The sequence below is a fragment of the Pedobacter segetis genome (assembly GCF_016623585.1).
Lineage (GTDB): Bacteria > Bacteroidota > Bacteroidia > Sphingobacteriales > Sphingobacteriaceae > Pseudopedobacter > Pseudopedobacter segetis.
On the sequence record NZ_JAEHFY010000007.1, the window covers coordinates 1 to 115,343 of the forward strand.

At 34.6% G+C, this 115,343-nt stretch carries 110 protein-coding genes and 1 riboswitch (1 of these 111 running past the window's edge); of the genes, 49 read left to right on the forward strand and 61 right to left on the reverse strand.

All coding sequences use genetic code 11. The features are described from left to right. The first annotated feature begins 107 nt into the window (after positions 1–107). From I5M32_RS05780 to I5M32_RS05800, 5 genes are all read left to right on the forward strand, one after another. Positions 108–857, forward strand: a complete 750-nt coding sequence (locus tag I5M32_RS05780; RefSeq protein ID WP_200585247.1) for a hypothetical protein — start codon at positions 108–110, stop codon at positions 855–857. 18 nt (positions 858–875) lie between these two features. Continuing rightward, a complete protein-coding gene (locus I5M32_RS05785; RefSeq protein ID WP_200585248.1) occupies positions 876–1,838 on the forward strand; it encodes a hypothetical protein in 963 nt (320 codons plus the stop codon). A gap of 141 nt (positions 1,839–1,979) precedes the next feature. Then, positions 1,980–2,936: a hypothetical protein gene (locus I5M32_RS05790; protein WP_200585249.1), complete on the forward strand. Its 957-nt coding sequence runs from the start codon at positions 1,980–1,982 to the stop codon at positions 2,934–2,936. A 38-nt stretch (positions 2,937–2,974) separates the two neighbouring features. Further along, the gene (locus tag I5M32_RS05795; RefSeq protein WP_200585250.1) at positions 2,975–5,203 is read left to right on the forward strand and encodes a peptidase domain-containing ABC transporter; all 2,229 of its coding nucleotides are present in this window, start codon (positions 2,975–2,977) and stop codon (positions 5,201–5,203) included. After that, positions 5,196–6,482, forward strand: coding sequence for an HlyD family secretion protein (locus tag I5M32_RS05800; RefSeq protein WP_200585251.1), 1,287 nt, complete (start codon positions 5,196–5,198; stop codon positions 6,480–6,482). The genes I5M32_RS05795 and I5M32_RS05800 overlap by 8 nt, the downstream gene beginning before the upstream one ends. A 45-nt stretch (positions 6,483–6,527) precedes the next feature. Here I5M32_RS05800 and I5M32_RS05805 read toward each other — a convergent pair whose 3' ends face one another. Next, entirely contained in the window at positions 6,528–8,762 is a 2,235-nt protein-coding gene (locus I5M32_RS05805) for a RelA/SpoT family protein (protein ID WP_200585252.1), read from the reverse strand. A 104-nt stretch (positions 8,763–8,866) separates the two neighbouring features. Between I5M32_RS05805 and I5M32_RS05810 the strand changes: the two genes are divergently transcribed. From I5M32_RS05810 to bshB1, 3 genes are read left to right on the forward strand one after another with little or no spacing between them, the layout of a single operon-like run. Further along, entirely contained in the window at positions 8,867–9,466 is a 600-nt protein-coding gene (locus I5M32_RS05810) for a DUF4294 domain-containing protein (RefSeq protein WP_200585253.1), read from the forward strand. A gap of 4 nt (positions 9,467–9,470) precedes the next feature. Beyond that, the gene (locus tag I5M32_RS05815) at positions 9,471–9,983 is read left to right on the forward strand and encodes a glutathione peroxidase (protein ID WP_200585254.1); all 513 of its coding nucleotides are present in this window, start codon (positions 9,471–9,473) and stop codon (positions 9,981–9,983) included. Next, positions 9,980–10,702 (forward strand): bacillithiol biosynthesis deacetylase BshB1, encoded by a 723-nt coding sequence (gene bshB1, locus I5M32_RS05820; protein ID WP_200585255.1) that lies wholly within the window; start codon positions 9,980–9,982, stop codon positions 10,700–10,702. The genes I5M32_RS05815 and bshB1 overlap by 4 nt, the downstream gene beginning before the upstream one ends. Positions 10,703–11,079: 377 nt before the next feature. On the opposite strand, the gene coaD is transcribed toward bshB1, so the two are convergent. The 3 genes from coaD to I5M32_RS05835 all read right to left on the reverse strand — a co-directional run bounded on the left by coaD (position 11,080) and on the right by I5M32_RS05835 (position 12,981). After that, complete coding sequence (gene coaD, locus I5M32_RS05825) at positions 11,080–11,547, reverse strand: pantetheine-phosphate adenylyltransferase (RefSeq protein WP_200585256.1); 468 nt, start codon at positions 11,545–11,547, stop codon at positions 11,080–11,082. A 76-nt stretch (positions 11,548–11,623) separates the two neighbouring features. Continuing rightward, a complete protein-coding gene (locus I5M32_RS05830) occupies positions 11,624–12,175 on the reverse strand; it encodes an RsmD family RNA methyltransferase (RefSeq protein ID WP_200585257.1) in 552 nt (183 codons plus the stop codon). Continuing rightward, complete coding sequence (locus tag I5M32_RS05835) at positions 12,166–12,981, reverse strand: DUF3822 family protein (protein WP_200585258.1); 816 nt, start codon at positions 12,979–12,981, stop codon at positions 12,166–12,168. Before I5M32_RS05835 ends, I5M32_RS05830 begins: the two co-directional genes overlap by 10 nt. 338 nt (positions 12,982–13,319) lie before the next feature. Between I5M32_RS05835 and I5M32_RS05840 the strand changes: the two genes are divergently transcribed. After that, positions 13,320–14,720, forward strand: a complete 1,401-nt coding sequence (locus I5M32_RS05840) for an ATP-dependent DNA helicase (RefSeq protein WP_200585259.1) — start codon at positions 13,320–13,322, stop codon at positions 14,718–14,720. Between the two features lie 4 nt (positions 14,721–14,724). Here the strand turns inward: I5M32_RS05840 and I5M32_RS05845 are convergent, their stop codons facing one another. The 6 genes from I5M32_RS05845 to I5M32_RS16685 form a co-directional block, all read right to left on the reverse strand. Beyond that, complete coding sequence (locus I5M32_RS05845; RefSeq protein ID WP_200585260.1) at positions 14,725–15,366, reverse strand: CHASE3 domain-containing protein; 642 nt, start codon at positions 15,364–15,366, stop codon at positions 14,725–14,727. 70 nt (positions 15,367–15,436) lie between these two features. Beyond that, positions 15,437–16,111, reverse strand: a complete 675-nt coding sequence (locus tag I5M32_RS05850; protein ID WP_200585261.1) for a hypothetical protein — start codon at positions 16,109–16,111, stop codon at positions 15,437–15,439. Positions 16,112–16,246: 135 nt separating this feature from the next. Beyond that, positions 16,247–17,335, reverse strand: coding sequence for a tRNA 2-thiouridine(34) synthase MnmA (gene mnmA, locus I5M32_RS05855; protein WP_200585262.1), 1,089 nt, complete (start codon positions 17,333–17,335; stop codon positions 16,247–16,249). Between the two features lie 319 nt (positions 17,336–17,654). Then, positions 17,655–18,257: a TIGR04282 family arsenosugar biosynthesis glycosyltransferase gene (locus I5M32_RS05860; RefSeq protein ID WP_200585263.1), complete on the reverse strand. Its 603-nt coding sequence runs from the start codon at positions 18,255–18,257 to the stop codon at positions 17,655–17,657. A gap of 74 nt (positions 18,258–18,331) precedes the next feature. Further along, on the reverse strand, positions 18,332–19,444 hold the full coding sequence (dinB, locus tag I5M32_RS05865; protein ID WP_200585264.1) for a DNA polymerase IV: 1,113 nt from the start codon (positions 19,442–19,444) through the stop codon (positions 18,332–18,334). Next, a complete protein-coding gene (locus tag I5M32_RS16685) occupies positions 19,444–19,821 on the reverse strand; it encodes a DUF6122 family protein (protein WP_234461874.1) in 378 nt (125 codons plus the stop codon). Before I5M32_RS16685 ends, dinB begins: the two co-directional genes overlap by 1 nt. Positions 19,822–19,876: 55 nt before the next feature. Then, positions 19,877–20,069: riboswitch (cobalamin riboswitch) on the forward strand. A 97-nt stretch (positions 20,070–20,166) separates the two neighbouring features. Between I5M32_RS16685 and I5M32_RS05870 the strand changes: the two genes are divergently transcribed. The 3 genes from I5M32_RS05870 to I5M32_RS05880 are packed head-to-tail and all read left to right on the forward strand — an operon-like array spanning position 20,167 to position 23,842. Further along, positions 20,167–22,149, forward strand: a complete 1,983-nt coding sequence (locus I5M32_RS05870; protein ID WP_200585265.1) for a TonB-dependent receptor plug domain-containing protein — start codon at positions 20,167–20,169, stop codon at positions 22,147–22,149. A gap of 5 nt (positions 22,150–22,154) precedes the next feature. Beyond that, a complete protein-coding gene (locus I5M32_RS05875) occupies positions 22,155–23,210 on the forward strand; it encodes a YncE family protein (protein WP_200585266.1) in 1,056 nt (351 codons plus the stop codon). Positions 23,211–23,263: 53 nt separating this feature from the next. Continuing rightward, entirely contained in the window at positions 23,264–23,842 is a 579-nt protein-coding gene (locus I5M32_RS05880) for a DUF6580 family putative transport protein (RefSeq protein ID WP_200585267.1), read from the forward strand. 238 nt (positions 23,843–24,080) lie between these two features. On the opposite strand, the gene I5M32_RS05885 is transcribed toward I5M32_RS05880, so the two are convergent. Genes I5M32_RS05885 through pyrE form a run of 3 tightly spaced genes read right to left on the reverse strand, consistent with a single transcriptional unit; the run spans position 24,081 to position 25,549 of the window. After that, entirely contained in the window at positions 24,081–24,491 is a 411-nt protein-coding gene (locus I5M32_RS05885; RefSeq protein ID WP_200585268.1) for a hypothetical protein, read from the reverse strand. Further along, a complete protein-coding gene (locus tag I5M32_RS05890) occupies positions 24,492–24,887 on the reverse strand; it encodes an SRPBCC family protein (RefSeq protein ID WP_200585269.1) in 396 nt (131 codons plus the stop codon). It lies immediately after the preceding gene. 2 nt (positions 24,888–24,889) lie between these two features. After that, complete coding sequence (gene pyrE / locus I5M32_RS05895) at positions 24,890–25,549, reverse strand: orotate phosphoribosyltransferase (RefSeq protein ID WP_200585270.1); 660 nt, start codon at positions 25,547–25,549, stop codon at positions 24,890–24,892. Between pyrE and I5M32_RS05900 the strand changes: the two genes are divergently transcribed. Further along, positions 25,548–26,150: an NUDIX hydrolase gene (locus I5M32_RS05900; protein ID WP_200585271.1), complete on the forward strand. Its 603-nt coding sequence runs from the start codon at positions 25,548–25,550 to the stop codon at positions 26,148–26,150. The genes pyrE and I5M32_RS05900 overlap by 2 nt on opposite strands. Before the next feature lie 103 nt (positions 26,151–26,253). Here I5M32_RS05900 and yidC read toward each other — a convergent pair whose 3' ends face one another. Both yidC and I5M32_RS05910 read right to left on the reverse strand, forming a co-directional pair. Further along, positions 26,254–28,044, reverse strand: coding sequence for a membrane protein insertase YidC (yidC, locus tag I5M32_RS05905; RefSeq protein WP_200585272.1), 1,791 nt, complete (start codon positions 28,042–28,044; stop codon positions 26,254–26,256). Positions 28,045–28,075: 31 nt separating this feature from the next. Continuing rightward, a complete protein-coding gene (locus I5M32_RS05910) occupies positions 28,076–29,689 on the reverse strand; it encodes a CTP synthase (RefSeq protein WP_234461875.1) in 1,614 nt (537 codons plus the stop codon). Between the two features lie 209 nt (positions 29,690–29,898). Here I5M32_RS05910 and I5M32_RS05915 point away from each other — a divergent pair, with 209 nt between their 5' ends. Next, entirely contained in the window at positions 29,899–30,330 is a 432-nt protein-coding gene (locus tag I5M32_RS05915) for a hypothetical protein (protein ID WP_200585273.1), read from the forward strand. A 46-nt stretch (positions 30,331–30,376) separates the two neighbouring features. On the opposite strand, the gene I5M32_RS05920 is transcribed toward I5M32_RS05915, so the two are convergent. The 4 genes from I5M32_RS05920 to I5M32_RS05935 all read right to left on the reverse strand — a co-directional run bounded on the left by I5M32_RS05920 (position 30,377) and on the right by I5M32_RS05935 (position 36,934). Further along, the gene (locus I5M32_RS05920) at positions 30,377–31,597 is read right to left on the reverse strand and encodes a DUF2254 domain-containing protein (RefSeq protein ID WP_200585274.1); all 1,221 of its coding nucleotides are present in this window, start codon (positions 31,595–31,597) and stop codon (positions 30,377–30,379) included. A gap of 65 nt (positions 31,598–31,662) precedes the next feature. Continuing rightward, on the reverse strand, positions 31,663–34,377 hold the full coding sequence (locus I5M32_RS05925) for a carboxypeptidase-like regulatory domain-containing protein (protein WP_200585275.1): 2,715 nt from the start codon (positions 34,375–34,377) through the stop codon (positions 31,663–31,665). 327 nt (positions 34,378–34,704) lie between these two features. Beyond that, on the reverse strand, positions 34,705–36,024 hold the full coding sequence (locus I5M32_RS05930; protein WP_200585276.1) for an ABC transporter permease: 1,320 nt from the start codon (positions 36,022–36,024) through the stop codon (positions 34,705–34,707). Between the two features lie 7 nt (positions 36,025–36,031). After that, entirely contained in the window at positions 36,032–36,934 is a 903-nt protein-coding gene (locus I5M32_RS05935) for an ABC transporter ATP-binding protein (protein WP_200585277.1), read from the reverse strand. A 389-nt stretch (positions 36,935–37,323) separates the two neighbouring features. Between I5M32_RS05935 and I5M32_RS05940 the strand changes: the two genes are divergently transcribed. The 8 genes from I5M32_RS05940 to I5M32_RS05975 all read left to right on the forward strand — a co-directional run bounded on the left by I5M32_RS05940 (position 37,324) and on the right by I5M32_RS05975 (position 43,596). Continuing rightward, entirely contained in the window at positions 37,324–37,884 is a 561-nt protein-coding gene (locus tag I5M32_RS05940) for an RNA polymerase sigma factor (protein WP_200585278.1), read from the forward strand. A 3-nt stretch (positions 37,885–37,887) separates the two neighbouring features. Next, positions 37,888–38,616 (forward strand): tetratricopeptide repeat protein, encoded by a 729-nt coding sequence (locus I5M32_RS05945; protein WP_200585279.1) that lies wholly within the window; start codon positions 37,888–37,890, stop codon positions 38,614–38,616. Between the two features lie 164 nt (positions 38,617–38,780). Then, entirely contained in the window at positions 38,781–40,709 is a 1,929-nt protein-coding gene (gene thrS, locus I5M32_RS05950) for a threonine--tRNA ligase (RefSeq protein WP_200585280.1), read from the forward strand. Between the two features lie 26 nt (positions 40,710–40,735). Continuing rightward, positions 40,736–41,278, forward strand: a complete 543-nt coding sequence (gene infC, locus I5M32_RS05955) for a translation initiation factor IF-3 (RefSeq protein ID WP_200585281.1) — start codon at positions 40,736–40,738, stop codon at positions 41,276–41,278. Positions 41,279–41,308: 30 nt separating this feature from the next. After that, on the forward strand, positions 41,309–41,509 hold the full coding sequence (gene rpmI, locus I5M32_RS05960; RefSeq protein ID WP_200585282.1) for a 50S ribosomal protein L35: 201 nt from the start codon (positions 41,309–41,311) through the stop codon (positions 41,507–41,509). 75 nt (positions 41,510–41,584) lie between these two features. Next, a complete protein-coding gene (gene rplT / locus I5M32_RS05965; RefSeq protein ID WP_200585283.1) occupies positions 41,585–41,929 on the forward strand; it encodes a 50S ribosomal protein L20 in 345 nt (114 codons plus the stop codon). A gap of 160 nt (positions 41,930–42,089) precedes the next feature. Then, positions 42,090–43,370: a DUF2851 family protein gene (locus I5M32_RS05970; RefSeq protein ID WP_200585284.1), complete on the forward strand. Its 1,281-nt coding sequence runs from the start codon at positions 42,090–42,092 to the stop codon at positions 43,368–43,370. A gap of 4 nt (positions 43,371–43,374) precedes the next feature. Continuing rightward, positions 43,375–43,596 (forward strand): PspC domain-containing protein, encoded by a 222-nt coding sequence (locus I5M32_RS05975; RefSeq protein WP_200585285.1) that lies wholly within the window; start codon positions 43,375–43,377, stop codon positions 43,594–43,596. On the opposite strand, the gene I5M32_RS05980 is transcribed toward I5M32_RS05975, so the two are convergent. Then, positions 43,593–44,243, reverse strand: coding sequence for an ankyrin repeat domain-containing protein (locus tag I5M32_RS05980; RefSeq protein ID WP_200585286.1), 651 nt, complete (start codon positions 44,241–44,243; stop codon positions 43,593–43,595). The two genes, I5M32_RS05975 and I5M32_RS05980, sit on opposite strands and share 4 nt — an antisense overlap. Positions 44,244–44,635: 392 nt before the next feature. Here I5M32_RS05980 and I5M32_RS05985 point away from each other — a divergent pair, with 392 nt between their 5' ends. The 5 genes from I5M32_RS05985 to I5M32_RS06005 all read left to right on the forward strand — a co-directional run bounded on the left by I5M32_RS05985 (position 44,636) and on the right by I5M32_RS06005 (position 49,652). After that, the gene (locus I5M32_RS05985; protein ID WP_200585287.1) at positions 44,636–47,182 is read left to right on the forward strand and encodes an FtsK/SpoIIIE family DNA translocase; all 2,547 of its coding nucleotides are present in this window, start codon (positions 44,636–44,638) and stop codon (positions 47,180–47,182) included. 1 nt (position 47,183) lies between these two features. Then, complete coding sequence (locus I5M32_RS05990; RefSeq protein ID WP_200585288.1) at positions 47,184–47,837, forward strand: LolA family protein; 654 nt, start codon at positions 47,184–47,186, stop codon at positions 47,835–47,837. Positions 47,838–48,023: 186 nt separating this feature from the next. Next, the gene (locus I5M32_RS05995) at positions 48,024–48,299 is read left to right on the forward strand and encodes a hypothetical protein (protein ID WP_200585289.1); all 276 of its coding nucleotides are present in this window, start codon (positions 48,024–48,026) and stop codon (positions 48,297–48,299) included. Further along, a complete protein-coding gene (locus I5M32_RS06000) occupies positions 48,296–49,057 on the forward strand; it encodes an MBL fold metallo-hydrolase (RefSeq protein WP_200585290.1) in 762 nt (253 codons plus the stop codon). Before I5M32_RS05995 ends, I5M32_RS06000 begins: the two co-directional genes overlap by 4 nt. A gap of 139 nt (positions 49,058–49,196) precedes the next feature. Further along, positions 49,197–49,652, forward strand: coding sequence for a DUF2147 domain-containing protein (locus I5M32_RS06005; protein WP_200585291.1), 456 nt, complete (start codon positions 49,197–49,199; stop codon positions 49,650–49,652). Between the two features lie 20 nt (positions 49,653–49,672). Here I5M32_RS06005 and I5M32_RS06010 read toward each other — a convergent pair whose 3' ends face one another. Continuing rightward, positions 49,673–50,992, reverse strand: a complete 1,320-nt coding sequence (locus I5M32_RS06010; protein WP_200585292.1) for an HlyD family secretion protein — start codon at positions 50,990–50,992, stop codon at positions 49,673–49,675. Between the two features lie 45 nt (positions 50,993–51,037). Continuing rightward, the gene (locus tag I5M32_RS06015; RefSeq protein WP_317193101.1) at positions 51,038–53,296 is read right to left on the reverse strand and encodes a peptidase domain-containing ABC transporter; all 2,259 of its coding nucleotides are present in this window, start codon (positions 53,294–53,296) and stop codon (positions 51,038–51,040) included. 183 nt (positions 53,297–53,479) lie between these two features. Here I5M32_RS06015 and I5M32_RS06020 point away from each other — a divergent pair, with 183 nt between their 5' ends. The 5 genes from I5M32_RS06020 (at position 53,480) to I5M32_RS06040 (ending at position 58,122) form a co-directional block, all read left to right on the forward strand. Further along, entirely contained in the window at positions 53,480–54,019 is a 540-nt protein-coding gene (locus tag I5M32_RS06020) for a hypothetical protein (protein ID WP_200585293.1), read from the forward strand. A gap of 6 nt (positions 54,020–54,025) precedes the next feature. Next, positions 54,026–54,439, forward strand: coding sequence for a hypothetical protein (locus tag I5M32_RS06025; RefSeq protein ID WP_200585294.1), 414 nt, complete (start codon positions 54,026–54,028; stop codon positions 54,437–54,439). Between the two features lie 714 nt (positions 54,440–55,153). Beyond that, complete coding sequence (locus I5M32_RS06030) at positions 55,154–56,113, forward strand: glycosyltransferase family 2 protein (RefSeq protein WP_200585295.1); 960 nt, start codon at positions 55,154–55,156, stop codon at positions 56,111–56,113. Next, a complete protein-coding gene (gene cysC, locus I5M32_RS06035; protein ID WP_200585296.1) occupies positions 56,114–57,256 on the forward strand; it encodes an adenylyl-sulfate kinase in 1,143 nt (380 codons plus the stop codon). Continuing rightward, a complete protein-coding gene (locus I5M32_RS06040) occupies positions 57,256–58,122 on the forward strand; it encodes a glycosyltransferase 61 family protein (protein WP_200585297.1) in 867 nt (288 codons plus the stop codon). Before cysC ends, I5M32_RS06040 begins: the two co-directional genes overlap by 1 nt. 12 nt (positions 58,123–58,134) lie before the next feature. Here the strand turns inward: I5M32_RS06040 and I5M32_RS06045 are convergent, their stop codons facing one another. Continuing rightward, positions 58,135–58,482: a hypothetical protein gene (locus I5M32_RS06045; protein ID WP_200585298.1), complete on the reverse strand. Its 348-nt coding sequence runs from the start codon at positions 58,480–58,482 to the stop codon at positions 58,135–58,137. 1 nt (position 58,483) lies between these two features. Next, positions 58,484–58,798, reverse strand: coding sequence for a hypothetical protein (locus tag I5M32_RS06050; protein ID WP_200585299.1), 315 nt, complete (start codon positions 58,796–58,798; stop codon positions 58,484–58,486). A gap of 73 nt (positions 58,799–58,871) precedes the next feature. On the opposite strand from I5M32_RS06050, the gene I5M32_RS06055 reads away from it, so the two are divergent. Further along, complete coding sequence (locus I5M32_RS06055) at positions 58,872–60,176, forward strand: MFS transporter (RefSeq protein ID WP_200585300.1); 1,305 nt, start codon at positions 58,872–58,874, stop codon at positions 60,174–60,176. 74 nt (positions 60,177–60,250) lie between these two features. Here I5M32_RS06055 and I5M32_RS06060 read toward each other — a convergent pair whose 3' ends face one another. Beyond that, positions 60,251–60,400, reverse strand: coding sequence for a lmo0937 family membrane protein (locus I5M32_RS06060; RefSeq protein ID WP_200585301.1), 150 nt, complete (start codon positions 60,398–60,400; stop codon positions 60,251–60,253). 212 nt (positions 60,401–60,612) lie between these two features. Here I5M32_RS06060 and I5M32_RS06065 point away from each other — a divergent pair, with 212 nt between their 5' ends. Continuing rightward, the gene (locus I5M32_RS06065) at positions 60,613–61,029 is read left to right on the forward strand and encodes an EamA family transporter (RefSeq protein ID WP_200585302.1); all 417 of its coding nucleotides are present in this window, start codon (positions 60,613–60,615) and stop codon (positions 61,027–61,029) included. 42 nt (positions 61,030–61,071) lie between these two features. Here the strand turns inward: I5M32_RS06065 and I5M32_RS06070 are convergent, their stop codons facing one another. From I5M32_RS06070 to I5M32_RS06120, 11 genes are all read right to left on the reverse strand, one after another. Next, positions 61,072–62,040 carry a YeiH family protein gene (locus I5M32_RS06070; protein ID WP_200585303.1) on the reverse strand — a complete coding sequence of 323 codons (969 nt, stop codon included), beginning with the start codon at positions 62,038–62,040 and terminating at the stop codon, positions 61,072–61,074. A gap of 77 nt (positions 62,041–62,117) precedes the next feature. Then, a complete protein-coding gene (locus I5M32_RS06075) occupies positions 62,118–63,008 on the reverse strand; it encodes a LysR family transcriptional regulator (RefSeq protein WP_200585304.1) in 891 nt (296 codons plus the stop codon). A gap of 33 nt (positions 63,009–63,041) precedes the next feature. Further along, positions 63,042–63,578 carry a DUF3347 domain-containing protein gene (locus I5M32_RS06080; protein ID WP_200585305.1) on the reverse strand — a complete coding sequence of 179 codons (537 nt, stop codon included), beginning with the start codon at positions 63,576–63,578 and terminating at the stop codon, positions 63,042–63,044. Positions 63,579–64,064: 486 nt separating this feature from the next. Further along, entirely contained in the window at positions 64,065–65,165 is a 1,101-nt protein-coding gene (locus tag I5M32_RS06085; protein WP_200585306.1) for a permease, read from the reverse strand. 50 nt (positions 65,166–65,215) lie between these two features. Then, positions 65,216–66,433 (reverse strand): efflux RND transporter periplasmic adaptor subunit, encoded by a 1,218-nt coding sequence (locus I5M32_RS06090; protein WP_200585307.1) that lies wholly within the window; start codon positions 66,431–66,433, stop codon positions 65,216–65,218. Position 66,434: 1 nt separating this feature from the next. Continuing rightward, entirely contained in the window at positions 66,435–67,724 is a 1,290-nt protein-coding gene (locus I5M32_RS06095; protein WP_200585308.1) for an HlyD family efflux transporter periplasmic adaptor subunit, read from the reverse strand. After that, entirely contained in the window at positions 67,675–68,922 is a 1,248-nt protein-coding gene (locus I5M32_RS06100; protein ID WP_200585309.1) for a TolC family protein, read from the reverse strand. The genes I5M32_RS06095 and I5M32_RS06100 overlap by 50 nt, the downstream gene beginning before the upstream one ends. Further along, a complete protein-coding gene (locus tag I5M32_RS06105) occupies positions 68,909–70,810 on the reverse strand; it encodes an efflux RND transporter permease subunit (RefSeq protein ID WP_200585310.1) in 1,902 nt (633 codons plus the stop codon). Before I5M32_RS06105 ends, I5M32_RS06100 begins: the two co-directional genes overlap by 14 nt. Positions 70,811–71,085: 275 nt before the next feature. Further along, on the reverse strand, positions 71,086–71,460 hold the full coding sequence (locus tag I5M32_RS06110) for a four helix bundle protein (protein WP_200585311.1): 375 nt from the start codon (positions 71,458–71,460) through the stop codon (positions 71,086–71,088). Positions 71,461–71,762: 302 nt separating this feature from the next. Next, positions 71,763–73,040 carry an efflux RND transporter permease subunit gene (locus I5M32_RS06115; RefSeq protein ID WP_200585312.1) on the reverse strand — a complete coding sequence of 426 codons (1,278 nt, stop codon included), beginning with the start codon at positions 73,038–73,040 and terminating at the stop codon, positions 71,763–71,765. Between the two features lie 75 nt (positions 73,041–73,115). Next, positions 73,116–73,544, reverse strand: a complete 429-nt coding sequence (locus I5M32_RS06120; protein ID WP_200585313.1) for an HYC_CC_PP family protein — start codon at positions 73,542–73,544, stop codon at positions 73,116–73,118. A gap of 195 nt (positions 73,545–73,739) precedes the next feature. On the opposite strand from I5M32_RS06120, the gene I5M32_RS06125 reads away from it, so the two are divergent. The 3 genes from I5M32_RS06125 (at position 73,740) to I5M32_RS06135 (ending at position 77,340) form a co-directional block, all read left to right on the forward strand. After that, on the forward strand, positions 73,740–74,822 hold the full coding sequence (locus I5M32_RS06125; protein WP_200585314.1) for a formylglycine-generating enzyme family protein: 1,083 nt from the start codon (positions 73,740–73,742) through the stop codon (positions 74,820–74,822). Positions 74,823–75,054: 232 nt separating this feature from the next. After that, positions 75,055–76,089: a glutamate 5-kinase gene (gene proB / locus I5M32_RS06130; protein ID WP_200585315.1), complete on the forward strand. Its 1,035-nt coding sequence runs from the start codon at positions 75,055–75,057 to the stop codon at positions 76,087–76,089. Between the two features lie 3 nt (positions 76,090–76,092). Further along, a complete protein-coding gene (locus I5M32_RS06135; RefSeq protein WP_200585316.1) occupies positions 76,093–77,340 on the forward strand; it encodes a glutamate-5-semialdehyde dehydrogenase in 1,248 nt (415 codons plus the stop codon). Positions 77,341–77,677: 337 nt separating this feature from the next. Here the strand turns inward: I5M32_RS06135 and I5M32_RS06140 are convergent, their stop codons facing one another. Together I5M32_RS06140 and I5M32_RS06145 are read right to left on the reverse strand one after the other, a co-directional pair. Beyond that, entirely contained in the window at positions 77,678–78,430 is a 753-nt protein-coding gene (locus I5M32_RS06140; RefSeq protein ID WP_200585317.1) for a DUF1570 domain-containing protein, read from the reverse strand. After that, on the reverse strand, positions 78,430–79,005 hold the full coding sequence (locus tag I5M32_RS06145; protein WP_200585318.1) for a TMEM175 family protein: 576 nt from the start codon (positions 79,003–79,005) through the stop codon (positions 78,430–78,432). The genes I5M32_RS06140 and I5M32_RS06145 overlap by 1 nt, the downstream gene beginning before the upstream one ends. A 136-nt stretch (positions 79,006–79,141) precedes the next feature. Here I5M32_RS06145 and I5M32_RS06150 point away from each other — a divergent pair, with 136 nt between their 5' ends. Then, positions 79,142–79,573, forward strand: coding sequence for a BLUF domain-containing protein (locus I5M32_RS06150; RefSeq protein WP_200585319.1), 432 nt, complete (start codon positions 79,142–79,144; stop codon positions 79,571–79,573). 10 nt (positions 79,574–79,583) lie between these two features. On the opposite strand, the gene I5M32_RS06155 is transcribed toward I5M32_RS06150, so the two are convergent. Together I5M32_RS06155 and I5M32_RS06160 are read right to left on the reverse strand one after the other, a co-directional pair. After that, positions 79,584–79,814: a hypothetical protein gene (locus tag I5M32_RS06155; protein ID WP_200585320.1), complete on the reverse strand. Its 231-nt coding sequence runs from the start codon at positions 79,812–79,814 to the stop codon at positions 79,584–79,586. 55 nt (positions 79,815–79,869) lie between these two features. Next, complete coding sequence (locus tag I5M32_RS06160; RefSeq protein WP_200585321.1) at positions 79,870–80,766, reverse strand: YihY/virulence factor BrkB family protein; 897 nt, start codon at positions 80,764–80,766, stop codon at positions 79,870–79,872. Positions 80,767–80,914: 148 nt separating this feature from the next. On the opposite strand from I5M32_RS06160, the gene I5M32_RS16690 reads away from it, so the two are divergent. The 3 genes from I5M32_RS16690 to I5M32_RS06170 are packed head-to-tail and all read left to right on the forward strand — an operon-like array spanning position 80,915 to position 81,681. After that, the gene (locus tag I5M32_RS16690) at positions 80,915–81,172 is read left to right on the forward strand and encodes a hypothetical protein (RefSeq protein WP_234461876.1); all 258 of its coding nucleotides are present in this window, start codon (positions 80,915–80,917) and stop codon (positions 81,170–81,172) included. Between the two features lie 9 nt (positions 81,173–81,181). Further along, complete coding sequence (locus tag I5M32_RS16695) at positions 81,182–81,370, forward strand: type II toxin-antitoxin system RelE/ParE family toxin (protein WP_234461877.1); 189 nt, start codon at positions 81,182–81,184, stop codon at positions 81,368–81,370. Then, positions 81,367–81,681 carry a helix-turn-helix domain-containing protein gene (locus tag I5M32_RS06170; protein ID WP_200585322.1) on the forward strand — a complete coding sequence of 105 codons (315 nt, stop codon included), beginning with the start codon at positions 81,367–81,369 and terminating at the stop codon, positions 81,679–81,681. Before I5M32_RS16695 ends, I5M32_RS06170 begins: the two co-directional genes overlap by 4 nt. Positions 81,682–81,861: 180 nt before the next feature. Here the strand turns inward: I5M32_RS06170 and I5M32_RS06175 are convergent, their stop codons facing one another. The 8 genes from I5M32_RS06175 to I5M32_RS06210 all read right to left on the reverse strand — a co-directional run bounded on the left by I5M32_RS06175 (position 81,862) and on the right by I5M32_RS06210 (position 92,148). Beyond that, positions 81,862–83,301, reverse strand: coding sequence for an AcvB/VirJ family lysyl-phosphatidylglycerol hydrolase (locus I5M32_RS06175; protein ID WP_200585323.1), 1,440 nt, complete (start codon positions 83,299–83,301; stop codon positions 81,862–81,864). 27 nt (positions 83,302–83,328) lie between these two features. Further along, on the reverse strand, positions 83,329–84,606 hold the full coding sequence (locus tag I5M32_RS06180) for a sensor histidine kinase (RefSeq protein ID WP_200585324.1): 1,278 nt from the start codon (positions 84,604–84,606) through the stop codon (positions 83,329–83,331). A 4-nt stretch (positions 84,607–84,610) separates the two neighbouring features. Beyond that, complete coding sequence (locus I5M32_RS06185) at positions 84,611–85,276, reverse strand: response regulator transcription factor (protein ID WP_200585325.1); 666 nt, start codon at positions 85,274–85,276, stop codon at positions 84,611–84,613. Continuing rightward, complete coding sequence (locus I5M32_RS06190) at positions 85,257–88,301, reverse strand: efflux RND transporter permease subunit (protein WP_200585326.1); 3,045 nt, start codon at positions 88,299–88,301, stop codon at positions 85,257–85,259. Before I5M32_RS06190 ends, I5M32_RS06185 begins: the two co-directional genes overlap by 20 nt. Positions 88,302–88,484: 183 nt before the next feature. After that, positions 88,485–89,396: an efflux RND transporter periplasmic adaptor subunit gene (locus tag I5M32_RS06195; protein WP_200585327.1), complete on the reverse strand. Its 912-nt coding sequence runs from the start codon at positions 89,394–89,396 to the stop codon at positions 88,485–88,487. A gap of 2 nt (positions 89,397–89,398) precedes the next feature. Further along, entirely contained in the window at positions 89,399–90,637 is a 1,239-nt protein-coding gene (locus I5M32_RS06200) for a TolC family protein (RefSeq protein WP_200585328.1), read from the reverse strand. Positions 90,638–90,679: 42 nt separating this feature from the next. Further along, positions 90,680–90,958, reverse strand: a complete 279-nt coding sequence (locus tag I5M32_RS06205; RefSeq protein WP_200585329.1) for a hypothetical protein — start codon at positions 90,956–90,958, stop codon at positions 90,680–90,682. A gap of 92 nt (positions 90,959–91,050) precedes the next feature. After that, positions 91,051–92,148, reverse strand: a complete 1,098-nt coding sequence (locus tag I5M32_RS06210; RefSeq protein WP_200585330.1) for a serine hydrolase — start codon at positions 92,146–92,148, stop codon at positions 91,051–91,053. A gap of 158 nt (positions 92,149–92,306) precedes the next feature. Between I5M32_RS06210 and I5M32_RS06215 the strand changes: the two genes are divergently transcribed. From I5M32_RS06215 to I5M32_RS06225, 3 genes are all read left to right on the forward strand, one after another. Continuing rightward, complete coding sequence (locus I5M32_RS06215; protein WP_200585331.1) at positions 92,307–93,542, forward strand: M16 family metallopeptidase; 1,236 nt, start codon at positions 92,307–92,309, stop codon at positions 93,540–93,542. Between the two features lie 3 nt (positions 93,543–93,545). Then, entirely contained in the window at positions 93,546–94,817 is a 1,272-nt protein-coding gene (locus I5M32_RS06220; protein WP_200585332.1) for a M16 family metallopeptidase, read from the forward strand. 157 nt (positions 94,818–94,974) lie between these two features. Next, complete coding sequence (locus I5M32_RS06225) at positions 94,975–96,099, forward strand: PAS domain-containing sensor histidine kinase (RefSeq protein WP_200585333.1); 1,125 nt, start codon at positions 94,975–94,977, stop codon at positions 96,097–96,099. Here I5M32_RS06225 and I5M32_RS06230 read toward each other — a convergent pair. The 8 genes from I5M32_RS06230 to I5M32_RS06265 all read right to left on the reverse strand — a co-directional run bounded on the left by I5M32_RS06230 (position 96,096) and on the right by I5M32_RS06265 (position 104,095). Further along, positions 96,096–97,079 (reverse strand): bifunctional heptose 7-phosphate kinase/heptose 1-phosphate adenyltransferase, encoded by a 984-nt coding sequence (locus I5M32_RS06230; RefSeq protein ID WP_200585334.1) that lies wholly within the window; start codon positions 97,077–97,079, stop codon positions 96,096–96,098. The two genes, I5M32_RS06225 and I5M32_RS06230, sit on opposite strands and share 4 nt — an antisense overlap. 336 nt (positions 97,080–97,415) lie before the next feature. Further along, complete coding sequence (locus tag I5M32_RS06235; RefSeq protein ID WP_200585335.1) at positions 97,416–98,609, reverse strand: pyridoxal phosphate-dependent aminotransferase; 1,194 nt, start codon at positions 98,607–98,609, stop codon at positions 97,416–97,418. A 368-nt stretch (positions 98,610–98,977) separates the two neighbouring features. Then, positions 98,978–99,655, reverse strand: coding sequence for a 2-C-methyl-D-erythritol 4-phosphate cytidylyltransferase (locus tag I5M32_RS06240; RefSeq protein WP_200585336.1), 678 nt, complete (start codon positions 99,653–99,655; stop codon positions 98,978–98,980). A gap of 139 nt (positions 99,656–99,794) precedes the next feature. Continuing rightward, positions 99,795–100,844, reverse strand: a complete 1,050-nt coding sequence (gene queA, locus I5M32_RS06245) for a tRNA preQ1(34) S-adenosylmethionine ribosyltransferase-isomerase QueA (RefSeq protein WP_200585337.1) — start codon at positions 100,842–100,844, stop codon at positions 99,795–99,797. A gap of 187 nt (positions 100,845–101,031) precedes the next feature. Next, positions 101,032–101,346 (reverse strand): hypothetical protein, encoded by a 315-nt coding sequence (locus tag I5M32_RS06250; protein WP_200585413.1) that lies wholly within the window; start codon positions 101,344–101,346, stop codon positions 101,032–101,034. Next, positions 101,337–102,434, reverse strand: a complete 1,098-nt coding sequence (locus I5M32_RS06255; protein WP_200585338.1) for an ABC transporter permease — start codon at positions 102,432–102,434, stop codon at positions 101,337–101,339. The genes I5M32_RS06250 and I5M32_RS06255 overlap by 10 nt, the downstream gene beginning before the upstream one ends. Positions 102,435–102,459: 25 nt before the next feature. After that, positions 102,460–103,224, reverse strand: coding sequence for an ABC transporter ATP-binding protein (locus I5M32_RS06260; protein ID WP_200585339.1), 765 nt, complete (start codon positions 103,222–103,224; stop codon positions 102,460–102,462). Between the two features lie 154 nt (positions 103,225–103,378). Beyond that, complete coding sequence (locus I5M32_RS06265; protein ID WP_200585340.1) at positions 103,379–104,095, reverse strand: FKBP-type peptidyl-prolyl cis-trans isomerase; 717 nt, start codon at positions 104,093–104,095, stop codon at positions 103,379–103,381. 120 nt (positions 104,096–104,215) lie between these two features. On the opposite strand from I5M32_RS06265, the gene I5M32_RS06270 reads away from it, so the two are divergent. From I5M32_RS06270 to metA, 3 genes are all read left to right on the forward strand, one after another. Further along, a complete protein-coding gene (locus tag I5M32_RS06270) occupies positions 104,216–105,589 on the forward strand; it encodes an exonuclease domain-containing protein (RefSeq protein WP_200585341.1) in 1,374 nt (457 codons plus the stop codon). A gap of 134 nt (positions 105,590–105,723) precedes the next feature. Further along, complete coding sequence (locus I5M32_RS06275) at positions 105,724–106,032, forward strand: hypothetical protein (protein WP_200585342.1); 309 nt, start codon at positions 105,724–105,726, stop codon at positions 106,030–106,032. 263 nt (positions 106,033–106,295) lie between these two features. Then, complete coding sequence (gene metA / locus I5M32_RS06280) at positions 106,296–107,240, forward strand: homoserine O-acetyltransferase MetA (protein WP_200585343.1); 945 nt, start codon at positions 106,296–106,298, stop codon at positions 107,238–107,240. 50 nt (positions 107,241–107,290) lie between these two features. Here metA and I5M32_RS06285 read toward each other — a convergent pair whose 3' ends face one another. The 5 genes from I5M32_RS06285 to ribD form a co-directional block, all read right to left on the reverse strand. Then, a complete protein-coding gene (locus I5M32_RS06285; RefSeq protein ID WP_200585344.1) occupies positions 107,291–109,198 on the reverse strand; it encodes an OmpA family protein in 1,908 nt (635 codons plus the stop codon). 32 nt (positions 109,199–109,230) lie between these two features. Further along, positions 109,231–109,812 carry a 7-carboxy-7-deazaguanine synthase QueE gene (locus I5M32_RS06290; protein ID WP_200585407.1) on the reverse strand — a complete coding sequence of 194 codons (582 nt, stop codon included), beginning with the start codon at positions 109,810–109,812 and terminating at the stop codon, positions 109,231–109,233. A gap of 223 nt (positions 109,813–110,035) precedes the next feature. Next, positions 110,036–110,896 (reverse strand): nucleoside phosphorylase, encoded by an 861-nt coding sequence (locus I5M32_RS06295; RefSeq protein WP_200585345.1) that lies wholly within the window; start codon positions 110,894–110,896, stop codon positions 110,036–110,038. Between the two features lie 193 nt (positions 110,897–111,089). Beyond that, on the reverse strand, positions 111,090–111,947 hold the full coding sequence (locus tag I5M32_RS06300; protein ID WP_200585346.1) for an EamA/RhaT family transporter: 858 nt from the start codon (positions 111,945–111,947) through the stop codon (positions 111,090–111,092). Next, positions 111,944–112,996, reverse strand: coding sequence for a bifunctional diaminohydroxyphosphoribosylaminopyrimidine deaminase/5-amino-6-(5-phosphoribosylamino)uracil reductase RibD (gene ribD, locus I5M32_RS06305; protein ID WP_394370316.1), 1,053 nt, complete (start codon positions 112,994–112,996; stop codon positions 111,944–111,946). The genes I5M32_RS06300 and ribD overlap by 4 nt, the downstream gene beginning before the upstream one ends. Positions 112,997–113,055: 59 nt before the next feature. On the opposite strand from ribD, the gene I5M32_RS06310 reads away from it, so the two are divergent. Both I5M32_RS06310 and prmC read left to right on the forward strand, forming a co-directional pair. Next, positions 113,056–114,972, forward strand: a complete 1,917-nt coding sequence (locus I5M32_RS06310; RefSeq protein WP_200585347.1) for a tetratricopeptide repeat-containing sensor histidine kinase — start codon at positions 113,056–113,058, stop codon at positions 114,970–114,972. Between the two features lie 7 nt (positions 114,973–114,979). Further along, positions 114,980–115,343, forward strand: the start of a protein-coding gene (prmC, locus tag I5M32_RS06315) for a peptide chain release factor N(5)-glutamine methyltransferase (protein ID WP_262895588.1). It continues 461 nt past the right edge of the window; only the first 364 of its 825 coding nucleotides appear in the window; its start codon is at positions 114,980–114,982; its stop codon lies beyond the right edge, outside the window.

A 115,343-nucleotide genomic window follows, 5' to 3' on the forward strand; every position in this document is an offset into this window, starting at 1 on the left:
ATTTAGTTGTAGTAAACCAAATTTCTCATTTTTGATGCTTACTTTTTTATTCTTTAACTAGCAACTTGAATTAATTATTCTACTAGAAAGAAATTAGAAAAATATTTATGATTCTTACATTAATATTTACTTTGTTAACAACAGGAAGTCAACTTGAACCTAATGATTCTTTAAAAAACCAAAGTTTAGAAGTGTTCTCTCCAAATAAGATTTATGAATTTCAGGCTTCATATATTAATTCTAAAGGTGATACTTTAACTAAAGAGTGGATTGAATTAAAGCCATTTGGTAAGCCATGGAAATTTCAAAAAACACAAACAGCATATATAGTTTATTATCATTTTACAAAAGCAGACTCATTAAAGTTTTTATCCAATTTAAATCCTGTAAGCAAAAATCCAAAAAAACCGAAACCATATTTTTGGTCAAAAACTAGTGGCGAAACTGGTGCGTTGGAAAATGATACTACCCTTTGGATGCATCCATTTAGAGAAAATCAATACGTTTATACGGAAATCGCTCCCTTTCCAGAGATTAGAAAGAAATTGCTAAAAATTGATGGTGAATGGAAAAATGGTTTAGGTATATATCTTGGTTGGGGAAACTTTAAGGGTAAGGTTTTTAGTACTTATACAGTTTTGAAAAAAGAGAATAGAACTTATGGCAATTTATATTTAAAAGATTGCTGGTTAATTCATGCTGTTGGTAAACATAACAAATTAGGAAAGAGTTATTTAGATTTTTACTATCACCCTGAATACGGTTTTGTAGAAATGAATTATACTTTTTATGATGGTGTTAAGATAAACTTTGTTTTAAAAAGTGTAACAGTAAAGAATAATGAAGTTGCAGATTAAATAAAGAGAATTGGATTTATGATTCTTATTATTTCTGAACCGGGTGATTATAGCGCTAATTGTGTGATTGAATGGCTGAAAAATTTTGAATGTAATTTTTTAAGAATAGATATATCATACGAGGATTTTAAGCAAATTGAAATAAATATTTCAAAATTTATTTGCGAAATTTCGATTAAATTAAAGAAAGGAAAACTTCTAAACTTAAATGAAGTTAGTTTTATTTTTTATAGAAGCGGGGTTTTTAAAAAGCCATTAAAACATTATAATAATAGTTTGTTACCGCAGAGTTCTTTTAGACTTCATCATAATTTAGAATATAAAACACTGACAGATTTCTTTTATAATGAATGTTCGAAAAAATCTATTGGTTATCTTTCAAGTAGCCCACTGAATAAGCTATTGCAATTGCAGGTAGCTTTTGAAGTTGGTTTATCAATACCAAATACAAAAGTTTGCTCTTTAAAATCAAGTTTGCATAGATTTCAAAATGGCCAACATTTACTAAATAAAGGTATTCAAGAAAATATCATATATCAAAGTGCTAATAGTACTTATTTTCAAAGAGTTACTGAAATAGATTACCATCAATTATCTGAACAGTTTTATTCATCAATGTTTCAATATCAAATTAACAAGAAATTTGAAGTGAGATCTTTCTTTTTGGATAGTGCTTTTTATTCTATTGCAATATTTGATTGTTTTAATCCCTTAAAAACCGATTATCGGGACGGTTATGATATTCAAAGTTATTGTCCATTTCAATTACCTCACAGTATTGAAACTAAGTTAAGGAATTTAATGAAAAAATTAAGGTTAATTTCTGGCTCAATAGATTTGATTTGTAATGAATATAATGAATTTTTCTTTTTGGAGGTTAATACACAAGGACAATATGATTGGGTTTTAAAATATGGTAATTATAACTTACACAAAAAAATAGCAGAATTTTTATATGAAAAGGAAAAGTACCATAAATAATTATGAAATAGTTTCAATCTGTATAAGTCATCTTAAAGTTGTTAATTATGGCTTTAAGAATAAACTCGTTAAAAGGGTTAATAAATTTTATAATGATCATGAATTTATTTCTGAACGATTTTATAAGTCTATAATTAAACTATGAACCTATTTCCTAGTCACTGTGTAGTTAATGGCTTTAGAAACACAGTTATTCAAAACCTTGTTCAAGGTAAATTTGAAGTAGTTAATAATGAAGATTTAAAAATTCATTTGTTACCTGAATTGCCTTTTTTAATTAATATCCCATCTCCAACATATGATATTTATGAATCACCCTCAATAATTACTAATGCAATTATTGAGGTTTCAATTTCTAACAATCTCATCAAAAAGAAGAATCTAAATTTATTATTAAATATATTGGAAGGCTGTTTATGCAAGCATATTGTCGTAAGATTCACCACTTTTATTGATAATCACAGACTTTTAATACTATTTAAAGAATTTAAAAAATATAATATTCATTCTGTTTGTATTTTACTAAACTACCATAAAGAATATTATAATAATGATTTTGCTAATGCTATCAAATATTCGGGTTGCATTTATACTTGTATATTCTTTAAAAGTCCTTTTGAAAAAAATTTGGAGAATTTAATTCATTTTACCAAATCAGAATATAAAATAACTTATAATAAAGTTTTAACAGAATTTAATTCAAATATCCCTCTTTATTTAGAAGCTCAAAAATTCAATACTTATTTCAATAAAAAGGTCTTCATTAGTGAAACTGGTCAGATTAAGAATGCACCAGAATGTTCCCAGTCTTTTGGGAATGTTACAAATTTGAAATCTCTAAACGATTTAAAAGAAATAGTTGAAGATACAGAGTTTCAAAGATTTTGGAAGGTAAAAAAAGATAGTTGTGATATTTGTCAAGATTGTGAGTTTAGATACATGTGTGTAGATAATCGGATACCAATTATTAGGGACGATAGGACAGCTTATTTTGAAAAGGAATGTAATTATAATCCTTATATAAACAAGTGGAGGGGTGAAGAAAATTATCTTTCACTTGCTGATTTAGGTATCTTTTTAAATAACTCGAATTCTTGAACCCTACAAATTATAGCAAATTGCTTATTACTTGTTAAATGATAAAAAACTGGAAATCATATAGACAGGTTGAAAGTAAAGATTGTGGACCAGCTTGCCTAAAAATGATTTTGAAGCACTATGGTAAAAATGTTGCTCTCCCGACTATAAGGGCTTATAGCGAAACTACTCGAAATGGATCTAATTTAACTGGAATTAGTGATGCCGCAGAAAAATTAGGTCTCAGAACATTAGGTATATCAATCAATTTTGAGAAGTTTATTAAAGAAGCACCATTACCTAATATTGTTCATTGGGAAGGGAATCACTTTGTAGTAGTTTATAAAATTAAAAATAATAAGATTTTTGTTGCCGACCCTGCCCAAGGGTTAATAAAGTATGAACCAAAAGAATTTGTAAATAAGTGGATTGGCGAAAATTTAGCCGACACTACAATTAGAGGGGTTGTATTACTATTAGAGCCAACGATTTCATTTAAACAGCAAGACGAAAATGAAAATGAAAAAAATTCCGGCTTTAAGTTTTTAGGGATATATTTTATTCGTTATAAGCGGTTCTTCTACCAGCTTTTTTTTGGTTTAATTGCAACAAGCCTTCTGCAAGTTTTAGTCCCTTTTTTAACTCAAAGTATTGTAGATGTTGGAATTAAAAATCAGGATATAAATTTTATATATCTTATTCTTGCAGCGCAGTTATTTGTTTTTATTGGTAAATCAAGCGTTGAGATAATAGGAGGGTGGATTCTATTACACTTGAGTACTCGCATTAATGTCTCCCTAATTTCTGATTTCTTTTTGAAATTGATGAAATTACCAATTAGTTATTTTGATACAAGATTGACAGGGGATATTTTACAACGTATAAATGATCATCACCGTATAGAACAACTATTAACTTCAACTTCGTTAAGTACACTATTTTCAATGGTTAACTTGTTAATCTTTGGGGTTATCTTGGCTTGGTATAATTTAACTATTTTCTTAATTTTTCTTATAGGTTTCTGTTTGTATTTTTTTTGGATTTTCATTTTTTTAAAGAGAAGGAAAAAGCTTGATTATCAAAGATTTTCGCAAATCAGTGTAGAGCAAAGTAAAGTAATTGAAATTATTAGCGGGATGCAAGAAATTAAATTAAATAATGCTGAACAACAAAAACGCTGGGGTTGGGAATATCTGCAAGCAAAGCTGTTTCAATTGGAGGTAAAAAGTCTTCAGTTAGATCAAGCTCAATCAATTGGTTCAAATTTTATCAATGAGCTAAAAAATGTAATAATTACAGTATGTGCAGCAACACTGGTTATTCACGGACAACTCACTTTGGGTATGTTATTAGCTATTAGTTATATTACAGGACAACTTAACGGACCAATACTTCAGTTAGTTGGGTTTACTCACTCTTTACAAGATGCTCGGATTTCTTTAGATCGATTATCTGAAATCCATAATAAAGATGACGAGGAAATTGAAGATCAACCAAAAATATCTGAATTAAATACTAATCAAGATTTGATTTTTAACAATGTTTCTTTTCGTTATTTAAGCTCACCAGAATTTGTTCTGAAGAACATTAGTTGCATTATCCCAGCAAAGAAGGTAACTGCTATTGTGGGTAGCAGTGGAAGTGGAAAAACAACTCTTTTGAAATTATTACTAAAATTTTATGTGCCCACAGAGGGTAATGTTTTAATTGGTAGTACTAACCTAATTAATGTTAGTCATAAATTTTGGCGTTCTTTATTTGGTGCTGTAATGCAAGAGGGCTTTATCTTTAATGATACCATTGCTAAAAATATCGCAGTAGGTAAGGATGAAATTGATTATTTAAGGTTGTTTGAGGCAATTAAAGTTGCGAATATTCAAGAATTTGTAGAGAGCCTTCCCCAAAACTACAATACTAAAATAGGTTCCGAAGGAATAGGGATGAGTACAGGTCAAAAACAACGTTTAATAATAGCTAGAGCAGTATATAAAAACCCTGATTTTTTATTTTTTGATGAAGCAACTTCTGCACTTGATGCAAATAACGAAAAAATCATTATGCAGAATCTAAATCAATTTTACAAAGGAAAAACATGTATTATAATTGCTCACAGATTAAGCACAGTTAAAAATGCAGACCAAATTTTAGTGATGAATGATGGTAAAATAATTGAGACAGGCACTCACAAAACCCTAATTGCTCAAAACGCAAATTATTTTGAATTAGTTAAAAATCAATTACAATTAGAGAACCTAGCTTCTATCACAATAGAAACAAATAATGCCTGAAAATAATAACTTATCTCAAATTCGGTCTGAAGAAATTCAAGATATTCTTTCTAAGATTCCAACCTGGATGATAAGATGGGGTAGTTTTCTTATTCTAGGATTAATTTGCTGCGTATTATTTTTGAGTTGGCTTATTAAATATCCAGATGTCATCAGTGGTAAAGCAGTTTTTACAACGTCAAATGAACCTGCCTACCTTTATCCAAAAATAAATGGAAATATTACTAATATATTTGTACGTGAAAATCAGTTTGTGAAAAAAGGGCAAATAATCTCTGAAATAGACAACAATGTGCAAAAAGAGCAGATTGACTATCTAAATAAAAAATTAATGGAGATTGATTCTTTTCTTAAAAAAGACGGTTCAACTAATTTGGAATTTGAAAAAGAAGATGTAACCTTAGGATCAATTCAACAAGATTATAATATTTTAAAAAGTAATATATATGATTTTAAACAATCAAAGTCACTCTATTACGATGAATCAATTGGTTTAGTAAAAAAAAATCTAAATACATATAGTAGTTTAGTTAAAATAAATAAACAAAAATTATTAATAGCGGAAAAAGAGCTCAAGAATATATCGCAGATTTTTGAAAGGAATCAAAGACTTTATAAAGAAAAAGTAATCTCAAATTTAGAATTAATTACAAAAGAAAGTAATTTGAATCAGCAATTAACTATTGTTGAAGGTTTAAAACAAGATTTATTGGAAAATCAATTAGCTTTGAATGATCTAGAAGGTCAATATAAAAAGCAAATTTTTGAAAGAAGTGAATCAAATAGAAAGCTAAAAGCATCTATTCTTTCAGAAATGAAAATCGTTAGAAATTTTATTGAAAGTTGGACTAAAAGCTACACATTTTCCGCTCCTATAGATGGCAAAATTTTCTTTACAGAAAAGTTTTCTGTGGGCTTCAATGCAACTACTGATAAAGCTCTATTTGTAATCATACCCAATGACAGTAAGTTATTGGCAAAAGTGAAAGTATTATCCATAAAATATGGGAAAATTGAAAAGGGTCAGAAAGTAAGATTTGAATTAGATAATTATCCTTACCAGGAATACGGTTATATTTATGGTGTTGTAAAGGATAAAAGTACTGTACCAATAGCTAATGAGTATGAATTAATTGTTGACCTTAATAATGATCTTAAAACATCGTATGGTTTGAAATTAATATACAAACCTAATATGTTAGGTTCCGCTAATATAATTGTAGAAAATCAGCGTCTTATCGAAAAATTACTATATTTCCTTAGGAGGTCTTATAATTAAATTTATAAAATTTAGAGCAACCAAAATTATATTCAACTTTTAAAATTAATATCCCTTTAAAGCAGGCGTTTCCGTTTCAGAATCAAATCTTATCACTTCTGTAATGCCTTTTACGTGTTTGATTTTTTCTATTAAATTATCCAAATGATGGGTATCGTTCACATAGATCATAATTGTGCCGTTAAAAATACCCTGATTAGAATCTACCGTGATCGATCGCATATTAACCTTAAAATCGTTAGAGATTACCTGGGTAAGGTTGTTGATCAAGCCAACTTCATCTATGCCGGTAATGCGCAAACCTGTTAAAAACGCCAGTTGTTTTTGGCTTGTCCATTTCGCCTTTATAATCCTGTAGCCAAAGCTCGACATCAATTTTGTGGCATTTGGGCAATTGGTGCGGTGTATCTTTATTCCATCAGAAACGGTTACGAAACCAAAAACATCGTCCCCAGGAATTGGATTGCAGCAGTTAGAAAGCGTATAATCTATCTTTTGCAAATCTTCGCCAATTAAAAGAATATCGCTATCCTTGGTTTTAACCTGTTTGATCAGTCTTTGTATCTGATCATCGTCTGATTCTGAGACGGGTTTCTGTTCGATGATTTTCTCAGATGCGGCAAACTCTTTTAAATCTTTTAGATCTATCAAACCTTTGGCAACGTTGTAAAAAACATCTTGTGTAGAACCGAGTTTGAAAAAGTAGCTCAGCTTTAAGATATTATCCGTATTGTAGGTTATCTTTAATGATTTTAGCTTACGTTCTAAAATCTCTTTACCGTCTTCGGCAATTTTTCTACGTTCTTCTTTTAATGATGATTTTATTTTCGCCTTTGCCTTTGCGGTAACCACAAAGTTGAGCCAATCTTCTTTGGGGGCTTGTTTGCCAGAAGTGATTACCTCTACTTGATCGCCATTTTGCAGTTTGTAAGAAAGCGGTACCAGTTTGTGGTTTACTTTTGCACCAATACATTTTGCGCCCACATCAGAGTGGATCTCAAAAGCGAAATCCAAGGCGGTGGCATCTATTGGGAGCTGTATTAAATCGCCCTTTGGCGTAAAGATAAAAATCTCATCAGAGAAGAGGTTCATTTTAAACTCATCCAAAAAGTCTAGGGCGTTTGCTTCGGGGTTGCTCAACATTTCCCTTACTTTGTTTACCCATTGGTCTAAACCGCTATCGCTAGAAGATTCTTTATATTTCCAGTGTGCCGCAAAACCTTTCTCGGCAATCTCGTTCATCCTTTGCGTACGTATCTGTACTTCTACCCATTGCCCTTTTGGGCCCATTACTGTGGTATGTAAAGATTCGTATCCATTTGCCTTCGGCGATGATATCCAATCCCTTAGCCTATCCGGGTTAGGGCGGTAAAGATCGGTAACTATGGAATAGGCCTTCCAAGAATCTGATTTCTCATTTTCTGGCAAACTATCCAAAATGATCCTGATGGCAAAAAGATCGTAAACCTCTTCAAACGGGATGCCTTTTTTCTTCATCTTATTCCAGATAGAATGGATTGATTTTGGCCTGCCAACAACACTGGCCTCTAAATCAAGGTCTTTTAAGATCCGATCAATTGGCCCAACAAATTCTTTTATAAAATGCTCGCGTTCTGCTTTTTTCTCGTTTAGTTTGGTGGCGATAAATTTATAGGTCTCTGGCTCCATGTACTTCATAGAAAGATCTTCCAATTCAGATTTGATCGCATATAAACCCAAACGGTGCGCCAAGGGTGCGTATAGATAAACAGTTTCTGAGCAAATTTTTAGCTGCTTATCGCGAGGCATAAAAGCCATTGTCCTCATGTTGTGCAAACGATCGGCAAGTTTTATTAAAATAACCCTCACATCATCCGCAAGGGTAAGCAGCATTTTTCTAAAATTTTCTGCCTGTATAGAGCTATTGGCATCAAAAACACCAGAAATCTTGGTTAAGCCGTCAATAATTTTAGTTACCTTTTTACCAAATTCTCTCTCAATATCTTCTAAGGTGATGTTTGTATCCTCTACTACATCATGCAAAAGGGCGCAAACAATAGAGGTGGTTCCCAAGCCTATCTCTTCGGCAGCAATTTGGGCAACAGCAATAGGATGGTAGATATATGGCTCGCCAGACTTTCTGCGCATATCCTTATGGCTCTCTACCGCCATATCAAAAGCCATCCGTATCATCTTTTTATCGCCCTTTTTTAAGGTTGATTTGCAGGCCTTTAGCAAAGCCCTGTATCTTTTCAAAATTTCCGATTTTTCAGCCTCTATATCAATTATATAATCTTTCATTCAATATTATGTCTTTAAAATCGTTCGATAAATAAAATAACGAATTTAGGGTTACTTATTACTAATTTATTAATAAATAAGGTATAAATTTGTATATTATTACGATGAAATCGAAAGCTTTATTTCTTTTTTGTGCATTCATTTTTACGGCTATGCTTAGCAGGGCCCAGGTTGCTTATGGCCCTAAAGATACCATTAGGGTGGCCACAACCAATTACAACGGAGAAATAATCCCTTGGGTGGTAATTGGGGAGGTTACCGTTATTGATAAAAGAACATTCAAATCTAAGGAAGATTTTGACAATTACAGAAGATTAAGGTATAACGTATTGAAAGTTTTGCCCTATGCAAGGTTTGCAGGGCAAAGGTACAGGCAATTAGAAAGGGATTTAGCTTTAACCAACGATAAAAGAAAACAAAAAGAGCTGATTAAAAGTTGTGATAAGGAAATAAAGGACTTGTTTAACGATAAAATTAAAAACCTTACCATTTCGCAAGGAGAGATTTTGATCAAATTGATTGATAGGGAAACTAATAATAGTAGTTTTGATCTTGTGAAAGATTTAAAAGGGAATGTCCCTGCTTTTTTGATGCAGTCTGTAGCAAAAATTTTTGGCCACGATCTTAAAACAAAATACGATGTTGACCAAGATATGGAAATAGAAGGTATTATCCACTCTGTAGGATATTACAGTTACCAATAAAATAATGATCGAAAAAAACATTTATAACTTTGAAGTTGAGAATTTAAAGGGAGAGAAAGTTAGTTTAAAAAAATACGAGGGAAAAGTGCTGATGATCGTTAATACCGCATCTGAATGTGGTTTTACCCCTCAATTGAACGATCTTGAAGATCTGAGGAAAAATTTCGAGAACGAGAAATTTGAAATACTTGCTTTCCCGAGCAATGATTTTGGGCAGCAAGAGCCTTTAAATGATGAGGCGATCGGTAAATTTTGCGCCATCAATTACCATACCCACTTCCCCATATTTAAAAAAACAAGGGTTAGGGGTGATTATGCCTCCCCGCTTTTTAAGTTTTTGGCCGATAAGAAGTTAAACGGTCATATCAACTCTATCCCAAGGTGGAATTTCCATAAATATATCATCAACCAAAAAGGGGAGGTGATAGATTATTTTTATTCGTTTACCAAACCAAACTCTTCCAAGGTAAAGAAGAAGATCCAAAAACTGTTGGGAAGCCTAAAAAAAACATCATGAAATTAGATTTACTCTTTATAGTTGCACACCCAGATGATGTTGAGCTTGGTGCGGCGGGAACCATCTTAAAACATAAAAAAGAAGGAAAAAAAGTGGGTATCATAGATTTAACCCGTGGCGAATTAGGTACAAGGGGAACCGTAGAAACCCGAAAACAAGAAGCAAGCGATGCAGCTCAAATCTTAGATTTAGATGTAAGGGAAAATTTGGGGATTAAGGACGGCTTTTTCAAAAACGATGAAGAACATCAGTTAAAAGTAATTGCGGCCATAAGAAAATACCAACCAGAAATTGTTATCACCAATGCTTATGAAGACCGCCACCCAGATCACGGTAGGGCTTGCGGATTGGTAAACGATGCTTGTTTTTTATCAGGTCTAACAAAAATAGAAACCATAGAAAATAACAATACACAAAAAGCTTGGCGACCACGATTATTGCTTCATTTAATACAGGATACCTATATTAAACCAGACATTGTGATTGATATTTCTGAGTTTATGGATCAAAAATTGGCCGCAATAAGAGCCTATAAAACCCAGTTTTTTGTAGAAGGCGTAAATATTGATGATGCCCCAACTTATATTTCTAATCCTGCTTTTATGGATTTAATTATTGGCAGAACAAGGGAATATGGCAGATCGATCCAAGTGGACCATGCCGAAGGCTTTTTAAGCAAAAAGATTTTGGGAGTAAACAGCCTATTTGATCTATTATGATCTTTGCCAAACAACAGTTTTCTTTAAGGAGCTAAAGATTTAATTATTTTGAGTTCGGAGTAGATAACAAAGGTTTTAGAATTATAAAGATTAATGGAGATAGCACCTATTTTTGGGCTTAAAGTATTGATGAAGTGGGTTTAAAGAATAATCTAAAAAAAAATCCTATAAAATAAATTTATTCTAAATTCTATCTGATAATAGTAAGTTTGATAATAAGCCTTGCCTAAAGCTTATTAACAGAATTTATAAATTTGCTTCGCTAGGGCAATAAAATTATTTTATAATTCCATAAAAAAGACCTTTCCTTACGTGGAGGGTGACTTGAATTGGAGAACACCTTTCCTTACATCGAGGTAATGCGTTAATAGAAAAAATCAAGCTTTCAAAAAAGGCAAGGCCGCACTGGGTACAAATTGTGAAACATCGCCTCCATATCTTAAAATATCCCGCACAATAGTAGAGCTAATTGAGGAATAACCGGGTTTACTTACGATAAAAATGGATTCTATTTCTGGGATCAGGGCATGGTTCATTTGGGCAATGGCTTTTTCATATTCAAAATCAGATACCGTTCTAATACCCCTTATCATGTGGGAAGCACCAATTTCTTTACAGAAATTTACGGTTAAGCCTTCATAAGCAATCATTTCTAGCTTTGGTTCTTCTTTAAAAACAGCTTTGATCATGTCTAAGCGTTGGGTAATGCTCATTAATGATTGCTTGGTACTGTTGGTTCCAATCCCAACGTAAATCTTATCAAATAGCGGTAAAGAACGCTTCAAAATATCAACGTGAGCTTTGGTAATAGGATCAAAAGAGCCAGGGAACAATGCTATTTTCATAAAATATTAAAAAAAAATTACTGTATCGATTTTAATAAATGTAATCTAAAAAATTGATATTGGTTCAAGTTTTACCTTATACCTTAAACCCTTTATTATTTTCAAAAAAACTAAATGCCGAGTAACCATAAATCCGTTTATCGCTAAAATTTGGATGATTGGATAAGTTTTGCATACTCTGATGTTCGATAATCAATAAGCCATTTTCTGTCAGTAGGTTTTTATCAAAAACAATTTGGGCTATTTCTGGTATTGTTTTTAAACCATAAGGCGGATCGGCAAAGATCAGATCAAATTGTTCTGTTTCTTGATTTAAGTACTTAAAAACATCTGCCTTTATGGCTTTTAAATTTTTGAGTTGATGCTCTTCGGTGGTTTTTCTTAAATATTGGTAACAGCCAAAAGCTTTATCTACAGATGTAACGGTAGCTGCAAAACGTGAAGCAAATTCTAAACTGATGTTTCCGGTACCGCTAAACAGATCCAATACTTTTAGGCCATCAAACTCGATCTGGTTTTGCAAAATATTGAACAAGGCTTCCTTGGCCATATCGGTAGTTGGCCTTACGGGTAAGTTTTTAGGTGGATAAAACCTTGTTCCTTTAAGTTTTCCGCCAATTATTCGCATAAATGCAAACTTAGTAATGAAAAGAAACGGGGCATAACTGGCTGCCCTAATCCGTTGTAGAACAAGGGAAGACTATCTTGATCTGTAACTTCTGTACGGGGGAACTGCGCAACTATTTTTTTGAAAGTATCACCAAACCAATCTGTATTGCCACTTACCTTAACGGTAAGATTTGCAGGGCGCAATTTATTTTGTTGAGCGGCCAATAACGCAAAATATAAAAGTTCGTCATCGTTTTGATATTCAAAAACGTTATAAAATTTAAACCGATGATCGTTTAAGATGATGACCTCTACAAAACCCGGCTTTACGTTGATAAAAAGCTGCGGAGAATTGATCTGGCTAAAAGCAAAAGTAATACCTTGATAAAAAGGCATCAGTTGGGGGAAAATTTCTGCGTTTGGAAAGCTTGCGCCCAGTTTATCTAACAATAACTCTGGCAAAGCATAAATTACCGTTATACCAGATTTTTCTAAAGCATGGGTAAACACTTTTTCATTATCAGCTGGCTGTATGTATTTAGCGTAATTTTCTAAGTCTTTTTTGTGATAAACACCCGTGGGGATAAAAGTGAATTTTTGCGTTGGCAGGCTGATTTTGGTTTTAGAAAAATTAGCTTGTAAAACCAGGTCGCTTAAATCGTTAAAGATAACCGATGGTTTATGTGCGATAGACTTTACGCTTTTATCTTCAGGATCAATTATCGCATAATTATAAGAATTAAGGCTAATCTCTAAATATAGATCAAGCTCTTTGGATGATAGATTTTCAAAGCCATCAACAGAAAGGATAATTTTATCGCTCATACAGAACAAAAGTAAAAATTTATCTGTAAACCTATGTTTACTTATTCAGTTGGATCAAGATTGTTTGTTAATCTGAGGATGGGTTTTGCGTTAACGATCGAAGCGGCATCCCCGCCTGTAATTCGGGCAGGCTTTTTTTCTTTTTCAGGAAAAAAGATACATCCGCAAGTTGGCGGAGTGTTAAAGCGCCCAAATAATATTTAATGATTAATCAATTTTCTAAATTTAATAGAATCTGGAATACTATAATTCACCCATCAAATTTTCCCCTTTTAAAACGCCCAAATTATCTCCAAAAAACCAAACATCTTCCCAATATTTTATCGAAATTTGAAACAATGAGCATCGCACATGATCTAGCAAAATCTTTTCCGCATTTACCCAATCCGCAACAGCTTTATTTATTTGAGAAATTAGATCAGTTTATGCGATTAAAGCAGGATAACTGTGTTTTTGTGTTAAAGGGATATGCCGGTACGGGTAAAACAACGGTAATCAGTACGCTCATTAAATTGCTGCCCCGATATAATTTGAAGACCGTTTTATTGGCACCAACGGGTAGGGCGGCAAAAGTTTTAGGGAACTATTCTAAAAAGGAAGCCTCTACTATCCATCGTAAAATATATAGAAAGAAAACAGCGGTTTCGCCAGATATGCACTTTAGTTTATCGCCCAATTTACATAAGGATACTTTGTTTATTATAGATGAGGCTTCTATGATCGCGGATGAGAAAACGGATTATAGCGGCAGCAGTTTATTGGAGGATGTGATCAGTTATGTATATGAAAACCAGAACAATAACCGGATTGTTTTTATTGGCGATACGGCACAATTGCCCCCGGTTGGTTCTTTAGAAAGCCCCGCTTTGGCAAAAGATAAGCTGCAGAAGTTTAGGTTAGAGGTTTCTGAGGTAGAGCTTACGCAAGTGGTAAGGCAAGAGCAAGAATCTGGCATTTTACGCAACGCCACTACCATTAGGGAGCTGATCAGAACGGAAGAAGAATCTTTCCCAACCTTGGTAACCAGAGGTTATAAGGATGTTTACCGTATGATGGGCGATAAAATAGTAGAAGGGCTAAATTACGCTTATGATAAATACGGGATGGAGAACAGTTTGGTGGTTTGCAGATCTAACAAGGGCGCAAACATCTTTAACCAAAGCATTAGGAACCAGATTTTATGGCGTGAGGATGAAATTACGGGTGGCGATCTGGTAATGGTTGTGAAAAACAATTATTTTTGGTTAGGCGAGGAGAAGGGCGGTTTTATTGCCAATGGCGATATTGGGAAAATAACGAGGGTAAAAAACATCCAAGATATGTACGGCTTTCGTTTTGCCGAAGTGCAGATCCTTTTTGCAGATATTGATGAAGAGCCTTTAACCTGTAGTGTAATGCTAGATACTTTGTATTCTGAGACCTCTAATTTGCCCTACAACAGACAGAAAGAACTTTTTGAGGAGGTAATGAAAGATTACGAACATCTGCCTACCAAGAGGGCTAAAATGGAAGAATTGAAGAAGAACCCATATTTTAACGCTTTACAGATTAAGTTTGCATACGCGGTAACTTGCCATAAGGCACAAGGTGGGCAATGGGAGGCGGTTTTTATAGACCAAGGTTACTTAACCGAAGAAATGATCAACATAGAGTTGTTAAGATGGCTTTATACGGCAACCACAAGGGCTTCTAAAGAATTATTCTATGTAAATTTTACAGATCTATTTTTTCCGGCTTGATGGTTCAAACCATCTTTTTACTGCAAATTTTAACATAAATCGCGATCATTATCAGCACAATGATCACAAATATGGAGTTGGCGATATTTACCGATCTAAATTGTTTTCTATTATTGCCAATCGCTATTTTAGATTGCGTTTCTTTAAATTTTTGATCGGTATATAAGTTTTGGAAAACATCAACCAATTCTCCCATGATCTTCATCCCTACGTCGCTTTTTACCAACTCAACCGTTTCTGTATTTAAACCTTGTTTTTGAAGGTTGATGATTTTATCCATCTCTTCCATTTTCTGATTGATCAAGAAATGCAGCCTTTCAATTTCTTTGGGGTTGGATGTTGTTAGCCCATAACTTTCAGAGATTTTAAAAAACCTCTGTTTTTCTGTTTTTAACTTAAATAGAGATTTTTTGTATTGGTCTAAGTAGCTAGAATCTTTACTGATGATGTAGCCCCTTTCAAATGATTCGGCTTCTCTTAAATCTAAGATCAAACCGTTAGAGCTTTCTAAAAAATCATACTTATCTTCCCCTGTTTTAATACTAGAAGTAATATTGCCATAAGTGAAAAAAGAGAAATAAAGATAGGCCGAGGTAGATAATATTGCAGCTATAATTAATAAGTAAACAATATTTACTTTCTTCATAGGTAATATGCGGTATAGGGTGTGAGCAACAAAAATAATAAAAGGTTCCGAATTTTATACTCACGAAATTTTATTTTATACTCTTAATTTTAAACGTAAACTTATAGCCGTTTGTGATTGCTCCTGTTGATATGTTTTTATCTACTGCGGTAACTTCCTTTTGTACCAAACCCACGTTTTTTGCGTAAGTGGCATTTACTAGGTCTTCCCTTATCAAATTCTGCTCGTCTATCTCTTTTACCACTATGGTAGAGTCAAAAGTGAGATTATTTATGGTTGCCGGGGCAATTTCATTTTCAATGGTGTAATCTTGCTCGCCAATGGTATTTTTAGAATTGCCGTTCCAGGTGCTGCCAGCTAAAGGAGGGAAAATTATTTTTATAAATCTTTGGTTGTTAATAAATTCTTCGCCGTCACGCAATGTTTTGCTTCGTGTAAAAACTTGTTGAAATACCCAGGGCGAAACAGGACTTATTCTTTTATATCTTTCGATCCTATAGTTTAAGCCGCCTGCTAAATCATCAAAAGTATTGGTGATGCTATCTTTTAATTCAAATTTATAGTTTACGCTGGTATTGGTAAAATTACTGTAAGCAGTAGAATCAACATCGTAAATTAAAACCGCATTTACCTTTAAAGGATAAAATTCGCTTTGCAAATCTTTAGCTGGCGCATTGCTTTCTTTGGTACAAGCAATTACCAAACAGAAAATAGTTGCCAAACCTAACAGGTAAATCTTGTTCATTGCTACTAATTTAAGATAAAAACGGAGAATTTGGTCTATTAATCTATTTTGGAAAATATTTTGATTAAACTATTTATTTGGGCGTTTTAACACTCCGCCAGCTGGCGGATGCCGTTTCTATCGTTAACGCAAAAACTAAACTAAAAATCCACCACCCAATAAATCATTTCCCTCATAAAATACCGCCGATTGTCCCGGAGCAATCCCAGAAACTGCATGGTGGAAATTAACTTTCATATTGCCGCCAATTTGATGGATATGGCTCACAGCTCCAGCGTCTTTATAACGTATTTTGGTTATCGCTTCTAAAGGTTCTGTGATAGATTCATACTTAATCAGGTTAACGTCTCTAACTAAAGCTTCTGTTCTTTGCAATTCGTCTTGTGTTCCTAATACTACCGTATTGCTTTCTGGCAAAATTTGGGTAACAAACATGGGGTGGCCAAATGCAATACCCAAACCTTTTCTTTGGCCGATGGTATAAAATGGATAACCTTTATGTTTGCCAACTTTGGTGCCGTCTGTCAAAACAAAATCGCCGCCATCAACTTCTTTTTCTAAGTTTGGTACACGGTGTTTTAAGAAAGAGCGATAATCGTTTTCTGGCACAAAGCAAATCTCATAGCTTTCGCTTTTATTGGCCAACTCTTGCTGGCCCATATCCAAAGCCATTTGCCTAATCTCTGGTTTAGAGAAAGAACCCAAAGGAAAACGGGTTCTTGCCAAGTTTTCTTGCGATACGCCCCAAAGCACATAAGATTGATCTTTGTTCTCATCTTTGCCCTTAGAGATTACATATCTACCATTATCTTGTTGGCGGATGTTGGCATAATGCCCTGTTGCAATAAATTCGCAATCAAGCTTATTTGCTCTTTTTAGCAAAGCATCCCATTTAATGTGCGTATTACACAACACACAAGGGTTTGGGGTTCTACCAGCTAAATATTCATCCACAAAATTATCTATCACAAAATCGCCAAACTCATCACGTATATCCAAGATGTAATGTGGCATTCCATAACCAACGGCCAATGAACGGGCATCGTTAATAGAATCCAGGCTGCAACAACCTGTTTCTTTTGAATTTGAACCAGAAGAAGCATAATCCCAGGTTTTCATGGTCAGTCCAATTACCTCATAACCTTGCTCATGCAACATTACGGCAGCAACAGAGCTATCCACACCACCGCTCATTGCCACCAAAATTCTTCCGTGTTTACTCATCTTTAGTTCTTAAAACGCTGCAAAGATAATTTTTAATTTTTGGATAGGGAAGGTAGGGCGGTCAGTAGGTTGTAAGAAATTTAAGTTGAGAGGTGAAGAATTTTTAAAAAAAAACAAAACCCATTAAATCAATAAAGCATGAAGAAGTGAAGGGAAATTAAGCTCATCCTTACCAAATAGCATTTCATTTTTTCTTCATGGCTTAACGGTAAAGCATCAAGAAAACTGCCGAAATTAGAATTATAAAGTAACTTGAATTGATATAATTTGATGTTTCCTATAAGTTAAATTACATTATTAATCAAATAGTTAAATTGTTTTATTTTATTAATAACTTTAGTTCTGGTGGTAAATCTTCAAATACATCTATATCAGATAAAACAGGCGTTGTAGCGTGTTGAATATTTAGAGATTTTAAAATTTTTACCGTATCATCATATACTTTTTCGGTACTCCAAGCAACATCAGAAAATATAGGTTTAACCATTTTATTTAAACCTAAAAGGTAATAACCACCGTCTTTAGCGGGGCCAATAACCACGTCTTTGCTTTTCAACATCTCAAATGCGTTCTCTATAATGGTTTGGTCAAGTTCATAACAATCTGAACCAACTATTAAAACGCTTTCATATCCTTTTAAAAAAAGCTGCTCAAAAGCATCTTCCATACGGCCGCCTAAATCGCTTTCTTTTTGGTAAGCCGTTTGGTAAATATCATCCCCCCAGGGCATTTTATTAGATGACACCTTGTCATAAAATAAAAATTTATCACAATTTAAGTTTTTAGTAATCAGGTTTGTATGGTTTAATAGTTCTTTATAAACTTTAAGTGCGTTCTCGTTTCCAACGGTTGCTGCTAAACGTGTTTTAGAACGGCCCAATTCTGGGTATTTAAGAAATATGATGATGGCTTTTTTACTCATTTTATAAATATGTATTTTAATTATCAATCGCCTATTTAGGTTTTGCTTTCTGTATTTAGCTTTTCTTTAAAATATTAAATATCCAAATCTTCAAATAAATTCAATTGTCTAAATGTGATGATGTCATTTTCTTCGTTGTAAAAATTAGAAAGCGTAACTCCTAAAAGCCTAACTTTTTTTTCTTCTAGATCTAGTTTTTCCAAAAGCTCAACCGCAGTTTCAAAAATGGTTTTTTTGTCTGTTATGTAATTTAAAAAAGTATGGCTTCTGGTAATTTGAGAGAAATCGTTAAACTTTACTTTTAGTGTCAAGGTTTTTCCCTCTTTATTTTTAGAGGTCAGCCGATCGTAAACTATAGAAGATAATTTCTCAAGTTCTTTTTTTAAAACTATTAGATTGTCAATGTCGTTTTCAAATGTATCTTCTGCCCCAATAGATTTTGAAATCCTGTTCGCATTAACAGGTCGGTCATCAAAACCTCTTACAATTTGATAAAAAAACCTTCCGGTTTTACCAAAGTGCTTTTGCATTTCGTTTTCTGATAGTTTCTTTAGATCAGAACCATAAAATAAACCTAGGTTTTTCATTTTAAGGGCGGTTACTTTTCCAACGCCAAAAAATTTCTCTACTGGCAAAGCTTCTATAAAAGGAATTATTTTAGAGGGACCAATAAAGGTAAGCCCATCGGGTTTATTCATGTCTGAGGCAATTTTTGCGATAAATTTATTAACTGAAACCCCAGCGGAAGCAGTCAAATTTAATTCTTTTTTAATAGCCTCTTTAATGGCCTTGGCAATATCAATGGCAGAGCCAATTCCCATTTTATCATCGCTCACATCCAGGTAAGCTTCATCTAGAGATAAAGGTTCGATTAAATCTGTATAGCGATTAAAAATTTCCCTGATCTTTAGCGAAACTTCTTTATAGGCCTCAAACCGTGGTTTGGTAAATAATAAATGCGGGCAAAGCTGTAGTGCCGTTTTTGACGACATGGCAGACTTAACCCCAAATTTCCTAGCTTCATAACTTGCCGTTGCAACTACACCTCGTCCGTCTGGCGAACCACCAACAGCCAAGGCTTTACCTCTAAATTCTGGGAAATCCCGTTGTTCTACAGAAGCATAAAAGGCATCCATATCAATATGGATTATTTTTCTATTGGGTTTATCTTCAGCAGCGTCTATCATCAAAAATTTAAAAAACTAAACAAATCATGGATTTTGGAAGCCATAAAACAATCATGACAATGAGAAAAAGTCCAAAAGCAATCTAATAGATCGGTAAAAATGTGCAGCACTAATCCAAGAGCTATTATTTTGATGATTTTTTTAGGATAAAAAAGCAACAGGACATATAATACGATTGCAAAAAAGGAGTGAAGCGGATGGAAACCGATACTGCACCTATCAGCTTCAAAAATAGGATTTGCTAAAAGATGATCTAAATCTATCAACATGGTTGATAACAATATTAAATACACTTTAACCCAGTTCTTTCTAAAAAAAGAGTATGCAACAATTGCCGGAAAAATAAAGTGTAGCGAATAATGCACCAAAAACTGCATTTAACAAAGGTTACAAATAATCTTGAAATTATAATTGAAATACAAACTTAATTTCTACTTTTGCGGGCGTTATGGTTCTCTACTTCGGTAAAGATTAAAAGGGAATAAGGTGTAAATCCTAAACTGTCCCGCAGCTGTAAGCTCTATAACTGTTTTTCATTCTTAAAGTCACTGTTTGCTATCTGGCAGATGGGAAGGCAGAAAAACAGGGAGTAAGTCAGAATACCTGCCAAAACACATAATATTCATAGCTTTCGCGGATTGAAGCTTTTGGGTGTAGATAATCTCTATGTTTTAGAGTATTTCCATTCTATTTTTTTCTCCGTAGGCTTCATATTTTAATTGATGAAAATTAAATATTGTCTATTCTTTTTTAGTTTTTTACTTGTTTTAACCAGCTTAAATTCTTTTGCCCAAATAGATTCTTTGCAAAAAGTTGAGGAGGTAAAAGTTAAAAGCTCATCAAAAAAAACGAGTTTAAGGGCAACGCAAACAATAGATTCTGCTTCGTTTTTAAAAACAAGTTCTTACAATGTTGCCGATGCCATCAGAAATTTTGCAGGTGTAAACATTAAAGATTATGGCGGAATTGGGGGTTTAAAAACGGTTTCTGTGCGTAGTTTAGGCGCAAACCATACTGGTGTACAAGTTGATGGTATCAATTTAGGGGATACACAAACCGGGCAAATAGATTTAGGGAAATTGATGTTGGATAATGTGGAGTCTATTTCGCTTTATTTGGCACAACCCGATGATTTATTGGCCAACGCCCGTTCGTTTTCATCTGCCAGTTTGATTGTTATCAAAACAAAAAAACCTTTGTTTGATTTGGGCAGAACCAATAAATTAATGCTTAAATATACGGGGGGGGCTTTTGGTTTGGTTAATCCTGTTATCCAATACGATCAAAAAATTAACAGCAATTGGGCGTTTAACCTAAATACCACGCTGCAAAAGGCAACAGGCGATTATAAATTTAAAGTGATCGGGGATGGATCTGATACGTTATCTACAAGGAGAAACGCAAAAATAAACGCTTTACAGTTTGATGGCGGACTGAGGGGGAAAATTGGAAAAACCGGTTTATTGGAGGTTAGGGCAAATTATTATGATTCTGAAAGAGGTTTGCCAAATGCGGTAATCTTTTATAACCCAACAGGTAGCCAAACCTTATGGGATAAGGATTTTTATGCCCAAGCAAAATACAGTCGGGATTTTGGCGCAAAATGGAAAATATTGGCGAGTGGAAAATTCTCCAGAAATTACACTCGGTACAACGACCCAGATTATCTGAACCAGAATGGAGAATTGGATAATAGATATACCCAAAAAGAATATTATCAATCGGTTGCAACCACTTACCAACCCATTAAAGATTTAACATTTAATTACGCTGCCGATTTATTTTTTACTACGCTTTATACCAATCTTTTTCAGTATGCTTACCCTACCAGAACTAGCTTATTGCAGGTTGTTGGAGGTAAATATCAATTAAAGAAATTCACTTTTGAAGCAAATGTTTTAAGTACTTATATCAAAGAGAAAGTTAAAACAGGTAGAAAATCGCCAGAAAGACTGATCTTTAATCCTACTTTTTCATTGGCTTACCAAGCAAACCAGAATTTAACTTTAAGAGCATTTTATAAGGATATTTTTAGGTATCCAACTTTTAACGATTTGTACTATACCAATTTTGGGAACAGAAAGTTGGATCCAGAAAAAACGAAGCAGTATAACGCGGGCTTTGTTTACAACAAATTTACCACTTCAAAACTCAATTGGTTTTCTATCAGTACCGATGTTTATTATAATCAAATCAATGATAAAATTATTGCTTTGCCCAACAAAGATTTATTTATCTGGACAATGTACAACATCGGGAAAGTAGAAATATTGGGTGTAGATTTTACCAGTAAATTCAATTATCAAATCAATCAAAAAGCAAAAATAGAAGCTAATATCAATTATACCTATCAATCTGCTTTAGATAAAACCGACCCTACATCATCTGTTTATAACAATCAAATTCCTTATACGCCCCAACATACCATCGCATTTAATGCTGGTTACCAACAAAAAAGTTGGGGTGTATTTTACAATCAGATCTTCTCTTCTGGCAGGTATTATTTGGGAGAAAACCAGCCACAATATTTTGTGAAAGGTTTTTCGGTTAGCGATGTATCTATAAATTGTAAAACAACATTATATCATCAACCCATCAGCCTTTCGGCAGAAGTGAACAATATTTTTAACCAGAATTATTCTATTATCAGAAGCTTCCCAATGCCTGGGACTTCTTTAAGATTAACAATTAAAACAACTATATAACAATCATGAAAACAAACAAAACCATTTTTAAATTATTAGCTTTTGCCATTGCGGCAAGCACCATCTTTAGCTGTAAAAAAGATGAAAATACAGCATTACCACCCGTAAGAGCTGGTTTATATATTTTGAACGAGGGCGGTTTCCAATCAAACAACGCCAGTTTAAGCTATTATAATCTGGATACCAAAACAACAACAGCAAATTACTTTGCTCAAAAAAATAAGCGAGGCTTGGGAGATACGGGAAACGACATAAAAGTATATGGCTCTAAAATGTACATCGTTGTAAGCACTTCTAACACTTTAGAGGTTGTAAACCCCAAAACCTCAGAGAGCATCAAGCAGATCGGTTTTACCAACAAAGGTGTTGGTAGGCTTCCCAGAAACATTGTTTTCAATAAAAATAAAGCCTTTGTTTCTTCTTACGACGGGACGGTTGCAGTGATAGATACCTCCAGTTTGGCTGTAGAAAAATTTATTGCAGTAGGCAGAAACCCAGAACAAATGGCCATTGCAAATAACAAACTTTATGTGGCAAATTCTGGTGGTTTAGATCCCGTTTTTGATAATACAATTTCTGTTATAGATTTGAATAGCTTGGTTGAGGTTAAAAAAATCACTACCGTTTCAAACCCAACCGAATTAGTTTCTGATGCCTCTAGCGGAAAAATTTATATAAGAAGCCCTGGCGATTATGACCAACAATTGGCATCATTAACCATTATTGATAGCAAGACAGATGCGGTTATTTCTAATAAACCTTTTGAAGGAAAACTGATGAAAATTGTAGATAATATTGGTTATTTTGTATTTAACAATGGGATAAAATCTTATGATTTAAAATCTGATGCGGTTTTAAAGAGTAATATCATAACAGACGGAACTACTTTTTCATACGCTTATGGCTTTAATTATGACGCAGTTAATAAAGATTTTTTTGTTTGCGATGCAAAAAATTTTATTGGCAACGGGGAGGTTTCTTGCATAGGTTTAGATGGAAAATTAAAATATAAAATTATTGCCGGTGTAAACCCTAATAATGTAATATTTTTAAACAAATAAGAGTTTTTTTATTACCTAAAAGAATTGCTATTTTTACGCATCAATAAAAAATTATGTCCTTAAAAAATTTAAACGTTAGAAGTTGGGTTATTTTTTTCATCATCCTTGCGGCTACCGCTACCAGATTTATCCCCTTAACAGGAAATGTAGCTTGGTTTAATTTTACGCCAGTTGGTGCCATTGCGTTATTTGCAGGTACCTATTTTCAAAATAGGTGGAAGGCATATTTAGCACCCTTAATGCTTTTGTTTATCAGTGATATTTTTATCAACCATGCTTACACAGGTACCTGGAATTTGTTTTACGGAGGTTTCCAATGGATTTATTTAAGTTTCGCCATTATGGTATTTATTGGTTCACTGATTAAGAAAGTAAACGTAGGTTCGGTATTTTTGGCTTCAATTGCCGGGGTTTTTGTTCATTGGATCGTTACCGATATTGAACCTTGGTTAGCTGGTACCCTATACAATAAAGACATTACTGGTTATTACCAATCTTTAGTTGCTGCTATCCCTTTCGAAAGAAATTTATTGTTAGGTAACTTGGTTTTTGGTGCTTTACTATATGGGGCTTTTGAATTGGCAAAATCTAAATTTGGCATTTTAAAAACAAATAAAGAATTGGCTTATTAAATTTTAATTTCAAAATAATTTGAGAGGCTGTCTCAAAAATCTCAATTGTGATATTGAGTAGAGTCGAAATGTGTTATAACACAATCTAAAATGACTTCGAATCCGCTCCTGCCCGACAAAGTTGATAATTTGAGACAGTCCTTTTTTATTGAATAAGCTTTTGAAAAAAAAATTGGAGATTAAAATTATAGCGTTAATCGCTAACACAATTTATCCAATAAAGAATATAAATTTTAATCTAATTGATCGATAATTTATAGTAAGCATACAAAGAATACAAATATCTAAGCGCTTCTGTGATCAACAAGAAATAATACCAATTGTATTGGAATGTATGGTTATTTACGGGTGGTTGAAACCCCATGTAATAGGCTAAATAGCTCAAGAAATCAAAACTATAATAGCTGAATGCTATCTTAAAAGGAATTAAGATAAACGAAAAGATCAAACCTGTTTTAGGCTTAAGAAACAGAAAGCATGCGGTAATTAAAAATAATAGTAAAATAAGGTTTTCCCATAAAGCTGCTACCTTTATTGCGGTAGCAAAAGGAAATTTAAAGGTGCTTATTAGGTAATTGAACTTAGGGCAGATAAAGATTAAAAAAGTAATCGCATCTAAAATGCCAAACAATTTTAATCCCCATTTCATTTACATAACAGCTTTAGAAAGTGCTTCTGTTTGGTGATCTACTAATTTTTGAAGCGGCCCGCTAGCCAACATTTTCATCATCATGTTTAACTCTGCAGAAACCAAGAGCGTGGCCAAAGTTTGATGGTCGCTTTGCAAAAGGGTCCATTTCATTTCAATTTGAAAAGGAGCTTCTTCGGATGGTAAAATGGTTATTTGCTCGTTGGGTGTTTTAGAAGAAATTTTTAAAGCTAGTTTGGCCATATTCTGTATGGTAAATCTTGCTTCATCGGCAGTGCTGCTCCAATTATAAATATTTTCGGGCATCAATTGCTGATGGTTGTTCAAATCGCCTAAAAAAGCATAAACCTTCTCTATAGGTTGGTTTAGGGTAACTTTACTTTCAAAAACGGTCATTCTTAATGGTTTTGTTCTATTTGATTTCCCCAATCACTTGGGCTTCTTCTCCAATCGTTCAATAGATCAACGTCAGATTTTTGTACAAAATTATGTTCTGCAGCATAATCTATCAATGCGGCGTAATTAGATAAGGTAACAAACCTACATTTTGCTTCTGCAAAGTTTTCTGTGGCGATATCAAACCCATAAGAAAAAATGGCTACCAAACCAGCTACTTCATAGCCAGCATCGCGTAAGGCTTTAACGGCCTGTAAACTGCTTTTCCCGGTGGATATTAAATCTTCTATCACAACTACACGCTGCCCTGGGTTAATTTCTCCTTCAATTAAGCTTTGTGTACCGTGTTCTTTAGCTTTAGAACGAACATATATAAATGGTAAACCTAGTTCTTGAGCAACTAAGGCACCTTGTGGGATACCCGCGGTTGCCACGCCGGCTATCACACTTGCAGAACCAAATTCTTCTTGAATAAGCTCTGAAAGCTTCTGGCGAATATATGTTCTGATGGTTGGATGCGAAAGCGTAACACGATTATCGCAGTAAATTGGAGACTTCCACCCAGAAGCCCAAGTAAAAGGATTAGCAGGTTGCAATTTAATTGCTTTTATTTGCAACAAAAATTCAGCAATTTTCTGTTCAATCTCACTATTATTGTACATGGCGCAAAAATACAATATTTATATCAACCAAAAATGTTTAATTATAACTTCTAACAAGCCCAATGGGGCTTTTGGCCATCAACTTATTGATGATCAACACTTTGATTTTTTAACATTTTATAAAGCTTTGGGCAATAATCCCAATGCCAAATACTACCTAATTTGCGAGGATGCTAAAAATACTTTTAAAACTTTAAAAAGTAAACTAAGAGTTATTGAGGCGGCCGGTGGCTTGGTACATAGCGATGAGGATAAATACCTTTTTATCAAAAGAAATGGGAGGTGGGATTTACCGAAGGGCAAATTGGAACCTAACGAAAAAAAGAAAGATGCTGCCGTAAGGGAGGTAGAAGAGGAGTGTGGTCTAAAGATTAGGAAATTGGGCGATAAGCTTTTAAAGACTTACCATGTATATGAGATTAAAGGGAAACCGGTTTTAAAAGTATCGCATTGGTATGCGATGGAAGCCAAATCTAAACAAAAACTGGTCCCACAATTGGAAGAAGGCATTACCGAAGTAAAATGGTTTAAAAAAGAGGATTGGGGAATTATAAGAGCAAATACTTACGCCAATATTATGGATGTGATCGATGAGGATTAGGCTTTGATCAAAAATAATTTCACGTTTATAAATTGGCTTTAACCAAAAAATCCCCATCGTTGATATTCGATGGGGATTTTTTGGTTAGAAGGTGTTTATATTTCTATTTTTTGTTCTGTTGTTGTTGGCGCATCATATCTTCCATCTTTTTCTGCCAGCCGCTCTGTTTCTTTTTGGTCTCTGGCTTTTTCTTGTTTTCTTGTATTTGTGCGTGTATCTTATCATCATCTACAAACCTCCTGATAAAATATTGTTGCGAAAAAGTAAGGATGTTGGCACAGAAATAATAATAATTTAAACCTGCCGGGTAGCTATTTAAAACACCAAAGAAGATAAGCGGAGTAATGTAGCCTATGTATTTCATCTGGCCCTGGGCACCAGAAACCTGATTATTAAAATAGGTGTAAACCAAGGTAGAAATAGTCATTAAGATACACATTAAACTAATATGGTTTCCTAAAATGGGCAAATTAACGCCAAGTTTAAAGAAATCATCATAGGTTGATAGATCATGCATCCATAAAAAACTTTCATGCCTTAACTCAAATAAATTTGGGAAAAAGTAAAAGAAAGCGAGTATAAACGGCATTTGGAAAACCATGGGCAAACATCCGCCCAAAGGGTTTACCCCGGCTTGTTTATATAGCTTCAGATATTCTTGTTGTACCAAAGCTTGGTTGCCCTCGCCAACTTTTTTCTTTATCTCATCCATTTCGGGTTTTAGAACCCTCATTTTTGCCATGGATAAATAAGATTTGTAGGTAAAAGGGAATAAAACCGATTTTAAGATTATCGTTAACAATAAAATGATCAATCCGTAGCCTAGGCTTAAGCTTTCAAAGAAATTGAAGATGGGCAATACCAAAAACCTGTTGATCCATTTCAAAGGCCCCCAACCCATTTTAACCATTTTCTCTAGATCATGGCCTTGATCTTTTAATTGGCTAAACTTGTTAGATCCAAAATAAAAGCTCATGTCATAACTGTTGATCTCTTGGTTTTTATATGGCAAGCTCAATTTTGCGCCGTAAGCTTTTACCGCAGAACTGTCTGGCAAAGTAGCTATCTTAACTTCGGCTTTGCTAAAACCGTCTTTTGGGAACAAAGCAGCAGAAAAAAAGTGTTCTTTAAATGATACCCAATTGGTTTTACCTTTATCTAAAAATTTATCCTCATCTTTATGCTCGCTCAAATAATCAACCGTTCCATCTGCATTTTGGAAGTAGGTTGTAGAACCCATCCTCTCATTTTTGATGTCTTTTTCTTGTTGTAACAGCTTTGTGTTCCAATCTAAGACCAAAGTATTGTTGGTAATGATATTCTGGAAACCCTTAACATCTGCCTTAAACCCAACCTGATAAGCTTCTGGTGCTAAGGTGTAGGTATATTCTACAGAGGAGCTATCTGGGTTAAGCAGTTTCATAACTACCTTGCCGTTGCTAGCTTCTACCTTTTTAAAATAATTATTGGTTGTATTTGCAACTGCATTTACGCCTTTATATTCAAACCCAAAATTTGTTTCATCTGGGTTAAACAAGATAACCGGCTTACCTTGGTAGGTGGTTTCTCCTTTTACCTGTACACTTGCAATTTTACCGCCTTTGTTAGAGATACTGATTTTTAGGTTTTTATTTTCTAAAACCGTGAATTCTTCTTTGGTAGATGCAATGTTTTGTGCCGCCGTATCTAAATTGTTTTTTGTGCCGGTAATTTCAGCCTTTGTTTGCGTTGTTAAGGTATCTTTATTTGTTACGCCGATGTTTTTTGCCCTAGCTAAAGAGTCTTGTAGCAATTGTTCTTTTTTTACTTCCTCTGATGATGGCTTTAAAAGAAAGGTTGATCCAACTAATATAACTAATATCAGGAATAAACCTGTAAACGTATTTCTATCCATTTCGTGATTTTCTAATCTCCTTTATCAAAAATTAATTTTTCTTTTTTGTGTTTTCTAAGCAAGCGGCGACAAATTTAACAAAAAGTGGGTGAGGATTGGCTACTGTTGATTTTAATTCTGGGTGGAATTGTGCAGCAACAAAAAACGGATGGTTTTTTAACTCTACTATTTCTACCAAATTATTATCCGGATTAATGCCCGAAGCTATCATGCCGCCATCTTCATATTGTTTTAAAAATTTGTTGTTAAACTCATAACGGTGTCTGTGGCGTTCAGAAATTTTTGATTTACCATAGATATTAGCGGCCTTTGTACCTTTTTTAAGCTCGCAAACATAAGAACCTAATCTCATTGTGCCGCCTTTTAGGGTAATTTTTTTCTGATCTTCCATCATAGAGATCACGGCTCCTTTCTCTTCTTGGTCCATTTCTGTACTGTGTGCATTTTTAATTCCCAATACGTTTCTACCATATTCTATCACGGCACACTGCATCCCTAAACAGATCCCAAAAAAAGGAATCTTGTTTTCCCTAATGAATTGAATAGCAATGATCTTACCTTCGATTCCTCTGTTGCCGAAACCTGGGGCAACTAAAACGCCATCTAAATGGCCTAATTTAGTTTGGACGTTTTCTGGCGTAATACCCTCAGAATGTATGCACTCTACCCTTACCTTGCACTCGTTTTGTGCGCCGGCATGTATAAATGCCTCGGTTATTGATTTGTAGGCATCTGGCAGCTCTACATATTTACCAACCAAACCTATCTTGGTTTCTGATGTCGGGTTTTTTAGCCTGCCCAAGAAATCTTTCCAATGATCTAAGTTCGGTTCGTTTTTTAAGGGCAATTTTAATTTTGATAATACGGTTCTATCCAATTGTTCTTTCAACATCAATAACGGAACATCGTAAATCGTTTTTGCATCAACAGATTCTACAACTGCGTTAAGGTTAACGTTACAAAACAAGGCGATCTTTTTTCTTAATTCTTGTGATATATGATGCTCTGTTCTGCAAACCAGAATATCTGGTTGTATGCCGTATTCTAACAACATTTTTACCGAGTGCTGCGTGGGTTTTGTTTTTAACTCTCCGGCCGCCGCTAAAAAAGGCACTAATGTTAAATGTATAACAATGGCATTGTTAGAACCTACTTCCCATTTAAACTGGCGAACAGCTTCTACAAAAGGAAGAGACTCTATATCGCCAACGGTACCACCAAGCTCTGTAATAACAATATCATACTGTCCGTTTTGGCCCAAAAGGCTCATGTTGCGCTTAATTTCATCTGTAATATGTGGCACAACTTGTACCGTTTTACCTAAATAAGCACCTTCTCTTTCTTTATTGATTACGTTTTGGTAAATCCTTCCGGTGGTAATGTTGTTTGCTTGCGATGTTGGTACGTTTAAAAAGCGCTCATAATGGCCTAGATCCAAATCTGTTTCGGCGCCGTCTTCTGTTACATAACATTCGCCATGCTCATAAGGATTGAGTGTTCCCGGATCGATATTGATATAAGGGTCAAATTTTTGGATGGTTACGGTGTAACCCCTGGCTTGTAAGAGTTTGGCTAATGATGCGGAAATAATACCCTTCCCTAAAGACGATGTAACGCCTCCCGTAACAAAAATATACTTGGTCATGATGGATTTAACTATTAAATGCTTAAAGAAGATGCTTAAAATCTACTTTTTAAAGCTATTTGTACGGGGTTCAAAAGTAGGGTTTTTATTTAACTCTATATTACTTGTTGAGAAAATAGATTGCTGTGGAAAAGGAAATGTTACATAGAACAGACTTCAAGCGGTGTTTTCAGATGATCGGATTGATTAAAATGTTTTAGTTTTGCAGCATGAGTGAAATCTATAAAAGTCTGTTATTAAGGTATCAAAATTATTTTTTAGAGTTTTATCAGTTATTAGAAGATAAAGAGGCCACAAAACCAAAAGATCTGTCTAAAGCGGTTATGGTTAAGGGTTTTTTTGAAAGTTTACCAGAATTTGATGCCAATTTTGAGATAGAAATGTCTATCGCTACCCAGATGGAAGGCTTGAAAAGCGTTTGGACAGCGCAATTTAACGAAGATGGCTTTAGTGTGCGTTCTTATACCCTAGATGGTTTGGATGAGTTAAACGAGTGGTTTTTCCATTACCATGATGATATTAAAGAATACGAAGGCAACCTGTTTACCGATGGGGATTGGGACCTGTTTTTAGAGGAAATAGCAGAGATAGACAACCAAGGTTTAAAAGATGTTGAGATAGATTTTGTTTTTAATAATTAAGAAAACAAAGTATGGATAGCTAAATGGCAAGCATGGGTTGTGTGTTTTAAAATATGTTTTCTGCCGATTTTTCTTTCACAAGCCTTAAAAGTTTTTTTATGTTTTCATTTTCTGCAATCGAGGATAATTGGGGGAGCAACAGCAATAATTCTTTTTGTACCATCCTATCGTTTTTGCCATAATCCCATATTGGGATGATGGTTTCCAAAAAGATATGGTCAAAGCTTAATTCTTCTGAGATTATCCTTGCTTTACCATCTTTATTGGTAATGATGGTTTTAGAAAAATGTGCGATACGGTAAGCATATAATTCAAATAGCGAACGTAAACTTATAATTGCCGTACCAGGATCGTTAATTCCGGGGCTTAAGGCTTTTAAGGCAATTTCTGTAAGCTGCCTAAAGCCGTAAAAATAATTTTCTTCAATAGATTCTGATTTATGGAGAAACAGGCACTCGGCTATTTTTACTTTTACGTCTTGGGCTAAATCAACATCAACATTTGCGATAACCATGTTTTTTAACAATGGGGTGCCAGGTACTGCCACAATATCAACCATGCAGTTATGTTTATCGCATAAATGCAAAAGGCTATTTTTATCATAACCTTCATAAATGCCAGAAACTAACGCCTTTATTTTGAATTTTTGGTCTAAATTGATCGTAACCGCTGTGGTTTCTTCTAAAGGGCAGGCATCTTCCATTATCTCTAAGGTATTATCGTAAATCTTCTTGATAATTACGTTGTATTTTACGCTCTGGGTAATGTAATGCAGAAAATATATGAACAAGAAAATATCGGAAATGGTGATGATGATGAGCAAATAAATGCTTAAAGAAGGGATATATAGCCCAGAATTAATATCCCTAATGGTGCTCAATAAAAAAAAAGCATAAACAATGGTACCAATGTATATGCCCAAAACAATCTGTTGAAACCTATTACCGATAAGCTTATCCAAAACCCTGTTGCTCATTTGTGATGCTGCTTGGTTTAAAACGATCATCACCATAGAAAAACTGAAAACAGCTAAAGAAATAATACCTGCGGCAATAGAAGAAATTATGCTTCTAGCGGTTGTTGCATCCTTAATGTTAAGCCAATCTATAACAGATTTAAAATGTTTCCCTTGAGATGAAAAGTCAAAAGCCATCATCCCGATGGCTAATATCAAGAATAACAGACCAATAAGGGCGGGATAAAAAGAAATACTATTTAGGATATTATGGTATCGGTTTAAAAACCAAAATTTTAATTTACTTAACATATCTTTTAATGAAATAAATGATAAGCAATAATTTATCCAAACAAGTTATGGTTGTTAATTTAAACCTATTGTCTTAATTCATAAGTATAAACAGCCCTGCCTATGTTCCCGTTGGCATCGATCCCTTCAATGGTAATCTTGTAGGGGCCTTTATCATCACTGTTGTAAAACTCAAAACTTCCTTTTCCATCTTTATCTGTGATAACGTAAGGATTCCAATAAATAGTGGTGCGGTTATCTTGTGCTTGCAAGCTAGTTCTTGGGCCGGCAAATTTAGGGGTATAAAATTCTCTATCTGCAGAATATCCCCTGGGCTTATAGGTTAACACGTTAGTAGGCCCAAAAAGGTCTTTTAATTGTTCTTTTGTAACCGGCGTTTTCTTCAATTCTTTCATATTTATAGAAACTACGCCGCTGGTTCCATTTAATTTATTGATGCCAGTGAGGCCGTCGTTATTAAAAACCTCTATATTATCAATGGCCTTTGGATCTAAACTAGCAAGATAATTAACATCTACCTGTAAGCCGTTTACATAAATTTCTATCGGTACCTTTAAACCTTGGTTGTATGTTTTTGAAAGATAGAGTTGTTGATCTTGGTAAGTAAGGCCGGCTGCGCTTAAGCAATTAACCAAAAGGTTACAACCTTGAAATTGCGCCCCGTCTAATTGCCTATCGGCTATTGGGCTTAAACCTGTTAAAGCAGGATAGTTGGAATGGTCGATTTTTTTGGTGGCGGCAGCTTTAACTACAACTTCTCTTAACAAAAATGCGCTCTGATGCTCAATTTTGCTGCTTTTTAGATAAGTTTCCAATGCGCTATCGATATTTAGAACATCATCTGCAGAATTGATGTTTTTATAAATTGAGGGGAAGGCTTCCCCATCTACGTTTATCCTTAAATTTTTTGAATCGAGGTTGTTTCTGGCATTGATTACCACTTCTGAAGAATCTTTAAATATGAGGTTTTCAAATTTAAAATGGCCTTCTTTATCTGTGGTACCGGTGGTGTTAAAGTACTTATCTGGTATTTGAAACAATATTCTCCCGTTTTGTAAGGGAAGCCCATCGTTTTTTCTAATTGTGCCACTAATGGTTAGGCTGTTTTCTGGAAATGCAACAATATTTGGAGATTTATCTGCTGCTACGTCTTTATAAACAAACTTTACATAGCCTTGGGTAAGCATCAGGTTATCTAGGTCTGTTATTTTTTTAGGGCCAACATTTTTAAAGTAATAGTTGGGTTTTTCTATGTAACCGGCTAAATCAGAATTTAGCAAGAAATAACTCAGAATGGTTGTGGCCTTATCATCGTCATAAGGTACTTTTGCCTCGTTAATAACAGAAACTGCATAATTTCCAGCTGTCATATCCAAACCTCCGGAAGTTTGGATGCTCATTTTAATTTTAGACCGACTTTTATATGCAGGTAAATCTGGCCTAAGGGTTATCTTCATATCGTCTTTTCTTTGGATAAAAGTTAATCTTTCGCTCAAAGGTTCAAAGGCTTGGTTTAATAAGGATATTTGTAAAATGCCCGTAGGGAGTTTATCAACCGGGATGTTAATATTAAAATCTTTTACTCTTACAATGCTTTGTGCCGCATAAAACAAAGTTTTGCTGTTTTGGGCCGCAATATAAAATAACTGATTTTTATTGTTCTCTAAATAAGCATCGTTAGCTTTTATATGTATGTTAAGGCTATCTTTTTTTATTTCTGTTGAAAGGGTAATGCCGTTGCTTTTAACGTTTGGCAGGGGCAGGGTTTTTTGTTTTCCGTTAGGGAATTTAACATTTGCAAAATACTTTCTATCCTTTTTAGGGGTCATTTCAAAATTTCCTATACCAACGTGGCTTGGGCTTATAGTGGCTATTTCAATGCCTTGATCATCAACAATTTTACCGGTAAAGTTTGCCCCTAAGCCATCAGATCTTTGTGCTTTAAAAGCTACTTTGGTGGTTATGCCGTCTATTAGATCCCCACCTTCTGGGAAAAACTGTAAGTCGTACTCTAAAATTGCGGTTTTTAGCGGGAAAGTTGCCATTAAGGTTCTATTATCGCCTGCATCTAAAGAAGTTGTTAGGGTGCCGGTATTTAGCGCAACTTTATTATCGGTATTAAAATTGAAAAAAACCTCTCCCTTGGCATTGGTGGTTTCACGTCCTCTAGCCACACGTTCATAATCGGCAGTTACTTCCCAATTTACTTTCTTATCTGCCAAAACTTTACCGTACTCGTCTTTAAATATTATTTTGGTCTTAACGTTTTGAGATTTATCGTTTATGCTACCATCAAAATTAATCTGTGTGATCAAAGTTTTACTAAGTGCATTGCCAATCACAATATTTTTTTTAAAAAAATAGGCTTCCCCAAAGTTAAGCATCCATTTTGTGTAGGCCCTTAAATGATAGTTTCCTTCTTTAAAATTAGGATAAGGCAATAGGAAGCTGCCTTTGCCAACGCTATTTTTTATGGGGATTTTCAGGCTTTCTACAACAGAATCTTTTTGGTTTATTAGATCTACGTACAATATTTTACTGATGGGAGATGGCAAATGGTTTTCTAAGGTAACATAAGCCTTAAACCATATCGTATCGCCAACGGCATAATAAGGTTTATCAAAACTTAAATAAGTTTTTTCTGATGGGAAATCATAAGATTGCTTCGCCTTTTTATCGGCCAACTCTTTTAAAGTAATATTTTTAGTTTGGCTAAACCCACTAAAAGAGAGGATAATTGTTGGTATTAATATAAAAAAGAAGACTTTAAAGTTGTTCATCAGTTTGTATTGTAAGATCTTAAATTTAGTTTTAAAATTAAAAAAAACGATTTTTAAAAAACGATTTATACTTTTTTAACATTTAAAACAGATTATCGCATTTGTGGATTAACGAGCATCTTTCCAAAGGTTTATAGATAAGTTTGATTTAAAGGTTATATCCATCTATAAAGGGATGTTGGTCAATACCAGCCGTTTAGTTGATTGATGGGTATTAAAAATCTTGATCTTGGGTTCCAAAAAGTAAAACACATCATAAAATGTGTCAAAAATCGTGTTTTTTCTTTCTCTAATGCCTTAATGTTAAAGGTTGAGTTATTTAGCCAACTATTCTTTATAATTGAACCATTTAGCTAACTCTTTATAGGTTACTTTTTTACCGTACATTAAAATGCCAACTCTGTAAATTCTAGATGCTACCCAAGTTGTAAAAACAAAACCGATCACTAGTAAAACCATTGATAAAGCAATTTGCCATCCCGGTACACCAAACGGAATGCGAATCATCATGGCAATTGGAGAGGTAAACGGGATCATAGATAACCAAAATGACAATTGGCTATCGGGGCTATTTACGATTACGTTCATCCCTAGGATAAATGTAAATATCAGCGGAAGCGTAATGGGCAACATAAATTGTTGGGTTTCTGTCTCATTATCAACAGCGGAACCAACAGCGGCAAATAATGCACTATACAAAAGGTAACCTCCTAAAAAATAAAAGAAAAATGTAGAGAGAATGTAAGTAAAATTGATGGTACCTGCGGCTTGTAAAAAATCTTGGACCTTGTTATTTGATGAAGCGGCCTTTACCACTTCTTGATTTTGCGAACTATGGCTAGTTTGTTCTATTTTAGCTTTGCCATCATCGCTTTTAGAGAAATAACCAGATGCGAAGGTAGAAAGCCCCGTACTCAAGATGATCCAAAGCAAAAATTGGGTAAGGCCAACGGCACCAATCCCTAAAATTTTGCCTAGCATCAATTGAAAAGGTTTAACGGAAGAAACGATTACCTCAATGATCCTATTTGTTTTTTCTTCTATTACGCCACGCATTACCTGTGCGCCATAAATGAATAAAGAAAGATAGATCAAAAATGCGCTGATAAAACCAACAATAAACGTTGCGCCAATGCTGGCATCTTTTTCTCCATCGGCTGTTAATTGTTTGGCACTGATAGAAATTTTTTGTTTAGAACTGTTTAACACCGAGGTATCAATCCCTGCGGCAATCAGTTTCTTATTTCTTAAAATGGTTTCCATTTGGTTTTCTATATCGTCAACAACGGCAAAACCCGGTTTCTTCTCAGAAACTATCTCGGTATTGCCTGTTGAAGAATAATCTGAGGGGATATAGAGCAAATAGCTATTGTCTTTTTTTCTGATGTCTTTTTTTGCTTGTTCATAACCGCCTTTTAAATAACTAAAATTTAGGGTAGATGTATTGCTCAGCTGATTTTCAAAAATGCCTGATTTATCCAAAACTTTAAAATCTTTTACATTATCATCGCCCTTTTTTGTTAAGTAGCCAACAAAAAATATCATCGCGATAAATAACGAAGGCACCAAAAAAGTCATGATCAAGAAAGATTTCTTTTTTACACGGCTCAAATATTCTCTTTGTATAATGAGGAAAACTTTATTCATGATATGCTTAGTTTAACTGTTTAACTTTTTCAATAAATATCTCGTTAATGGTGGGTATCACCTCTTCCAAATAGGTAATACCAGTAACCGGTATTAGCTCTAAAAGTACATCGTTGGTGTTAAAACCTTCATTCAATTTAATCTTTAACTTTTCGCCTTCATCTGTTTTTTCTGCCGAGATTAAATTAAAGGTTTTAAGGTTAGAGTCATCAAAAGCTTTATTGGTCTCTAAGAAAAAGGTGTTATTTCTGTATGCGTTTTTGATAGATTTCACACTCCCATCCAATATCTTGTGAGATTTATGCAGCAAAGCGATGTGGTTGCAGAGCAGCTCTACGGATTCCATCCTGTGGGTAGAAAAAATAATGGTAGAACCTTTTTTGTTCAATTCTAAAATCTCGTCTTTGATGATTTCTGCATTTACAGGGTCGAAACCAGAGAAAGGTTCGTCTAAAATAATGAGCTCTGGCTCATGTAAAACCGTAGCCACAAACTGTACTTTTTGCTGCATACCTTTAGAAAGATCTTCCACTTTTTTCTTCCACCAATCCTGCATCGCCATCTTCTCGAACCAGAATTTGATTCTTTTACTGGCTTCTGATCGGCTTAAGCCTTTCAATTGAGCTAGATAGAGCATCTGTTCGCCAATTTCCATTTTTTTGTAAAGCCCGCGTTCTTCTGGTAAGTAACCAATTTTATTGATGTGGCTTTGGTTCAGTTTTTCCCCGTTAAAAAATATCTCGCCATCATCTGGCCCGGTTATTTGATTGATGATCCTGATCAAGGAAGTTTTACCGGCACCGTTTGGCCCAAGCAAACCAAAAATAGTCCCTTTTTCTACTTCTAGGCTTACATTATCCAAAGCCCTATGTTTGGCATATTCTTTAATTATACGGCTAACTTTTAACATAAAAATTGTTTTGTTTAACTATTAGAGACAAAATCTGTAAAATAATTACAATATAAACAGGTTCTAAGATAATTTTGGAATTAAAACATAAAATATTTCTTGCCCATGTAACAAAGATTGGAATTAATTGCCGAAATATTTTCTGAACCCTAAATTTAAGAAAGAAATGTTTTGCTGCTTTTAAAATTGTAAATGATGGTTTATTTACCGTTTAGAAACCTAAAAATTAGCTTTTTTAACATAATATTGCTGTTGATGCCCTATGTGTGAATTTATACTTTAGCATTCTTATCGTTAAGAATCAACAATTTAAAAAATTTAGGCATTCAAATATTCATCGCGATAAAAAACATTTATATTAACTTCGTTTTAAGCATAACCATCAAATTTTGCAGAAAATCCATAAAGACCAATATTTTTTAGAAGGCTTAATAAGTAATAACCATAAGGTTGTTCAAGAAATCTACGCTAAATTCTCAGATAAAATAAAGCGTCATATTTTAAACAATAATGGCTCTGTAGATGATGCGGGAGATGTTTTTCAAGAATGTTTGATAGACCTTTATAACCAAGCCAAATATAAAGACCTTAAGTTAAGTTGCCCTTTTGAGCCTTTTTTTTTACTGATGTGCAAAAGGAAATGGTTAAACGCACTAAAGAAAAAAGCAATTATACCGGTAACAAATAATGAGGAAGATTTATTAAACATTAGTGAGGATGTATTTTTACAGGCAGAAGAGTTGGAAGCACAACAAGAACAATCAGAATTATATCTAAAGATGTTTCAAAAGCTTTCAGAACGTTGCCAAGAAATCATTTCCTTATCGCTTACAGATCAACATCAAGAAAAAATTGCCGAAGATCTGGGCGTAACTTATGGCTATTTGAGGAAGAAAAAATCGGAGTGCATGGCCTCATTAATTTTAATGATCAGAAAGGAGCAAGGATAAACCATGGAAAACCAGAATTTAGAAAATATAATCCGTTACGTTAACGGGGAGATGCAAGCTAACGAAAAGGAGGTTTTTGAACAAGAATTGGCCACAAACATCAATTTGAAAGAAGATCTATTACTTTATTTAAACGTAGATAAAACCTTAAGGTCAGAATTTTCTAATAACAAAACCGACCGAGCGTTCAAAGAAAATTTAGTCAGCTTAAACCAACAATATTTTAAAGCAGAACAAAAACCTACGGCCAAAATCATCAAAATAAATAGGCTGTGGTATGCGGCGGCAATTTTAATAGTTGGTTTGTTGATTTGGGCACCTTGGAACCATGATATTTATGATAAATATGCCGATACTGAAATGGTTTCTTTTGCAGAAAGGGGAGCGGTAAACCAAGATAATTTACAGGCTGCAACCGATGCTTTTAATGCTAAAGATTTTAATAAAGCAAAAGGATTACTACAGCCATTGGTAAAAGAAAACCCCGATGATGATATGCTAAAGTTCTATTTAGGGCTTACTCAATTCCAAACAAAAGAATATGAAAAAGCAAAAAGTAATTTTACAACAGTAAACAAAAGAGCATCTATTTTTAAATACGATGCAGCCTTTTACATGGCCTTAACTTATCTTAAACAAGATAATAAAGCAGAAGCAAAAGTTTGGTTAAATAAAATCCCAAAAGATAGCGATGAGCATCAAAAAGCTAAAGACATACTGGATAATTTGTAATATAATAAGTCGTTAAAAGGCTTTTTTAAACAAAAAACTTACCCCAAAAAACCTATTAATTGATGATTATCGTAATTTTCTCTTATTTTTGCACCTCACAAAAAACACCCATTTGTATGGGTGTGAATTAATAAATTTTTAACAACTTATAAATCATATCGTAGATGATTAAAATTACCCTCCCTGATGGTTCAATAAGGGATTATGAAAAAGGAACCAATGCGCACCAAATTGCGCTTTCTATCTCAGAAGGTTTAGCCCGTAACGTTTTAGCTGCCGAAGTAAACGGAAAAATAGTTGATTCTTCCCTCCCAATAGAAGAAGATTCTTCTGTAAAATTACTCACTTGGAACGATACCAACGGGAAATCTACCTTTTGGCATTCATCTGCGCATTTATTGGCAGAAGCCTTAGAGGCTTTATACCCGGGAACAAAATTTGGTATTGGGCCAGCAATAGAAACAGGCTTTTATTACGATGTTGATTTTGGCGACAGGGAATTTTCTTCCGATGATTTTAAAAAGATAGAAGATAAAGTACTAGAATTAGCTCGTACCAAATCAGAATATAAAAAGGAAGCTGTTTCAAAAGCAGATGCCATAAAGTATTTTGAAGAAAAAGGTGATGAATACAAACTGGATTTGATCAAAGATTTAGAGGATGGAAAGATAACTTTCTACACCCAAGGTAACTTTACCGATCTATGCCGTGGCCCACACATCCCCAATACAGGTTTTATTAAAGCCGTAAAACTGATGAATGTTGCCGGTGCCTATTGGCGAGGAGACGAAACACGTAAGCAACTAACCCGTATTTACGGGGTTACATTCCCTAAGCAAAGTGAACTGACAGAATATCTTCACATGATTGAAGAAGCTAAGAAACGTGATCATCGTAAGTTAGGAAAAGAATTAGAGCTTTTTACTTTTTCAGAGAAAGTAGGGATGGGCTTACCAATGTGGTTGCCCAAAGGCACAGCTTTACGAGAAAGATTGGTTGGTTTTTTACAAAAAGCACAGCAAAAAGCAGGCTATGAGCAAGTAATCACGCCACACATTGGGCATAAAAATTTATATGTAACTTCTGGCCATTATGAAAAATATGGTGCAGATGCTTTTCAGCCGATTAAAACACCACAAGAAGGAGAAGAGTTTTTCTTAAAGCCCATGAACTGCCCTCACCATTGTGAAATCTATAAATTTAAACCGCGATCTTACAAAGATTTGCCAATCCGTTTGGCAGAATTTGGTACAGTTTACAGGTATGAGCAAAGTGGCGAATTGCATGGCTTAACCCGTGTAAGGGGATTTACCCAAGACGATGCGCATTTATTCTGCAGACCAGATCAAGTAAAAGAAGAGTTTAAAAAAGTGATTGATTTAGTGCTTTATGTGTTTAAGGCACTAGGTTTCGAGAATTACACAGCTCAGGTTTCTTTGCGTGATCCACAAAATAAGACTAAATATATTGGTTCTGATGAAAATTGGGAACTAGCAGAAAAATCTATAATTGAAGCCGCCGAAGAAAAAGGTTTACCAACCGTTGTTGAGTTAGGTGAGGCTGCTTTTTATGGCCCAAAACTAGATTTTATGGTTCGCGATGCTTTAGGTAGAAAATGGCAATTAGGAACCATACAGGTAGATTATAATTTGCCAGAGCGTTTTGAGCTAGAATATACAGGTAGCGATAATCAAAAACACCGCCCGGTAATGATACATAGAGCGCCATTTGGTTCGCTAGAGCGTTTTGTAGCCGTATTGATAGAACATTGTGCAGGTAATTTCCCGTTATGGCTTACCCCAGAGCAATTTATAGTTTTACCTATATCAGAAAAATATGAAGAATATGGTAAAAATGTTTTGGATTCGTTAAATAATTCCGATATTCGCGGCTTGATTGACTTCCGTGATGAGAAGATTGGTCGGAAAATTAGAGATGCCGAAGTCAAGAAAATTCCTTTTATGCTTATTATAGGAGAGAAAGAGATGCAAGATGGTACAGTTTCTGTAAGAAAGCATGGCGAAGGTGATATAGGGGTATTGAGTATTGAGGAGTTTAGCAATCATCTTCAAAAAGAAATTTTAATTAACTAAAAGGGAGGACAATCATTAGACCAAAATTGAATCCGAATAGAAGCAGAAGAACCACAGAACCAGCTCATAATATCAATAAGCGTATTAGGGCAAAGGAAGTAAGGGTAGTAGGCGAGGATATTGAGCAGGGAATTTACCCAATTGAAAAAGCGTTGGCTTTGGCAGACGAGCTAGATCTTGACCTAGTTGAGATTTCTCCAAACGCAAACCCACCGGTATGTAAGATTGTTGATTACAACAAGTTTGTTTATGAGCAGAAGAAAAAGCTGAAAGAAATTAAGGCCAATGCAAAGCAAACCGTAATTAAGGAAATCAGATTTGGGCCTAACACCAATGATCATGATTTCCAGTTCAAATTGAAACATGCAGTCTCATTCTTAGAGAATGGGGAAAAAGTGAGGGCTTATGTACACTTTAAAGGAAGAGCCATAGTTTATAAAGAGCAAGGAGAGATTTTATTATTAAAATTCGCACAAGCTTTAGAAGACGTGGGAAAAGTAGAGCTATTACCTAAATTGGAAGGTAAGAGAATGTTCTTAACAGTTGCGCCTAAAACAGGAAAAAATTAATATAAACAGGTTAAAACAAAAAGCATAATTATGCCAAAAATGAAAACCAATTCTAGTGCTAAAAAGCGTTTTTCGCTTACTGGAACAGGTAAAATCAAAAAAAAGGGTGCCTTCAAAAGTCACATCTTAACAAAAAAATCTACCAAGCAAAAGCGTAACTTAACTAAAACCAGCTATGTATCTGATGGCGATTTAGGAAACGTACAACGTATGCTTTGCATCGGAAAGTAATTATTTATTAACCAGGGATTGGGTCTAAGTATCAGTTGAAATATTGATCACCTCTTACCAAAAAACAATTAAATTATGCCACGTTCGGTTAACGCAGTAGCGTCAAGAAGAAGAAGAAAGAAAGTCCTAAATATGGCCAAAGGCTATTGGGGATCAAGAAGCAAGGTTTTTACCATTGCAAAAAATACTGTTGAAAAAGGTTTACAATATGCCTTTAGAGATAGAAAAGTTAAGAAAAGAGAATTCAGAGGTTTATGGATTCAGCGTATCAACGCTGCTGCCCGTGAGCATGGAATGTCTTATTCTCAATTTATCGGAAAAGTTGCCGGTAAAAACATCGGCTTAAACCGTAAGGTTTTGGCAGATTTGGCAATGAACCATCCAGCTGCTTTTAAAGCAATTGTTGATGCGGTAAAATAAATAAAAGGCTGTTTTAGGTATAAAAAAGGAACCCAATTTGGGTTCCTTTTTTTGTTAGGGTTTTCCCCAAACTACTATTTATCAATAATGTTCGATTTCATGGTAATTCCTAATGTAATATTAGTTAACAAATTTTGTTAACTTTTCTTTAAATTTATCTATGCCATCATCAGAAGCTATCCTCCATTTTATTTGGAATTACAAGATGTTCAATCCCTTGGGTTTAAGAACCACCAATGGGGAAGTTTTGCAGATCATCAGCACAGGAATTCACAATAAGGATGCTGGGCCAGATTTTCATCAATCAAAGATCAAGATTGGGGAGACTATATGGGCAGGAAACATAGAGATCCATTTAAAATCATCCGATTGGTTAAAGCACCATCACGATGTGGATAAAGCTTATGACAATGTGATTTTACATGTGGTATGGGAATATGATGTGGATATAAAAAGAACAGACGGCACTATCATCCCGGTTTTGGAGCTAAAGGATATCATCGATAAAAAGATAATCGATAACTATGATTTACTAAGGCAAAACAATTATTGGATACCCTGCGAAAACCAGTTGCCAAGCGTTGATAATTTTACCAAACAACAAGCTTTGGATAGGATGATGATGGAAAGACTGGAAGATAAGGCCAACATCATAAAAGAAATCTATCAATTTAACAAAGGTAATTGGGAAAATACCTTTTATATCACTTTAGCAAAAAGCTTCGGTTTTAAAGTAAATAATTTGCCATTAGAGATTTTAGCCAAACAACTACCGCAGAATATTTTGGCTAAGCACAAAAATAGTTTTTTACAGATCGAAGCATTGATCTTTGGCGTTTCTGGGTTATTGGATAAATATTTTATAGATGATTATCCAAATAAACTTAAAGTAGAATATGGTTTTCTTCAAAAAAAATACCAACTGAATAATTTAGAGCCCAGTTTATGGAAATTTTCTAAAACCCGCCCTGATAATTTCGCTACCATTAGATTGGCGCAGTTTGCTGCTTTAGTTTTTAAATCTTCTCATTTATTCTCAAAAATCATCGAAATAAAGGATAGAGCAAATTACTTTCAGTTGTTTGAAGATCTGCAAGTCAGTACTTATTGGAAAAACCATTACCTGTTTGATAAATTGGTGGATGATAAATCTGTTAATGTTGGCAAATCTAGTATCCAAAATATACTGATTAATGCAATTGTGCCATTATTGTTTTTTTATGGTAAGCAAGTTGGGAATAAACAATTTATTGATAGGGCTTTAGATATTTTAGAAAATATCCCACCAGAAAACAACGTTATCATTAAAGGATTAAAAGAAAGGGGCTTGTTGTTAAGTAATAGTTTTGATAGCCAAGCGGCAATCCATTTGAAAAAAAATTATTGTGATCAAAAAAAATGTTTAAATTGTGGAATTGGTTTAAAAATACTTAGCGCATAACACCATGTTAGATCGTATTTTGATTTTCTTTGAGCGTTACTCTTTTGGGGTTTGCACCTACCTAGGGGAAAAGTTTAAGATTTCGCAGACTAAAATCAGGTTGTTTTTTATCTATACCTCTTTTTTGGCCGTTGGTTTCCCTTTGGTATTCTATTTCTTTGCGGCTTTCTTTTTGGATATTAGAAACTATATCAAAAAAATAAGATTTCAGTTTAAAGAGATTTAAGCGCTCAAAATATCTGCTATTTCTGTAAACCCTTTTTCATTGGCAAGATCGGCGGGTAATTTACCACCTTCCATTCTGTTATCTACTTTAGCCCCTTTTTCTAACAGTAAAATTATTAATTCTACATTTCCGTTTTGGGCTGCAGAATGCAAAGGGGTAACACCAGAACTTTGCGAAACATTAATTAGGGCATGGTTTTCGATCAGCATTTTTGCGATACTTAAATTGTTTATCGCAATAGCAGAATGCAACGGGAAAACATTAAACCCGTTATTTGAAGGTAGGTTAACATCGGCCCCTTTTAAAACAAGGTATCGGGCAACTTCTTCTTTCCCAAAATAACAAGCCAAGCCCAAGGCCGTAAAACCATCTTCAGAATAATCGTTTATCTTTTCAGGATCTGTAAATAGGAGATGGGCAACCTCGTCAAATTTCCCAGATGCCGAAGCCTCAAAAAGATTGATATCTTTTGAGAACTCTAATATCACCTTTGTAGCGTTTGCTTTATGAAAATAGCAAGAAAGCATTAAAGGCGATACGCCGTGGGATGTTTGCAGTTTTAACAAAGAACTATCTTTATTTAAAAGATCCCGCAAGGCATTCTCATCATCTTTTATAATTAATTCTTCTAAATCGTTAGGGAGCATTACTCTAAATTAAAACAATAATCGCAATATTAAGTATTTGATAAAATAATTTGCCCAATTAATTTTTATTTATCAAAAAACCCTAATTCAAAATTAATCGAATTAGGGTTAACCATCAAAACCTAAAACATCATGAAAATAAATCCAAAATGAATTATATCAATTAACGAGAAATATCAAAAAATGGATTTTTAACGATTATTCGATTTTCGACAATCGATAACGGATGATAAAAAACTGTGCTTTAGATATTTAATGATTTTGTTGCTTTTTTGCCAACCATCAAATCTTTCTCATACGTTTAGGTACCTCTGTTAAAATCTCAATTAAAACAATTATTTTTAGCATCAAGCTAAGCATTAATTTATATTTGTTGGGTAAATTATTAACGAATGCCTGTTAGAGGAAACCAGTTTAAAAAAAACACCTTAAGGGAAGATGCACTAGAAGGAGCATCGCAACCCTTTAAGAAAAAAGTAAGTGAAAAAAGAGAAGGATTACCGAAATTCAACTTCAATAACGACAGGGCAATAAAGATTTTTGGCTTGTTTCTGCTGTTGCTGGCCATTTATTTTTTAGTATCGTTCACATCTTATCTTTTTACTTGGCAAGATGATCAAAGCTATGTTATAGATGCCAATGGAGGTTGGAGCAATCTTTTTAAAACTACGGCAGAGTTAAAATCTAATGGTGTATTAAACCCAAACATCCAAAACTGGACGGGTAAACTAGGTGCTTTGCTCTCTCATCAGTTTATGTATGAATGGTTTGGTTTGGCCTCTTTTATTTTTGTGTTTGTTTTCGTTATCATAGGGTATAGGTTGCTTTTTAAAGTGAAACTTTTATCAATACATAAAACCTTGGCGTACAGTTTTTTCTTGTTGATATTTATCTCTGTTACTTTAGGTTTTTTCCATTCTTTTATTGGAGATTATCCACATTATATAGAAGGAGAATTTGGTTATTTCTCTAACCTTTTATTACAAGCACAAATTGGTTCTACAGGGGCTGCGGTTCTATTGGTTTTTGCAGGTTTAACTTGTTTGATCATTGCTTATAACATAGATTTTAAGCTGCCAGAAAGAAAGCCTAAACCTATCACAGAGCATTTTTTAGAGGATGATGATGATATGATTGAGGATGAAGAGGAAGATGTTTTAGAGGATGATGAAAGCCAATCTTTAGAAGATCTTCAAAAAAACAGGTTGGTTAATAGGCCAACTTTAACCACCAACTCATTTGAGGTTGAAAACACCTTAGAGAAAGAAGAGCCGGTCTCTAGGGCCAAAGATGATTTTGATGAAGTTGTTAATAACATCAGTAAACCATCACCTAAGATAGAGGACCAAGAAGATTTGGCTTTAACGATAGAAAAAACAGAAGAAGAAGCCAAAGCAGATGAATTGGTAGAACAATTTGGGGCGTTTGACCCAACTTTAGAATTATCATCTTACAAAAACCCAACATTAGAGCTTTTGGAACAATATGGCTCTGGTAAAATATCGGTAGATACTTCAGAATTAGAGAGCAATAAAAATAAAATTGTTGAAACGCTCAACAATTATAATATAGAAATAGATAAAATAAAGGCCACCATTGGCCCAACGGTAACGCTTTATGAAATTATACCGGCACCAGGTGTTAGGATTTCTAAAATCAAGAATTTAGAAGATGATATTGCCTTAAGTTTGGCCGCACTGGGCATAAGGATAATTGCACCAATGCCGGGTAAAGGTACAATTGGTATCGAAGTGCCAAATTCTCATCCCGAAATGGTTTCTATGCGCTCTATCATCGCAACAGAAAAATTCCAGAACACCACTATGGATTTGCCCATTGCTCTGGGTAAAACTATTTCTAACGAGGTTTTTATCGCCGATCTTGCCAAAATGCCGCATATGTTGGTAGCGGGTGCAACTGGGCAGGGTAAATCTGTTGGTATCAACACTATTTTAGTTTCGTTGCTTTATAAAAAACATCCATCACAATTAAAGTTTGTATTGGTAGATCCAAAAAAGGTAGAACTTTCCTTATTTAAGAAAATAGAAAGGCATTTTTTGGCAAAGCTTCCGGGCGAAGATGATGCCATCATCACGGATACCAAAAAAGTGATCAATACCCTAAATTCTTTATGTATAGAAATGGATCAACGTTATGATCTACTTAAAGAGGCCGGAGTTAGGAATTTAAAAGAATACAATGAGAAATTTATAAAAAGAAAGCTTAACCCAAATAACGGACATAGGTTTTTGCCTTTTATTGTTTTAGTTATAGATGAGTTTGCCGATTTGATGATGACAGCAGGTAAAGAAGTGGAAACACCCATTGCCAGGTTAGCGCAGTTGGCTAGGGCAATTGGTATCCATTTAGTTTTGGCAACTCAAAGGCCATCTGTAAATATCATCACAGGAACAATTAAAGCCAACTTTCCTGCTCGTTTGGCCTTTAGGGTAACTTCCAAAATAGATTCGAGAACTATTTTGGATAGTGGTGGTGCAGATCAATTGATCGGAAAAGGAGATATGCTTTTATCAACAGGCAGTGATTTGATTCGGTTGCAATGCGCATTTGTAGATACGCCCGAAGTGGATCGTGTTACCGATTTTATTGGCGAACAAAGAGGATATGCCTCTGCTTATGAATTGCCAGAATATGTTGGTGATGATGGCGATGGTGGAAGTGTAAAAGATTTTGATCCAAACGATAGAGATGCAATGTTTGAAGATGCCGCCCGTTTAATAGTGATGCACCAGCAAGGTTCTACGTCTTTAATCCAGCGAAAGCTGAAATTGGGTTATAATAGGGCCGGTAGAATTATTGATCAGCTAGAAGGTGCGGGGATTGTGGGCCCGTTTGAGGGAAGTAAGGCAAGGGAAGTGCTTATTCCGGATGATTACTCATTGGAACAGTTGTTGGATGAATTGAACAAAAAGGATTAAAATGAAGAAATTATATGTAATGATGTTGGGCTTGTTTATGTTAACAGGCTTAGTTAATGCTTTTGCCCAATCAGATCCTGATGCAAAGGCAATATTAGCGGGGGTGAGCAAGAAATATAGGTCTTATAATGTTGTTAGGGCAGATTTTACCTATACATTAAAAAACCCGCAGGCCAATTTAAACGAATCTCAGGATGGGACTTTGCTAGTTAGATCTGCCCAAAACAAATACAAGGTTGAGGTTGGCGGCCAAGAATTGATTTCTAACGGGCAGGTACAATGGACTTATTTGAAAAACGATAACGAAGTCCAGATAAGCGAGATTGATAATAGTTCTGATGCCTTAAACCCCGCCAAGATATTTACCATTTATGAAAAAGGTTTTAAATACGTTTATTTGGGAGATACCAAAATAGCAGGTAGGGTTTACCAAAACATTGAGTTGGCACCATTGCAAAATAGGTCTTTTTCTAAAATTAAGTTGAGGATAGATAAGGTTAACAAACAGATTTCAAATATAGTGGTGAACGATAAAAACGGTAATGTTTATACCTATAACATCAAAAGTTTTACGCCAAACGTAAAAGTTACCGATACTACTTTTTCTTTTGATCCCAAGGCCCATCCCGGTGTTGATGTTGTAGATCTGAGGTAATTTGATAAATCATTCCAATCGTATTGTATCATTCCGTTAGCCAGCTGGCTAATCGGGATTTTAATAGCATGGAGATTTGTATTGTTGCTGATTATGCTTAGTTATTAAATACAATAGATGGCGGGCAGAATGAAATGTTAAAACATAATTCAAAAAATCTAATCTTTTTTCGCAAATTTGAATCAAATGGGCATCTCCTTTACTAACCATACCTTAGAGAAACTAGAACAACTGCTTAAAGAAGTGGGTTTTAAAGTAAGGTACGAAAAAGGAAATTTTAAAACAGGATCATGCCAGTTAGAAAGCAGCAAGGTTATAGTTGTCAATAAATTCTCTAATTTAGAGAACAAGATCATTTCTTTAATAGAATTGATCAAAAATATAGATTTAGATGTTTCTATCATCGGCGAAAAGCAAAAGGCATTTTATTATTCATTAAAGCAAACGGAAATCACATTTTGAAAGTTACTTTTTTAGGAACCGGAACTTCACAAGGTGTGCCCGTAATTGCTTGTAATTGTGATGTTTGCCAATCATTAAACCCAAAAGATAAACGCTTAAGGAGCAGTATTTTAATAGAATCTAAAGAGAAAACCATCGTTATTGATACTGGCCCAGATTTTAGGCAGCAAATGTTAAGGCAAAACGTACAAAAACTAGATGCCGTAGTATTTACCCATGCCCATAAAGATCATATTGCAGGTTTAGATGATATTAGGGCATTCAATTTTAAGCAGAAAGCGGCGATGGATATTTATGCAACCTCTGCGGTGCAAGAAGCCTTAAAGGTAGAGTTCCATTATATCTTTTCCGATTATAAATATCCGGGCATACCGCAGGTAAATTTGCACACCATTCATCATCAAGATTTTAACGTAGGCGATATTAAACTGAAACCCTTGGAAGTGATGCACTTTAAGCTCCCGGTACTGGGTTTTAGGATAAATGATTTTACTTACATTACCGATGCTAAAACCATCAGCGATAGCGAACAAGAAAAAATTAATGGAAGTAAAGTATTGGTAATCAATTCGCTACAAAAGGAAAAACACATTTCGCATTTCACGTTTGAAGAGGCTATTTTATTTGCACAGAAAATAGGGGCAGAGAAGACCTATTTTACGCACATAAGCCATAAATTAGGAAAGCATATTGATGTTTCAAAAGAACTCCCTGCCGCAATTGAGCTAGCTTACGATGGTTTATCTTTTGAAATCTAAAATTAGCTTTTTTCTTATTTTATTTAGTTCATTTACTATTTTAATATAGATCTACCATGTTTTTTACCTAAATTAAAGAATTGATTTATAGTCGGTTCCTTAGTGGTATGGTTTTAGATTAATCTATAAAAAACTACCTATGCTATCTGTTAATTTTATCATCCTTTTATTGATTTCATGTTTGCCTATTCAATCTCTGCCTCAAAAAATAGATGAAGATGCAATTGTTGGTAAATGGATGAGCACTGAAAAAAATGTTGAAGTAGAGGTTTATAAAGTTAACGATGAATTTAGGGCAAAAGTAGTTTGGTTTGATGATACTGATGATTTAAGTCGCCCAATGGAAACTAGGAAAGATCTGAATAACCCTGATAAAAAGCTTAGGGACCATAAAATATTAGGTATGAATGTGCTTAAAAACCTGAGATTTAACCCAGAAAACGATAGATGGGAAAACGGTATTATTTATGATGCCAATAGTGGCAGGCATTTTAGTTCAGTAGTGTATTTTAATGATGATGGTTTGCTAGAGGTTAAAGGTTATTGGAAATTCGAGTTTTTATGCCAAACCGTAGCGTTTAGAAGGGTTTATTGATCGTTCATTCTTCTTCATTATTATTGCTCCAAAACATATTTTAAATTATCAAATAACCGCTGTATAAACCTTCTGTCATTGGTAACGATTTCTGCAACGCCTTTGCTTTCAAATTTAAAATCCAGTTTTTTGCCATAGTTTGTTTTTAAACCATTTGGAAAATTTACGGTAACTAAATAGGTTTCAATATTTCCATTTTCTGCCTTTTCTAAATTCGTAGTTAAGGAGATTGATTCTATTTTGCCTCTTAAAGAACCGAATTCCATATACGGATAGTTATCTAATTTCACGATAACTTCTTGCCCTATTTTTAGCTTTCCAGAACCATTAGCAGGTATTAATACTTGCCCATATGTTTTGTCGTTAGTTGGAACAATGGTAAATACTTGTTCGCCACTCTGCACAAACTGATTCTCTGTGTAGAATTTCAGAAACTGCACTCTCCCTTTAAACGGAGCTTTAAAAACATATTTTTGCTCCCAGATTTTTATATTGTCTTTTAAATCATTATATGCAGAAATAAAAGCAATACGCAATTGGTTTCCTTTCTCAGGATTTTGGATACTCAACTCTTGGATTTTTCCAACTGTTTGCTGAGTTGCTTGTTTAGCCTGGATTAAATTATTGCTGGCACTTTGTACAGCATCTTTGCTGTTGAGGTAGTTGACTTCTGCCTTATCAAACTCCGACTCACTGATCACTTTTTGAATCAATAATATCGAATCTCTTAAATAGAATTTTTTAGCATAGCCTAATGTTCTTTTGGACATCTCAAGTCTATTTGATAGCGTAGTAACAGCATCTTTTTGCTCTTTAATCAATGCGTTCAAATTTTCTTCTTGCTTATCGTAATAATGGTCTTGCTGGTAATTTAACAAATCTTGCAGCGCATTATAAAAAGCATAATATTTGATGTTCAGTTCTCCAATCGAAAAATCATGCGGAAGGTTTTCTTTAATTATTTTGATGTCAGATTTAATGGGGTTATACAGGTCTAACAGACTGTCAATTTTTGTTACTGCAAAGGGAGAAGTTGCGTTTTCTATATAAGCAATAATTTGCCCCTCTTTAACCTCTTCCATAGAAGAAACATTAAGCAGTTTTAGTTTACCGTTACTATTAGCTACCAATTTAATTGGAGACACATTGGAATTGATGGTAATTTGCCCTTGCAATATATCTGGATATTTGGCCAGCCAGCCAAAAGTGAGCAATAATATAAAAATGAAGGTAACGATAAGCCCTATCCATAATCCAAATTTTGTCGGCATCCGCTCAATAATATGCTGCACCTGTTCTGTACGTTGGTTCTGATGAAATTTTGATGAATCGTTTTCCATTATTTTGCAGGAATTTTATAAGTTTTTTATGCTTTATGGTAAATTCTATGACAAGGCTAAAGGAGTGTTTGGGGAAACTGCAGAGGTTAAATCCAATTGAGATTGAACCAACTGAAAGTATCTGCCTTTTTTCTCCATTAAAGTTTGATGGTTGCCAATTTCTACAATCATACCGTTTTGCATTACTACAATCTGGTCTGCTTTTTTAATGGTGCTTAATCTGTGGGCAACCACTATAACGGTTTTTTCTTTAAATACCTTGTCTAATGCCTGAGTGATTTTTTGTTCGTTTATAGTATCCAAGCTATTAGTAGCTTCATCAAAAAAAAGATAATCTGGGTCTTTATATAATGCTCTTGCAATTAAAATCCTCTGTTTTTGTCCACCACTTAAACCACGCCCTTGTTCGCCCATTTTGGTTTGGTAACCTAATGGCAAAGCTTCTATCTCTGCGGAAATGTTAGCGGTATCCAAAGCTTTTTTTAGTTTGGCATAATCAATTTTTTCATCATCTAAAACCACATTGTTAAGTATGGTATCGTTAAAAATTTTACCGTCCTGCATAACTGCGCCACATTTGTTTCGCCATTGGCGTAAACTGATATTGTTAACGTTCATATTGCCCATCTGTATTTCTCCGTAGGAAGGCTTATATAAACGGAGTAATAATTTTAGTAAAGTTGATTTACCGCTTCCGCTATCGCCAACAATTGCGGTAACTTTACCTTCTGGAATCATCAACCTTATTCCTTTCAAAATTAAAGCTCCTGCTGGCGTATATTGAAAACTTACGTTATTTAATATTAAGCTTTTGTTTTCTGGTAATTGTATAGGGTTATCCCCAACACTTTGATGCTCATCTTCTAATTGATGGATTTCATTTAAGCGTAAAAAAGAAATTTTTGCAAACTGAAAAGAGGTAATGAACTGAATAAATTGCACCACAGGTGCGTTAAGCATCCCGATAATAAATTGGGTAGATATCATTATCCCAAAAGTCATTTCCCCGTTTATTACCGCTTTGGCACAAAAAAAGGTAATAAACAAATTTTTTAAGTTGTCTATAAACTGTGCACCTAGGTTTTGAATATTGTTTACGTTTAAAACCCGCAAATTTACTTTGTACAAACGGGCTTGTATATCCTCCCATTTCCAACGTTTTTGCTTTTCGTAATTGTTAATCTTAATATCCTGTATGCTCCCAATAGTTTCTACCCAATAGCTTTGGTTTTTACTTACCAATTCAAAATATTCCCAATCCAGTTTTTTTCTTAATCTTAAAAAAGCCAGTACCCATAACACGTATAATATACTCCCAGTTAAAAATATAGCAAAAATGATGGTATTATAGATGAGCAGGATAACACCAAATACCAAAAATGTTAAGGTAGAAAACACCATGTTTAAGGAATTGTTCATAATAAAGCTCCTTATCCGCTCATGGTCTTGCGCCCTTTGCAAAATATCCCCAGTCATTTTGTTCTCGAAAAAAGTGATGGGTAACAGCATTATTTTTATAAGATAGTCAGAAATAAGGGCAATGTTTATACGGGCGGTAATGTGCATCAAAATCCAATCTCGCACCAAGTTGCTCAATAATATGCTTACATATATGGCTACGTTGGCAATCAATAAAATATTGATAAAATCTATATCATGGGTTTGTATGCCCACATCTATTACCGCTTTGCTAATGAACGGCAAAAAGCCTTGCAAAATGGTAACTATCAGCATTACCATAAACAAGTTGACAAAGCTTTTTTTATAGGGCGTAAAATAATTCAAAAAGTGGGTAAAGGTTTTTTGCTGGTTATTTTTTTCTTCTGCTTGCTTTTCATAAAAATCTGCCTGTGGGTTTAGTGCCAATAAAATTCCCTTTGCTTTATTGGTGGCTGTATTTTCATGTTTTATCCATTTCTCACAAAAATCATCTGCTTCAAATTTTAACAGGCCTTTAGCTGGGTCTGCTACATAAATTAAACCGTCTGTATCTCCGTTTTTTTTAAAAGTAGGCTTGGTTTTATAAACTACTACAAAATGGCTGTTATCCCAATGGGCAATGGCGGGTAATGGTATTTTTGTTAACAGCTCCTCTTTTGTGCACTTTAAGGAAAGCGAACGCAAGCCAATGTTTTCTGCTGCATGGCTAAGGTCTAAAAAGGATACGCCTTCCTTGGTAATGCCACATTTATCCCTTAAAAACTGGAGGGTATAAAATTTACCATAAAACTTGGCTATCATTTTTAAACAGGCTGGCCCACAGTCCATCATGTCCATTTGCCTATCTAAAGGGAATGTTTTCACAGATGATTAAATTTTTTTAAATAATTTGGAAAATAAAAAATTCTTATTTAATTTTAACGTAAATATAGATGAAAAATGAAGTTAATATTAATCTAAGAGCATTTTTTTTTTTTTTTGAGTTAACATTAGCGTTTTTAGACTATTTAAACCAAAATATAAATTAATCCATTAACAATTAAATTTATGAAAAGCAAAGCTAAATTGGCATTTGAAATGCTGGAGCAAGAAATTGAATTGATGAGTAGTGGCGAATTGGAAAATTTTATTGGTGGGAGTGGGATATATATAGATGGAGCAATAATAGATATAGACCAATATGGACACACTGTAGTTAGTTATGATGGTGGATGCAGTTATAGTAACTTAGGTGGTAATGTGACTTTTTATGGGAGTAGTAATACGGGTGGGTCTTATGATGGGTGGGATGCAATGAGCTTAATGATAGCCTCGGGAGGCACAGCGGCAACTTGGGCTCAATATGCTGCTGAAGTAGGTCTAGGTAGTGATGCCGCAGCGGGCTTCATTTCTGCAAGTCGATATTTTGTATATGCTGACATAGGATATAACGGATACGAATTATTAAGTGGAAATGGGAGTTGGGAGGACGCAGGTCAAATAGCTTTAGCAGGAGCGGTTATAGCTTCAGGCGGTTCTCTCGCTTTTGTTCTAGGTACAGGATTAGCAGGTTGGGAGCTTTATGAATATTATAGAGACCATCAATAGTTTATTATGACGATAAAAAAATATTTATTGATATGTTATTTTGTGTTTTATAATTACTATAGAAAAAAAGATAACAAATATGATAAAGAAAACAAAAACACTTGGTTGAGTGCTTTGATTGTTACAATGCTTCCCTTTACTATCGTCAATTTAACTTTATTTTTCTTTTTATTAAACTACCTTGGAATTTTTATTCCAGGAATTATTCAAGTTTTAATTTTAATATTTCTATCACATAGGATATTTTCCAATTTACTATTTAAAGTTTATGAGGTAAATAAATACGAAGGTGTTTCCCAACAAACAGAGATTGAACTTAACAAATATTCTATATTTTACCCTATATGTTTTTATGCTATTAGTATTATATTTTTTTTGATTGCAACCTATTTAAGAAATGGTTATATTATTAAAAGTTAAGGTCATAGAATATTTTTATAATAAAATTTCGTAATCGATCAACAGGACAAGTTCACTATATTGAGGGATACAGGGTTGCTATGGGAAGGAAAAGGGATTTTTTTTATGAGTATATCAACTTACTGCGGGGCAGGATGGGATGCAATAAATGTGATTCGAACTGGTGCGTCATATAGTCCTAATGGATTATTGGTGGGAGGTCTGCTTGCAATTATGGATCCTGTTTACCAGCAATAGCTGAATAATTACGTATTTAATTCGGGTGCTTACATGGGAGCTTCTGATCATCAATAAAAATGAAGTTACATGCTAAAAAAGTTGACAATTATCACTATATATGGATTTTGTCAACTTTAATTATCTCAATAGTAAATTATTCCCCATTAGAGTTAGGGTATTATTTTTATTTGAATTTAATACCTTTGATATTAGCAACAATCTATTTTAGAATTAAGGGTAAAAATATTTTTTCTACCAACAATAATTGGAGGATTTTAGATATTATAATTTTTATTATTTCACTTAATTTAATTCCAAAATTTTTCAATTTTATTTTCCCTAATATCTATATTAATAAGATTGATAGGATTACTTTCAATATAATATTTATTTTAGTATATATAGTATTTGTTAATAGATTTATTGTAAAAAAGCCGATCAACTATAACTTAATTTAGTTTGATAGTACATCTAGTAAAAAAAAACTCTAAATCAATGCCTCAAACTACTGTACTAATTCCCACGTATAATTGTGGTAAATATATTTTAGAAACCATTAATAGCATACTACAACAGTCTTATCAAGATTATGAAATATTAATAATTGATGACGGAAGCACAGATAAAACCTCAGAAATAGTATCTAGTATAAAAGATAACCGTATAGTTTATTTAAAGCAAAGCAAAAATTTAGGTATAGTTAAGGCATTGAACCTAGGGATCAAAATCGCTAATGGAAAATATATAGCCCGGATAGATGCAGACGATATTATGTTGGGAGACAGGCTGCAAAAACAAATTAATTTTTTAGAGCAAAACTTAGATTATGGAATGGTTGGTGGAGGTTGTCAAGTAATAAATGAAAAGGGTGTATTTCAGAGAAAACTAGAAATAACTACAGAAAACGATATCTTAAATATTGGCCTTTTATTTCGGAATCAATTTACACATTCTGCAATAACTATGCGTACACAGTTAGCTAAAAAATTGAAATATCAGCAAAAATACATCTATTGTGAGGATTTTGATTTGTGGACACGTTTTGCAGAGATTTCTAAAATTGCCAATCTACCTTATTATTTTGTTTCTTATAGGTGGTACTCAGATAACACTTGTCATACAAAACAAAAGGAGTTAAGAACAGCTTTGGCATTACTATTCGCCAGAGAGCTGGATAAATTAAAAATTAACTACAGCCCAGAAGAATTGATGATGCAAATGGCCGTAAATTTTGGCTTGGGTTATAAATTGTTTGTACAAAAAAACAAGCTTCAACAATTAAAAGATTGGCATAATAAGATATTTGAATCAGAAGTATTGAAAAATAGATTTGACGCAAAAGCTATTACCCATTTCAGGAATAATGTTTTGCCTCAAATAGCAGGATATCCCGTATTAAAAAAGGGAGACCATATAGAAAATAATCAGTTAGAAAATTATTTCAGTAATTTATAAGTGGTTAAAGTTAAAGCTATTTGGTTTTTCGGTTTATCCGCTTCGGGCAAAAGCACCGTCTCAAAAAAACTGTTTGAAGATTTTACAAAGAACAACATTAAATGCGCTCTTTTAGATGCTGATGAAATCAGGAACGGATTAAACAAAGACTTGGGTTTTTCTATTGAAGGTAGGCAGGAAAATATAAGAAGAATTGCAGAGTTATGTAAGTTGTTAATCAGTAATAATATCATCCCCATAGTTTCTGCAATTACTCCTTTACATATCCATCGAGATTTAGCGATTCAAATTATTGGTAAGGATAATTTAGTTTTCATATACACTAAATGCCCATTAATAATATGCCAAGCCCGTGACCCTAAAGGTTTGTATAAAAAAGCAAAAGCAGGGGAAATTAAAAATTTCACTGGTATTTCAGATGTATTTGAAGAACCAAATGAAACTATACAATTTGTAGAAACCCAATCAAAGGCCATTGAAGAAACTTTTAGAGATGTTCAAGCTATATTAAAAAAAGAGTTTACCAAATCCAATTCAAACTATTCCATTGCACCATATATCAAACATCAATGCTTATTTGTGCATATACCTAAATCTGGGGGAATATCTATAAATAGAAGTCTATTTTGTAATTTAGGCACTGGGCATACACCTATTTGGCAATTTCAAAAACAGCTTGGCGAACAAGCGTTTAATAATTTCTTTAAATTCACTTTTGTAAGAAACCCTTGGGATAGGTTGGTATCCGCTTTTTTGTTTTTAAAAAAAGGAGGACTTAATGAAGCGGATAAACTATGGAGCGAGAATAATTTAAAGGATTATCATGATTTTGAATCTTTTGTGAAGAATTGGGTAAACGAGAAAAACATCTTCAGCTATGTACATTTTATACCCCAACATTATTTTTTGTGCGTAAACGGAAGCAAACCTTTGGTAGATTTTATTGGTAAATATGAAAATATTGAAATCGATTTTAAATATGTAGCAGATAAATTAAATATAAAAGCACCACTTCAAAAATTAAACGTAAACGAAACTAAAAATCATTATTCTAATTATTATAATGAGGAAACAATATCGATTGTTAAAGATGTTTACAAGAGAGATATTGAATTGTTTGATTATAGTTTTGATTATTCATAATGTTTAATCCAACATTTATAGAATCAGAGATAGAAAAAAACCAGCAAGCAATAATTGCACTTTCAAAGGAAGCGCCAAATATTTTATTGGAACCCATAACTATTGGGGGAGGAAACATAGAACATTATTATCATTTTATTTTTGATTTAATGTTGCCCTTAAGTTTATTAATCAAAGCAACCAATCCAAATGTTGTTTTCCATCTTCATCAATTCGGCTTGTTTACAAATTATGCGGTAGAAATTTTTAAAAACCGAATACATATAATTCAAACAAATACTAACCTCCTTGAAGGAAAGAAAATGAATTTATTGGGGATGAATCCTAATAACATAAATATCCTAAAATTCCCTTATCAAATCTTAAAGCAGACTATTTTTTCTGCACTTAAAATTAAATCGTCAAACAAACCCAATAAAATATTGCTTATAGAACGACTTCCACCGGACCCCTATTTTTTAAACGACGCTAAAATAAAAGGTTCTGGTACTTCCAGAAGATCTATACAGAACCATCATGAGCTAAAAGAGCTTCTCAAATTAAAAATAAAGCCATCTTACGTTTTCGAAAATATACAGTTAGAGAAAATGTCTTTTAAAGAACAAATTCAAGCATTTGAGTCTTCTGTGATTGTTATAGGTCAACATGGAGCAGGTTTGGCTAATATTCTTTGGATGCAAGAGAAATCAACGGTGGTTGAGTTCGGTTTTGAAAATAAAACCCATTTTGAAAGGTTAAGTGTTGTAAAAAATCATGATTACTTTGGGATTAATCACATAGAAAGCCACATTACAATTGATTGTTCAGAATTTTTCAATTTGTTCTCTAACGATTTTATCATAACTAAATATTTTTTAAACGATTGATTTTCTTAATATTCACTCATTCATCATACTTAAAAAGAAAAAACCTCCTAAAACGTACATTACTCCATCATAAAAATCTCCCACATATCTTGGATTTTTCATTGGCAAATAAATTTCAAAAACAATAATTAAAGCTATGATAATGATTAAAATATTCCATTTAGATAGTTGATGATCAGGTTTTTGCAAAATAAAGCGCATCCACCACAAACATAATTGAGCTATAATTGGAACGGCTAATAGATCTATTAAATAGAATTGGATTGGCCAGTAGAAATAAAGGCCCTGCTTTGTACATATAAAAACAATTAACCAAATAAGGCTAAAAATCATCAACCATCTGTTTAAAAGCGTTTTCATGTTAAGTGCTAAGCATCCCAATAAGCCAAAGTAAAAATGCCATAAAAGCAATCAAAGCCGCCTGTGCAAAAACAAATGCTCTTCTAAATTTTCTCAGGTATTTTTTTGCAAATGCCGTAAACTTGCCATCTGTTGGCTTAACAAAAAAAATGTCGCTCTCTTCTTTTACCTCTTCGCTGAGTTTGTTTTCCAATTGCTTTATAAAAACATCATTTTGCAAAAACTCGTTACAATAGAGGCAGCGATCGTAGGTTTCGCCTCGCCATAAAGTCCATTTTTTGCAATGCGGACATTTTATCTCTCTTTTAACGCTCAATTAAATAAAGTTCTTGTTCGTGATTTTTTTTATACTTTTATTCTCAATAAACATTGGGTTTTAACATCAAATAATGGAAATCAAAAATAATAAAAAGACAATTAGGGCCTGGGCCATGTTTGATTGGGCAAACTCTGCCTATAACCTCGTAATTACCTCTACCATATTCCCTGCTTATTATACCGCAATTACTACTACAAGCAATAATAACGACAAAGTGTTTTTCTTTGGGTTTAAATTTGTGAACACGGCACTTTCTAATTATGCCTTGGCCGTGGCTTATCTGATTATCGCTTTTCTTACGCCTATTTTAACCGCAACGGCAGATTATCGTGGTAACAAGAAAACCTTTATGATGGTTTTTACCTGGATTGGGGCTTTGGCTTGCGCCGGATTATATTTTTTTAGACTAGAAACTTTAGAACTAGGTGTGGTTTTATTTGCAATAGCTGCAATTGGTTATTGTGGGGGGATTGTTTTTAGTAACTCTTATTTACCGGAAATTGCAACCTTAGATCAGCAGGATAAAGTGAGTGCAAAAGGTTTCGCTTACGGCTACATAGGTAGCGTAATTTTACAAATTATCTGTTTCGTTTTTGTGTTGATGCCCGATACTTTTGGCATTACAGATGCTTCTTTCCCTGCCCGATTATCGTTTTTATTGGTTGGGATTTGGTGGATCGGGTTTTCTTATATCCCATTTATGGTGTTGCCAAAAGCAAGCCCTAATTATGATAAGCTCGATAAAAAGAAGGTTGGTAGTGGTTTTGGAGAATTAAAGAAAGTATGGCAACAAGTAAAGTTGATGCCTGTTTTAAAATCGTTCTTATTGGCATATTTTTTCTATGCCATGGGCGTACAAACCATTATGTTGGTTGCCGCAAATTTTGGCGAGAAGATTTTACATTTAGGCACTTCTAAGTTGATCGCCACCATTTTGATCATACAATTGGTAGCGATTATCGGTGCTTATTTAATGTCTAAACTTTCTGAGATTTACGGTAATCTTAAAGTGCTTATTTTTGTGGTAATACTTTGGATCGGCGTTTGTGCTGCTGCTTATTTTATTGCCAATGAATATCAATTCTATATTTTGGCAGCGGTTGTTGGTTTGATCATGGGCGGCATACAATCTCTTTCTAGATCAACATTCTCTAAATATGTACCAGAAGGTACGCCAGATACCGCTTCGTTCTTTAGCTTTTATGATGTAACCGAAAAATTGGCTATCGTTGCGGGTTTGTTCAGTTTCGGCTTTGTTGAGGAACTGACCGGTAATATGAGAAATAGTGCATTAGGTTTAGGTTTGTTCTTTATAATAGGTTTGGTTTTACTTTTTACCACTTTGAAAAAAGAAAACCAAACCAAGCTTTTTTAAATTGATGCTATCAAAATTAAGCAGCGGGCAAAAACAGGTTTTGTTGCATATTTAAAAGCAAAAGAAATTGAAATTTAAGCTGCACCCCTAATAATTGCCAATAAAATCGCAATAACCGCAAGAACTAATAAAACATGAATAATTGCTCCTAAAGAATATACAAAAAAGCCCAATAACCAACCGATAACCAGCACAACTGCAATAATATAAAGTATAGATCCCATAATTTTTAATTTTTGGTTTAACAATATGGCTTTCGCCGATAATATTCCAAACACAAACATTATGCCTTTTTAATTTTTTATACATTAGGCCACTTATCGTCTATCATAAATAATGATGTTTTAATAAGATATTTGATTAATTTAACTTTCTAGATGTTTGAATTTTAGGGCATTTTTGCCTTTAACAAGTTTTAATAAAAATCATTTACAATATGAACTGGTGGATTTACGCATTATTAGCTGCTTTTTTTGCTTCCCTTACCGCTATTTTTGCTAAAATCGGGGTTACCAATGTTAATACAGATTTGGCTACCGCAATAAGAACGGTAATTATTCTGTTGTTGGCTTGGGCGATAGTGATCAGTAGAGGTGAACTGCGAGGAATTGGAGCATTATCTAAACATAACCTGATATTTTTGGTGTTATCTGGTGTTGCTACCGGCCTATCGTGGATATTTTATTTTAAAGCTTTGCAAATGGGAAAAGTATCTATGGTTGCACCAATAGATAAGATGAGTGTGGCACTAACCATTATACTTTCTGTTTTGTTTTTAAATGAGACTTTAACTATAAAAACAGCTATTGGAGCAGTTTTTATTATTATTGGAACCGTAGTTCTCATTCTTTAATCTTTAGCCGATTTCAATAATGTATCATTATAAGATTAATAATTAAGCCAGATGTATAATTGCAAATAATGCCACTGAGGCAATTACTGCCCAAAGTATAACACCTTGTATCAAAGGTTTAATTCCAACCGACTTTAAAACTGCTCTTGATAAGCCCGCACCAATCAGAAACAAGGTAACCGTTAAACCTATTTTCGCTATTTGAACAATAAAAGGAGAGAAACCTTGAACCACGGGAATGAAAGTGTTAGCGATCATTGCTAAAACAAACAGACCTATAAAGTATGGGATTTTGATTTTCTTAGATCTATTTTTAAAAATAAAAGTAGTTGCAAAAGCGATTGGGATTATCCATAAAGCCCTTGTTAATTTTACGGTTGTTGCAATTTGTAAAGCAGTTGCACCGTATTTATTTGCTGCGCCAACAACAGAACTTGTATCGTGTATGGCAATGGCGCACCATAATCCAAACTGGGTTTGAGATAAATTAAAGTAATGGCCAATAATTGGGAATATAAATAATGCGATAGAATTTAAGATAAATACAGTTCCCATGGCTACAGAGATTTGTTTTTCTTTTGCTTGCATCACGGGAGAAAGTGCTGCAATGGCACTACCACCGCAAATAGCGGTTCCGGCAGAGATTAAATAAGATGTTTTCTGCTCTATTTTTAAGAACTTTCCTAATGATAATCCTAAAATTAAGGTTCCAAATATGGAGAAGATAGTAAAGATTACACCTTCTTTCCCTGCTTGTATAGCGCTAAAAATATTCATCCCAAAACCTAAACCCACCACAGAAAATTGAAGTAAAATACTAGTTGCTTTTTGGTTTAGATGAATAAATGGATGGCCGATGGTTTGTGCCGTGATTAAACCTAAAAAAAGTGCCAATGGTGGAGAAACCCAAGGACTTAAACATAAAACCAATAAAACAATAAAAATGATTTCTTTGAAGGTATAATTAAATTTTAAGCCTTTATTTCTCTGTTGATCTACTAAACTTTCCATTATTTATTTTCTTTTGTTGGTACAAATTTCGATAAATAAATAGCTGTTTTTGAATACTAAAAAGTGATATTATATAACTATAAGTTATGGGTTAAAGCGAATTTTTTAAACACAGTAGCCAAAGAATTTATTTGTCCTTGTGGTTCTATAAAGTAAAATGGTCGTTTTATAATGAAGTTTTTTATATCGATTATTTTTAACTCGTTGTTTTTTAGTTCTTTAATAATAGCGTGGATAGAAATAAACGCAATACAAGAACTGTGTGCCAAGTAAGATTTGATACTTTCTATGCTTCCCAATTGCATCTCTATATTCAAATCATCCATTTTAATATGATGTTTATTGAGAGCATGTTCTATTACTTCTAATGTGCCAGAACCAGTTTCCCTTATCAATAATGGATAATTTTTTAAATCTTCGATTTTTAAAGTGTCTTTTTTTAGGGTTTCATCTTTGGCATTAACAGTTAACACCAATTCATCTTTTAAAAATTCTTGATAATTGATTTGGACATTTTTATTATGTCCCTCTACAATTCCCAATTCGATTTCTTTGTGTAGCAAAGCTTTTTCAATTTGTTCTGTATTGCCAGAAATCAGTTGGACTTTAACATCTTTAAATTTGTGGTGAAAATCTGCTAAAATAGGAGGGATGATGTATTGTGAAATGGTAGAACTAGCCCCAATCCTTAAAATGCCGCTATGTTTTTCGGCTAAAATATTCATTTCAAATTCCAGGTTTCTATATAGTTCAAAAATCCTTTCGGTATAACTTAACAAAACATCCCCCGCAGGGGTAAGGTTAATTCTATTTCCATTTCTTTCAAAAAGTTGGAGCTTAAAACCTGCTTCTAACTCTTGAATGTGCTTGGTAACGGCAGGCTGACTTATAAATAGCTCTTTAGCTGCTTTGGTAAAATTTAACCTTTTAGCAACCGTATGGAAAACTTTTAATCTAAAATCGAACATTTAGGAATTTGAAATGAAAGTTAATATTCAAATTTAGTTAATGGTTTCATCAATAGTACCACAAGTATCCATTTTCTCGCCCAAAAATGGATTTTTGACCTCTTTGGTTGAGCTTAACCAATAAGACCCATTTTTATACATTGGGCAAGTTATTTTATAAAACTTTTGTGATGGGTCAATTACTTTTGTAACGATGTAAATATCCTCGCTCAACATTTTAAAATGTTCACGCTGATGCTCAATTTTATCGGCATTTTCTCCAATATGCTCTGCGTTTTCTATCGCATCAGATTTAATTTTATCATAAGCAGATTTTTGTTCTGCATTCAATTTTGATTCGTCTAATGAACCAAAACTCTCTTTTAAAGCCTTTCCGGCATCGGCTGCTTTCGCACCATCATCATTTGCTAAAGCATCGCCAATGGCTAAGTAATTGGCCATAATTGGCGATTTTATTGCTACACTTTTCCCTGTGTTTGCTGATGTATTGCTTTCAGATTTCTTATCTGTTTGGTTACAAGCCGAAATCATGATTGTCGCTAAGGCCATTGTTAAAATTGATTTTTTCATTTTTATAAGTCATTAGTTAATTAGTCATTGGTTCATTAGGCTTTTGATAGTTGATTAAGTATTGGTTCATTAGGCTTTTGATAGTCTATTAGGCATTAAATAGTTCATTAGTCATTGGTTCATTAGGCTTTTGATAGTCTATTAGGCATTAATTAGTTCATTAGTCATTGGTTCATTAGTCTTATTATATGGAAATTAGATTTAGTTCCCATTTAATAAGGTCTTGCTTCTTGCTTCTTGTATCTCATTTAGTTCCCATTAAATAAGGTCTTGAATCTTGATTCTTGAATCTCATTTAGTTCCCGTTAAATAAGGTCTTGAATCTTGATTCTTGAATCTCATTTAGTTCCCGTTAAATAAGGTCTTGATTATTGATTCTTGTATCTCATTTAGTTCCCATTAAATAAGGTCTTGATTCTTGATTCTTGTGTCTCATTTAGTTCCCGTTAAATAAGGTCTTGATTCTTGCCTCTTGATTCTTGTGTCTCATTTCATCATTTTCTTCATCTCCCTTTTCCCCATAAAAAAGAAAACAACACTTGTTGGTATCAAAATGATATTTAAAACAGTACGGTAATCCCACACAAAAACGGTTTGATCTGTGATTGTTCCTGTACCATTTTGGGGAATTAATCCCATTATATCAAAACCGAAATCTATCATTAAAGCAGTTGCCAAAATGCTTACGCTAAGGATAATGAAAAGTGTGATCATGGCTTTATTGCCGTAATATTTTCTGTAAACCAACAACATGGGTAAGGTTACTAGATCCGAAAGGATAAAAGCAAAAACACCTCCGAAAGAAATTCCCCCATGCCATAAAACTGCTGCTAAAACAATATTGCCCACAGAGCAAACAAAGCTTAAAATGGCAACTATAATCCCTAAAACAGAGTTCCATAAGAGGATAACAACCTTCGGCAAATCTTGGTTATCGCTTAAAAAAACCTTGGTCCAGAATTCTTTTGGCACCACAACAGATAAAATTGCGGCAATGGCCACGCCAATTAAGATATCCTTTCCCACCATTTTTACATCCATATAAAAATGATGACTGGCCATTTTCAATTTCTCTTTTAAAGAACTTTTAGAAACGTCTTCTCCGCCGCCATGGTTGTGGCCGCCGGTTTCTTTGTGCTCTTTGATATGTTTATCGGCTTCTTCTTTAATTTTCTTTGGGAAAAAAGTAACGATTAACAACGCTGCAATTAAAATGAAAATGATGCCACCGGCTATCTCACCAAAAACAAAAGCTGTTCCCAATAAAGTGAAAATAACGATGAAAATCTCAAAAACCAGATTGGTACTTGCAATAAGAAAAGCGATGGCGTTTGTCCATGAAGCACCTTTGATGATCAACGTTCGCGACATAGAGGCAGCGGCATAAGAACAGGATGATGAAATGCCACCAAAAAAAGTGGCCAAACCCAAAGATTTGGGATTGTTTTTTCCTAGCTTATCACTAATGGTTTTGGTAGATATAAAAGCCCTAATAATTGCAGAAAGTATAAACCCGAATGATAGACCCCAAAAAATGCTCCATCCCATCTTCCCAAATTCTATTAAAATGTTTTCTACTGTTTTCATAATTTAATTTTTATTTCCATCATATTTGAGTCTTGCTTCTTGATACTTAGCTACATATTCATTCCGCTCATCATGTTGCCGCCTTTTTTTAAAACAAATTCACTTGTTAACAAATAAGCTCCGCTAACCACTACATTATCTCCAATCTTTATTCCGCTTTTTATAATGGTAGAAGCTTCGCTTTCATCTCCAATTTCTACCATCCGTACAGCAAACCTGTGCTTACCGGTTTCAATCCAAACATAATTCCCTTTTTCGTCTCTGATTACCGCATCGTTAGGGACAGATATTATTGCGCTTTTATTGGCCGAAGGGAATTTTACTTGCGCTTGCATCCCGGGCTGAAAGTCTCCTTTCAGGTTTGGGAGGTTTGCCCTAATCGTTAGAATTTGGGAGTTAGCATTTAATTGTGGGTTGATGAAATCGATTTTACTTTGGATGGGTGCATTAGCAAATCCCGAAACTTCAATTTGTATAGATGTTCCGGTCTTTAAGTCTTTAATCTCTGATGGATAAACATCTGCCTCTAACCATAAATTACTCAAATTTTCAATGGTCATTAAACCCATGCCTTCGGTAATATATTGCCCTTCTGTAATCGTCATTTCTGTGATTAAGCCAGTATCTGGCGCATAAACAGTAATATAGGGATCGGTTTTGTTTGCAGTTGATAATTGCTTTATCTGCCAAGTAGAGTAGCCATAAAGTGATAATTTGTTTTTAGCGGCCTCTGTTAGTTTTTTATAAATAGGTTCTGATGGGAAAGCATTTTCTTGTTTTAAGTTTAACAAATAATCTTTTTGTAAACTCAACAGATCTTCGCTATAAATCTGGAATAAAGCTTGCCCTTTCTCAATTTTTTGTCCCGCTTCTTTAAAATATAATCTATCGATGCGGCCGCTAAATTTGCTAGAAATTACTTGTATTTTGTTTGGATTGGTTACTATTCTGGCGTTCAACAATTTACTATGGTTAAAATTGCCGTTACCAACCGAAATGGTTTTCACGTTAGCTAACTCAATTTGTCTATCATTAAGTGTTAAACCATTGTTGTTGCTTTTTTGTTGGGTTATTTTTACCAAATCCATATTACAAATAGGGCAGGAGCCGGGATGATCTTCTACTATTTGTGGGTGCATTGGGCAGGTATATTTTGCTTCAACCAAAGCTTTTTCTGTTTTTTTATCCCCTTTTGAAGAACAAGAAATAAACAATACCCCAAAACAAAAAAGCAATAAGAATAAACTTAAATATTTTAATTTTTTCATCTTAATTTATTTTGATAAAACTTTCCGTATCGATTAAATAACTGGCATTATCTGCAATTTCATCCCCAACTTTTAAACCTTTTATGGTCAATTTTTTTCCATTACTAATCCTAGAAATTTCAACTTCTTTAGCTGTTAAAACATTGTTTTTTTTGATGAAAACAATACTTCTGTTTCCTAATTGATAAACGGCCGAACTAGGCACCCATAATCCTGTTTGGGCCGGTATAACTACTTTGCCTTTTAGTATTTCTCCGATCTTAAAAACATGGTCGCTATTATGGAGGTAAACCCTTAAAACGTTAAAATTCTGCCCTTCATTAAAATAAGGTTGTATCAAATCTATTTTTGCTTTTACTTTTTTATGGTTAGTAGAAATGGTAATACTTTCATCTTTTTTGATGGATGTAGCTTCGTTTGGGTTTGCATAAAACTCTCCCCAAACCTCGTTATCATCAAACACCTTAAAAAGTACGTCGCCAGTTTTAATATAAGCACCTTCTTTTAAGGCAATTGCCGTATTTTCTGTGGGCATATAATTTTGTTTATCTGTATTTGATGCAGCATCCATCACATAACCAGAAGCGTTACTAAAAACTGGAATACGATAATTGACCTTTCTTGTACTAATTATTTGATTGATCTGTGGTTCTTCAATTCCCAATAATCTCAATTTCGTTTTAGCCTGTGCCAATAGATCAACATCGCCTTTGGCTAAAAGAAATAAAAGTTCTTGTTGTGCGGCAGCCAATTCTGGGCTATAAATCTCCATTAGCTTTTGCCCTTTGTTCACTTTCTCAAAATTATACCTCACATACAATTTCTCTATCCTACCACCAACCCTAGCGCTTAGGGTTCTCATATTATTGGTGTTATAAGTTACCTTTCCGTTTAAAAATAAGCTATCGCCAAAACTTTGCTCTATAACTTTATAGGTTTTGATGTTGCTTACAATGTTCTCATTTGTTGGTTGTATCAAATTTGATAACGAAGCATCAACTTGCATTTTAACCTCTTGTTGATGCCGTAAAACCAAATCCATTCCGCATAGAGGGCATTGCCCCGGTTTATCTTCTACAACTTGCGGGTGCATAGAACAAGTATAAGTTTGCTCGATAGCTGTTTTTTTAAGAGATTTTTCACTTTTCTGCTCACAAGCACTTAATCCTAAAACCACCAGAAAGCATAAAACTGTCTTAAAAGCTAATTTTACCTTCCACCCTAAAGCTCTAACTTGCATATTAAATCTCCACATTTCTCTCATATTCTGTTTGTGTTTGGTAATACTCATTTAATAGCATTAAGTAATTCAATTGGCTATCGTTCAGTTCTTTAAATGCTGTTAAAACTGTATTTAGCTCTTCTTTATTTTCTTGATAATTTAATAAAAGCACTTCATAGCTTTTTTGCATAGCTGGTAAAATTTTATCCCTATAAACACTTAGTTCCATTTGCATGTGCATCAGATGTTTTTGCTGTGTGGCAATTAATCCTAATAAATTGTTGGTTGCGTTTTCTTTTTGATATTGCATGGCGGCAACCTCAAACTGATTGGCTTTTAATTTAGATTGATAAGATTTGGATGCCCAAGGCGCAATAGGGATACTCAAACTTCCCATCAAAGAAAATTGGTTTGGCCTGCTGGTATTATACGTTTGCATGTGGTTAAACTGGATGCTAAATTCTGGTTTGGCTTCAGTTGCGATCATTTTATTTTTTAGGTTTAAGCTGTTGATCTGCTCATTTACCATTTTAATGCTGCTTCTGTTGTTGATGGCTTCGGTCAAATCGTTTTGCATCATATAAGCCGTAAAAGATTGTGCAGTATCAATCAAAAAATCAATAGAATTATCTCTATTCATTAAAGTGTTGAGCTTAATTTTCCCAATATCTATTTTGGCTTTCGCCGATGAGATTTTATTTTCTGTCTCATAGATTTTAGCCTGCAAACTATATATTTGGGCTAATCCGGCTTTGTTATAGGTATATCTTATTTCTGCCAGTTTCTTTAAGTTTTGTAAAACTTGAAGGTTTTTTGTAAGATAATCGAGGCTTTTTTGGATCGTAAGCACTTCATAATAATTAGAGCGGGCCAACGCCCTTAAATCGTTAAAATTATCTGCGTTTAGTTGCTTGGTAATATTAGATTGTGCCTTTAAATAAGCCTCGGTGGTTTTAATCTTAGATCTGTTGGGTATTTTTTGCTCTGCCACCAACATTATAGAACCATCTTGTTGGTTTTCAGGTCTCGAAAAATTATTATAAGGGGTCATAAACGTACCAACACCAAGCATCGGAGCCATCCAAGCCGAAGCTCCACCTACCAAAGCATCTTGGCTTTTCATCTGCTCTTGGTAAACTTTAAGTTCAGGATTATTTGTTTTGATGATGCTGATCACGGAGTCTAAACTCAAAATATTTTGCGCAAATATTACCGAACTCATCAGCATCAGCGAAAGCGTAAAAATTATTTTTTTAGTGTACAACATCTAATACCTCCAGTTTTCCAAATTTTTTAAGTTCATATTCTTTTGTCATTAAAAATATCAATGGTGTAACCAATAATATATGTGTTGATGAGGTTAAAACCCCACCGATCATGGGTAAAACAATGGGTAGCATCACATCGCTTCCTACTCCGTTGCTCCATAAAACGGGTATCAAACCAAACAAGGCTACGCAAACCGTCATTATTTTTGGTCTCAACCTTTTTGCGGCACCCATTATCACGTAGTTTTTTAGGTCTTCCTTGGTAATGGTTTCTCTAGAGTTTCCTTTCTCTTTTACCAATTGTTGCATGGCATCGTTTAAGTAGATTACCATTACCACCCCGGTTTCAACCGCTATCCCAAATAGGGCGATAAACCCCACCGCTACTGCAATAGAGAGATTTACCCCATAAAAATAGACCATAAAAGCTCCGCCAATTAGTGCAAATGGGATGGTTACCAAACTCAAAAATGCTTCCCTTAAAGATTTAAAGGCTAGATAAAGCGCAAGAAAAATGATGATGAGTACAATGGGCAAGATCAATAAAAGCGTTTTTTCTCCACGGATCAAATTTTCATATTGCCCGCTCCATTCTATAAAATATCCCTTTGGCAAATTCAGTTCGGCATTTATTTTATCTATGGCTTCTTGTACCGTTGTTCCTAAATCACGATCCCGCACATTAAACATTACCGCCCCCCTCAATAAAGCGTTTTCTGAAGTGATCATTGGTGGGCCATCTGCAAATTTAAAATCAACCACGCTCGATAGCGGAATTATGCCGGCATCTTTAGAGTTTAGCGGAATTCGTTTTAGTTTTTCGATGCTATTCCTGTAATCTTGCCCTATCCTCAAAGAAATTCCAAATCGTTCTCTACCTTCAATGGTTGAGGCAAAGGGAACGCCCCCGATAGCTGCTTCAACTGTGGTATTTACATCATCCACAGATAAACCATATCTCGAAATCTCATCTCTTTTGATGTTCATTTCCAGATATTTACCTCCGGTTACAGGTTCTACGTATAGGTCTTTAACACCGTTTATGGCCGTTAGCTTATCTTTTATCTGATTTTCTACTTTATAGATGTCTTTTAGGTCTTGCCCATAAACTTTAATGCCTACATCTGTCCTTATCCCGGTTGAAAGCATATTTATGCGATTGATGATGGGCTGTGTCCAACCGTTTACCACTCCCGGGATTTGAAGTTTACCATCTAATTCTTCGATGATCTTTTTCTTGGTCATGCCCGCCCGCCACTGATCTTTCGGCTTTAGCTGGATAATGGTTTCGATCATGCTCAAAGGCGAGTTGTCTGTTGCCGTATTTGCCCTGCCCGCTTTCCCTAAAACTTGTTGCACTTCTGGTGTAGATTTGATGATTTTATCCTGTACCTGTAAAATCCTTTTGATCTCAGAGTTAGAAACATCTGGTAAGGTAACCGGCATAAAAAGGATAGATTGCTCATCTAAAGGGGGCATAAACTCCCTGCCCAAACTAAGAAGCAAGGGGATGCTAATTAGCAAAGCCAAAATATTAATGCCAATAGTTGTTTTTCTGTATCTTAAACAAGCCTTAATGGTTGGTTCATAAATCCGTTCTAAAAACCTGTTTATGGGGTTATGATGGTCTGGCTTAAAATTCCCCTTCATAAAAAAGGAGATGAGAACAGGAGCAAGTGTTACCACTAAAAAAGCATCTACAATTAAAATAAATGTTTTGGTATAAGCCAAAGGATGAAAAAGCTTACCTTCTTGTCCGCCCAATAAAAACACCGGTAAAAAGGAAGTAATAATAATTATAGTAGAATAAAAAACTCCTCTTGAAACCTGTTTACAAGCTCTTTCTATGATGTTTAAACGTTCTTTTTCTGTTAATTTTGTACTCATGTTTTTAATTATTTTGTAATCGGCTTTCAGTAATCGGTATTCGGTATTCGGTAATCGGTTTTCGGTGATCAGTAGTCGGTTTTCGGTAATCTGTAATCGGTATTCTGTAATCGGTAATCGGTTTTCGGTGATCAGTCAATCGGGTTGCAATTTTCCATAAAACAAGCAACCGATTACCGAATACAACTAACCCATAACACAAGCAACCGAATACAACTAACCCATCAATCAAGAAAATCCGAATACAGCTAACCCATAAAACAATCAACCGATATTTATTTACAAAAAAGCTCTGCTTTGTTAATCATAGAACCAATCATTTTACCCAAAGTGGCATATTGTTTCAATAAATCGTTTTTTATTTCATCTGATAAATACAAACAATCGTGGGCTGTTTCAATCCAATGTTGTGTTTCTTGTTGTTCTGCATCTCCATCAGTAAGTTTGCTGATAAAATGTTTTTCATATTTCCTTTTTGCCCAAGCTTCTGCTATTTGAGCTCCAACCGACCTTGATGACCTTCTGATTTGATCTGTTAGAGAGTACATTTCTTCTTTCGGAAATCTCTTAGTCAATTCAAAAATCTCTTTAGATAATTTTCTCGAAAGCTTGTAGCTCTCTAAATCACTAAATCTTTTTACGTAATCCATTTTTTAATTATTAATTTTTATTAATCGGTATTTTGTTTTTAGTTTTCTGATAATCAGTAATCGGTTTTCGGTGTTCTGTATTCGGTGATCGGTTTTCGGTAATCGGTTTTCGGTATTCGGTGATCGGTTTTCGGTGATCTGTATTCGGTATTCGGTGATTAGTCAATCCGGTTGCAATTTCCATAAAACAAGCAACCGATTACCGAATACAACTAACCCATAACACAAGCAACCGAATACAGCTAACCCAAAACACAAGCAACCGAATACAACTAACCCATAAAACAAGCAACCGAATACAACTAACCACCATCTAATTCCTCTTGCCTAATGGAAAGCTGTTTATAAGCGTTTTCACTCATGATAATTCCGTTATCTACAATTACCCCAATGGCTAAAGCAATTCCTGTTAAAGACATAATATTAGAACTGATACCGAAAGCATTTAACAAGATAAAACTTGCTGCAATGGTAATCGGGATTTGGATAATGATGCTGATGGCACTTCGCCAATGCAGTAGAAAAAGGAATACGATGATAGAAACTACAATCATCTCTTCGATCAGTGTATGTTTAATGCTGTTTATAGATTCTTTTATCAGTTTTCCACGATCATATACAATGTTGAATTTCATACCAGCGGGCAAACCTTTAGCTACTTCATCCATTTTTAGTTTAACACGATTGATTACCTCATCGGCATTTTCTCCCGTTCGCATCACTACAATCCCTCCAACCGCTTCTCCGTTTCCGTTCAGATCAAAAATACCCAACCTAGCTTTACCGGCCATTTGTACTTGGGCAACGTCCTTAATTTTTATTGGGATAGAATTATTTGTTTTAATGGCGATATTCTCAATTTCTTGGATAGATTTTAGATAACCCGAAGTTTTGATGATATAACCCATATCGCTCATCTCAAATTTTCTTCCTCCAGCTTCGTTGTTATTGCTGTTTACCGCGTCCATTATCTCTTTAATCCCCACTTTATAATAGTTGAGTTTATTAGGGTCAATAGTGATTTGATATTGTTTCTCAAACCCACCGAAAGAAGCAATCTCGCTTACACCATCTACATTCTGAAGCGCAAATTTCACATACCAATCTTGGGTTGCCCTTTGCTCGCCCAAATCCATTCCATCGGTTTGCAAAGTGTACCACAAAACATGGCCAACTCCGGTACCATCTGGGCCAAGTGTTGGGGTTACGCCAGTTGGTAAGCTTGCATTAACGGTACTCAGTTTTTCTAAGACCCGTGATCTTGCCCAGTAGTTATCTACACCATCCTTAAAAATGATATAAATAAAACTCATCCCAAACATAGAATTTGCCCTCACATATTTAACGTTAGGGATGCCTTGTAAGCCTGTTACCAATGGGTAAGTAATCTGGTCTTCAATAATTTGGGGGCTTCTGCCTTGCCATTGGGTAAATACAATAACCTGGTTTTCAGAAAGGTCTGGTATGGCATCAATCTTATTGGTTTGTACGGCATAAATACCGAAACCAAATAGTACAACCGCTAAAAGCAAAACCATAATTCTATTGCGTAACGAAACCGCAATTAGTTTTTCAATCATGATAAAAAAATAAACAATAAAGGATTTATCGGCGAAAGCCGATAATTAATTAGGGAAGAGAAATTGAATTAAATTCTAATTACGAAAATTTTGAAGAAGAAGGTAAAGCCCTTCCTTAAGGATTGGAAAGATAGAAACTTCTTTATGGTTTTCTTTTTCGGTTTCTTCTGAAGAGAAAGAGAATAATGAAGTAAAGTAGCTTTTGATAAAAACAAAGGTTTGTAAGAAACCAGTTTTCTCTTTTAATTTACTATCTATATTCTTATTATCAGCTTTGGCCACAACTTTATGGTTCTGGCAGCAAGGGTCTTTTTTAGTGATGCTATTAGGACAATCTTTTTTTGTATTTTCTTTTGCAGACATCATGCAATTTTCATGGCTATCTTGCAAACTTACGTTTGCCAATTTACCGGCACAATAATGTAAATTAACCGTTAAACCCGATGATGTGATGAACACCATAGCAGATAGTAAAACAATTAAACTGTGCTTTAAAAATTTCATTATTTCAAAGATATTTTTTTTTATTGAATAAATTAACGATTAACCATTTTTTTACAATTATCCCATTATATTTATTTTTCTAATAACTCGTTATATTAAAATCGTCTTTACTTAAATGTTATGAAACCTATAATTTAATTTTAAATTTGGCATCAATACCTTAAAAAGGCATTTTCCATTTATAAATAACGATTAATGAACAATTACACGATAAAAAGCTTAATTTTTTTAGCTGTTTTAGGTTTAAGCGCCTGTAACCAAGGTAAAAGTAAATCTTCAGAACAAACTGATTCTACAACAACCCCTATTAAAAACGCCATCGAAATTAAATTTAGTGGAGATACCTCTACCACAGGGATGGTTAAAATACCCGGCGGTACCTTTATGATGGGTGGCGATAACAACCAGGCCGATAAAGATGAATATCCTAAGCATAAAGTTATGGTTGATGGTTTTTATATGGATAGCCATGAAGTTACGAATGCCCAATTTAAGGCGTTTGTAGATGCTACTGGCTATATTACCACCGCAGAAAAAAAACCAGATTGGGAAGAATTGAAAAAGCAATTGCCTCCCGGAACTGCAAAGCCCGATGACAGCCAGTTAGTGGCGGCTTCCCTGGTTTTTACCCCACCAAATCATCCGGTAGATCTAAACGATTATTCGCAATGGTGGAGTTGGGTGCCGGGCGCAAACTGGAAACATCCCGATGGCCCAAACTCTGATATTAAAGGGAAAGACAATTATCCAGTAACACAGGTTAGTTGGGATGATGCCACAGCTTATTGCAAGTGGGCCGGTAAAAGATTACCCACAGAAGCCGAATGGGAATACGCCGCAAGGGGAGGGAAAGTTGATAAAATCTATCCTTGGGGAGATGAAGGTATTTCTGTTGGTAAACCCAAGGCAAATTCATGGGATGGAGCGTTTCCGAACGCCAATTCTGGAAGAGATGGTTTTAAGGGTTTGGCACCAGTAAAATCTTTTGCGCCAAACGGTTACGGTTTGTATGATATGGCGGGTAATGTTTGGGAATGGTGTAACGATTGGTATAGAAACGACTATTACCAAACGGTAAACAAGCCAGAAGGCGTTAAAAACCCTCAAGGCCCGGCAGATAGTTATGATCCCGATGAGCCTTATACACCAAAGAAAGTAGCAAGGGGCGGTTCTTATATGTGCAACGATAGTTATTGCTCTGGTTATAGAGTGGCAAGAAGAATGAAAAGTTCTTATGATTCTGGTTTGAGCAATTTGGGTTTTAGGTGCGTTAAATAAGATTTTGGTAGGCTAAATTGAGTTTGTGGCATCCAAAAACTTCAATTAATACTGCGCCAGTTGGCAGATATATCTTTTATGCCACTTGCTTTACGAATAAGGGCCAAAAAGCCTGCCCGAAAACAGGCTGGGATGTCGCTACGATCGTTAACACAAAAGGTATTTATTGATTAAAAAAATTTTATTTAATATTTAGGCCTGAGATTTATAATTTAGGCTTAAATATTAAATATTGAAAAAGCCCATACTAGTTATAAAATTTGGTTCTGCCTCTATTACAAACTCCAATCAAGAATTAGATGAGGAAGTAATCGCAAGCGTAGCCAAACAAGTTTCTTCACTCAATAAAATTTATAATATCGTTTTGGTATCCTCTGGTGCGGTAGCGGCAGGTAAAAAGAACCTAAAAAAGTACAAAGGAACTTTAAGCGAAAAAAAAGCAGCAGCAGCAATCGGAAACCCACTTTTGCTTCAAAAATATTCACAATATTTTGCTCCTTTTGATATTTGCATTGCCCAAAGTTTATGTGAGAGGCATCACTTTTCTAACAGGAACCAGTTTTTGCAATTAAAAAAAACCTACGAAGAACTCTGGAAAAGTAATATTATCCCCATCGCCAATGAAAATGACGTTGTAAGTAATTTAGAAATAAAATTCTCTGATAATGATGAATTGGCAACCTTAATTGCAGTTGGTTTTGGTGCAGAAATGATTTTGTACTGTACCTCTGTGCCGGGCGTTTTTGATGCCAGTGGAAATGTGATTAAGGAGATAAAATTGATAGATAAAGAAGCTTTATTATTAGCGAAAAAAGAGAAATCTAGCGTTGGTTTAGGTGGGATGACTTCTAAATTGACCTTTGCTAGGTTAGCAACCCAAATGGGTATTAAGGCTGCCATTTTTGGGATAAAAACTGAAAATGCTATTCTAAATGCTGTTATTGGAAAAACCGGAACTTTTTGTGCAGCTCAAAAAAGCGATATATCGGCCAGGAATAAATGGTTGGCAAGTGGTAGTTTAATTAAAGGTAAATTACAGGTAGATGAAGGGGCGGTTAAGGCATTACAAAACCGGCATAGTTTATTAGCGGTTGGAGTAACAAAAATTATCAGAAATTTTGATGCTGGTGAAGTAATAGAGATTTTAGACGCTAAAAAAATAGTGATTGCCGTAGCAAAAAGTAAAATAGATTCGGCAGTTTTAAAACACGTGGAAAGCAAACAGAATCTAGAAATCGCTCACGCAGATGACATTGTATTAATTTAAAAAATGGAAAACATTACGCAGATATTGATTGATGCTTCTGATGCAACATCGCAGATTAGAGTATTATCAGCAGTAAAAAAAGAACAACTCTTAAAAAAACTAGCTTCTAAATTAGAAGATAATCTCTCTCTAATCATTAAAGAAAATAAAAAAGACCTGGGTAGGATGGAGGATGGAGATCCTAAAAAAGACCGTTTACTTTTAAATGAGGAACGTATTTTAGGGTTAGCTGCAAGCGTTAGGGAAGTTGCTGTTTTAGAAGACCCTACCAATCAAATCATTTTAGAGAAAACTTTGGCAAACGGGCTTTTTATACAAAAAAAATCTGTTGCCCTGGGTGTTGTTGGCGTTATTTATGAGGCTAGGCCAAACGTAACGGTAGATGTTGCCGCTTTGTGCATTAGATCTGGGAATGTTTGTGTTTTAAGGGGTGGTTCTGATGCTGATGATACCAATAAAATTTTAATAAGCATCATTCAAGATGTTTTATCAGATTTTGGATTAAATAAAAATATTGTACAGCTTTTGCCCATTGATAGAAAGTTTGTAGAAGAGTTGCTTACCGCAGATAAATATGTGGATATCCTGATCCCACGTGGGTCGCAATCTTTGATAGATTTTGTGCGTAAAAATGCAAAAGTGCCAGTAATTGAAACCGGTGCAGGTGTTTGCCATACCTATGTAGAGGCTTCCGCCGATTTAGAAAATGCGGCGAAAATAGTTAGAAATGCTAAGGTTACCCGTCCTTCGGTCTGTAATGCTTTGGATACTGTTTTATTGGATAAATCTATTGCTGTAGATTTTATCCCAAAAATGGCCAAGCTTTTAAGAGCAGACGAAGTTGAGATTTTTGCGGATGAACAATCGTACCAATTATTAAAAAACATAGATTATCCCTTGCTTAATAAAGCTGAGGAAGAAGATTTCGGACGTGAGTTTTTATCGTTGAAATGTTCGGTAAGATTAGTAAATGATATTGATGAAGCCCTATCTCACATCAAAAAATTCTCTTCTAAGCACTCTGAAGCCATTATAAGTGAAAACCCAGAAAAAATCGAAAGATTTTTAAATGAAGTGGACGCTGCCGCAGTTTACGCCAATGCTTCTACCCGCTTTACCGATGGAGGCGTTTTTGGCTTAGGTGCAGAAATTGGCATCTCTACCCAAAAATTGCATGCCCGTGGGCCTTTTGCACTAGAAAAACTAGTGACCGAAAAATGGGTAGTTAAGGGAAACGGACAAGTTAGGTAGGTTTTAGTTCATTAGGCATTGGTTCATTAGTACTTGCAATGTTGTTTTGGTTCATTAGGCATTGGTTCATTAGTACTTGCAATGTTGTTTTGGTTCATTAGGCATTGGTTCATTAGTATTTGAAATGTTTGTTTTGGTTCATTAGGCATTGGTTCATTAGTATTTGCAATGTTTGTTTTAGTTCATTAGGCATTGGTTCATTAGTACTTGCAATGCTTGTCTAGTTTGAGGATAAAATATCTTGCATCTTATTTCTAATATCTTGTTTCTTGTCTCTTGTTTCTTGTCTCTTGTCTCTTGTCTCTTGTTTCTAATGTCTTGCATCTAATCAAAAAAGCTATCTATAATAATCGTTAAACCCTTTTTCAAAGTTTGAAACACTTCCAAATAATGTACTAAATATCTTTTCTTGCGGATAACCTTTCTTGTACATTTGCGCCATCTTAGAAATTAGGGAGCGGTCTGTTTTATTGAGGAAATAGATGATAGCGTATGAAGTGGTGTACAAATAATCTAGTTTCTTTTTATCTTGCCAACCGCTTCTGTTGTTTAAAAACTGTAATAGATTAAGTGGTTCCTCTTTTTGATATTGATATTTCATGCGCTCTAATCTATCAAACTGTGCAACTATTTGTACATCAAAGTTCTTTAATTGTAAGGTTTCTAAAAACTCTGCCAAACCTTCTGTAAACCATCTGGGATAATACTTAGAATTGTTTTTTAACAAGGCATGGCTAATTTCATGCAAAACAGTATGCAGGTTTTCTATCCCCTCAAAATAGATGTAAGATTGGTCTGTTACTGGGCTGTAAAAACCAGATTCGGTTAAACCTTTCATCCCTCTTTCTTCTAACAATGATTTAAAATCCCTCTTTTTGTTGTAAAGGTTCAAAGTGATCTTTAAACTATCGTTAATCAAGTTATCATAAAGGCCATTAAAAATTCTGGCTTCGTAAGAGGCCAATCGCTCAATTTTGGCCCTGTCTTCTGGCTTTAGCTCAAAACCAATGGTGTTAAAAGTTATTTTTTGGGCAAACCCGTAAGATGATAAAAAACATAAGATAGCAACAGAATATATTTTCCTCATCATCAATCAACAAAATGCTTTTCTATTCTTTTATCTGGTAAAAACCAGATTACCGCTACGGCAATATATAATAAAGATGCTATTAGGGGAACAAAAAATGAAATTGAGATACCCACGATGTAAAATATTGGGGATAAATATTCTTTATATTTATTTTGCAAGGATTTGCCTAAAACAGAATCTTTGGTATTTATCTGCAAAAGAAAGTATTCTAAGATGAAATAGGCAATTGCCGCCATTAGTAATATCAAACCATAAACTGCCAAAGTAAGGGGCTCGAAATTATTTTCCCCCATCCAAGCTGTGGCAAATGGGAACAACGATAACCAAAACAACAGGTGAAGATTGGCCCACAATACCTTACCATTGATTTTTTTTACGGCCTGAAAAGTATGATGGTGATTATTCCAATAAATCCCTACATAAATAAAACTTAAAACATAGCTGCCAAAAACGGGTATCAAAGGCAATAAGCCTTTTAACCCATATCCCTTCGGAACTTTTAACTCTAGCACCATTATGGTGATGATAATGGCCAACACACCATCGCTGAAAGCTTCTAACCTACCTTTATTCATTAGTTATTATTAGTTTTAAACTAGCCCTAAGCTTATATTTTTATCTAAATATCACAAAATTTTTACTTTAAATCTTTATTTTTTAAGACAATAAATCTCACTAATATTACTTTTATAAAAGTACCTATAAAAAATTATGATACATTATATCCTTTATCAGGGCATCGAGTCTGCTATCTTTAAAAAGCAAGAAAGAGGGATCGAAGTTCTTTTGGCCAAAGCAAGAGAAAAAAACAAAAAGTTGGGGATCACCGGTATGTTGTTGTTCATAGAAGGAACATTTATCCAATATATTGAAGGTAACGAAAAAGATGTTAAAGATTTATACCAATCTATAGTTAAAGATAAACGTTTGGCCACTATTAAGATCATAAGTGAGGGGAAATCAGAAAAACGTATTTTTGATAATTGGGATATGGCTTATGATAACTTTGGTTTAACAACCATTAATAAAATAGAAAAGATACACTACCCAGATGTTCAATCTTATTTAAAATCTTCATCTGCGATCAATTTGATAAAGTTAATGGTACAAAGAAAAATTATCTTTGAAGATTTAGACAGCTGATCTTTAACCCCTAGATAGACTTTTTGATCCCCTCGCTTATACTGTGCAGCGTGTTGCTGTCTAATGGGGTTCCTTCTGTTTGCACCAGCTCGCCATTTTTAGAAAATTTTACGGCAATTTTTTGGGTTTTATCGGGTAAGATGATGTCAAAATCATCAGAATTTTCTTGCTGGCTAACATTTGCAATCTGGCTTTTCACATCGCCCATTTTATGTATAGAAATATCGAAAGTTTTTTTCATGGCTTTATATTTCTTTAAATGCTACAATTTTAATACCGTTTAAACCGTATTAAAGTTATTCCTCAATTTTTTCTGTCTTAAATTTATGCGCATTTTCTGATGGTAAGATCGGGTTTTTTGATTCTTGGCAAATCGCATTTACAAGGCAAGCACCGTAATAAAATATAAAAGACGAATAAAAAATAAACAGCATTACCAATAATATTGCACCAGAAGTACCATAAATTTGATTGATGTTAGAATTTAACAAAAAATAGCGCATTATTAGTTTACCAAAGGTAAGTAAGGCCCCCGTAAATGCGGCACTTATCGTTACCGATTTCCATTTTGGTTTTCCATTGCCAATAAACCTGTAAGCGATACACAGCCAAGCTGCGGTAACTACAAAAAAAATAGCTTCGTTAATTAAATTGTTTAAAAAAGTAATCTCCCCAGAGAACTGTTTTTGCAAGAATAGCCTAATGCCCTCAATTATAAAGGCAATTATCAATAAAAGCCCACCAGAAGATATGATAGCCAAAGATTTTAACCTTTGCTTTAAATTAAACGCAAAACCTAGATCTTTATTTATCCTGATGCACCAAAGCTGGTTGATGGAGTTTCTGATAACAACAAAAAGCGTGGTTGATACAAAAATCAAGAATAACAACATGATGGCCGTGAAAAACCAATTTTCGCCAATTTTTAAGAGATTGATCAATATATGTTTGATCTCTATGGCACTATTCTCTCCAATTATTTGAGTTAATTTTTGGATAATGTTTCTCCCAAATTGTTTCCTGTTTAAAAAAACGCCAAACATTTGTAAGATAACCACCAAAATAGCAGGTATTGCAAAAGTGCCGAAAAAAGCCGTTGAAGAGGCGATCCTTAACGGATCATTTTGTTCTAAATTTTTAAAAGCTGCCTTTAAAATCTTCCAACTTTTGCTTAGTAAATCTTTTTTGATCATTAAAAATTATAATATATTGAATTTTAATCTATCCAGATGATGTTTGATTAAGTTCGATTCTTAAAAATACAGCTATTTGATCGATATTTATATATTAACCAACAATAGCACCAAATATTGATGAGCCCATTAACCTATCTTGAAAGTTATGAGCAATATTGCCTCTAAAAAACTCCATTACTTTAGATACATAAGTTTCTTTTTAACGAAACTTATGTATATTTGTTCAGAAATAATATTTGACAGAATGGAGAAACTTTTTGAGATTATTATTTTAGAGGAAGTACTGGAATTTTTAAAGGGCTTACATAAAAAGCATTCTGAGAAAATCTTATATAATATCAGAAAATCTCAAGTTGAACCAGACTCTGAACTCTTCAAAAAATTAAACAATGAAATTTGGTAATTCCGAACTTTGTATCAAGGACTTCAAAATAGACTGCTAGCTTTTTGGGATAAAACGTCAGAAAATCAAACATTTGTTGTATCTACACATGGATTTGTGAAAAAGCGAAGTAAAGTTCCAGACAATGAGATTCAAAAAGCCATGCAGACTAGGGAAAAATCTTTAATAGAAAAAGGACTAAAAAATAAAAAGAAATGAAAACATACACATTAGACGAAGTGCAGGACAGAATTATCGGGAAAATCGGAACTCCTGACCGTGATTTCTTTGAATATGAACTTCAAATGGGTTTAATTGGTAAGGCTATCAAACAGACAAGACAGGAACGGAATTTGACACAGGAAGAGCTTGGAAAGCTAATAGGGGTTCAGAAAGCGCAAATCTCCAGAATCGAAAATAACGCAAGCAACGTGACAATGGATACCCTAATGAGGGTTTTTTCTGCATTGAAAGCAAAGGTAAAATTGCATGTTGAACTTGCAAATCTGAATATAAATGTGGGCAAATAATACGGTTTATAATTACAAATTTGTATTGTAATGGCTTATCAGCATTACGTTATTCATCTCAATTAACTAAATTTATAGGGTCAGACGGGTTTGTGCAAGCAATGCCATTTCTGCACAAATTCGCCTATCATTACAAATATCAATGGTTAAAACTTTTAGCAAGCTGTTTAAAATTTGGTTCTATTGCTTGCCTATGAAGCTTTTATAGATGCTTTTTGCCAAAAGCGGGAAATTATTATCGAAATGATGGTCTCCGGGGATAAGGATTATTCTTTGGTGGTCTGCTTCAAATTTTCTTCTAACGGCTTCATCTTCGCTTTCCCCAAAACAAATTACAGATTTAATGGCGTTAATTTTTTTAAATTCTGCTAAAACATCATAATGATCTTCTGTATTATCTAGGTTAAGCATATCAGATATATGAATCTCAAAGTCTGCCTTAATATCTGGCGATAGGGAGAACAAACCAGATACATTGTTTTTCACTTCCTTTGGCAAACGATCGGCGATAAAAGGAATCACAGAAGCACCAAAAGAATACCCCGCAAGGATAAAGTTTTTTTGCTTTAAAGCATATTGCTCTTGTACGATTACTTTTAAAATGTCTAAAGTGGTTTTATCTGGTGTTTTTGCGTTCCAAAAATATTTTTGGGCATCAAGCCCTATGATATTGAAACCTAATTTTGATAGGCTTTCTGCATAAGATTGGTCAAAACTGGTCCAGCCGCCATCGCCAGAAAGCATGATGATGAAGGGGAGCTTAGTTTTCTTTTCAGAATAAATATGGGTTAATGGTAAATCGTCTATGTTTGGGGCATGATTGCCTGGCGAGAAGAAAATCTTTTTTGCGTTGTTTTTTTGGCTAAAACTAGGTTGCGATAGTATTTTATGATATGCACTATCAAATGCAGGCAACCAATGGTTTGCTAAAGAAAAACCATGGCCAACATTTTCTAACAGAACAAGCTGGGCATTCTTAATGCCACGCATAAATTTGATGGTGTTTTTATAAGGGCATTCTTGGTCTTTCTTTCCGTTTAGGGCGATAAAATACTCGTTAAAAGCCTTAATTTTATCCATATTATAAGATTTGTTTTTTACCAACACCGTTTGGGTTAAACCATTCCCTTTGCACAAGGGTTTTTTTATGATCAGATCCGGACTAAAACCGATAGCTATCGCACCTTTAAAGGTATTGGCCGGTGCTTGGGCTAAAATCCCATAGGCTAAAGTTGCGCCATAAGAATAACCTATTAAAACCGGTTTTTGGTAGCTATTAAAATGAAATTTCTTTTGGATCATTAAACTCAGGTTTTCTAGATCTGCTGCTGGGTAATAACAATCGGCCTTGCTTTTTTCTAGGGCATTCATGTAAAACTTGGCATCTATCCCTAAAACCAATGCGTTTTGGTGGCAGATGTTTTTTGCCATGTTAATTACCCCATGTTCCCAACCACCATCGCCAGAAATAAATAACGCTACCGAAGAAGGTGCTTTAGCAGGTATGTAAATTGTTATTTTTCCAAATCTGCCATAATAAATAGAGTCTATTTTTTGCGCTGTAACGTTTTGCTTTACGCAGATAAATAAACCAAATAACAAGATGTTTTTTAATTTCAAAATTTATAAACTTAATTTTTGGTGTTTTTAACCTTTGCTAGAAAAATTGATGTTAAAGAAATGTTTGGTATTGTTGTATTGATAGGTTAGCTTGAAATGGTGTACTTCTGCAATTTTATTTGAAATGGCTAAGCCAAGGCCGTTTCCTTTCTGGTCTTTTTCTATGGTTTTAGAAAATCTAGAGAACAACTTCTCTTCAGAAAAATTTAAAGCTGCACCTTCGTTAATAAAAATTAAGTCGTCATCATTTAATTGGATATTGATTATGGTACCTTTAGATGAATGTTGGATGGCGTTGATCAATAAATTTTGGATCAATTGGGTAAACAAACTTAAATTACCTTTTATAAAAACCTGCTTGGGCCTGTTAAATAAGATCTGCTGATATTTAGCATCGGCGAAGAAGCTCAAATGCTCAATTACCGCTTTTATTTGCTCTCTAACATCAATTTCTTCATCAAAATGGAACTGTTGGTTTTCTAATTTGGTAAGCAATAGCAAGTTTTTGTTCAAATCGCCCAATTTTTGCAGCACATAACTAATTTGTTCTACAATTAAACTTTGGTTTTTTGTTAGGTCTTTATCTTGTAAAAACAAATCGAGCTTGCTTTTGATGATAGCTACCGGCGTTTGAAGCTCATGGGCGGCATTTTCTGTAAATTCTTTTTGCAAATGATAGGTTTTCTCTGTTCTTGTGATCAAACTATTAACTTCCATGTTCAGATCATTAAACTCATCAATGCCTAATATTTCTTGATGTAAGGGTGTTTTCTTATCTAGATCGTAATTTTTTAAAAAGCTTAAGATTTTATTGAAAGGTTTCCATACCCTTTTACTAATGCTTCTGTTAACCAGTTGAAATCCGACTAATAAAAAGATCAATAATGTGATCTGCACCATTAATATGCTTTGTATCAGATCATCGTTTTCTAAAAGTGACACCTTAAAAGACACGTTATAGTATTTCCCAAAAACATTGGTTTTGGTTTCTAAAATCCGGTAACGTTCATCCTCCTTAGTTTCTGGGTTATAAAATTCTTTGGTAAAAGGGCCTTTCACAAAATTCTTAGGGTCATAGGTGGTAATTTCCACGTCATGGTCAACGTTTTTCCAAAGATCTAGATCAGCCTCGCTTTTTAACTGGCTAATGTATTGAGGGATCAGGTTGGTTTCTTTTTTTAAAGCCTCATCTGTTGATTGTAAAAACAGAGAGTTTACCACAAAATAAAAACAGGGGATGCTTAATAAAATGATAATGGCAGAAAGCCAAAAATATTGCCTGGAGCTGTAAGTAAGTAATTTCAAATTGCTAAACTATTTTGTAACCTGTACCATAAACCGTTTTGATGTAATCGCCGGCGGCACCCAATTTTTTCTTCAGATTTTTAATGTGGGTGTATATGATATCAAAGTTATCAAAATATAATGCAGATTGCCCACTTAAATGTTCGGCAATTGCATTTTTTGAAACAACTTTTGCTTTATTGTTCAATAAAAACAGAAAAAGCGCAAATTCTGTTTTGGTAATATCAATCTCTAAATTGTTAACAAATATGTTTTTTGAAGAAAGATCTACCTTTATTTCTTTATACCTGATGATGTTATTCCCTTGGAAATTCCGACGCCTAATTACTGATTGTATCCTTGCGCTAAGTTCTGCCAAATGAAACGGTTTAGAAAGATAATCATCAGCGCCTAGTTTTAGGGAGAAAATACGGTCTTCTACAGAGTCTTTTGCAGAGATAATGATCACGCCATCCAATTTGTTTGCTTTTTTTATTTCTTCTAATAAATCTAAACCGCTGCCTTTTGGTAACATTATGTCCAATAAGATACAATCGTAATCAAACATAGATATTTGTTCTCTAGCTTCTTCAATATCGGTGGCAACCTCACAAAAATAATCTTCGTTCTGAAGGTATTTAGCCATACTTTCTGCCAAATCCTTCTCGTCCTCAACTATCAGTATTTTCATTTTGTATAGATTTAGGTTTAATAAAGCTTAAGAAAGTGGGTAAAACTATCAATAATAAAGGTAAGGCAACCAAAAAACCACCTATTACGGCAATGGCCAAAGGTTGGTGTAATTGTGCGCCAGTACCAATTCCCAAGGCCAAAGGCATCAAAGCGATGATGGCACCCAACGCAGTCATTAATTTTGGCCTTAATCTGGTACTGATAGCAAAAATTAACGCTGGTTTTTGCTCCATTTCTAAGATGGCCTCATTGTATTGAAGATAAGTGAAAATGGCATTTTCGCCAATAATACCAACCATCATAATTAAACCGGTATAACTCCCAACGTTTAAAGGCGTATGGGTAAAAAACAACAAGATATAGCTTCCGGCAATGCCTAAAACCGCTATCAGCAAAATAATGGCCGCTACCCAAATATCCCTAAATAAGAACAACATTACCGTAAAAACCAGTAAGCTTGATAAGCAAAGTATCAATAACAATTCTTTAAAAGATTGTTGCTGCTCTGCATAAGAACCACCATAACTAATGCTATAACCTTTTTCTAACGATACATTTTTATTTATTTGTTGCTTAATATCTGTTACTGTACTGCCCAGATCGCGGTTATCTAAACGGCTGCTAACTACGCCCATGGTTTGCAGGTTTTCCCTTTCCAATTCTGCTTCTCCTTTATCTATCCTAATTTCGGCAAATTCATTTAAGGGTTTAACTTGGCCGTTGGGTAAAAATATTTTTGTATTTCTGATGTTTGATAGATCTTTGTTTTCTTTAGAGTTGATGAAACGGATAGGGGTGAGCTGCTGTTTATCATAAATGTTACCGTTTACATTTCCGTCTATGGCATTCTGAAGTTGATACTGGAAATCGCTTACACTGATGTTATACTTAGCCAGCTGATTAAAGTTGGGTAAAATGGTAATTGATGGGCCAGCGATAACGATACCGTCAAAAACATCTGCCGTACCTTTGGTGTTTTCTATTATTTTACTGATCTGTTTGGCATATTCTTGTATTTTTGATTGGTCTGGGCCAAAAACCTTGATTTCTATCGGTTGTACAGAACTCATCAAATCGCCCAACATATCACCGATAACCTGCCCAAAATCTATCCTTAATGCAGGCTGTGAGCTTTCTATCTTCTGTCTTATATCATCGATAACCTCACTGGTGCTCCTGCTCCTGTCTTTTTTTAATTGTATCAGATAATCGCCTCTATTGGGTTCTGTAATAAAGAAGCCCATTTGGGTTCCTGTTCTACGGCTATATGCGGCAACTTCTGGCACCTTAACGATCAGTTTCTCTGCCTCGTTTAGCATCCTATCCGTTTCTTCTAAACTGGTGCCTGGCGGCGAGTCATAATCCAAAACTATACTGCCTTCATCCATCTCTGGCAAAAAGCCGGTTTCTAATTTGGGCAATATCAAAACTACCGAGGCAATTAAAACAGCTATAAAAGCAAAGCTATAAATTGGCCTTGCAATAAAATAACCCACCCATTTTCGCTCTTTTACTTCGTGGGCATCTTCTTTTCCTTTTCGTTTTTTATCATCTTTTGTTAAAAGCAGATAAATAACGGGTAGTAAAATCCATGTTGTTAAAAAAGAACAGACCAAAGTAACGATCATGGTGTTTGTCATCACTTTAAAATACGCACCAGCCACGCCGCTCATCAAAACAAAAGGAAGAAAGATCACAATGGTACTGATGGAAGAGCCCACCATTGCTTTAAAAAGATATTTTATGGCCTTGTTAACCAAGTTTTTTGTAGCCTCGTTTGGGTGTTCTTCATGTGTTCTGTGGATCTGCTCTACAATTACGATGGCATCATCAATAATTAAACCTATGGCTGCGGCAATGGCCCCCAAAGTCATGATATTGAAGGTTTGGCCTGTAAAATAAAGTACTATTAAAGTTAAGGCTAAGGTAACCGGGATGGTAATTAAAATGGTTAAACTGGCTTTCCATGATCTTAGAAATAGTATGGCCACAAAAATTGCCAATGCCAAACCGATCCATAAACTATCGGTTACGCTTTTTACGGCATCGTTTACAAAATCTGCCTGTTCGTAATAGGGTTTTATGGTTACATCTGCGGGTAAAATGTTTTTTAACTGCGCAATTTTAGCGTCCATGGCTTTAGAAACATCTACTAAATTTGCGTTGGGTTGTTTTATTACGGCAATCAGTAGGCTTTCTTTGCCGTTGGCGTTAACCTTAATATATTCTTTTGCTTCATGGATTTCTATGGTTGCAATATCTTTTAATTGGATAGCCCTTTGGGCAGAATTGCTCACAACCAAATCTGCAAGCTGTTGTTTATCTGTGATTTGAGAATCGTCTAGGGTAAGGTATAATAACCTATAATCTGCTAAATAACCGTTAGATCTTACAAAATTGGTTTCGTTTAAAACCTGAGAGATCTTAGATGGCGTTAAACCCAAAGTCGCCATTTTCTCTTGGTTTAATATTACCCAATATTCTTTGGACTTACCACCGATAATACGAATATCGCTAGTACCTTCAACTTGTGAAAGAAACGGTTTAATGGTATATAAGGCAAGTTGTTTAAGCGCAATTGGAGATTTTTCTGAACTATTTACCGAGTAGCCAATGATGGGTAAAATAGATGGGTTCATTTTTTCTACCACAATGTTCACATCGGCCGGAAGGCTACTTCTTATCTGGTTTATTTTAGATTCAATCTGTTGCTTGCTCAGATCAACATCTGCTTTCCAATCTATAAATGCAGAAATCTCGCAACTCCCACGGCTGGTGGTACTCCTTATTTTGGTAAGGTTAGGTACTTGCTTAATGGCGTTTTCTAGCGGCCTAGTAATAGAAATTGTCATTTGGGAAACTGGTTGTTGCCCAGCATCTGCAATGATTTTTATTTTAGGAAAGGTAATTTCTGGAAAAAGTGCGGTTTGCATCTTCTGGAAAGAAAACACGCCGCCAAACAATATCAGTATAATTAAAACTAATAAGGGGCTTTTGTATTGATGGAAGAAAGCATTTTTCATTTCCTATCTTTTATTTTAAATCTATTTTTTTAATCCTCAACCTCGTCCTCAACCTCAACCTCGTCCTCAACCTCAACCTCAACCTCGTCCTCAACCTCAACCTCGTCCTCAACCTCAACCTCGTCTTCCTCAATCTCAACCTCGTCCTCAACCTCAACCTCAACCTCGTCCTCAACCTTCTACCTATCTAACCCTAACCAACGCGGTATCGGCCAAACCATAATTGCCGCTTTTTAAGATACGATCTTGGGGTTTAAACTCTGGCGATAAAATCTCTATCCTACCTTTACTCTCTATTCCTTTTTTTATGGGTGTTTTTACGGCTGTGCTATCGTTGATCATTTTCATCACCCAAAACCCCGTTTGGCTTTCATCTGTTAAAACACTTTGTTTTGGTAGGGAAACATGTGATGATTCTTTTTTTGTGATGGCTATGGTTGCGATCAAATTATTGGGGATATCATGGGATGAGTTTACCTTTACCAATACTTTTTGGGTTTGGGAAACAGAATCCAAACCGGGCATAATTTGCGAAACCACACCGTCTAAAATATTACCATCAGGTAAACTTACCTTTACTTTTTTGTTGTTAGCTAAAAGCTGATGATATTCATAAGGAAGGTTCATCACAAACCCGAAACTGCTTTTATCTGCCAATTCTACCAACATCTCGCCATCTTGTACATAATCTCCGCTTTGATGGTTTAATGCGGTAACGTAACCATTAAGTGGGCTTTTTACCACGTTCACTCCGGTAAAGTTGAAAGAATTATCTAATTTATTGATGGTATTTCCTAGGCTTTTGGCTTCTTTGGTCTTTAGCGTAAATAAAACTTTCCCTTTATTTACAAACTGACCGATTTTGATCGATGAAGATTGTATATAACCATTAATTGGGGCTTTCACGCTTATTTTTAACAAATAAGTTGATGTGGCATTTAAAACTATTTCTTCTTTTAATGGTATATTTTCTACAGAAGTTACGGTTACGGGCGTAATGGTTTTAACTTCATCGGCTTGGCCATTATCAGTGCTGTTACCTCCGCATGAAGATAAAATAAAGGCTAGAAACAACAGGTTTAAAAGAATTTTCATACTTATTTTAATGTAAAGTAATGTAACTGATTGATGGTTTGCAGCTGGTTAAGTTTGTTTTGGAGTAAACTGACCTCTGTATTGAGATAGTTGGAAATAGACAATAAATAATCCGTCATCCTGATATCACCGGTAGATAATTGCAGCTCGTTAGCTTTTATCAGGGTTTTAGAATACAGCAGCTGGCTATCTGCTTTTTTGATCAAATCGGCGTAAGCCAAAACCATATCTTTTAACTGTTTTTGCTGGATCGCAAACTGGTTCTGATAATATTCTTTGTATTGATATTGTGTTTGTTGCCGAAGCTTAATTTGTTGGGTGTTTAATTTGCGTAAGCCGCCATCATAAATTGGGATGCTTAAATTTAAACCAACAGAAAAACCGAAATTTTTATAATAATTTGATGGGAGGGACGATTGATATCCCCCGTCTGCAAAAACAGAGGCTTTTGGTTTATAGTTATAAGCTAATTGCTTTAAGGCATTGATGGTTCTTAAACTATCAATTGCGTATCGTTTTAAGATCAATGTTTCTCCAATGCTGTTTTCTTTGATCTTTTGGAGATTTAAGGGTGCCAATTGATAGCTTGTTGTATCTTTTATCCCGCTTAAAAGGTTAAGGGAGCTTAGATCGTATTTAAGTTGGGTCTCGTTTTGCTTTACCAAAAACAGTTGTTGTTCTAAAGCTACTTTAAATGTGAGGTAATCGGTTTGCTTAAATACCGATTTTTGAGTGAGCTTTTTTAATATGGTATCTTGTTTTTGAAGAAGGGATAATATTTTATAAGATAATTCTAAATTTTGCTGGCTGCCCCAAGCAGTTATATATTGTGAACTGATGCTTTTATAGATGTCTTGTGTGCTAAACTCTTTTTGTACGCCTAAACTATCTTTACTTAATTGTATGGCTGTTAAAAGTGTTCTTATTCTGGTATTTGGAGTAATCTGCTTGCTAACGGTAACTAGGCCATTAATCAATTGCCCGTTAGAAATGGCAGGATCGTATCCAAAGCCTTTAATAATAGGAGCGTAATATAAATTGGTTGCCGCAGAAACTTGAGGCCTAAGGCCAGCTTTGATGATAGAACTATCTAAGGTTAAAGATCGTAACTGATTTTGGTAATCTTTAAATAAAGCGCTATTGTTTTTTGCCTGCTGTAGAAAAAAATCTAGATTTTTTTCTTGGGCTTTTGTTATAGAATTAAATAACAACAGACATAAAAATGTATAAACAAATCTCATTGGTTCTAATTACGGCTTAAATTCTGAACCAATTCTGAAGATTTAGAGTTTAGTCCATCTAAACACCATTAAATTTACCGAGAGCACTACTGCACCTAACAAGAACTGGAAGGTATCGCCAAAAGGCAAAATATTTAATGAAATGATCCAGCAGGTAATACTCAAAATAGATAAAAGATATAAGAAGCCTGTGTAAACGTTAGATTTTACACGGTCGGCAGCTAATTTGTTTTTTTCAAATCGGTTTGAGTTTAAAATTGAAAATTCTCCCCCAAAATTTTCTTTTTTGTGGTTAAAATCAGAGTTGGTTAATGTTTTCATATCAGTTTGCTTTTATTTTCTATACGTAGTGTATGTTTAAACCGATACCAATACTATACCAAAAAAACAGAACTTATAACTTATTTTAAAACTTATCTGTATTTGACCATATTGTTAAACTTTGGGATATAGGTTTTCTCTCTATGCTTTTCTAGTTCATAAACTTTTTTACCTAGGTTTTTTAAAAAAGAAAGGCATTCTTTCTCGTTTTCAATACCGTCTTGTTTTAAGCTAACGCTCAAAATAAATTCTGCTTTATGTTCAAAATCAATAAAATAGGCATTATCAGTAATATAATCTTTGGCTTTTCCAGATGTATTAAATATTTTAATGTTAGGGTAATTATATTCTTTTTGATCGGCACCGTAAAACAGAAATTTACCTTGGTTTATAAAATAATCATTTGGTATTTTTTCTTTTGGGATATTGGAACCGCTTAATTGTGTGTATAAAAAATCATAATCATCTGGTTTTAAATTGAGTTGTTTTGTTGATGGATAACTTTCTGGGAAAATCAATTTTTTAATCAAATTATTTTGATCAGAAAGCTGAAAAGCGTTTTGGTTAGATACATCGATCAAATTATCGTTAAATTTTATCGGATAATTAAACTTATCGATTGATCGGCCTTTTTTGAATACTAATTTACCATCTTTAAAAAAATGGACCTCTGGGTTTTTCCTTGCGGCATCCATACTTTCATCTACCCCCAATCTGTGAACTATTTTAGAGTGCCTTAAATCGTAATATTTTAATTTTTTATTGATCTCTGTCCTATCAATAAAATCATAGAGTTTGTTAAAGGCATCATCGTCATTAAATAAAAAGCAGTTTTCTATACAATCAGAAAGGCTAATCTCTTTAGTTCCAAGCTCCTCGGTTTCTCCAATTTTCATTGGTGTGTATTTGTCCAGATAACCCAGGTCAAATCGGTTCAGTTTTTCGAGCGCAAAAATAGCCAATGGCAGTTTTACGCTTTCTCCGGGATAAAAATAATTCTTATCATCTAGCTGATAATCAAATGTTCTAAAATATGCCTTGTTTTTTCTATCCCTATTTATCTGGGTAAGGATAATTTGCAACTCATTCTTATTGTTCGGTTTTAGAAAGGCCTCAAAGATCTTTGGGTTACGCTCAAAAATCTGCTCTATGGGGTTAGGCTCTAAAGATTTCGCTAATTGATCGTACATGATGGTAAATTGCAATTAATAGGTTTAAGATCGGTAATTATAAATAATTTTTTTTTTGATTGCAATCTTACCAAATGAGATCAGAATTTCTTAAATGTTAGCTTTATATGACAAGCCTTTGCGGCAGAAAACTAAATTTGCGCTTCTAAGCAATTAATATGGTTAAGTTTGAAAAATTTACTTTAGAAAACGGTTTAAGGGTTTTGGTGCATGAGGACCATACCACACCAATGGCCGTTTTAAATATTTTGTACGATGTTGGCGCAAGGGACGAAAACCCAGAACAAACCGGTTTTGCCCATCTTTTTGAACATTTGATGTTTGGCGGTTCTGTAAATATCCCATCTTATGACGAGCCTTTGCAACGTGTTGGGGGCGAAAATAACGCCTTTACCAGTAACGACATGACTAATTATTACATCACGCTACCGGCCGTAAATTTAGAAACCGCTTTTTGGTTAGAATCTGATAGGATGTTGAGTTTGGCTTTCTCAGAAAAAAGCTTGGAAGTGCAGCGTAACGTGGTTTGTGAAGAGTTTAAACAACGCTATCTCAATCAGCCTTATGGCGATGTTTGGCTAAAACTACGCCCTTTGGTTTATAAAAAGCATCCATATAAATGGGCAACCATCGGCAAAGAACTATCGCATATAGAAGATGCCAAGATAGAAGACGTAAAGGCGTTCTTCAAAAAGCATTACAATCCTCAAAACGCAATAATGGTTGTTGGGGGCGCCGTTAACCTGGCCGAAGTTAAAAAACTGGCAGAAAAATGGTTTGCCCCGATTGATAAAGGTGTTAAATATGAACGTGATCTGCCGCAAGAACCCGTTCAAACTGAAGCTGTAACAGAGACATTAAGAGCAGATGTGCCCTCAAATGCCATATATAAAGTGTTTAAGATGCCGGGTAGGATGGAAGCCGGCTATGCCGAAACCGATTTGATGTCTGATATTTTATCCCAAGGTAAATCTTCTCGTTTATACCAAAACCTGGTACAACAAAACCCGGTTTTTAGCCAGATAAATGCCTATAATTATGGAAGCTTAGATACAGGTATGTTTGTGATAGAGGGTAAATTATTGCCGGGCGTTGATGTGGCTTATGCCGATGAGTGCATTTGGAAAGAACTGGAGATGTTGAAAACAGAACCAATTTTTGAGGACGAACTGACGAAAGTGAAAAACAAATACGAGTCCACAAAAGAATTTGGCGAGATGAGTTTGTTGGACAAAGCCATGAACTTGGCTTTTTATGAACTTTTTGGAGATGCCAACCTCATCAATACAGATATTGAAAATTATCTAAAAATAGCTACAGAAGATATTCAAAAACAAGCAAACAACCTGTTCAAAAAAGAAGCAGCCACCACTTTATATTATTTAGCCAATTAAGAAATGTTAAACAGAACGCAAGAACCTGTATTTAAGCAAATTGAAAATATAGATTTTATAAAAGCAGAAAAGTATTTGTTAAAAAACGAGATTCCTGTTTTTATCGTTAACGCCGGCGAGCAAGAACTGGTGAGGATAGAGTTTATTTTTAAGAATAAAGCATGGGAACTAGAGAAACCTTTGATGCCAAGTATAACCAATGCCATGCTTACAGAAGGTACGCATTCATTGTCATCGGCACAAATAGCCTCTAAAATAGATTTTTACGGTGCTTTTTTCCAAACAGATTATAATCATGATAGATCATCGTTAAACCTGTTCTCTTTAAACAAATACTTGGCAAATACTTTACCAATCATAAAAGAGATGCTAACGGGATCTATTTTTCCAGAGAAAGAATTAAAGATCTTATTAAGAAACCAAAACCAAAAATTAAAGGTTGGCCTAGAAAAAAACGCAAACATTGCCAGAAGAGCTTTTACTTCTGCATTATTTGGGGATACTTTATACGGTTACGCCAACCAGTTAAAAGATTATGACCAAGTTAAAAGGGAAAACCTTTTGGCTTATTATCAAAAAGTATATCAGCCCAAAAACTGTAGTATTATTGTATCGGGCAAAATAGAAAAATCTGTTTTAGCGCTTTTGGAAGATTTATTTGGCAATTGGGAAGGTTTTGCAGATAAAGAAGATTTAAAGGTAGATTTTAAAAGTTCTCAAGAAAAACTACACTATATAGAAAAACCTGATGCTTTGCAATCTGCCATCCGTATAGGCATCCCGTTCGTTAACCGTAAACACCCAGATTTTATTGGTTTGCAAGTTTTAAATACTGCCTTGGGTGGCTATTTTGGCAGCCGGTTAATGAACAACATCCGTGAAGAAAAGGGCTATACCTACGGCATTGGTTCTGGCATTGCTTCTTTAGAAAAAGCAGGCTATTTCTTTATAGCAACAGAGGTAGGTGTTGATGTTACACAAAACACCTTGGCCGAGATAGAAAAAGAGGTTAACCTATTAAAAACAGAATTAATTGGTGATGGCGAGCTATCCCTTATTAAAAATTATTTGATGGGAAGTTTATTGGGAAGTTTAGAAAATGCTTTTAGCCATGCCGATAAATTTAAAAACCTTTATTTCTTTGGTTTAGATTATGGTTATTATGAGAAGTATATCCACACGATAAAAAACATCACTCCACAACAATTAAAAGATTTAGCCAACCAATACTGGGATTATAACTCTTTTTATAAAATAATTGTGGGTAAAATGTAGCAACTTTTTTAATATCCCTAAATAGAGAATCTTATGATTTAAACTTAGTGTTTACGTTAAGGTTTTATTTCATTCTTTAGATGAAATACGTTAAAACCTTTTAACTTAAAGGTTAAATTTATATTTTAGCAGAGTGTACTTGTCTTAAAACTATAAAATGTTTGATCAAGATTTAAACTTAAACCTAAATGGATTACCCTTAACCGAAGAAGAATTTGCTTTTTACAAAGATTTATCGTTATTCTTCAATACCACCCAAGATCTATTGTGCATAGCAGATACCAATGCCAGGTTTAAAAGGGTAAACCCGGCAGTAATCAAATTGTTGGGCTATTCTGTAAAAGAACTTTTCTCTCATCCTATCAATTATTTTGTTCATCCTGATGATCAAGATAAGACCAATAAAACCAGAACAGAGATGTTTGGGGGCAAACCATTGCATAATTTCGAGAATAGGTACATTACAAAAAACGGTGAGGTAGTTTGGCTCTCTTGGACATCTGTTTACGCTCCAGAACGCCAGCTGGTATTTGCAGTGGCAAAAGACATTACGCTAAGAAAGAATATCGAACATGAAAAGAACAATCTTTACCATAAGCTAGAAGCGGTAAATAAAGAACTAGAATACTTTGCAAGGATTGCCTCTCATGATCTAAGGGCACCGGTTTCTAATATTTTGTCGTTATTTGATATTTTGGATGAAAGCAAAATAGACGACGAAGATTCTTTGAACGTAATGAGGCTGATCAAAAAATCTACAGAGAGGGTTTATTCTACCTTAGAGAAATATATTGATGATCTTAAAAACAAAGAAAAATTACATAGATTAAAGTCTGATCAAAACATCAAAGAAACCACACGATCTGTTATAGATTCTATAGAAAACATCATCAATAAAAGCAACGCAAAAATTGAGACAGATTTCTTAGCTTTTGATACCATCCCCTTTGATAAAGGATATTTAACCAGCGTAATCCTTAATTTATTAACCAATGCCATTAAATATGCCAGCCCCAACAGGGCTCCGGAGATTAAAATATTAACCAGATTTTTAGGTCATAAAAAGCAGTTAATGATTATTGATAACGGTTTAGGGATGGATATGATGCTGATCAAAAACAAGATATTTGGGCTAAACCAAACTTTCCATCAAAATAAAGACGGCAAAGGCTTAGGATTATTTTTGGTAAAATCACAATTAGAGGAGATGGGAGCAGAGATTGATGTGGAGAGCGAGGTTGACAAAGGTACTACCTTCATCATCACTTTTAATAACGGTTAAGCTTCCTCGGCTTTTAAAGCTTCTTGCAATAACAAATCTTTGTTGATAGGTACAACACCTACTTTTTCACAAACCAAGCCGCCCGCTAAATTACCTAATCTAGCCGCCAAAAAAATATCAGTCCTGGCCGCTATACAAGTAGCAACTACGCTTATTACGGTATCGCCAGCCCCAGAAACATCTGCTATGGTTCTTATATGCGCCGGCGTTAACTTATCCTCTTTATCGTTTATGGCGTAAATCCCCAATTCAGAGAGGGTAAGCAAAATATTTTTGGCTTTAATTTTTTCTTTTAAAAGCGTAGTGTTGTTTTTTAATTCGAGGTAGTTTTTAGGGTCGAAATCTACTTTTAAACCTTCTTTTAATTCTTTTAAATTAGGTTTAAAAACATCAACATCTTTATAAGATAAAAAGTTTCTTTTCTTGGGGTCAACAATTAAGGGTATGTTATTGGCTTTCGCCGATTTGGAAACCTCATCTATAAGGTAAGGAGTGATCAATCCTTTATCGTAATCCTGAAAAATGATAGCATCAATTTTTTGTCGCTCTAAAATCAACCTAAACTTATTTAAAACTAAATTGCTCTCTTCAATATTTATCTCTGTATCCGTTTCAGCATCAACCCTTAATATTTGCTGGTTTTGGGCAATTACCCTGGTTTTAACCGTGGTTTTTCTACCTACAATCTTAACCAAACTAGTGGCATCTATATCAGCGGCAGAAAATAGATCCAACAATTGCCTTCCTTCTATATCATCGCCCACGATAGCGCAAATAATGGGTTTTGCCCCTAGTGCTTTGATGTTTAAAGCAACATTTGCTGCACCGCCCAACCTTGCCTCTTTTTTACCCACAGAAACTATCGGTACGGGTGCCTCGGGCGAAACCCTATCTACCTTTCCAAACAAATAAGCATCCATCATCACATCACCTATAATAAGGATGCTTAGATCTTTAAAGCTATTGAAAAGGGATCTCATCAGTTCTTAAGGATTGATTTTTAAGGAGTGAATTATAGAATTATTGTTTTAACTATTTACATTTAATAGATGTCTGTTTTGTTATGCTTAAGAAAATGATGTTAAAACAAAAATCCCTTAAAAATAAAAGTTTTAAGCCAGAATGGAGTAGAAGGGGAGCGATGTGCTTTAAGCTTCCACTCCATTCAGTGTTACAGATGTCTCTGCGATTAATAAATATAAATTATTGATATTAACCGAGTTTAAGATCAATTTTCATGATCTTAAACTTCGTACAGTAAAAAAACATCATTACAAATAAGCGTAAATTTAGCATTACGCCTTTTGTCTTAAGCCTTATTTTAAATTGTTTAAAGCATTTGCAATGCGCTTGCAAGCTTCTCTCAACTCATCTTCAGAGGCAGCATAAGAAATCCTGATACATTTTTCGTTACCAAAAGCTTCACCTGTAACGGTAGAAACATGGGCGGTATTCAATAAATATAAAGAAATATCTTCTGCGTTATTTAAGGTTTTTCCATCAACAGATTTACCAAAGAAAGAAGAAACATCAGGGAAGAAGTAAAAAGCCCCATCGGGTAAATTAACTTTTAGACCATCTATCGCACTCAATAATCCGTGTACAATCCCCCTTCTCTTCAAAAAGGCATCACGCATTTCATGCACTTCTTTTAAGCCACCGTTAAGGGCTGCAACGCCAGCTTTTTGGGTAATAGAACAAGTGCCAGATGTAATTTGGCCTTGTAGTTTATCTGCAGCATCAGAAATCTCTTTTGGTGCCGCTAAATAACCAATTCTCCAACCCGTCATAGCGTAAGCTTTAGAAAACCCGTTTACCACAATGCAACGGTCTTTTACAGATGCAAATTCTGCGATGGATACATGGCCACCAATAAAATTGATATGCTCGTAAATCTCATCAGAAAGGATGTAAATATTTGGATGTTTTTCAAAAACCTTAACCAAAGCGGCTAATTCTTCCCTGCTATAAACGCTACCTGTTGGGTTACAAGGCGAAGAGAACATAAACATTTTGGTTTTTGGCGTAATGGCGGCTTCTAACTCTTGTGCCGTAATTTTAAAATTGTTTTCTGCCGTTGCATTGATGAAAACAGACTCACCCTCGGCCAACTTTACCATTTCTGAATAAGAAACCCAATAAGGCGTAGGGATAATCACTTCATCGCCAGGGTTTAACATAACCATAAGTGCATTTGCCAAAGCTTGTTTAGCACCGGTAGAAACAACTATCTGATCAAAGTTATAGTCTAGGTTGTTTTCTCTCTTTAGCTTTTCTGCAATGGCTTTCCTTAAATCTGGATAACCAGAAACAGGGGTGTAATAAGTGAAGTTTTTGGCCATTGCCTCTGCCGCCGCATCTTTGATAAATTGTGGCGTATGAAAGTCTGGTTCTCCAAAACTTAAATTAATCACGTTAATTCCTTTTGCAGAAAGTTCTCGGCCTAATTTGGCCATTTTAATAGTCTGGGATTCTGCCAGATTATTGATCCTATTAGATAAAATACTCATTGTTTACGTTGAGCCGCAAATATATAAAAATTGTTTTTCTCTGTTTAGATCGATGTGAAATTGATGAGTAATAATCGTATTTTTTATTTCTTTGAAAATGATTTTTCAATATATGAAGTTGATAAAAATGAAATTGTAGAAAAAGTTAGTCTAGCTTAATGACCTGAGAGATTGATTTGGTTTTTTCATTGGGAGTTTTAAAACGCCTGCCCGTATAGGCGAGCTTTTCGCTATATCTTTTTTGTCTTATCCTTCGACTCCGCTCAGGATGACAAAAAAAGCCTGCCCGAAAAACAGGCGGGGATGCCGTTCCAGTCGTTAACGCTTTACAAAGTTCAAAAAGATGTTTAATATTTTAATTATTGAGTTTATGCTAACAAAGCTGCAGCAATCAATAAATCTTCTTTAAAAGTGATCTTGATGTTGAATTCATCTCCTTTTTCCAGATGAATATCAAAACCTGCTTTTTCTACCACGGAAGCATCATCGGTAAAGGATTCTTGATGATCTTGTGAATAGGCTTTTTTTAATTGATGATATTGAAAAGTTTGCGGTGTTTGCACCAAATAAATCTCTTGCCTATCTAATGCTGTGGTTTTTCCGTTTGCAGATCTCCTGATAGAATCTTTTGATGATACGGCTGCAATTGCATTTCCTTTTTCTTGGGCCGTTTTAAAACAATTGTTGATGGTGTTTTGAGAAACCATCGGACGCACAGCATCATGTACGGCAATAATCGCGTTTTTGTCTTCTATCTTTTGTAATCCGTTTTTAACGGAATCAAACCTTTGTTTACCGCCGTAAACAATTTGATGTGGGCAATCAAATTGATGTTTTTGAAGAAGGTCTTTCCATCTTTCTTCATCGGCTTTAGCCAAAACTAAAATGATTATGGGCCTATATTTATTATGATGAAAAACTTGGATTGTGTGCATCAAAATAGGGAGGCCATTTACCGTTAAAAATTGTTTGGGTACAGGGCTATTCATTCTGTTGCCACTTCCCCCAGCAACTATTAGCACATAAAAAGTGTTTTGATCATCCATTTTGTAAAGTTAAAAGTTTAGGGTTGAAAGTTTATAGTGTATAACATTGAATAGTTTATAGTTTAGGCTAAGAAGTGGAAATCTATCAAACAAAAAAGACCGAGTAAATCGGTCTTTTTTGTTTGTGTTCTGTTTAATATCAGATGATCAACATGGCATCGCCGTAGCTATAAAACCTGTATTTTTCTTTTACGGCTTGCTCATAAGCGTTCATTACATGATCATAGTCTCCAAATGCGGCAACCATCATCAATAAAGTAGATTCTGGTGTATGGAAATTAGTTACCATGCTATTCGCGATACTGAAATCATAAGGAGGGAAAATGAATTTTGAGGTCCAATCGTTAACCGCTTTTAAGGTATGGTTGGCAGAAACCGCAGATTCTATGGTTCTCATAACGGTTGTACCCACCGCACAAACCCTCCTTTTTTCTGCCTTTGCTTTGTTTACAATGTCGGCAGCTTTTTGATCAATGATGATTTGCTCCGAATCCATTTTATGCTTGGTAAGGTCTTCTACCTCAACCTGCCTAAAAGTACCTAAACCAACATGCAGGGTTACTTCCGCAAAATCGATTCCTTTTAATTCCAAACGTTTCATCAGCTCGCGACTAAAGTGCAAACCTGCAGTTGGTGCAGCTACGGCTCCTTCGTTTTTGGCGAAAATAGTTTGGTAACGCTCTTTATCATCTGCTGTTGGCTTACGTTTTATGTATTTTGGGAGTGGTGTTTCACCTAAAATCTCTATGTTTTGCCTAAATTCTTCATCTGTACCATCAAACAAGAAACGGATGGTACGCCCTCTAGATGTGGTATTATCTACCACTTCTGCTACTAAAAGATCATCATCACCAAAATATAGTTTGTTGCCCACCCTAATTTTACGGGCTGGATCTACCAAAACATCCCAAAGACGCAATTCTTTATTTAGCTCTCTTAACAAAAAAACTTCTATGGTTGCACCAGTTTTTTCTTTATTGCCATATAAACGGGCAGGGAAAACCTTGGTGTTATTTAAAATCATCACGTCTTTCTCGTCAAAATAGTTAAGAATATCCTTAAAAATTTTGTGCTCAATTTTACCTGTTTTTTTATCCAAAACCATCAAACGAGATTCGTCGCGGCTTTCTGAAGGGGTATGAGCAATAAGAGATTCTGGTAGATGGAATTTGAATTGTGATAACTTCATATAAATTTATTCAGTAATTTGGAGCGCAAATTTAAGAAAAATATAATAAAATAATTAATGTGATTATTTTAAAGGTTTGTTGGTAAGAAAATGAAGCCAAACTATTACGGGCACTATTCAATTTAGTTCAATAAACAGGGTAAACTTTCTAAAATAGTTTAAGGACGTGTTTAGTTTAACAGACTAATTATAGGTAAACATATTTAACAATGAGCATCCCTATGATTATAAGAACTGCAAGGCAGATGATCACTTTATATTTACGGTAATAATAAAAAATAATCATGGCAAATAGCCCTAAACTTGTTATTAAAGCCGCTATCAAAAAAGGCTTTATTTGATTAAATGTTAAGCTTAGGGAAGAATAATATTGAAGCCTAAACGGTTCTGAGATAGTACGCACAAGGGCAATCAATATGATGATGGTTGCTATTTTCGCAATCTTTGCTTCATTTTTCATCCTTATATAAGCATTAGGTTTAGCAAAAATACTTACTCCCATTTAAAAACCTTTACGGCTACTGCGTATATCCCAATTCCCCAAATTAAAAGGATCAATATCTGATGATGCACATCCCACAAACCAGCACCTTCAAAAGCTACTTTTCTTAAAGCATCGTTAAGATAAGTAAGCGGCAAGGCTTTGCTAATGGGTTGTAGCCAGCTTGGGAATGCCGAGATTGAAAAGAAAGTGCCAGAAAGCAAAAACTGGGGCAATGTGATGATGTTTGCGATCGGCGGCACCATGCTCTCGTTTTTTGCCACCCCAGAAACTGCCAGGCCAAAACCTAAGAAAACAATTAGCCCCAAGGTAGAGAGTATGAGCATATTTATGACCGTGGTTACACCGTTGATCAATGTAAACCCAAAGGCATAATGACCCACCACAATGATAAAAATAGCGGTAAACAGCGCAAAAACAATCCTTGCAACAGCTTCGCCCAAAACAATGCTGGCTTTGGTTACCGGTGTGGCAAAAAACCTTTTGATTACCAATGTTAAACGTAAACTGATGAATACGAATGCAGTACCAAAAACGCCCGTACTTAGTAAAGCAAACCCTAATTGCCCCGGTAAAATGAAATCTATGGTTTTATATTCTCTGCCCCTTATGGTTGTTTCTTTCAATTCGGCAACGGGCGGGGGGGCATCATTTGCTTTGGCATTTATGGGTAAAATTACATTGCTTAAAACAGATTTTAATATGCTGCCTTTTTCTTTGCTGGCTTCGGTATATTTAACATTTACAAAATAGGCAGGCAAGCCTTTAGGGTTTTTTTGGATGTTTAGAATGGCATCTATTCTGCCTTTTTCTAAATCTTGGTCCATTTGTTTTTCATTACCATCTATAAACTTAATGACATCTATTTTGCATAAAGTTTTATAAACTGGATTGATGGTATCGCTATTGTTGGCTAAGCCTACATCAACCGTAATGCCCCCGCTACCTATAAAACCAAATACAACAATGAATATCAACGGAAACAACAGGGAGAAAACCACCGCTGATGGGCTTCTTAGAATAGATTTGAAACTTGCCCTAGCAATGGCCAAGGTTGCTTTTAGATGACTATATTTTTTTATCTTCATTTTGATGGGATTTCTAAATCGGTAATTAATCTTCTCTTAAATCTTTGCCTGTTAAATTGATGAATACATCTTCTAAATTGGCTTTTTTAACTTCTTTTTTACGCTCAAAACCAGAAGAAACCAGATCGTCTATAAATTGATCTGGAGAATTTATACCGATGATCTCGCCATTATCGATAAATGCTACCCTATCACATAAAATTTCTGCCTCGTCCATATAATGCGTGGTTAAAACGATGGTAGTGCCCGCCGATCTGATTTCTAAGATCAGGTCCCATAAATTTCTTCTGGCCTGCGGATCTAAACCTGTTGTTGGTTCATCTAAAAAGATGATTTTTGGCTGGTTGATTAAGGTTGTGGCAATGGAAAAACGTTGTTTTTGCCCACCAGAAAGCTCCTTGAATTTCGCTTTGGCTTTATCTGTTAAAGAAACCTTTTCTAGTAAAGAAATCGCATTTACCTCTATCCCGTAAAGGCCAGAGAAAAGTTTTATGAGTTCTGTAAGGTTAAGATTGGGATAATAACCGGCCGCTTGTAACTGCACACCAATGATATGCTTGATCTCGTTTGGGTTCTTGGCCAGATCATAACCGCCAATATTGATGTTACCAGAGGTTTTATCCCTTAGGGTTTCCATTATTTCTAATGTGGTGGTTTTACCAGCCCCGTTTGGGCCTAACAGACCAAAAATTTCTCCTTGATATACCTCAAAGCTGATGCTTTTTACCGCTTCAAACTTATCATAATTCTTTACCAAGTTCCCTACCGAAATAATTATCGATTTTTCCATGCCCAAATGTAATTGCTAAAGTTTATTTATGGTAAATTATAAAGGCGAAATTTGAAATTTAATGACGGGCGGTATCTTGCCATTGACTGGTTTCTTAAAACAAAAAAAGGCCACCTTTGCAGATCGCCTTTTTTAATTTGTTTTTAAGGAAATACTATTTTCCTATTTTCATTAATTCTATCTCAAAAATCAGGGTGCTGTACGGAGGGATGTCTTGCCCTGCACCACGCTCGCCGTATCCTAATTGGTAAGGGATATAAAAACGGAATTTAGAACCAACGGGCATTAACTGAACGCCTTCTGTCCATCCTGGAATCACGTTATCTAAAGGCAAGGTTAAAGGCTCGTTCCTATCATAAGAACTGTCAAACTGTTTCCCGTTGATCAAACTTCCTTTATAATTTACGGTAACCTCGTCCGTTGCTTTGGGCTTTGGGCCAGTTCCCATCGTGATCACTTCATATTGTAAACCACTTGGCAGGGTTACAACTTTTGGGTTCTTTTTGTTGGCTTCTAAAAAAGCTGCGCCAGAATCTTTTACTGCAGCATATTTAGATTCACTGATCTGCTTTAAGAAGTTATTGATCACTGTACCGGCTTGTTCATCAGTCATTTTTAATGTTTTATCAGAAAAAACATCATCCATGGCCTCACTTATCAATGCGTAGTTTAAGCTTTTTACGCCATCAGATTTTAAGCCCGAGGCGATTTTTAATCCAAAAGAATAACTGGCAGAATCTAATGCCGACATTGGCATTGTAGCAGCTGCTTCGGTGTTGTTTTTCTTTTTTTGTTTTTCTTTTTTGGTTTGCGCCGAGGCGAAAAATGTGCAGGCCGCCAAGCCTACAGTTAAAATTACTTTAGATACCATATGTTAAAAATAAATTGGTTGAAGATAGAAATTAGAAACGAAATAGCTAAATAAAGATTATCATCGTTCTTTTTTTGATTTTTTACTAAAATTATTAGCCAAATATATTATTTTTGTGCGATGGATAACCTGTACGCAATTGTTGATATTGAAACCACTGGTGGCCATGCCAGCGCACATGGTATCACAGAGATTGCCATTTATATCCATAACGGCAATGAAATTGTTGATGAATACCAAACCTTGATCAACCCTTTCCAAGAAATCCCGGTTTTTATCCAAAGCTTAACGGGCATCAGTAACGAGATGGTGAGCAAAGCGCCTTCTTTTGAAGAAGTTGCACCTAAGATATTTGAGCTTTTAGATCAAAAGATATTTGTTGCCCATAACGTAAATTTCGATTATTCTTTTGTAAACCATCATTTAAAAAAAGAAGGTTTTACCTTGGGAAACAAGAAATTATGTACGGTAAGGTTGGCCCGTAAGATATTTCCTGGTTTGCCCTCTTACAGTTTGGGCAAGTTAAGCAGGAGCTTAAACATCAGCATAAAAAACAGGCACAGGGCAGCTGGTGATGCTTTTGCAACCGCAAGCATCTTTAAGATGATGGTAGATGCAGATGATAAGGGTTACATTACAGAAGCATTGAAAGCCAAAGCCAAAGAAGAGGCCTTACCTCCGTTTATCTCTCGTAGCCAAATAGAAAGCATACCAAGGCAGCCAGGTGTTTATTATTTTAAGGATAAGAAAGACAAGATCATCTATGTTGGCAAAGCTAAGAACCTTTATAGAAGAATTTTAAGCCATTTCTCTAATAACAGTCCGAACAGGAATAAACAAGATTTTTTAAGGGAGATAAGGAAAATATCCCATCAGGTTTGCGGTACAGAACTGCAGGCCATGATTTTAGAGAACATTGAGATAAAAAGGTTGTGGCCGGCAAACAACAGGGCAGCCAAAAGACCAGAAAGAAGGTATTGTTTATATGTTTACGAGGATCAAAAAGGGTTTTTAAGGTTTGGCGTGGGTAAAAAGATAAAAAATATTAAGCCCACCTATTTGTTTAGCTCGCTTGCCCAATCCTATACCTTGGTAAACAATTGGTGCCAACAATACGGTTTATGCCCCAAATTATGTAACATCCAAAAATCTACGGAGGTGTGCAGCCATTTAGAAAACGGCAGTTGTTATTGTAATGATGAAGCTGGTTATTTAAGCTATAATGAAAAAGTAAATACCCTGATTACCGATCTTAGAAAAGAATTGCCATCGTTTATGATTGTTGATAGCGGGAGAAATACGCTAGAAAAAAGCTGTATCTTGATTGAAAAAGGTGTTTTTTACGGTATGGGTTATTTGAGGGAACATGAAGTACCCAATAGTTTAGAGAAAGCAAAATCGGTTTTGCAACCTTATCCTTCTTATCAGTTTATAGAAAAACTTATTTTTGATTTTGCTTTGCAGCATCCCCATAGGCAAATATTGCTCAATTAAAATGTACTTAAAATTAGACGTTAGTTGTTTTTATAATCCTTAAAATTTAATCCATTACCTGTTTTAATCGAGTTTTTATTTTGGCTTAATTTTTATATATTCATCAACAAATAAAATCCATTAAAATAATTCTCATGAAAAAATTAATTTACTTAACATTATCGCTTTTTTTATTAGTTGGAAGTGTAAACGTAGCATCAGCTAAAACAAACAACGAAACCAAACCATTAACAGAAAAACAACAGTTAGAATTAAAAAAACTGACCGATAGGGTAGAAGAGATCAGAAATATGGATAGGTCTAACCTAAGCCGTGAGCAAAAGAAAGAATTAAGGGCAGAATTACGGGCCATGAAAAAGGAAGCAAATTCTATCAGCAACGGTGGGATCTACCTTTCTGTAACCGCATTACTTGTAATCATCATTATTCTATTGATTTTATAAGACGCAAAAAAAAATTATTTAAAAACCGCACAGATTAAGTTTGGTGCGGTTTTTTTGTTGATAAAAATTTATTAATCGTAAATCGATATTTAATTTACCCGTTAAAAACTGGTATAATTAAGATGGGTAACAGTGATTTTATTTTATTAAAGTTAAGTTCAAACATTTAAAAATCATTTTGCCTTCTAAATTAAATTCTTTTATAGCATTACAATTTATTCTAGATATTTTTGCGGAAATGATACAACGATTATTCTATTGATATGCCAGTAAAAATCCCAAATAATCTCCCAGCAATAGAACTTTTAAAAGAAGAAAATATCTTTGTAATGAGTGATTTAAGAGCTGATATCCAAGATATTAGGCCAATGAAGGTTTTAATTTTGAACTTAATGCCCATTAAAATCACTACGGAAACGGATTTTGTGAGGTTGTTATCTAATAATCCTTTACAGGTAGAGGTAGAGTTTTTAAGATTAGATTCACATACTTCTAAAAATACATCAGAAAAGCATCTAGAAGAATTTTATAAAGGTTTTAGCAGCGTAAAAAACAATTATTATGATGGGATGATCATTACCGGTGCGCCCGTAGAACTTTTAAAGTTTGAAGAGGTTAATTATTGGAAAGAGGCTACCAAAATTTTTGATTGGGCAAGAACACACGTAACCTCTACCTTATACATTTGTTGGGCCTCGCAAGCTGCGCTTTACCATTTTTACGGTGTGCAAAAAACCGCTTTGGATAAAAAACTTTTCGGGGTTTTTAAACATACCGCCACAGAAAAAGGCTACCCTTTGTTTCGCGGTTTTGATGATGAGTTTTTTATCCCTCATAGTAGATATACCAGTATTTTAAAATCAGAATTTGAAGGTAAAAATGATATTTCTATTCTATCAGAATCTGAAGATGCGGGTATTGCTATCGCTTCTTCTAGGGGAGGGCGTGAGTTTTATCTTACAGGCCATTCTGAATATGCGCCACTTACTTTACATACAGAATATCAAAGAGATATAAAAAAGGGGATCAAGGCCGAATTACCCAAAAATTATTATAAAGCAGACAATCCTAAAAATGCACCGTTGGTTTGTTGGACAGGCCATGCCAACCTACTTTTTAATAATTGGCTAAATTATTTTGTTTATCAAGAAACTCCTTTTGATCTAAAAGATGTAGCGCATTTGGGAGATTTAAAGAACAATAATTGATAACTGGATAAAAACTTAACGTAGCGTTGATTTAGGTAGTTAGCAAGTTTTTATTTTCCAGTTTTTGTGATCAAAAATTCTGTTCTCCTATTGTTTGCCCTTCCTTCTTCAGTATCGTTATCAGACATTGGGGATGATTTTCCATAACCTTTATAGCTCAGTCTATCGGCACTTATTTGGTTGGAGATAAGATATTTATAAACCGCTTTGGCCCTGTTTTTGGATAGTTCTAAATTATGGGCATCATCGCCGGTATTATCGGTATATCCGCTTAATTCTATACTTACCTTTGGGTTTTCTTTCAAAAAATCGATGATTTTCTCTAACTCGGTTTTAGATTCTGGTTTTAGGTTATATTTATCGGTATCAAAAAATATATTTTTCAATATCACTTTTTTCCCTATCGCAATTTTTTGCAATGGTACTTGTAATAAAATGGGCTTGCCTACGGCATTTTTTATAACAGAGAAATTTCCAGAATAAAATAAGTAACCGTTCTTAGAAACATTTAATCCGTACTCCTTGTTCACTGGCAAGGTTGCCAAAAAGGAACCGTCAATGGCATCAGAAAGCGAGGTATGAATAGATTTAGCCGTTTTTAGATCGATAATTTCTATGACAGACTCTAATTTTTGCTTACTATCTGCATCAAAAACCACTCCTTTAACATAATTTACTGCTTCTGGCCTCAAATTTTGAGGTAAATCAAAAGAATAAATATCAAAGCCTCCGTAACCGTTAAAATTGTTGGAAGAGAAAAATGCTTTGGTACCAGAAGCATTAATGGTTAAACCGTTTTCTTCTCCGTAAGTATTTATTGGATAACCCAAGTTAGCGGGTTTGCCCCAATTGCCTAAACTATCTAATCTACTAATAAAAATATCTTTGTTTCCCATCCCTGGCCATCCGTTTGATGAAAAATACAATGTTTTGTTATCTGGGTGTATAAACGGCGATTGCTCGTCATAAGGTGTATTGATGTTTGGCCCCAAATTTTCTGGATCGCCCCATTTACCATCTGTTTGTAACTGGCTTTTCCAAATATCGTAACTACCCAAGCCGCCTTTTCTATCGCTCACAAAATAAAGCGTATGCCCGTCTGCTGATAAAGAAGGTTGAGACTCCCATCCCTTTGTGTTGATAGGGAAGCCTAAATTTAATGGCCTGCTCCAATCATTGCCTTCTTTTTGAGAAATGTAGATATCACAACGCCCGTATCCATCAGGCCGGTTACATCCCGTAAAAAAAAGGTATTGCCCATCAGGAGAGATACATTGTGCACCTTCATTGTAATTGGGTGTGTTGATATTTTTACTCAGATATTTTGCAGTAGTGTAGCCGGTATCAGTTTTAAAACTACGGTAAAAATCCTCATTCCTGTTTATCTGACGGGTAAATATAAGTGTGCTTTCATCTGCAGTAAGGGCAGCAAAATATTCTTCTTCTTTTGTATTTACGCCAGGCCCAAGGTTTTGTGGTTTAAAACTTACTGGATTTTTTATCGCATTTAATGCAAAAACACAATCTGCAATATATTTATCTGCTAGGGCAAGCTTGTCTGTTGCGGGGCTAGTTTTTTCTTTAAATAAGTTGTAATTGATGATGGCGCCTTCGTAATCGCCGGTTTTAAGTTGGCTTTCTGCAAAGTAGTAATAGCGATCTGGTGCAAAATTTGGGTTGATGGCAAAAGCCTTTTTATAAGTTTCTTTGGCGTTCAAATTATCAAACGTTACGCGATAAACATCTGCCAATAGCAAATATGCCTCAATAAATTTATCGTCTTGTTTAATTGCTTCGTTAAGTTCGTTTTCTGCTTCTTTAAAGTTGTTTAGATCTAAAAGATAACGGGCTTTTTCATAACTTTTTATTGCGGATCTACTGCTAACAGAATATTGGGTTTGTGAGAAACCCATTTGGCAAGCCAAAATCAAAACGGTTAAGAAGCAGATAGGTCTCATTATTAGGTAATAAAAACTAAAACTATAAATATTTACGGAATATTTAAGAACTTATGTGTTTGTAACGAAATTTCCCACTTCGGATTGTTCATCACGTAATCAATTATTAAGGGTGTCATCTCTGCAGATTTAGACCATTCTGGCTGTAAATACAGTTTGCAAGTTGGCGAAACCATTGCTGCATATTCTTCTGCCCATGTAAAATCACTTTTATTAAACAAAATTACCTTCAATTCATTTGCGAAAGGGGCAATATCTTTTCGGGGGGCTTTAAATTTTTTTGGGGATAAACAAATCCAGTCCCAAAAACCAGAAAGGGGGTAGGCACCCGAGGTTTCGATAAAAGTCGCTATACCCGCAGTTTTCAATTGTTTGGTCAAATAATCGAGGTTATAAAGTAAAGGCTCGCCACCTGTTACCACCACTGCCTTGCCGGGATATTGTTTAGCGTTTTGTACAATTTTGTCTGCCGTAGTCAATGGATGTAAATTAGCGTCCCAGCTTTCTTTCACATCGCACCAATGGCAGCCCACATCACAACCTCCCAAACGAATAAAATAAGCAGCTTTTCCTGAATTGAACCCCTCACCCTGTATGGTGTAAAACTCTTCCATTAAAGGTAATAAAGAGCCGTCTTCGGGAATAATATTTTGTGTTTTCAAGCAGGCAAAGATAAGCCTATTTTGATAATCGGAGATTTATTTGTCAAATTAATGATATTTATATGAAATGGTTTTACATAGCATACGGTCGAAACTATGTACCCCGCGGTTTCAACCGTGAACCCAACCCACCGTTGAAACCGTGAACCCAACCCACGGTTGAAACCGTGGGCTATTAAACCCTTTCTAAAACTTTAACAATCATATCGGCCACAATTTTTTCTGGGTTTTTGGCAAATTGAAATTTAAGGCGATGGGCTAATATGGCATTGATCGATAAGGCTTGATGGCCCAAAGCATTTGCCAAAGCGTAAATACCTGCTGTTTCCATTTCTAAATTGGTAATCTTTTGATTATGGAGTTCAAAAGTGCTCAGCTTTTCTAGTAAAAGAGGCTGGGCTATTTTTGCCCTCACTTGCCGCCCTTGTGGCGCATAAAATCCCGGAGCCGTTGCGGTAATGCCCCGTGGCATATCGAAAGCAATTTTTTTCAACAGCTTTTTAGATGCTGATGTAAGGTATGGTTGTGAATTTAATTTTGGTAAATGTTGTGTAATTGCCTGTGCCAGATATTTATCCTCTATGGTAACATCTTGTACGTAATAATTCATCAGGGCATCTAAGCCCAAACCATGGCTAGAGGCCAAGATGGTACCTACTCCTATATCTTCTCTTATGCTGCCAGAGGTGCCCACCCTTATAATATTTAAACTTTTCAATTCGTTTTTAACTGTTCGGGTCGTAAAATCTAAGTTTACCAGGGCATCTAATTCGTTTAAAACGATGTCGATATTATCGGTTCCAATCCCGGTAGAAATTACGGTTATTCTTTTATCGCCCAGAAAACCTGTATGCGTCTTAAACTCTCTTTTCCCTTTTTTTATTTCTATTTTATCAAAGTGTTTACTTACCTCATCCACGCGATCTGGATCGCCAACGGTTATTATGGTATCTGCCACATCTTGTGGCAAAATATTGAGGTGGTAGATGCTACCATCGGGATTGATGATCAAGTCTGCTTCTGAAATGGTTTTCATAATGTATAAAGATATTTGAATTTTATCGTTTCGATTTTTTCTAATTTATCGATTATTTTATTTAAACCATACTGATTGATGGAGATTTCCATTTTACAAAGTGGACAGAAACTTTGTTCTAAATTGTTCTTAATAAAATGGATAGGCGAGGGCTAAAGATTTGTTCCTATTATCTCTACAAATAACTTAGGTTTTAAATAGCATTTGGTAAATTTAAGATGGCAATGGCCACCAAAGCTAATCCTAAACCTATGATGTTTAGCTTGCTCAATTTTTCTTTAAAAAGCCAAATGCCAACTATTGATCCTAAGGTAACCACCCCAATATCTAAAGAAGAAAACACCACCGATGGCCTATTGCTTTCTATCTGTAAAGCCTTGATGTAAAATAAGATACTCCCAAAATTGAAAAGCCCGAGAACAATACCTGCAAATGCGGCTTTAAGCTGAAATTTTAATTTCCCTGTTAAATATTGAACCAGTAAACTAGCAAAGCCCAAAAATGTAGCGATGGTAAAAATATAAACCAATGAAGCGGTAAAGGGTATGTCCTTTAATTTGGTAAGCAAATTAAGTAGCACATCAATGATCCCTGTACCAAAAAAAACGATTAAAGGATACCAATTAGCGCCGCTTTTAAAGTTGGTTCTGCCAGGAGGTTTTGAAGCATAAATGGCTGTAAGGCCTATTGCCAAGCCTATGATTTTAATTAAAGTAGGTGTTTCGGTAAATATCAAAAATGCAGAGAGAACTGGGATTATCAAAGACAACCTTTGTGCAATTGCAGTTAAAACGATACCCGATGTAGCAATGCTTTTCCCGATGAAATAGAAAATAGAAATCAATAAAAGGGCAATTATCGCATAAAGCAACCATTCTGTTTGGTTTGGAGCGGTTGATAAGTTTGGTTTAAATACGAAATAGCAAAATAATGCCGCAGTGGGATAATTAAAAACTATAGCTTGGTAAGCATTGGTATCGTACCTTTTAAAAAGTTTAAAATTTATGCTTACAATAACGCTGCACAATATGGCGATAAAGACATAAATCATTGTTTTAAGGGGTTTACAATGGTTAGTAAATCTTCTCCTATTTGTTCTTTATTGATGATTTTTCCCTCTAAAACGGGAGATTTAATCCCTTCTCCCCATAATTTTGGGGCAGTAAAAATCCTTGCTTCATCCCAAAGCTGGGCATCTATAAAAGACTGTAAAGTTTTGCTGCCACCTTCTATGATCACAGATTGCACATCCTGCAAATACAGTTGAAACATTATATACTGGGGTAAAAAATGCTCGAAATCTTCGATAGAGATATACAGAGTTTTATCATTTATATCGGTTAAAACATCATTAAAAACAAATGTTTTAGTACTGTTATCGAATAAGTTAAGGTTTTTTGGTAAACTTAGCTTCTGGTCTATAACCGCCCTAATTGGGTTTCTGCCACTTACCAACCTCACATTTAATTGAGGATCATCTGCCAAAGCAGTATTTTTACCTACCAAAATACAATCTTCTTGGCCTCGCCAAAGATGTACCAACCTTTGGGCTGCTTTGCCAGAAATCCATTTTTGCTCACCAATAGAGGGGGCAAAAAAACCATCTTGGGTTTGTGCCCATTTAAGGATAATGTATGGTCTCTGTTTTAAAACTTTGGTAAAGAAACGTTTATTTAACGCAAGGCACTCATTTTCTAAAATACCAGCAACCACATTGATCCCAGCTGCTTTTAACTTAGCAATTCCTTTTCCGTTAACGTTTTTAAAAGGATCTAAGCAACCTATTACAACGTTCGGGATTTGATGCCTGATGATTAAATCTGCACAAGGCGGGGTTTTGCCAAAATGTGCGCAGGGTTCTAGGGTTACATAAAGGGTTGCTTCTTTTAAAAGCTCGGCAGCATTTTTGTAATTCTCAAAAACCCGATCAATAGCATTAACCTCGGCGTGTGGCCCACCATAATATTGATGGTAACCTTCGCCTATAATTTTATCTTTATAAATGATTACAGATCCCACCATTGGGTTAGGGCTTACACTGCCCAAACCAAGTTTAGCTAAAAAAATAGCTCTTTTTAAAACTGTTTCATGCGTTATCACGTACCAAAGTTAATAATTACACACCATCGGTTTATCAAAACCTTTGTTATCGTTAAAATATGCTCAAATTATTACTTGCAACTGTTTTAAGCCTCCTTTTTTTAGGTTCTAATGATCAAGATCTAGAATCTAAAAAGGTGTCTTTTGATACCGTAACAGTTGTATTTAATAGGCTGCAATCTAAAAAACCTAGTGATGCCTTGGTTGATCGGCTTAATAATTTGGCAGAAGATGTTTTAGACAAAGATTACATCCAATCCTTATCCATTTCAAAAAAATCTTTAGCCATAGCAGAAAATTTAGGCTATTTAAAAGGACAGGCAGAAGCCTTGCATATTATAGGGTCTTCCTTTAATGCCAGCGAGAATTATACCATTGCTTTAGAGCAATTAGATAGGGCGGCATCAATTGCTAAATCTATCAATGACAGGCTTTTATTTGCTAAAATAAACAATACCAGAGGGCTTTTATTTATAAACATTGGGTATTTTAACGATGCTTTAACCGTTTTAAAACAATCTTTGGTAGAACTTAAACAAATTGATCCTAATCATCCGTTTATTGGTGCAGTTCTTCATAATCTAGGTTATTTATACCTTAACAAAAACAACAATGTTTTGGCTATCCAATTTTTTGATCAAGCTATAAACCATAATAGCCAAAATATAAATTGGTTGGCCCAAAATTATTTTGAAAGGGCGGTTGCCAATAAAAACTTAAGCAATTACGATCAAGCTAAATCAGATGCGATAACCGCTATCAGGCTATCAGAAAAGGCAGGTAATTTTGCGCTCACTGTACAAAACCTTAATTTATTGGGTACTATTTCTTTAAATTTTGATGAGTATAAAAAAGCCGACCAACTTTTGGATAAAGCTTTAGAACTTTCTTTTCAGCATCAGTTATTTAAAGAAAGGTTGTTGATCTACAAGTCTTTATCACGCCTTAACGAAAAAAGCCAAAATTATAAAGCAGGTTTTAATATAGAAAAAAGCTATAATAAACTTTATGATAGCCTTTTTAATAAAGAAAGATATAAGCAATTAGACGAGTTTAGGGTTTATTACGGAGCCAAACAAAAACAGAATGAAAACATCGCCCTAAAAAAAGCTAATCTGAACAAAGAAATTAAAATCCAGAATAAAAACTATTTTATTCTAGCTTTTGTATTCATCTTGCTTTTAACGGTTTACCTGCTTTGGCTGTTTTTTAAACGTGGCAAAAGGATGGATAACTATAATCATCTTTTAACCAAGCAAAACGAAGAGATAAATTTGCAAAAAAAGAAGTTAGAAGAATTGAGCCAATGGAAAAGCAAATTTTTTTCTATCATTTCGCATGATCTAAGGGGGCCAATTTTATCTTTAAAAGGAATGCTGTCACTTTATAACGATAAATTACTGAGCGATGATGACCTCAAGCTTTTCATGGCAGAGCTAAACAAAAATTTTGTAACCACCTCTAATTTGATGGATAATCTTTTAATGTGGTCTAAAAGCCAGATGCAGGGACAAAAATTGGCCAAGCAAGAGATAGACGTTTCTAAAATCACGGATGAGAATTTAGATGTATTAAAGCTAAAGATAGATGATAAAAACCTTCAGGTAGAAAAAGAAATAACAGATAGTTATGCTTATGCTGATGAAGAATCTATATCTATCGTGATTAGAAATTTATTGGCAAACGCCATCAAATTTTCTAATATAGGGGGCGTGATAACAATATCATCGCACAAAGAAAGCGACAAATTGATCGTTTGCGTAAAAGATAATGGTTTGGGAATGTCCGTAGGGCAGATTTCGATGGTGCTTAAGCATACTTTTTATACCACAGAAGGCACAAAAAACGAAAAGGGAAGCGGTTTGGGAGTACTATTATGTGAAGAATTTGTGCGTAAAAACGGTGGAAGATTTTGGGTAGAAAGTGAGATGGGATTAGGCAGTTCTTTTTACTTTAGTTTACCTTTGAAAAAATAATTTTCTATTGCAAGTAAATAAAACACATTTTAAATCGGCTTTAAAACACCTTTATAACAATAGCGAATCTGAAATTCTTTATCAAATGTTGATGGAGAATTTGCTTAGTAAACGTGTTTTTGATACTGTTGAATTGGACCAACAAAAGCATGAAATCTATCTCAATTATTTAGATCAGTTAAAACAAGAAGTCCCAATTCAGTATATTTTGGCCATAGCAGATTTCTATCAACTAAAATTTAAGGTAGATAAAAATGTTTTGATCCCACGGCCAGAAACAGAGGAGTTAGTGCATTTAATTATTTCTGATCATAAAAATAAAGCCGATTTATCGATCCTAGATATTGGCACAGGTAGCGGATGTATCCCTG

Coding starts and splice junctions, on each gene's coding strand:
- I5M32_RS06190 (WP_200585326.1), bottom strand. CDS start 88,301: ATGAAAAATGCTTTCTTCCATCAATACAAAAGCCCCTTATTAGTTTTA.
- I5M32_RS05830 (WP_200585257.1), bottom strand. CDS start 12,175: ATGCGAATAATTGGCGGAAAACTTAAAGGAACAAGGTTTTATCCACCT.
- I5M32_RS05975 (WP_200585285.1), top strand. CDS start 43,375: ATGTTAGATCGTATTTTGATTTTCTTTGAGCGTTACTCTTTTGGGGTT.
- I5M32_RS06045 (WP_200585298.1), bottom strand. CDS start 58,482: ATGAAAACGCTTTTAAACAGATGGTTGATGATTTTTAGCCTTATTTGG.
- I5M32_RS05800 (WP_200585251.1), top strand. CDS start 5,196: ATGCCTGAAAATAATAACTTATCTCAAATTCGGTCTGAAGAAATTCAA.
- I5M32_RS06010 (WP_200585292.1), bottom strand. CDS start 50,992: ATGGAAAACGATTCATCAAAATTTCATCAGAACCAACGTACAGAACAG.
- I5M32_RS05875 (WP_200585266.1), top strand. CDS start 22,155: ATGAAAACAAACAAAACCATTTTTAAATTATTAGCTTTTGCCATTGCG.
- I5M32_RS06075 (WP_200585304.1), bottom strand. CDS start 63,008: ATGTTCGATTTTAGATTAAAAGTTTTCCATACGGTTGCTAAAAGGTTA.
- I5M32_RS05815 (WP_200585254.1), top strand. CDS start 9,471: ATGATCGAAAAAAACATTTATAACTTTGAAGTTGAGAATTTAAAGGGA.
- I5M32_RS16685 (WP_234461874.1), bottom strand. CDS start 19,821: ATGCAGTTTTTGGTGCATTATTCGCTACACTTTATTTTTCCGGCAATT.
- I5M32_RS06020 (WP_200585293.1), top strand. CDS start 53,480: ATGAAAAGCAAAGCTAAATTGGCATTTGAAATGCTGGAGCAAGAAATT.
- rplT (WP_200585283.1), top strand. CDS start 41,585: ATGCCACGTTCGGTTAACGCAGTAGCGTCAAGAAGAAGAAGAAAGAAA.
- I5M32_RS05970 (WP_200585284.1), top strand. CDS start 42,090: ATGCCATCATCAGAAGCTATCCTCCATTTTATTTGGAATTACAAGATG.
- I5M32_RS05900 (WP_200585271.1), top strand. CDS start 25,548: ATGGCGCAAAAATACAATATTTATATCAACCAAAAATGTTTAATTATA.
- queA (WP_200585337.1), bottom strand. CDS start 100,844: ATGAAGTTATCACAATTCAAATTCCATCTACCAGAATCTCTTATTGCT.
- pyrE (WP_200585270.1), bottom strand. CDS start 25,549: ATGTACAATAATAGTGAGATTGAACAGAAAATTGCTGAATTTTTGTTG.
- I5M32_RS05860 (WP_200585263.1), bottom strand. CDS start 18,257: ATGAGTAAAAAAGCCATCATCATATTTCTTAAATACCCAGAATTGGGC.
- I5M32_RS06115 (WP_200585312.1), bottom strand. CDS start 73,040: ATGATTGAAAAACTAATTGCGGTTTCGTTACGCAATAGAATTATGGTT.
- I5M32_RS05780 (WP_200585247.1), top strand. CDS start 108: ATGATTCTTACATTAATATTTACTTTGTTAACAACAGGAAGTCAACTT.
- I5M32_RS06225 (WP_200585333.1), top strand. CDS start 94,975: ATGTTTGATCAAGATTTAAACTTAAACCTAAATGGATTACCCTTAACC.
- I5M32_RS05890 (WP_200585269.1), bottom strand. CDS start 24,887: ATGACCGTTTTTGAAAGTAAAGTTACCCTAAACCAACCTATAGAGAAG.
- I5M32_RS06005 (WP_200585291.1), top strand. CDS start 49,197: ATGCTATCTGTTAATTTTATCATCCTTTTATTGATTTCATGTTTGCCT.
- I5M32_RS05935 (WP_200585277.1), bottom strand. CDS start 36,934: ATGTTAAAAGTTAGCCGTATAATTAAAGAATATGCCAAACATAGGGCT.
- I5M32_RS06120 (WP_200585313.1), bottom strand. CDS start 73,544: ATGAAATTTTTAAAGCACAGTTTAATTGTTTTACTATCTGCTATGGTG.
- I5M32_RS05945 (WP_200585279.1), top strand. CDS start 37,888: ATGGAAAACCAGAATTTAGAAAATATAATCCGTTACGTTAACGGGGAG.
- I5M32_RS06040 (WP_200585297.1), top strand. CDS start 57,256: ATGTTTAATCCAACATTTATAGAATCAGAGATAGAAAAAAACCAGCAA.
- rpmI (WP_200585282.1), top strand. CDS start 41,309: ATGCCAAAAATGAAAACCAATTCTAGTGCTAAAAAGCGTTTTTCGCTT.
- I5M32_RS16690 (WP_234461876.1), top strand. CDS start 80,915: ATGAGCAATATTGCCTCTAAAAAACTCCATTACTTTAGATACATAAGT.
- I5M32_RS05930 (WP_200585276.1), bottom strand. CDS start 36,024: ATGAATAAAGTTTTCCTCATTATACAAAGAGAATATTTGAGCCGTGTA.
- I5M32_RS05915 (WP_200585273.1), top strand. CDS start 29,899: ATGAGTGAAATCTATAAAAGTCTGTTATTAAGGTATCAAAATTATTTT.
- I5M32_RS05985 (WP_200585287.1), top strand. CDS start 44,636: ATGCCTGTTAGAGGAAACCAGTTTAAAAAAAACACCTTAAGGGAAGAT.
- I5M32_RS06295 (WP_200585345.1), bottom strand. CDS start 110,896: ATGAAAACCATTTCAGAAGCAGACTTGATCATCAATCCCGATGGTAGC.
- I5M32_RS06285 (WP_200585344.1), bottom strand. CDS start 109,198: ATGAGACCTATCTGCTTCTTAACCGTTTTGATTTTGGCTTGCCAAATG.
- I5M32_RS06195 (WP_200585327.1), bottom strand. CDS start 89,396: ATGAAAATTCTTTTAAACCTGTTGTTTCTAGCCTTTATTTTATCTTCA.
- I5M32_RS06125 (WP_200585314.1), top strand. CDS start 73,740: ATGAACAATTACACGATAAAAAGCTTAATTTTTTTAGCTGTTTTAGGT.
- I5M32_RS06255 (WP_200585338.1), bottom strand. CDS start 102,434: ATGAAGATAAAAAAATATAGTCATCTAAAAGCAACCTTGGCCATTGCT.
- I5M32_RS05910 (WP_234461875.1), bottom strand. CDS start 29,689: ATGACCAAGTATATTTTTGTTACGGGAGGCGTTACATCGTCTTTAGGG.
- I5M32_RS06265 (WP_200585340.1), bottom strand. CDS start 104,095: ATGGTATCTAAAGTAATTTTAACTGTAGGCTTGGCGGCCTGCACATTT.
- I5M32_RS06240 (WP_200585336.1), bottom strand. CDS start 99,655: ATGGATGATCAAAACACTTTTTATGTGCTAATAGTTGCTGGGGGAAGT.
- I5M32_RS05990 (WP_200585288.1), top strand. CDS start 47,184: ATGAAGAAATTATATGTAATGATGTTGGGCTTGTTTATGTTAACAGGC.
- I5M32_RS06185 (WP_200585325.1), bottom strand. CDS start 85,276: ATGAAAATACTGATAGTTGAGGACGAGAAGGATTTGGCAGAAAGTATG.
- I5M32_RS06135 (WP_200585316.1), top strand. CDS start 76,093: ATGGAAAACATTACGCAGATATTGATTGATGCTTCTGATGCAACATCG.
- I5M32_RS06160 (WP_200585321.1), bottom strand. CDS start 80,766: ATGATCAAAAAAGATTTACTAAGCAAAAGTTGGAAGATTTTAAAGGCA.
- I5M32_RS06210 (WP_200585330.1), bottom strand. CDS start 92,148: ATGTACGATCAATTAGCGAAATCTTTAGAGCCTAACCCCATAGAGCAG.
- I5M32_RS06220 (WP_200585332.1), top strand. CDS start 93,546: ATGTTAAACAGAACGCAAGAACCTGTATTTAAGCAAATTGAAAATATA.
- mnmA (WP_200585262.1), bottom strand. CDS start 17,335: ATGAGTAAACACGGAAGAATTTTGGTGGCAATGAGCGGTGGTGTGGAT.
- I5M32_RS06060 (WP_200585301.1), bottom strand. CDS start 60,400: ATGGGATCTATACTTTATATTATTGCAGTTGTGCTGGTTATCGGTTGG.
- metA (WP_200585343.1), top strand. CDS start 106,296: ATGCCAGTAAAAATCCCAAATAATCTCCCAGCAATAGAACTTTTAAAA.
- I5M32_RS06080 (WP_200585305.1), bottom strand. CDS start 63,578: ATGAAAAAATCAATTTTAACAATGGCCTTAGCGACAATCATGATTTCG.
- I5M32_RS06055 (WP_200585300.1), top strand. CDS start 58,872: ATGGAAATCAAAAATAATAAAAAGACAATTAGGGCCTGGGCCATGTTT.
- I5M32_RS06070 (WP_200585303.1), bottom strand. CDS start 62,040: ATGGAAAGTTTAGTAGATCAACAGAGAAATAAAGGCTTAAAATTTAAT.
- I5M32_RS06170 (WP_200585322.1), top strand. CDS start 81,367: ATGAAAACATACACATTAGACGAAGTGCAGGACAGAATTATCGGGAAA.
- I5M32_RS06260 (WP_200585339.1), bottom strand. CDS start 103,224: ATGGAAAAATCGATAATTATTTCGGTAGGGAACTTGGTAAAGAATTAT.
- I5M32_RS06155 (WP_200585320.1), bottom strand. CDS start 79,814: ATGAAAAAAACTTTCGATATTTCTATACATAAAATGGGCGATGTGAAA.
- I5M32_RS05840 (WP_200585259.1), top strand. CDS start 13,320: ATGAGCATCGCACATGATCTAGCAAAATCTTTTCCGCATTTACCCAAT.
- I5M32_RS05835 (WP_200585258.1), bottom strand. CDS start 12,981: ATGAGCGATAAAATTATCCTTTCTGTTGATGGCTTTGAAAATCTATCA.
- I5M32_RS06030 (WP_200585295.1), top strand. CDS start 55,154: ATGCCTCAAACTACTGTACTAATTCCCACGTATAATTGTGGTAAATAT.
- coaD (WP_200585256.1), bottom strand. CDS start 11,547: ATGAAAATAGCATTGTTCCCTGGCTCTTTTGATCCTATTACCAAAGCT.
- I5M32_RS06270 (WP_200585341.1), top strand. CDS start 104,216: ATGGATAACCTGTACGCAATTGTTGATATTGAAACCACTGGTGGCCAT.
- yidC (WP_200585272.1), bottom strand. CDS start 28,044: ATGGATAGAAATACGTTTACAGGTTTATTCCTGATATTAGTTATATTA.
- I5M32_RS05925 (WP_200585275.1), bottom strand. CDS start 34,377: ATGAACAACTTTAAAGTCTTCTTTTTTATATTAATACCAACAATTATC.
- I5M32_RS05920 (WP_200585274.1), bottom strand. CDS start 31,597: ATGTTAAGTAAATTAAAATTTTGGTTTTTAAACCGATACCATAATATC.
- I5M32_RS05785 (WP_200585248.1), top strand. CDS start 876: ATGATTCTTATTATTTCTGAACCGGGTGATTATAGCGCTAATTGTGTG.
- I5M32_RS06275 (WP_200585342.1), top strand. CDS start 105,724: ATGAAAAAATTAATTTACTTAACATTATCGCTTTTTTTATTAGTTGGA.
- I5M32_RS06150 (WP_200585319.1), top strand. CDS start 79,142: ATGATACATTATATCCTTTATCAGGGCATCGAGTCTGCTATCTTTAAA.
- I5M32_RS05790 (WP_200585249.1), top strand. CDS start 1,980: ATGAACCTATTTCCTAGTCACTGTGTAGTTAATGGCTTTAGAAACACA.
- I5M32_RS06085 (WP_200585306.1), bottom strand. CDS start 65,165: ATGAAAACAGTAGAAAACATTTTAATAGAATTTGGGAAGATGGGATGG.
- I5M32_RS06090 (WP_200585307.1), bottom strand. CDS start 66,433: ATGAAAAAATTAAAATATTTAAGTTTATTCTTATTGCTTTTTTGTTTT.
- I5M32_RS05850 (WP_200585261.1), bottom strand. CDS start 16,111: ATGAACAAGATTTACCTGTTAGGTTTGGCAACTATTTTCTGTTTGGTA.
- I5M32_RS05805 (WP_200585252.1), bottom strand. CDS start 8,762: ATGAAAGATTATATAATTGATATAGAGGCTGAAAAATCGGAAATTTTG.
- I5M32_RS06095 (WP_200585308.1), bottom strand. CDS start 67,724: ATGAGTATTACCAAACACAAACAGAATATGAGAGAAATGTGGAGATTT.
- I5M32_RS06145 (WP_200585318.1), bottom strand. CDS start 79,005: ATGAATAAAGGTAGGTTAGAAGCTTTCAGCGATGGTGTGTTGGCCATT.
- I5M32_RS06105 (WP_200585310.1), bottom strand. CDS start 70,810: ATGAGTACAAAATTAACAGAAAAAGAACGTTTAAACATCATAGAAAGA.
- I5M32_RS05870 (WP_200585265.1), top strand. CDS start 20,167: ATGAAAATTAAATATTGTCTATTCTTTTTTAGTTTTTTACTTGTTTTA.
- bshB1 (WP_200585255.1), top strand. CDS start 9,980: ATGAAATTAGATTTACTCTTTATAGTTGCACACCCAGATGATGTTGAG.
- I5M32_RS05980 (WP_200585286.1), bottom strand. CDS start 44,243: ATGCTCCCTAACGATTTAGAAGAATTAATTATAAAAGATGATGAGAAT.
- I5M32_RS05995 (WP_200585289.1), top strand. CDS start 48,024: ATGGGCATCTCCTTTACTAACCATACCTTAGAGAAACTAGAACAACTG.
- I5M32_RS05880 (WP_200585267.1), top strand. CDS start 23,264: ATGTCCTTAAAAAATTTAAACGTTAGAAGTTGGGTTATTTTTTTCATC.
- I5M32_RS06230 (WP_200585334.1), bottom strand. CDS start 97,079: ATGAGATCCCTTTTCAATAGCTTTAAAGATCTAAGCATCCTTATTATA.
- I5M32_RS06200 (WP_200585328.1), bottom strand. CDS start 90,637: ATGAGATTTGTTTATACATTTTTATGTCTGTTGTTATTTAATTCTATA.
- I5M32_RS06025 (WP_200585294.1), top strand. CDS start 54,026: ATGACGATAAAAAAATATTTATTGATATGTTATTTTGTGTTTTATAAT.
- I5M32_RS06140 (WP_200585317.1), bottom strand. CDS start 78,430: ATGATGAGGAAAATATATTCTGTTGCTATCTTATGTTTTTTATCATCT.
- I5M32_RS06300 (WP_200585346.1), bottom strand. CDS start 111,947: ATGATTTATGTCTTTATCGCCATATTGTGCAGCGTTATTGTAAGCATA.
- I5M32_RS06065 (WP_200585302.1), top strand. CDS start 60,613: ATGAACTGGTGGATTTACGCATTATTAGCTGCTTTTTTTGCTTCCCTT.
- I5M32_RS06215 (WP_200585331.1), top strand. CDS start 92,307: ATGGTTAAGTTTGAAAAATTTACTTTAGAAAACGGTTTAAGGGTTTTG.
- I5M32_RS05810 (WP_200585253.1), top strand. CDS start 8,867: ATGAAATCGAAAGCTTTATTTCTTTTTTGTGCATTCATTTTTACGGCT.
- I5M32_RS05845 (WP_200585260.1), bottom strand. CDS start 15,366: ATGAAGAAAGTAAATATTGTTTACTTATTAATTATAGCTGCAATATTA.
- I5M32_RS06100 (WP_200585309.1), bottom strand. CDS start 68,922: ATGTTGTACACTAAAAAAATAATTTTTACGCTTTCGCTGATGCTGATG.
- I5M32_RS05885 (WP_200585268.1), bottom strand. CDS start 24,491: ATGAAATGGGGATTAAAATTGTTTGGCATTTTAGATGCGATTACTTTT.
- I5M32_RS06290 (WP_200585407.1), bottom strand. CDS start 109,812: ATGGAAGAGTTTTACACCATACAGGGTGAGGGGTTCAATTCAGGAAAA.
- I5M32_RS06310 (WP_200585347.1), top strand. CDS start 113,056: ATGCTCAAATTATTACTTGCAACTGTTTTAAGCCTCCTTTTTTTAGGT.
- thrS (WP_200585280.1), top strand. CDS start 38,781: ATGATTAAAATTACCCTCCCTGATGGTTCAATAAGGGATTATGAAAAA.
- I5M32_RS05795 (WP_200585250.1), top strand. CDS start 2,975: ATGATAAAAAACTGGAAATCATATAGACAGGTTGAAAGTAAAGATTGT.
- I5M32_RS06110 (WP_200585311.1), bottom strand. CDS start 71,460: ATGGATTACGTAAAAAGATTTAGTGATTTAGAGAGCTACAAGCTTTCG.
- I5M32_RS06205 (WP_200585329.1), bottom strand. CDS start 90,958: ATGAAAACATTAACCAACTCTGATTTTAACCACAAAAAAGAAAATTTT.
- I5M32_RS06235 (WP_200585335.1), bottom strand. CDS start 98,609: ATGAGTATTTTATCTAATAGGATCAATAATCTGGCAGAATCCCAGACT.
- dinB (WP_200585264.1), bottom strand. CDS start 19,444: ATGATAGACGCTGCTGAAGATAAACCCAATAGAAAAATAATCCATATT.
- I5M32_RS06250 (WP_200585413.1), bottom strand. CDS start 101,346: ATGGGAGTAAGTATTTTTGCTAAACCTAATGCTTATATAAGGATGAAA.